Genomic DNA, 115343 nt, shown 5'->3' on the forward strand with positions numbered 1-115343 from the left:
ACTGGCGGAAGTTTCTTCACAGTCTTGCTTTGAAAATCGTTTTGCACTTCGAGTCGCTCATTTCGTCTTCGCGCACGCGTGTCTTCATCGTCGACGATTCCGTCTTAAGCCGTAACCGCAGCAAGAAAGCCGAGCTCTTAGCCCGCGTGTTCGATCATACAACCGGCCGCTTTACCAGGGGCTTCAATATGCTGACTCTTGGCTGGTCGGATGGTTTCAGCTTTGCGCCGATCGACTTTGTCATGCTTTCTTCCGCTAAGCTTGTGAACCGCATCTGCGAGATGAACGAGCATTTGTCCAAGCGTAGTCAGGGCTATAAGCGCCGGATAGAAGCTTTTTCCCGTAAGCCAGATGCTGTCGCCGACATGGTCGAACGAGCACTGTTTGTCGGCTTTGCCGCCGACTATGTGCTGATGGACAGTTGGTTCACCCAAGCGCCGCTGCTCCGAACGTTAACCGCCAAAGGACTACATGCTTCCATTCCAGCCCCAGCAGCTTGCCCCTACGCATTCCTGTTATCAATGCTAGTGTTATCATCATGCGCCAAACCTCGGTTTTCCGTGAATTACATTCAGATAACGAGCCATCACAGAACGATTGGGGAAAGCTGTAACATATCCATTATATCAATCTCTCGAAAGGCATACATTACACTATAATCGGCAATTGGCTCACCATCTCTTTTGAGGTGGAATAAAGTGATTGCAGAATTAATAAACTTATTACATAAAGTACATTTGAATCTTACCATGATGCCCCATTATTACCATGACGTTCGGAATAAAGCTTAGTTTCCGAGTCCAAATGTGATTGTGGCGTTTCGCAAGTGTCTAATAAAATCATAAAATGAATAAGGAGCGGTGAAATGAAAAACAGGAAAATAGCAATGAGTATGTTAAACAGGTTTATTATTGCATCCATGGTATTATTTCCAATGCAGTATGTACAGGCATCAGCTCATGCAGTTGGTACATATTCAAGGGTTCCAGACGGTACAGGAGAATTTATTGATCAGGAACCAACCAAAGGTAAGTTAAATATTGTAGAAAAAGAAGAGTTACCTCAACATAGAGTAATAATTAATGAGATTAATTCTTCACCGGATGATTGGGTAGAGTTTATTAATCTAGGAACAGGAGAAATAGATCTTTCTGGTTATGAAATTCGTGACAATTCTGATGACCATCGTTGGAAATTTGCGGAAGGAACAAAACTGCCAGCAGGTGAATTATTTGTAGTTGATGCAAATACGGATGGTCAAGTATATGATGATCAGACAGATGCTTATGTTGCAGGTAAATTCGCAGCAGCAATTGGTATTGGTTCAGGAGATTCTATTCGTTTATATGACAAGGCAGGGAAGTTACTGGATGAATATTCATGGACTGAGCATGCTAGTTATAAAGGCGATGAAGCATTGGCATCTTTCGGAAGATATCCAGATGGAACAGGCGAATTTATGGAATTTCCCACTTCGACTAAGGGAAAAGCAAATATTATAACAAATCCAGTTATATTAAATGAAATACAGTCAAATGACTTAAAGGGTGGATATGATTGGATAGAACTTGCTAATCCAACAGGAAAAGTTTTAGATATTTCGGGAATAGTAATTAAAGACAGTGATGATACACATCAATATGTTATCCCCAAAGGCACAACTATTCCAAAAAATGGGTTCTTGGTGTTGACAGAGAAAATGTTAGGTTTTGGACTTGGAAAGAATGATTCTGTACGTCTGTTTGAAAAGGAGAGATTAATAGCCAGCACAACATGGAAAGATCATACAAATCCTACTTGGGGATTGTATCCTGATTTAACTGGAACTGAGTATAGAAATACAAAAGAAGCAACCCCTAACGAACGTAATAAATTTAAAGATGTCCCTGTTGTTGAATGGCCAGGTAACGGTAAAGTTGTAATTTTTGATCATAAACCAACATTTTTAAAAGATTCTTCAGGGTTGGATTTCTTTAAAGGCCAATTATATGCGGTTGACAATGGTACAGGTAAGTTTTGGGTTTTAGACGTTTCAAAAAATGGAGAGTTAAGTTTTGCAAAAGGCTTTGAAAAAGGTAAGCGTGTTCGATTCCAAAAAGATGCACACGATGTAAAAGCAGCAGGTCCGGATGCAGAAGGAATTACAGTAGATGGAGATGGGTTTGTTTATATCGCTTCTGAACGTGATAATAATGTTAAGGACGTTAACTTTAATATGATTTTGAAAGTTGATCCACATAAAGAAGGCAACGATTTAGTTGCATTACAGCAGTGGGATTTAACAGCTTCATTACCACAGGTTTCTGCCAATATGGGGATTGAAGCTGTAGAATGGGTATCAAACGCAAATGTTGTTGGTAAGCTTTATGACCAAAATACGGATAAAGTTTTTGATGCAACTAAATATCCAAATGCAATTTCAAATGGTGTGTTCTTTGTGGCATTGGAAGATAATGGTCATGTATATGCCTATGTTCTAAATAAAGATGGAAGTTCTGTACAAATTGCTGATATTGACGGAAAAATTGGTGGAGCAATGGCTCTTGACTATGATACCTATGAAAAAGTATTGTGGGCTGTTGCAGATGATGGATATAATAACCGTGCAGCAAAAATATCAATCAATGGAAAGAAAAATCCGGATATTGTTCATGTATTGCCTCCAAGTGGTGTCGATATTAGTTCCAATAATGAAGGATTTGCAATTGCAGAGGCAAGTTTTACTAAAGATGGTCAAAGACCGGTGTATCGATTTAAGGATGGCGAAAAATCGGGCTCTTTATCTATAGGTTCTATTGCATCAGATTATAAAGAAGGTGTAGTTGATAACCCCGGAAATGGAGGCAGCAACAATGGAACAGTAAATCCAACACCAATAACTCCAACACCAGGCACACCGAAAGTAGATCAGAACAGAATCAACGTTACTTCCGTGTTAACACAAACTTCTAAAGGTAGCATAGCTACAGCAGCTTTAACTGAACAAGCATTAGCAGAAGCAATTGCTTTCGTGGAAGAGAATCCAACAGAAACCACTGTTAAAATTAAAGTAGAAGCTGCTGCAAATGCCAAGACAGTTGAAATGATGATTCCAAACAAATCGATTAGAGCATTAGCCGAAGCTCGGGTAGAAACATTAGTAATTGAATCACCAATTGCAACCATCACGTTTGATGCTATAACTCTAAAAACAATTGCCGAAGCGGCTAAGGCCGATGTAAAGATATCTGCTAGCGTTGTTGATTCGGGCACGCTTTCAGTGTCCGGAGTTACCAAAGAGCGGATTGCGGACAGACCGATATTCGATTTTACAGTAACAAGCGGTGATGCAGAGAGATCAGTGATTTCAAAGGCGGGTTAGCGAGCGTATTGCCTGGGCAGCTGATAATAAGATTGTGTCAGGTGTAGGAGATGGAAAATTTGATCCAAGTGCACCTATCACTCGCGAGCAATTGGCTGTGATGATCAATAGCTTTATTGAATACAAGAGCACTAAATTAGTAGGCACAAACAAGCCAGCCTTTGCAGATGCAAATGCAGTGAGCAATTGGGCGAAGGATGCAGTGACAAGCGGAATTACCGGAAACACATTCGCACCAAAGGCAAATGCCGACAGAGCAGCAGTGGCCACCATATTCAAAAAATTTGTAACAGAGTTTGTTAAGTAAATGAAATGGAAAATCTCCCTTTGGAATTAACAAAAGGGAGATTTTTTGTGGTGCGCCAGCATGGGGGCAGTCTATAGGGTGAGAGTCCCGAACTGTGAAGGCAGAAGTGGCAAACGCTTAGCGCGGGCGGTGTCTGCGGTGACGCAGAATCTGGTGTATGATGTGTTTTGTGTTTACTGAATTATATGATTCCGAGAATGAGCAATTTAGATTATTACCTAATGATTTGTATTTATATTGTTTCTTGTATCGTAACCGGAGTCATGATTATATAACTAAAATAAATGTTGAAAGTATTCACCAATCGATACCGGTAAAATTCAAGCCCTGTTTGGTTTCCATCTAAATACTTGCGTCCATATGCTTCATGAATTACATCATTCCAAGCAATGATTAAATTACCATTTGAACCGAGTCCTTATCTTACTTATATCGGATATATACGACTCCTATTTAATGTAAATTTCAACACACTTTTGGAGATTTGGGAAGGGATTGTCCGAGAAGCGTTCTGCGACCCGTTGCTCTGTTTTGGCTTGCAAGCTCATTTCCATATTTGAATTTTAGCAGTATACTATACAGTATGGGACAATGAGTATCGGCATTTGGGATATATCCCTTTCACCGCCTCAACACATGTGGAGTCGGTGGCTTTGTTGGTGAGGACTGGTACAGAGCTTGTAGATCGGCTATAACAGAGGCGTTCGTAGCGAGTTGCCGTAAATTTGCCGTAAAACTGTAAGCGAACGGAAGGTAATAGAGCACATAAGACAAAAAACAGATGATGGCGTGGTATTAATCTTCTTGCTTTTTTGTTCTTATAAGTACATTCAGGTAATCTTCGGAAAAGTTATATCTTGTTGGTCGGAGTAGATTAGTTCTTAGTACAGCGATTATTTCCTTCGTTAATGATAGGGAATTCTTCTTTACGCTTCTTGTGTTAAGTTGTTTCACAACGTAGGGCTTATAGAATAATTTTCGCAGTATATCGGGATTATATTATTAACAAGTATGATTTGATTTTGATCTAAACTTAAGAGTTTCTTTTTGAATTCCGTTAAAATGGATAGATCATTTTTTTAGCGCACTAAATAATGCAACTGTTTGGTTTTTCTCAGAGAAACGATTTGCATTATCTTGCTTTTCATGCTCAGTTTGCCATTAAATTACCTTCAAGATCAGACTGAACAGTGTAGCAGCACTGCCACATGAGAACGCTTGTTAACCATTAATGAGCATTACTTCCAACTCTTTATTAAGGAATATGAAATTTATGGGAGATCATCTTAAAAAATACAGTGACGCATCCCACCTATATGGTGGGTTTTCTTTTCTAGATATATTAGAAACATCTCACCCCGATGGAGGAATTTGGATGAGTGGGTCGAATCTTGTTACTAATAAATCTGTGGAGGAAAAAGTATGGACGAATTTTTAATGAAAGTAAGCATAACGGCTGCATCGACTATCGTAGTTGAACCTGTAAAACACATAATAAATACTTGGTTAAAACCGAAGCTTGAAAGTATTAAGATGCAGAATGAGATTAATGAAAAATTAGAAACGTTCATATTTGAAGTTTTTGCAGATTACATTACTAAAACATTTGAAGAGCAGAGCTCTGTAAATATTATTGCGTTGGGACTACAACAAATCAAAATCAACCAAATTTACGTACCACTAACGCTTCATTCAGAAGAGAGAAGAGAATCTGTAATACTAAACAATTTCCCCAATGAGTTTGCTAATAAATATAAAAAAATAGTAATTGAAGATACGGCAGGTATGGGTAAATCAACTTTGATGAGGCAAATGTTTATATCAGCAATTGAGAACAATTTAGGAATCCCAATATTTATTGAGCTTAGAAATTTATCCGGTGATAAGGATATTATTGATTATATTGTTGAAAATCTAAATAAAATTAGAACTGAGCACAGTAAAGAATTTATCTTAGAAGTAATTAACAGAGGGGATTTTATCTTTTTCCTCGACGGTTATGATGAAATTCCATTCCAACAAAAACAAGCAGTTACAAAAAATTTAAAACAGTTTGTTTCAAATGCAAATGATAACATTTTCTTCCTTACCTCAAGGCCGGATGATTCATTAATGAGCTTTGGTCAGTTCCAAAAGTTTGAAATATTAGATTTGAAAAAAGAAGAAGCCTTTGAGTTGATTACAAAATGTGACGAAATAACGGGTTTAAATTTATCTGAAAAAATAATAAATCAAATAATTGAATCTACAGAAGACGGGGATTTTTCGACTTTAGAAACTTTTTTGGCTAATCCTATGTTAGTTTCATTTTTGTATATAACCTTTAAGCATAAAAAAGATATCCCATCTTTAAAAATTGATTTATATCGAAAAGTCTTTGATGCTTTATATGAACTTCATGATTTATCAAAAGATAGTTATAAAAGAGAAAAATATAGTGGCTTATCAAGTGGGAATTTACAAAAAATTCTTATGAAACTAGGCTTTTTATGTTTGAGAGAAAACGAAAATGACTATGATAAGGGCAAAATAATTAAATTAATAAGTCAAGCAAAAAACAGTCCATATTTTCATGAAATACAAGAAGAAAACATTCTAAAAGACCTACTTGAAACGGTACCGCTGTTTTCAAAAATAGGTTTAGGATATAAATGGGCTCATAAATCTTTTATGGACTATTTTGCAGCCAATTTTATAGATTATCAAGAGACACGTGAGAAAATCCTTATTGATATCTACAATAGTAGAAACTTTACACTTTATCTAAATATGATTGATTTTTATTATGAAATTGATAGACAACTATTTGATAAAGTATTCGTGTACCCAATTATTAATCAATTTATTAATTTTGTTGATGCTTCTGGTATTAACCCTTCTGAACAAAGGGTACAGTTAGAATATTTGGAGATGATCTTTAATAGAATTTTTATATTTAATACAGATATTTTGAAATTTGGTAGAAAAGTTAGTTTTAAAGAAAAACTTGATTCCATAGTTGGATTATATAAAAATTCTATGCCTTATGTAAAAAACTACAAGTTACTTAGAGCATCTGAAGGCTCTATGGGCAGCTATCTTCTTGTAAAAGAAACGAGAATTGAGAATATTTTTAGATTATTGATGAGCAAGAAGAGTGTATTGTTGAAACATGTAAATGGTGATGGTGTTTCAATAATAGAGGAGAGCACAGCCTTTTCGTGGGAGCAAACAAAAATAGACCAGATATCAGATTATGAACTTCAGCTAAGAATGTCATTAGTAAAAAAGACTTTCGGTGAAAGGAGAACTGCTGGAAGATATAAAAGCAGAGCCTTATTCACCCTGGACTATTTTGAAGCACTGAAATATAAAGAGTTAGTAGAAGAAGAAATAAAAAATAGAGAGGAAACACTTTTTCTTAACCTATAGGTGAATATTAGAGCTTCACCTTTATGGGGGTTCCAAAATATGAGGATATAGGAATTAATTTGGTTTTTATGTTGGTTTTCTTCACTGGGCCGAATACCTAACGAAGGAAGAAGAGGAAGTATATTATAAATACGAAGCTTGGGTCCGTGATGTTGAAAAGACTGTCATGACAAAGAGCTATAAAATGATTGTTCTCCTTTATATGCTCGAACGTGGGCTGGAACATTGGGCGGAGTCTGTTACCCTAAAGAGGTAGCGCCATTTTTTCACGGTTTCCTTATGGAAAAGGAGTACCGGAGACGAATCGATTTCTCAGATAAGGACTCGAACCGGCTTTGGGAGTATAATGAGACCGGGGTTAGCCGGCTTATTGAACGTATGCCAATGACGAAGTGGAATTCGGCTAAAGGTAGTATGACCCGCTTCGAAGATGGGGTGTTTAGTCTAAGAATTGAGCCCGCCCCCGAGCACCGTTCTATCCTGTACCGCTGGACTAAAGAAATTTGCCTTTATAGACTTCACCATCACTTTGAACGTAAAGAGCAAAAGCAAGGACCCCTTCAGTAATGACGGGGTCTTCATGTATAAAATCGTTTATTTAGGTAGACTCCAAGGCAGATGAGGTGCTTTATGAAGCAGGGACTGTACGAGCAAATTATCAATAATCTTACAAGGCGACAGTTGTCTGACTTGGATCCTTCGCTATACGAAATTGGTATAGAACAACTTGATCCAGAGGAAGCAAGGAAACAACTATCAAATTATTTAGCTGCAGTGACCCGAAGAGCTTTGAAAATGATTCGTGAACAAAATAGTGATGATGAAGATGCGCTACTTTTACAGGTGCGGACTTGCAATGAACTTATTGCAACCCTTCGCAATACTCTTGGGAACGAGGAGTTAAGAGAATGGCAGCTTGATGAGCGGGGTGAGGTTTTAACCTACGTATATTCCAAGCTGAACCACATTCGTAGCATCAAGGATTACAAGGTTAATAGGCCTACAACTCCATTGTCCCAAAGCTCATTATTTACGGGGGCTCATTCGGAACCCAATATGATGAGTGAACTAAAAACGGAGATCATAACCTCAGATCAGGTTGATTTATTGGTTTCCTTTATCAAGTGGAGCGGGCTGCGTTGCCTTATGGAGCAGTTAGAGGAGTTCACATCAAATGGGGGCCGTTTACGGGTCATCACAACGACCTATATGGAAGCAACGGATTATAAGGCCGTCATAGAATTAAGCAAGCTGCCTAACACAGAAATTAAAATCTCTTATGACACGGATCGAACAAGGCTACATGCAAAGGCTTATCTATTCAAAAGAGACACAGGCTTTACTACAGCTTATGTGGGTTCATCAAACCTATCAAATCCTGCTCTCACGAGTGGCTTGGAGTGGAATGTAAAGGTTACGGAGAAGGATTCCTACGACGTCCTTAAGAAGATAGAGGCGACATTCGAGAGCTACTGGAACGACCGTGAATTTAAGAACTTTTCTAGCTTAGACCAGGAGCATCAATTGCTTCTCAAGCAAGCACTCGGCAAAAAGAAGGAACAGGAAGGCAATCTACTAACCTTCCAATTTAATATTACCCCTTATGATTACCAAAAAGAGATTCTTGAAAAGCTTGAGGCTCAGCGAGTCATTTACGGAAGAATGAGGAATCTGTTGGTCGCTGCTACTGGCGTGGGGAAAACGGTTATTTCTGCTTTTGACTATAAGCGATTTGCCAGTCGTAATCAGAGAGCAAGACTACTTTTCGTTGCTCATCGCGAGGAGATCCTAAAGCAAAGTCTGGATACATTTCGGTTTATCTTGAAAGATCTGAATTTCGGAGAGCTCCATGTTGGAAATAATCAAGCCGATTCCATTGATCATCTGTTTATCAGTATTCAAAGCTTTAATACATTAAAGCTTGCTGAAAAAACAACGCCAGATTTTTATGATTATATCATCGTTGATGAATTTCACCATGCCGCGGCGCCCTCTTATCAAAAGCTTTTGTCATTTTATCAGCCTCAAATTTTATTAGGATTGACAGCTACCCCTGAGCGAATGGATGGAAAAGATGTGTTGCATTACTTTCATGACACCATTGCGGCTGAAATTCGGCTAACGGATGCGATTGATCGTAAATTGCTTTGTCCTTTTCATTATTTCGGTGTGACGGATAGCGTGGATTTAACTCAGGTCAAGTGGTCTAGACGCGGATACGATCTGAATGAGCTTGAGAACTTATACACCCATAATAAAATTAGAGCGAATCAAATTCTAAATAGCTTAAAGAAATATGTAACTGATTTAAATGATGCCAAAGCACTTGGGTTTTGCGTGAGTGTAGAGCATGCGCTCTATATGGCTAAGGTTTTCAATGAGTCGGGGATTGCCGCTATTGCGTTGCACGGAAAGTCTAGTGATGAGGAGCGTAATTCTGCTAAAGGGAGATTAGTTTCGGGTGACGTCAAGGTGATCTTCGTTGTTGATCTGTACAATGAAGGGGTAGACATACCGGGGATCAACACGATCTTATTCTTGCGTCCTACAGAGAGCTTGACCGTTTTCTTACAGCAGCTTGGCCGTGGGCTTCGCTTGGCAGATGGCAAAGAATGCTTAACGGTTCTTGATTTTATTGGACAGGCTCATAAAGAATATAGCTTCCAAGAGAAGTTTAGAGCTATATTAGGCAAAACAAAGCATTCCGTTCAGCACTACGTCGAGCATGGGTTTTCGAGCCTACCACGCGGAAGCTTCATTCAGCTTGAGAAACAGGCTAAAGAATACATCCTTAGAAATCTGAAGCAAACCACAATTAATCGGAAGAGCCTGGTTAATAAGCTGAAATATTTTGCAGAAGATACCGGATTGAGCCTAACGCTAGAAAATTTCACCCGATATCACGGTATGAGCCTTTATGATTTCTACGGTGGGCGTAATGGAAATCGAACATTCCGAGGCTTGATGGCTGAAGCGGGTTTAATCGAGCCATTTGAGTTTGAGAATAGGGAGTACCTGACAAAACGTATTCCGGCTTTATTAAGCATGAACTCCCGGAGACTTTTAAGCTTTTTAATCGAGTATCTTGAGCAAGGAAAGCCAGTACAAACAGAAGAAGAACGTTTGATGCTGAATATGTTTTACTATACCTTCTATCGATCTGAGCCCCGAAAACAGGGGTACCTGGACATTCATCACGCTGTTCAGTCCATTGTTTCCTGTAACACGTTTAAGGAAGAAATTATTGAAATACTTAAATATAATTACACACATATTAACTTTGTCGATAAAAGGAATGAGTTCCCATACATATGTCCCTTAGATTTACACTGTACATATTCAACGGATCAAGTGCTGGCGGCCTTCGGCTTTTGGAATGAAGAGAAGGCCCCGGCTTTTCGTGAAGGCGTGAAGTATTTTGAGGATAAGGGAACGGATATTTTCTTTATTACACTAAATAAATCCGACAAAGACTTTTCCCCGTCAACTTTGTATGAAGATTACGCCATTAATGAGCGTCTCTTTCATTGGCAAACACAGAGTCGTACTTCAGAAGAAACCAACACGGCCAAACGCTATATTCAACATAAACAGACGGGAAATAAAATTGCATTATTTGTCCGTGAATATAAAGAGGAGAATAACTTCACTTCGCCTTTTGTCTTCTTAGGAGAAGCCGAGTATGTAAGGCACGAAGGGAATAAACCCATGAGTTTCGTTTGGAGATTGAAGGAAGAGATGCCTCCGGAATTAGTGCCAGTGGCAAATAAAGCAATTGGATAGGGGATATGAAGGCGATGATTGAGGTGGCTGCGGCTATAATTGAAAACGAACATGGCCAGATTCTAATAGCTAGACGTAAGAAGGGTAAAGCTCAAGCAGGATTGTGGGAGTTTCCAGGTGGCAAGATAGAGAAGAATGAAACGGTTGAAGAATGCCTCAAGCGGGAACTGCTGGAGGAAATGAATATTGAAATTCAACCGTATGAGCCGTTTGGTGTGAATGACCATTATTATGGTGAGACGCATATTCGGCTGCATGCACATAGGGCGAAATTTGTGAGTGGTAAATTAATTTTGGTCGATCATGATCAGTGTGAATGGGTGTATTCAAAAGAGCTTGGGAGGTTTGAATTTGCTCCTGCTGATGTTAAGTTCGTTGAGATAATTACATGGTGTTATAAATAAGTCATTGATTAATTTCGTGATATTCTTTATAGGTGATAGAAGGAGATTAAATGACTAATTAATACTTAAAATTGGAGGATGTATTTTGGTAGATAGTATTATTTATTATTATAGGAATAAAGTCACTTCTTACAGTTTGGTATTTAAATATATGAAAACTACTTACTTCTTAGTTCGATTGTTAATGTTCAATTTTTTACTATCAAGTATATTATTACTACCTAATTGTATTTCGCTATTTATTGATGTAGTAAGATTCACCCCTTTTATATGGTATTTTATAATTTCTGGTTTATTTCTCGTAATATCTCTGATAGTTTTTAATCGAACAGCAAAGCAATTATTAAAAAATAAATATAGTATTCAATCAAAGAAGAAGATTTGGAGAACAAAAGAATTTGAAGATATGAGAATTAAAATGATGAGTGACTACCTATTAAAAAATAACCTATATTCTGAAAAAAAGATTGTCTTACTAAGAGAAATGTTAAATAAAAAACTGAACAATATTAAATTACCAACATTACTTGCACCAGGATTATTATTGGCATTTATAGGGCCGGTTTGGGTAGAATTTGTGAAATTCACATTTCAGAAGAATGTAACCTCCATTGAACAAGCTGCTATAGCATTTATGGCAATTAGTATTACCGTAGTAGCGATAATAGCCAGTTTTAATGGAGGGAAGGTATTGTATAAAGAAATAAGGGAACTTTTTTTGATGAATGATGCAATAGTAATCAAATTTTTGATAGATTTTCTAGATGACATAGAATTGGTAATGCCAGAGGAAACAACAAAAAGATAACACTTTGTCATTAATTTTGTAAATTAGTTTGGGAAGAAATCATATACATTCCGGAGGGTTTGTATCAATGTAATAAAGATGCCCATTAGCAGTCCCACCTGATGATTCTGTTGGGGGCTTGACCTACATTTTTCAAAATAAAGAATGGATCTTTTACTTGGATAGTCTGCAAATCCCGCAATATCGGACCCACCGATACCTTTACGCCGCTACTCTGCCATTGATCATGTATAAGTCCTTCTGTTTCTACCAACACATTTGGTTGAGGAGTTACTATCATTGTTTTTGTCCACCTTTTACATTGCGCTTCTCATCTCTATAGGAAACAATTAAACGTATACTAATTGTAGAAGCCTGCAATATAATAGGAAGATGAGTCGAATATATCGCGAAAATAAATTGCAGTAATTTATTATAAAGGAATAGCTAACGGAGGCACCACCATGAGAAAAATTTTAGTCATTTCATCTTGTACCGGTGAAAAAAAAGTAACAACAGATTTACAATTATTAGAGGATGATTTTAAGTCAAAGGAAAGCCTAGAAAATAAAGAAGAAGCCCTCGAAGCATTATCTTTACCTGCTAAAGATATGTACACAGGTTTGCAACATCTAAGACTTATGGAAGGGATCAATAATCTTCGGAATAAGTATGGTCATGATATATTAGATTTATATATTGTCTCGGCAGGATATGGTCTCATTCATGAAGATAAAGTAATCGCTCCTTACGAAGTTACGTTTAATACTATGAACGGGCAAAAAATTATCGAATGGTCTAAATTTCTAAACGTACATAGGGATTTAGAAAACATTATTGAAAATTACGATGTAGTGTTCTTCTTATTAGGGGACGGTTATCTTCGCGCATTGGAACTTCCGATGAAAATTAATGATTTGCAAAGAAAGTTGATTTTCTTAGCAAGTAAAACGAGTAAAAGATATATACCTAATAATCTGCCGTATTATTTCGTTGAGGTTGGACAACAACACGCAAAATCATTTAGCTATGGTCTTGTTGGACTTAAAGGATATTTGTTCAAGTTACTGGCCCAAGAATGGGTCAACGAGGGACCAGATTATATAAATGAAATTATCGAGGATCCATCAATATTTATTCCGAAACTATCCAAATTTCAAAAGGAAGATGCACAAATATCACTATTTCCTGAAATAGAACAGACAAATAAAAAGCCGAAAAACACAAAGATACAGAAAAAGGAAGTTCAATTCGTTGTCTCGAAAGAGAACTATGCTAAAAACTACGGCCTACCAATGGTTTACTTTATTCCTGAATGGGATGATAGAGTAGACCCCAACTATGACTTTATTTCTGACACATCTGTGGAAAAAAGGGATCCCTACCTTCATGATAGCTATGCTCACGAAATATATGGATTTTCAAACTACGATGGAATACTGATCTCCAAAGTAAAAGTCGAAGAAAATAAGAGCAAAAAAACTAAAATTGGTGAGATGGGTGTGCATTCTTTTTTAAGGTATCCGACTGATCGTCCTATAATGGGGGATTGTGGGGCGTTTGGCTATATCAATGAAATAGATCCTCCTTATAGCACAGATGAGATATTAAATTATTATGAATCATTAGGATTTAACTTAGGTGTATCAATCGATCACCTTATAGTTGGAGACTATGCTAAGGATCCCATAGAGAGACAGCGGAGGTATAAAATAACAGAAACAAATGCAGCTGACTTTATTAAGAAACACAAAGAAGGGAATTATACATTTCTTCCTTCCGGTGTCGCTCAGGGCTGGGATCCTCAGTCATATAAGAATTCAGTATCAAATTTAATAGACATGGGATATCGCCATATATCTATAGGAGGCCTGGCAAGGTCCCAGACTACTCAAATTATCGATATGTTAAGAGAGCTAGCGCCAATTATTCCAGATTATTTACAACTCCATCTTTTTGGCGTGGCTCGTTTAGATGCAGTGGAAACTTTTCGAAAGCTAGGTGCAACAGCTTTTGATTCGGCGAGCCACTTAAGAAGAGCTTGGCTTGGTTCAGGAAGTAACTACTTCTCGCTTGAAGGGACTAACTATGCAGCAATTAGGGTTCCTCCGGTTGATGGTCATGGTGTAAGAGTGAAAAGAATGATAGAAGAGGGAAGAGGGACAGCAGACCAATTTAGAAAATTGGAAGCTAATGCCTTAAGTATGCTTAGAAGATACGATAAGGGAGAAGAAACTCTAGAAACCACATTAGAAGCTGTATTAGCTTATGATGAGTTAATTGGGGATGGAAGAGAAATCCATACAAATATGTACCGTAAGGTTTTAGAGGATCAACCTTGGAAAAAATGTGATTGTAAGATCTGTAAAGAAGTTGGTATTGAGGTAATTATTTTTCGGGGAAATAACCGCAATCGTCGAAGGGGCTTTCATAACACCTATGTCTTCTATAAAAAATTTAAAGAAGTTACCTTGTGAGAGAGTAGATTCCTACTCTCTTTTTCTGTAAAAATATAGGTTGAAAGAACTATACATGTTATAATTTAACTAGCAAACAAGGTAGCAGGGATACGGAGGAAGATCTGTGAGATATGATTTGCACTTAAGACAAGAAATGAAAACAAAATTAGAGAGCGTTGTAAGGGAACTAAAAGACTGGAACTATGAGACCAATGTTTATGAAGAGGATATTAAGAAATTATTATCAAATTATATGACCTACTTCGAACATTGTAAGTACCCGGATCACTCATTCTCAATGGGCGGATCCGATAGTTCAGGTGACTTTCCTGTAGTTACATATGGCGATTCATTTGTTTATCTTGTAACAGCAACAACAAGGGTATATGAAGCTTTGTCAGAAGGGCGTATGAAGGAAAAGGAATTACCTATAAATGCACTTTTGGAATTTTTATGGTTACCTGAGGATAATGATTTAAAGAATGAAAAATTCATTAAATTTTTTAAAGATATATCTGGTGACGATTTGGCAGAAGTAATTTCCAAAAGTGGATATTTAGACTTAAAAAGAAAAGCAACAAATAAAACTTATACAGCTAATGAATTAGTTAATAAGTTAATATTTCCTGCAGCTCATGATGCCGCAAATGTTAGAGTACAAATTATGGTTGCATTCGAATTATGCTCGGTAATTTCTTTATTAAAATCCGGGGTTTGTCCTACTTATATATTAACAGATAATACTTTAACACTACCTTTTATAAAAAGTGATGAAGGCTTATTTTTTGAAGTATTAAAAAGATATTGTTGTAAAATGGCTACTGAGAAGGGGATTGGTTTTTTTGCGGTTTCGAAATCGCACAATTTACCTCATATGGAAAAAATCGAGGCGGAAATATTGAATAATGGTTCGAATGAACATTGGTTTTTTAGGATTCCAAATCATGAAGAAGATGAATGGGAACCCGAATTTCTTGGAAAAAGATCTATACCTCCAATTGGTGCCATAACTTATATATTTCGTTTACACAAAACAACTCCCCCACTCCGTTTAGATATGGATAAAGCCTACTGGAACGAATATATAAAACACGATAACAAACAAACGATGAAAAATAACGAGATACAATTATTTAGAGATCTTGATTTTGCTAGTCACGATCAACGTTGTTTTGGTTATCCATACCCTATTAAAGCAAGCCATGACATCGTTAGTTTAACAAAAGCAGAACGAGAGGCATTTCGTAAGCAAGTAATTGACGCGGCGGAAAGAATAGGACTTAGTAGGCGTAATTTTATTGATGCAAGTTTACAAACTGGGCATAGGTAGGGATATTTTAATGGAACAGCTTATTGAAAAATTGGGATCAAAGTTCGGGGTATTATCAGAAAGTGATACAACACAACTTAAAATTATGGCCCGTAATGAGGATATTGCTGTGGGGGATTTATTTGTTATACCCTCCAGAAGAGGATACGAAAGATTTTATATTTTTAGAGCAGCACAATATGCCAATATAATGAATAGAACGATCGATATGGGCGATGTTGCTAGAAACAAACTAACAATGCCTGATTCTTATTTATCAGATGATCTAAATGAAGAAAAACTTATTGAACTAAAGGGTATGTTATTAGGATATTCACAAAAGGATGAAAGTGGAAAATGGCAATTTCATCGCCCAAGAAGACTGCCAGAACATTTAACAGATGTATACTTAGTTACAGAACATAATTCTGAAGTCATAAAAGAACTACTAGGTTCTCAGCTTGGCCAAGATGGGGTTTTTGTAGGACATCTATTAGCAGGCGAAAAAGCTCTATCCAATGTACCAGTATATATGCCACCTCATTCTTTATCACATCATCTTGGTATATTTGGAAGAACAGGTTGCGGTAAGAGTAATTTAATGATGGTTTTAATCGAGTCTATGTATAAATACAATGAACAAGTAAATTTGAAAAAGCAAGGGCAAAAAGTGAGTTTATTTGCAATAGATCCACATGACGAATTCTGCAGGTGGCCTTCAGGAATAAGGGGTGGGATTGAGGAAATTGTATCGTCTTATAATTCAGATGAGTGGAATCAGTTAGTAGAACCCTTTTATTACCTTACTTTAAAAAATGTTAATGAGGAAAAGGGGAAATCCAAAATAAGGCTTTCAAGGGCGGATATTACCCCTCAAGATATAATAAGTATATTGGAATTTACGGAACAGCAATCTTTATTTACGAATATGTTTTTTGGTCTTCATGGAGAGATGTGGATTGGTCTCTTACTCTTAGGTAATATTGATGAAGATAACCCTCACTACGGCGGTAATTTTCAACAAGGGACCATACATGCAGTTGAAAGAAGATTAAGCTTCTTAAGGCAAGAGCAGACCCAATTGTTTACTCCCTACGACCAAGATATGGGATTTGATTATGACTCTATGTTGTCTGATATAATCTGTTCTTTGGAGTGCGGGCGTATTTTAACTGTCGATACGACTTTAATGAGTGAGCTTGAGCAATTTCTTTTAACTACCGTTGTTGCGAGGACTTTGTTCACACTTAGAAGGGCATTAAAGTCAGCAAGAAATATTGAATCATTAGAGGAGGAAATTTGCTCAGCGCTAGGCCATTCGGATAGTTCCACAGGATTAAGATCTTTTGCGCAACAAATAGTGAATTCCCTAAAAAATGGTCAACTGCCCTATATAAAAAATGGACAGCTAACAAAGGTCGAAGAATTGCCTTTTATAAATATAGTAATAGAAGAAGCAGCAAGTATTCTTAATCCCCAAAGAATGAAGTTTGGGAGTGTGTTCAGAGATATTTCAAGGCAGGGCAGGAAATTTGGAATTGGGTTATCTGTGATTAGCCAACAAGTAACAGCTATTGATGAGGGTATACTAACACAATTAAATACTGAGCTAACTTTAGCTCTTGGTAATGAAACCGAACGAAGAGAAGCAATTAAAAATGCTTCGGCAGACTTGTATGGATTTGAAAAAGAATTACAAGTAATGAGTAAAGGCCAGGCAATATTGAGTGCAAGTTATAGAGATGTTCCTTTACCGATACAAGTCCCTTCGTTTGATACACAAAAACACTAGAAGGACTAATTATAATGAAAGTAAGTTTGGAATAGGGAGATTAATATGGCAGATGAGGTTCTAGGTAATATTTATGAGGTCGTAACATTAGTTGCAATTAAATATTATACAGATGTTATTAAAGAAAATGAAACTCTATTTTGGAATGAGAGTCCCAATGGGGTAAGTGTTATTCCAGATATTACGATAGGTTATGATAAGGATAAACCAAGAGTTTTGTTTCTTGTTTCTCACACAAATGCTGAGAGTGCTTCTCAAAAAAAGTTTTGGAGAAATATTGGTGAATTTGTTGAAGCTAGAAATGCTTTGGGGAAAAATATTTTTATAGGGAATATCATGTTTGATTCAGGGCAAAAAAGACAATTGTCTTATGTATCTAAAAAGTTATTTGATGGGTTTATAGAATTAGAAGATAAAAAGTATGGGGGAAGTTTGATTTCGATATGCCAGGAAATTACAAAAATAATAATAAAAAATAAGATTGATATAGCTGATCGAATTGAATATATACATCGTTTAATAATTAGCAATAATGAAATGATTGAAGTAATTAAAGAGTATGCAGGAGATTTGGAAAAATTAACGACCCATTCATTGGTTTCAAAAAGGTGGTTTGACGTATACAATAATATATTGCAAAAGAAGGATGAATCGCGGACACCAAGTGTAATGGTAACCTCTGTGAGAAGAGGTCTTGGAAGATTGCTACCTATTGAAAGCGAAAGTCAATTAAGGGACATTATTAATGCAGCAAAAATGGAAAAACCCATTGAAGTACCTGAGTACTTTAAAATGTGCAAGTTAGTAGATCATAGAACGCACGGATTTATTATTAGTGATAGAGAAATTCTGGATCTGATAAATTTACTTTCAGTCGAGGAGATATTAGAATATTGGAAGTTATCTAGAAATTCATCAATAGCTTTAAAAAATACATGCCATCTAATCAACAGTACAAAAAACTTTACTCTTTTTCATAAATTCGTTTTGGAGCATTTTGATAGGCTAAGTACAAATGAAGGCTTAGTTATGGCATTAGAAGAATGTTTCTACCACCCAAATCGATTTTTGGGCGATCATATTAGCTTAGAAAACGCGTGGTTATTTGACTATATTATGACTATCATCAAAGCTCATTCGGGAAAGCAACAAGGATATGGATATACTCCTTTAGCTAAAGAGTCAGGGTTACTAGTCCCAGGAAAACGTTCAATTCTAGATTTTGTGCTTCCCAAATACATATCTAGGGAGAGTCTTCCTGCCAAATATATTCTAAGTGGGATTTCAAACGCATTAATAAATAAATTAAAAAAAATAGGTGCAACTTGGCTAGCTAATAATAGCTCGAACGTGTCCGAATTTTATTTAAGAGGATTGTTTGAGGATAAAATATATAAGATGGCATCTTTTGATCCACTTAAGTTAATAATTGAAACAAATTTAACAAGTACATTTGAATACTTTTCCCGCTTTCCAACTCTACTTACGGAATTTACAAATGGTGGGGTAGCTACAACTGGAATTATCCTTTCAAAGTCGACTGCTATTATTTGGCAGTCCGCATCAAAAGGACATTGTAACGATAAGATGAAAGAATTAATGGGCCGAATCGCTATGTTAAAAGTGAAGCTCGATTCAACTGGCGATGAATATATTGCACAGCCTAAATTTAAAAAAATTTTGTTAGTGATTGACGGAGATTGGAAAGAACGTCACATAAATAATTTTATTAAAGTTGGTGCGGATGGAGTATTTTACCCTAACGAAATGCATTTACTTAATCAACAAGTCGTATAAAAAAATCTCAATCAAGGCAGGAACAATGAGGAAGGTCCACACTCAATTTATGTTCCTAAAAGAACGTTTTTTTTACATTATAATTAGAACTTACGTTTTTCTAGGGGCCCAAATTATCCGATTTAGTTTCAGTTATATGAGATGAGGAATCTTCCTGCCGGTTTTGAAAATACCGGAATCTTGTCTCTTCAGTTAATAACCATAAATTCGATAGTGCATTAGTAATAGGCGTCATTGGGCCTGAATGTGTTTTACTAATAAATAATCTAAAAGGTAATGGATTTTCTTTATTGACTTCGTTACGAACGAATGAGCTTGAGTCGGAACTATCCAGACCTAATCTCCAAAGGTTTAATACAGTTTCAGGATTTCCTATTCCAAATGCATGTATTGCCAAATCCGGGGCACTTTCTCGAACTGCATAGATAATTTTATAGAGGTAGTCCTTATCTCGTATTCTTGGTACTAACCCACCTATTGCAATACCATCAAATCCTGAAGATGCATATTCTTTGGCTGCTATTCGTGCAGACTTTTCATCCCAACATTGCAGAGATGCATAGAGAAATAGCGACTTAGATCTTTTCCGAGTTAATGCGTATAATGCATTCTCGATAGTTAGTTTTTGTCTTTTTCTTGCTTCAACCAAATCTAGCCCTGGTGGAATAATAAAATCAAGTGTTGCTGCAAGATCCGCGTTTTTCTCTTGGAATTCTAGTAGATCAAGGGGGGTGATCTCGTCCCCCTCTTTTGTTTTAATTGTTGAGTATCCTTTGTGTTGAAGGATCTCTGAACCTTCAAATAAGCTAGCAAATCCACCGGAGTCAATAAAAACTGGTATATTTGGTCGTGTGGGCATTTGTTTAGCATAATAATAACTTACCATTATACAATCGGATAATCTTCTTAGGTAAGGTTGAACTAATTTATCTAATGGGTATTTATCTCCATATGTAGTTACAGGAAAAAAATTGGGCGTTTTTATTGTTCCACGGGATGTTTGTATCATCCCGATGCGTTTTCCATTTTCAATACTATAGGTATATTTGTTTTGCATAAATAAAGTTATCACTCCATTAGTCGTTTCGACAATTATTGAACCAAATGTTTGGCAAAATTGAACGGATAGAGTCATCAGTATTTGTTTTCATTATTTTACTTGCTTTTATCACGGACTTATCCAGCAAAATTCGTTTTACTGCAAGAATATGTTTGCAATCATTTTGATGCCTTTCATAGTCAATACAATCACAAATAAGATCCCCAGCTTTTCTTTTTACCCGGTGTTCTTCTCTTCCTCCAGTAATCCTAAAAATGTTATTATCCAAACCGCTTACTTTTAACTCTAATGATCTTCTTAAACGATAGGGACAGAGATCAAGCTGTTGGTAATCTTTATCCACAATTTTTTTATCCAGAGGTTTTTCGGTAAAATAAAAAACATCCTTTGAATTAATTATTTCTTTCGCACTTTCTACAATTCTTTTAGCTAATTTTATCCCGATCCCTTTAATTTTTCCCATAAAAGCAGGACTTTGTTGGGCTGCTTCATTAATAGAATTTACTCCATGAGCACTCAAGACCTTAGCCGTTTTACCACCAACGCCGTTTATTTCTGTGAGTGTTACTGTAGTTGAATCTAGCTCGTAATGAATCATTGTAGAGAGCAAAGAAGTTTTTCTACAAATTACTGGTATATCTTTTTCTTCTGTGTTATTTTCCTTTTTAGAGACTGACTGGAACACTGCAGACATTCCATCTAAAATTCTAACAGTACTTTCTTTAAGCAGCTCAATATCGTACTCGTAAAGATCGTAAACATCCACTAATTTTGCTTTAGAAATATTATTAACCAATTGATGAAGTATACTTGACATTTTTACCGCGGCAAGAATACGGGGCATTGTTCTATCACCAAATATTCTCCTTATATCTTCTAAATTATAATTCATTAATATACTAGGAGTTTGGCTGAGAAAATCCATTAGATAATCTAATTCTTCATAATTTGCTTGTAAAATAGGTGAACATTCATCGGTCATGGTTGCTACAAGCAATAAATCAAAGAAATTAGGGTCCTTAATTTCTTGGAAAAATCTATTAATAACGATAATGGTTTCAGGAGAGAACATTAATTTTACGGCTAATCTTCCTAGATTAGTCGCTTTTAATATTGGTGAATCATTATGTTTTTCCTCATGATTAATTGATATCATGTCTGATAAAAATAATGAGTTTATGGTTTTATTAATATTATTCTCTGGATGTTGTAAATGGTAAAGAGTTAAGGGAATAAATCCCTTAACGACATGCTCTAATGTTTTAGAATAACCAGCAGATACTTCAATGAGTATTTGCTCTGCTATGGCTTTGGAATTATTCATACTTGACTTAATCGGTTCACATTCGTCATTTAGATACTTATTAACATCCTTAACCCATTTTGGGACCATTAATACTACTTCGCCTTCAGTATCTAAGCCGGGCCTTCCAGCTCTTCCTGATCGTTGCATAAAGCTCCATACAGGTAATTCAGAAAATCCTCGTTCAGTAAATACAATTGAATCAAAGATAATTACTTTACGTGCAGGAAGATTTAACCCCATCTCTAATGTAGAGGTTGCAACTAAGACATTGGTTGCCCCGTTTCTAAAGTTAAATTCAATTTTTTTTCTTTCCTCTGAAGCTAGTCCTGCATGATGATGTGCAGCGTCGATTCCCGAATTTTTTAATTCTTCAGAAAGAAATTGTGTTCTCGATCTGCTATTAGCGAAAATTAATACTTTTCCTTTGTTTGTTACAGTTTCTTTTACCTCGTTCAACAATAAATTTAGTTTTTCTACTGGGTTTGAATAACGAATCACGGATTTTGTAACAGGAATTTTTCTCCATGATGTTGAGTAATGGACACCATCAAGCCAATTTGAAAGTTCTTCAACATTAGGCATTGTCGCAGATAACCCGATTATTTTGGTAAAAGGGTTAAGCCTAATAAATCTGGTAATGGTTCCTTCTAACCTAGGACCTCTATTACTATCGTTAAGTAAATGAATCTCATCAATAATAAGAAGGTCGATTTCAGGGATCCATGACCAATGTGAACGCCAATTTCTTAAACAAGCATCCAAACGCTCGGGGGTCATGATAAGTACGTCAGAATCTTTGTATGTACCTTTACTTACTTTAATAGTATCCCCTGAAAAAACTCCAACCTTTTTATTTTGGAATTTGCTTCTCCATTCCTGATACTTTTCATCAGCTAATGCTCTTAATGGGGTTACATATATAGCTTTAAATCCACGTTCGATACATTTTTGAATTGCTATTTCTGCAAGTCGGGTTTTTCCAGTCCCTGTTGGCATGTTTAGCAAGAAATGAAAACTAGTATCGAGAAACCCATACTCAATCACTTCTCTTTGAGGTGGAAAAAATGTATTCAGTTCCAATTAGATCACCCAGACTATTTGCATTTTTTGTTATCGATAAACATTGCATATGTATTCCAAAATGCAATGTTTTGTATTATTATATATTTTAGAGGATAATATGTCTAGATTCCATGCCTAGTAGAGGTCCAAAGATGGAGAATGTGATAATCCACAACATTAAGTATTTGATATGGAAAGAAAATAATGAAATAAGATCTAGGAAGATTTCTACAAAAGATGTATTAGCTAAGATAGTAGATATTCCTCAGTCAGAAGCTATGGCTGTTTTGCAAGGGCGAAAACAACTCTCTACAGCGCAGCAGGACCTCTTACTTAAATATTTTCATGTGGATGAGGAAACTTTTATACTTGGATCTTTATTAGAATTAGATAATGTTTGCATAGTAAAAGAAAATATCTCCTTCTTAATTAACCAATTAGAACACGGAAAAAAATCTGAATTGGGGGATTTTGTTGGGGCTAATCACTCTACTGTTTGGAGATGGTGTTCAGGGGAGAGTGTTCCTACTGGTAAAAAACTAGAGGCATTAGTACTGTTTTTAAATAATTACTTTTTTCTAGATAAAGATATAAGGACCTACCCTTTTTTCTTAGATGATAACATCTCAGGGATATACTCTAAAAAGCAGCAGCTTTCCCAAATGATTTTTGAATTACCGGATGAGGAATTTAAGTCTTTATACTCGTCGTTAAAAAAATTACTTTCATGAGGATATAATTATGAAAAAGATCCATTGTGGTATTTCAGGAACCAGTCTTGCTAAACCAACCTCAAAATTGTCGGATATACAAGTATCCTCGCATTTAAAGGATGCATTAATAGACTTCTTTGGAGGGGATAGCTCTTTACGTCCCGCACAAGAAGAAGCTATTTTTGCAAATGAATTATTAGAGCTACGGACAAACATTCTACTTTGTACTCCAACAAACAGTGGAAAATCTCTACTCGCCTATCTTGTTGCCCTTCGAGAAGCCCAAAAAGGATTTAAAGCAATAATAGTGGAGCCACTTCGTGCTTTAGCCCAGGAGAAGGTAGATGAACTCAAGTACATATGTAATTCAATATCCCGGTGCGGAGGCCCTGAAATAAAAGTAAATATTGCCACGGGTGATTACAGACAAAACGATGAATTTTATAGCGATAGACCAAAGACAGATACTCGAAAATTTAGTGGTGAAGTTATAGTTGCTACACCTGAAAGACTAGATGCTATTTCTCGTGTCAAGGAAAATGCAATTTGGTTTAAAGATGTTTCAATTATTTGTATAGATGAAGCTCATCTGTTGGGAGATCGGAATAGAGGGGCAACATTTGAAATGCTGATAACCTTTTTTAAAAGCTTGCAAAATTCACCCCAAATCATGCTAATATCTGCAACTATTGGCAATCCAGAAGAAATTGCTGATTGGTTAAAACCTTGCAAAGTTATTTCTCTAAGTCAAAGATATCCTCAATTGGACAAAAATATTGTTTATTTAGATGAGGGAGATAGCTCTGATTCGATATTAATTGAAATGATTCAAGAGATATTAAAGGACCAAGGAAATTCTGTATTAGTTTTTGTGTATAGGACAGATACGACAGAAAAATTAGCAAGACAAATCTCAAAGTTACAAGGTAAAAATAAAGGTAGTGACTTGGCAGCTGTTATTAGTAATGGAGTTGCGTGGTACCATTCGAATATGTCCTTTGCTAGTAGGAATGCAGTAAGGGAGGCTGTTCTATCCAGAAAAGTAAGGGTTGTTGTTTCTACCACATCATTAGCCATGGGGGTTAATTTACCGTCATCTCATGTAATCATTAGAGACATCGTTTTTCCAGGTGTTAAGAAGTTAGATACTTCCGAAATCATGCAAATGTTGGGCAGGGCAGGAAGAGGTGATAATAACGGAGTTGGAGTCGTGTTTTGTAAACACTCCGATGGTAATTTAGAAGAATTGGAAAGCTCATTACGCAATGAAGTTTATCCTGAAGTTAAATCGCAATTTTATAATGAAGAGAATGGAAGTAATTGGCGTATAAACAATGAGAATGATTATAGAAAAACTCACCAAATCATTGGTCTTTTACATCGATTAGGACCGACTTCTTTGAAGAATATTGAAGGCTTCTTAGAAAATTCGTGGGGTGGAAATTATCTAAAAGTTATGCTTATTGAGCAGTTAAAGCTATTAGTTAAATGGAAACTGGCATATTACAATGATGATACTGGAGAATACAGCTTAACTAAATTGGGGCAAGTGTCTTCAAAAGCATACTTACCCCCTATAGCCGCGGCGAATATTGGTCAGCTGATTCGGGATCTTATACAAAACCAATCAGATGGAAATCATTTAGCACAATTCACTGCAATTGATAGCATCATTCTACTTTGTTTAACATGTGACGAATTAAAACCGGTTGTAAGGTATAGCAAAGATATAGAATCAAAGATTACTAGCTACATGGAACGATTACCAATTAGTGAAAAATCGTATTTATTTAGACAGTGGATCTCGACGGATCCTGTTGCATTATGGGGATCTGTCTGTATTGATAATCGAAAGTTAAAGGAAAAGGATGCTATAAAAGAGGTTCATCAGGCCACGTACCTAGCTATGCTCATTTATGATTTATCCAAGGGAGTTTCTGTACAGGATATAAACTCAAGGTATCTTATTGAAGTCCAAGAAATTGAGGAAAAATTAAGAGATGTAACACTTTGGTTACTTGCATCTCTTGAAAAAATCTTTGAGGTTAAAAATTTTTATTATCATTTAAAGTCTGTATGTAACGCTTCTTTCGAGGATACAAGAAAGGTAGAAAAGGCCTTCAGGCGAAACAAAAGTTTGGTCTATGCTTTACTCCCTAATTTGAAATATAAATCTTCGCTGGGACAATTGGTAAGAGGGATTAAAAAGCTTTATCCAAATGCGAAATCACATCCAGGTGAAGCGACTATTAAGAAGTTAGAGGAAATGGGCATTAATTCTTTAAGAGATTTGTTAGATGTATCACCTCGTGCCTTAGTCTCTAATGGTATAAATCAAAATTATGCTGACATGATCTGTGGATACATCAAAAGAAGACGGGTTTAAGAAAAGGAGCTTGCAGAATGATATATCTTATTTTTTATCTAGTTGCGATTGTTGCTGCTAACGTTATGACTGCATCAATTCCACCAGTAAATCTTGGACTTTTTATTGTACCTACAGGTACTTTCTTAATCGGATTAACCTTTATTCTGCGGGACTTGGTACAGGAATACTGGGGTCGGAAAAAAACCTATTTGTTTATTTTAATAGCGCTTGTACTCTCTGGGGTATTTTCTGTATTAAATGGAGATTCGTTAGCAGTAACATATGCTTCAGCTCTGGCCTTTGCAATATCCGAAACATCTGATACTGAAATCTACAGTAGATTAAAATTACCTTTTGCATTGAGAGTAATGTGGAGTGGGCTTGTGGGAGGTATTTTTGATAGTGCTGTATTCGTTATCTTGGGGCTTTCTCCTATAGGTGCGGGCTTTTTACCTTGGGAAGCTGTACCATTAGCAATATTAGGTCAGGTAGTGGTTAAATCTGTATTGCAATTGCTTGGAGCAGCAGTTCTTTCAATTCCCCCTGTAAGAAAAATCTTGCAGCAATAAGTGGACGGTGTTTACATTGAAAAATTTGTCCCCTATAGATTTTGAGGATTTTTTTATAAGAACTTATTTTGGTGAGTTTGAAGATTATATTGACGCAAGCATCCGAAGAGCATATTTAGACTTTAATCGTACGTTGCATGGAATGGCAGGTCTGGAACGCAGAGAGGAATTATTTGAGGAAAGTAGAAAATTTCTTAGATCAAAAATCGATTCGTTAAAAGATAAGGATATAGATCTAACGGAATTTGATCAATGGCATTATCAAGCTTGCATGGGATTGAAACAAATATATACCACATATTCTTATACATTTAATATAGGTCAAGCACAAAAGTGGATTAACATGACGTTGAAATACATGTTTGCACTTAGGGAAGAACGGGTTGGAGGCTATACAGAGGTTTACCAGTTTTGTCATATCCCAATAGATAATATAATATTGGATAAGTTCAGGAAATATAACATGCCAAAATTTTTTAATTGCAAGTGGTCAAGAATTAATGATTATCAGATGGAATACCTATCTTTTCAAAAATGGATAAGATCTACATTTCCGCAATTTATTCCTTTAGAGTTGGAATTCTTGTTATGGCTGAATAAGGATAACCAAAAGGTGGGGATTTTATGACCTATGATGACGGTTCTATGAGTCCAATTTTTAAAACTATACCCAATAAATATCCAGAAAGAGATCACTTTGTTACTGTGAAAATCGCTATAAAAGAATGTGATTCAAATTTTAGCAAAATTGTGGTTTCGTATATTCCGGATAAATTAATGCTGGAAGCTCATTCGTTGGAATCTATTATTGCTCACGAATTCACAAGTGCAAAAGGAAGGCTGCTTGAGGATTTGTTGAAGCATATCTCTGACAGTATCAGTCCTCGATATATTGAAGTTGAGGGGACAACAAAAGATGCAAAAACGAATATTATTAATTGGGGGAGACCAAACTCGAAATATTATACAATTGCAACCAAGCGACTCTTGAATAACGAATGGTTTTCAAGAGAAGGGTATCATACGCTTTAAATTAATTATGTTTGTTTTTGTAAGGGAGAAGTGAAATGTTAATCAAAAAGGACAAAGCAATTGTTGTTTTTAGTGGTGGACAAGATAGCACAACTTGTTTATTTTGGGCTATTGACAGATACAATGAAGTAGAAGCAGTTACTTTTAACTACGGTCAAAGACATATCCTAGAGCTCGAATGTGCCGCTGCTATTTGTAAAGACTTGAATATAAAGCACCATATTCTTGATATGGCACTTCTAAATCAGTTAGCGCCAAATGCATTAACTCGAAATGATATTAAGATAGAGAATGAAGACGGAAAACTACCAACAACATTTGTTGATGGACGTAATCTTCTGTTCTTGTCTTTTGCTGCTGTGCTCGGTAAGCAAATAAACGCTAAGGATATTGTAACTGGGGTTTGTGAGACAGATTTTAGTGGTTATCCTGATTGTCGGGATATATTTATTAAATCTTTGAATGTAACACTAAGTTTAGCTATGGATTATCCATTTGTTATTGAGACTCCACTAATGTGGTTAAATAAAACTCAAACATGGGAGTTAGCAGATCAATTAGGTGCATTTGATTATGTTAGACAAAAAACACTTACTTGCTACAACGGAATTATTGCTGATGGTTGTGGGGAATGTCCAGCTTGTCAGTTGCGTCAAAAGGGATTGAATGAATATTTGCTTTCAAAGGGAGAAACTCATCTTTAAAGGGATGTAACTATCTGGGGATTTTTATTGGAGATAATCTGGCGGAAAAGTCTTCGAGTGAAAGGTAACCAAATTGGGATAATAGAGATGAATTTGTGATTCAATAATAGGAAGGCCTATTAAAGGGAAGATAGTATGTTGACGACTTGTTGACGAACATCGTCAACAACCAATAAAACTCAAACAAAACGAACAATACGAGTTGGTTAAAACCCTTATAAATCAAGGGTTTTAATCAACTAACACAGAATCCAAACAACTCTCACATGCTCCCGCATACGGTGCATGTGGAAAAGGTCGCGTTAATCGTACGAAGAGTGTAACCAAAAAAATAAACCTGTGAGATAACAAATAAACTCCTGCTATCCCTGTAGAAAGCCGTAGCATGAGCAGACTCATCGTCCCAACATAGCCTCAATCTTACCTCAAGCCGAGCGTAACTCAGGCATATAGTCCTGATCTCGCTCGGTTTTCTCACCACTTCAAAAGATGGAAAACGATTCGCCGCGGCACTAGAAACGCTTGATATTGCTATGTGTTTCTTAGGCTAATTCCCATCCAAAAGCCTTTCTAATCGATCCCCAATCATTTTCCCAATCAATTTTCTCATGGCTTTTCTCAATTGTTTAGCCTGTTTAGCCTTGCCTTTTTCCCGATCCTGCTCCCTGGATATATTACAAAACTGAATATTGTTTTGCTATGAAAAGTTGAGTAAGAAAACGAGGAAAATAAGGGATGCGTAGCAAGACTTTAATTATCCGTGAAATGGTACATAGAGTGGCTAAAGGGAGGATTCATTTTGAACAAAGTAATACAGATGCCTAAAATCCATTGATTTCTAAGGGTTATAGACTGATACAGTGTTTGCGGAATTGATGCAAATACGTGCAGAAGCAAAAAAGCACAGCTTAAATGAAAGGAAAAGACGCTAGGAGGAACATTATCCTAACGTTTTTTGTCTGCTTGCCCGCCATCCTTGGAACTTATCGGCAGCGGCTTGATCGGCGGTACAGTAGGCATGTCAATATGTGCTAAACGTCAAATAGCCCCTACTTATAGTTGAAGTGCACCTCTTAGAATGGGCATTGAAAAAAAGGTTAATCCGATGGGGACTGACCCTTGGCGCGAGACAAAATAACACCTACAAGAGAATGCGACCATGTCATAAGATATGGCCAACCTTGGAGGTGTTTTTGTCCACCAGAGTCAGTTACCCGATAGACATTGAGATGAGATTGGCAGGAATTCTATTAAAGTGATAGAGCAGCTGAATATACGTCAACTTAAGACTTGGATAAGATGGTATCGTAGTGGGAAAAGCCATCGATTGGAGCAGCATTTTGGTAAACAGTATAGCAACGGCAAAGGCCCTGAGTATGCGTCGGAAATCGAAAAGTTGAAAGCCGAGAACCGGTTTCTGAAACAGCAACTCGACGTGCTAAAGTACAAGGAACTGGAAAGCGTGATCCCATGGAAGGAGTCCATTGGAGGGGAGGGCAGTGTATCCCAAGCTTGTATATGGTTAAGGATTTCTCGTGCAACTTACTATGGATGGAAACCAGCATATTGAGTGGAGGATACGGAACCTACGGTAGAACGCATTCGAAATCTCTGTGAACAGCATAAATTTCGCTATTATATTTTCCTTATTTGTGGTTAGTCGAAAAATCCGGTTAACCAAATATTTTTCTGGTTGTGGGTTAAAGATAGGGTGGTAGTCTGAGAAAAGGCTACTTTTTTCGTCTATTTTTGAATTTAGATTCTAGCTGCGGGAAAACGGAGAGAATTTCTTTTCTCCACACGTAGTAGGTTTTTGAGGATATTCCTAGGTGCTGGATAATTTCGGTAGAACTCTTGTTCGTCGTGTGGATTTCAACAATGAGGTCAAGAATCGTGTTGTGATGTCTCCTTCGATAATAAAGCGGCTGCCGATTTACGACGTAAGCTTTGCTGCAATCGAGGCAATAAATTCGCACCAATGGAGCAGTTCCATGCCTCCGCACATGGCTAGATTGGCACTTGGGGCAGCGTTTATGCGGATCGCGGGCTTTTGGATCCTGTTGTTCCAGTGAATGATCGACTTGCTTGAGTGTGTCTTGGAGAAGCTTGCGTATTTCCCTCAATTCGAGAAGACTTTTTTGATGCGCACATTTTTCTAGCCACGGTTTTATATGAAGTAGTTCCTCCATAACTGATTTTCACCATCCATATTTAGATATTTAAAGTTTAATTTCTTTTCAAAAGAAAAACAACAGTTAATTTCCAAAAATAAGCTTTAAAACTTTATATGGTAGACTATGGATTGTTTTTAGGTTATGATTAGCTAAAATCTGACATGCAGGCGTGGCACGGATTAGGAGGAGCATGTGGTAGATGAAAATTTTCATTGGAAGCTCGAACTCGCAGCAATCGCTAACAGATCTGAGACAAGTAGCGATGATTATTGAGGAAGAAAGTCATGAGCCCCTGCCGTGGAACAAGCGGGGATTATTTCCATTGGGAAATTATGCACTGGATAGCTTGCGCGACATTAGCTTGAACGTTGATGCGGCAATATTGATTTTCAATGAAGATGATAAGGTATGGTATAGGAATGATTATGCACTGCAGCCGAGAGACAATGTTGTTCTGGAGTTCGGTATCTTTTTTTCACAGTTGGGCAGAGGTAGAACAATTATTTGTCGACGGGGCCAGGCCAAAATCCCGTCTGACCTTAATGGGATCGTGTATTGTAATTTAAACAAAGAGTTTAAAGCACAGGCTGTTTTGATCGAGTGGTTGCAGTCTTTGCATGCTGGCAATCCCCAATAACCCCAGTCTACGTTACCTCATATTTCTTACTTTTTCAGGAGGTTCGCTTGAGTAAAATTCCTAGCTTAATTTCATTACGCGGTGTCACGGAGTTGAAATATGTGAATGCCGACAATGTGACTCGTTATCGCGCGATCATGCGTTTTTTGTATGAACAATATCAAAAGCTCAACTATTGGCTAAAGCCAGAGCAAATTTTCGAAGGTGTAATGTCATGGCAGTTGCATAAAAATTACACGTTAGAGCAGTGCCAGCTAGACCTGGAGCAATTAGTGGAGTGGGGCAATTTAAGCTCTCGCCATGATGGCGGCAGGTCGGTTACGGTTGAGGAGTATTTACGAAAAAAATACCAATATCTGTTGACCCCTTATTCGATTGAGATTGAGCGTTTGCTGGAGAGTTTGGAGAAGGTTCACGGATATGGAGGTTCGCTAGAGCCAACACTTTTCGACTGGATTGCCGATACGTTATTCGGAATACGAAAACATGCGGGTGTATACGAGCAGGGGCAGGCGCTGGAGTTATGGAACAGTTTATACAATTCGTTTCAGAGGCTCCATGAGACATCTGTGGATTATATAGCGAGCCTTCAAACAAATAAGGCAGAGGAGCTGATGGCCACGGATGCTTTTTTGTTATATAAGGACTCCATTACGCAGTATTTAAGGGATTTCGTACAAGCGCTACAGCGACGTTCGTTCAAGATAGAAGGTAATCTGGAACAAATTAAAGCAGGGGTAAGGGACTTATTTCTTCATGCTGTTGTTGAAGATGAATGGCGTATTCCTAAGGTGGAAGAAATGGTGACGAAAGAGCAATATTTTGAGGAGTTATTGGAGAAGTGGAATGGTTTAAAAAGGTGGTTTATCGGGGAGACGGGCTCGACTAGCGAGCTTGCGCTATTAGAAGCAGCTTCTAAGGAAGCGGTTGTCAAGATGGTGCGCAGCGCGATCCGCATTCAGGAGCGTAAACGATCAACGATCAGTCGACGAAAGGAATTAGATTATTTGGGTCAATGTTTTTATCGAAGCGATGATATTAATTCCGCTCACAAGCTGGCCGCGTATGCATTTGGGCTTTTTCCGACACGGCATTTGCAGGGACAAGATAATCGGGAATCGGATAGCTCAGAGATGTCGATGTGGCATGAACCGCCAAACGAAATTACTTTACGATCGCGGAGCCGCAAGAAGAATGAACGTTTGGACACAGATTCGGTCATAGATAAATCGGCAAAGAAAGCGGTGCTGAGAAAAGAATATATCCAACGCCATAAACAGGAGCTGCGTTTTGTAATTCAAATGGTAGAAAAAAGAGTAATTCGGATGTCAGAGTTCGATACCGTGTCTGTATCGGAACGTTTGCAAATTTTGCAATGGATCGGCTTATGTACAGCTGCCTCTACATCGTTTTTTTATACGCCAGAAGGAGTTAGAATCCAGCTAAAGCAGCCGCCCAATAAAGAGCGAACGATCTTACGATGCGAAGATGGAGAACTGGAGCTGCTGAACTATGAGTTTCAGTTTGAAGTTGCCAATAGTGATGCTTGGAACGAGATGATTCATTGGATAGAAGTTTAGAATTTTCCTGAATAACAGGAGGGGGAATAAAATGGATAATATAAAAATAGGCAAGCCAAATCGTGAGAAAAGACGGCGAACGAATCTTGTCGATAAAGCTGAGCATGAGAATCGAAAAATCGCATGTATGAATGCGCTGCTGAATCGTCCTTGGATTACAAAGGAGCATGATCCGCAACTATACTACTGGATAAAAGAGAAACAACCTGAGTTGAAGCAATGGTTTATGGATTTTGCAGGTTATTCTTTGTTTGTAAATGCCAAACTAGCCAAGCTGGATAAAGCTCCTGTAGTAGCGTATCCATGGATGGGATTTCGCGAATTTCGCGAGCCGCTTGATTATGCTTTATTTACTTATGCGCTGTGGTTTCTGGAAAGTAAACTGGAGCAAGAACAGTTTCTATTAACCGCCCTCGTGAAAGAAATTCGCGAGTATATGTCAGAACAAGGAATGGAAGTGGATTGGAAAAATTACTTTCATCGTTTGTCGATGGCGAGAGCGTTAAAAAAACTGAAAAACATGGGCGTTGTGCAAGCTGTTGATGGCCAAGAATCTCATTGGGCGCAAAGTGACGCCAATACTAGCGATGTGCTGTATGAGTGTACCTCCTATTCCCGGTATGTATTGCGCAACTTTCCCAAGGCACTTACCGAATATACGACGATGGATGAACTGCGCGAAACTTTAGATTATGGTACGGAGCAAGAAGAACAAAATCGGCGTCGAAAGCATCATCTCTATCGCCGCTATTTACTAGAGCCGGTCGTCCATGATCGATTTTGGCGTGACGACTTGTTATATTTCCACGGACAACGAAAAAATATATTAACGCAAATTAAATCGATGTTTGGCTGGGAAGGTAGCAGGTATCGTGAAGGTATTGTTTTTTTTGAGTCGGAACCTATTGCGGAGGCGGAGCTGTTTCCTACGCTGTCATCTATTTCAGATATAGCCCTGTTAGTATGTGGTGTCATCCGTAATGAAGCGACTACTGCTTATTCTAGTATAAACGTAGAGCAAGATGGAACGATCCATCTTACTAAAGGAGAGATTGAAAGGATATTAATTCAGTTGCAAAGTGATTACAAAAAATATTGGATAAGCGATTACAGTAAAATGAAGTCCCCTGAATTAGCAGCGGAGGTATGCGATCATTTGATGGAGTGGGGATTTGGCGAGTGGGGAGAAGATGGCTTGTTTGTGCTTTATGCGATTGCTGGACGTTGGACAGCTAAGTATGGGCCGATTGAATTAGAGATATGAGGGGGAAGTTTTATGCGGCTAGATACCGTAGCGGATGTGGAGGTTGCCATAGTCGACCATACTTCACGGTGGCAGATGAACCGGGCAGGTATTTTAAATTTTTGGCATTATGATGAGGAAGAATTTTGTCTTGAAGCAGGGCGAATTATTTTAAGAGGGACAAATGGTTCTGGCAAGTCGGTTACGATGCAAAGCTTTCTTCCGCTTGTGTTAGATGGAGATAAGAGACCGCAACGTTTAGATCCATTTGGTTCCCGTGATCGTCGTTTGGAGTATTATTTGCTGGGCGATGCGGAAGAAGGACATACAGACAGAACAGGATATTTGTGGCTAGAGTTTTATCATACGGAAAAAAAGCTATACAAAACGATCGGTATTGGTGTGCGAGCGCGTCGTGGGGTAACGCAAATTGGCTTTTGGGGTTTTTTGCTGGATGACGGCCGGAGAATTAATTATGACTGCTGGTTGTATGATCGCGAGCTTTGGCTGGAACAAGAAACAAAAACGCCTTTGAATCGAAAAAGGCTGGAGGAAGTGATCGGCGAGGGCGGTCAGGTCGTGCAGGAGCAAAGCGCCTATCGGGACATGGTCAATAAAGCTTTGTTTGGTTTTCAAGACGTAGAGTCCTATCAGGATTTATTGAAACTGCTATTGGAATTGCGCAGCCCCAAGTTATCAAAAGATTTTAAACCTTCCTCTATGTATGAGATTTTGACGCGAGCTTTACCGCCATTGCATGATGCCGACTTGAATCCGCTCACCGATGTTTTGGAGGATATGGACCAAATTACAGATCGTTTGGAAGAATTGCAGTTACATCGCATAGAAATCGAAAAGCTGCATGACCAGTATGATCGTTATTGTAATTTTTTGCTCCAGACATATTCTAAACGTTTATTGGAATTATTGAAAGTGAAGGATGATCTATCGCAGGAGCTTCATATTTTGGATGTTCAAAAAAAGGAAACCGAGAAAGCAGAAGCTGCTATCGTAGATGTCTTAGAGCAAAATCGGCAGCAATTAGAAAAAGCCGAAATGGAGCTTGAGGTTCTTAATAGAAGTGAAGTAATGGAGAAACAAAGAGAACTGGAGGTGTCGGAAGGCCAGTTAAATGATACGCGAAAACAGCTAAAGGGCATCGGCGAGCGGATAAACAGTAATACTAAAACATCTGAAAAAATACGGAATGAAATCTCATTTTTAAATGGGAAATTATCTGAATTATCAGCTGTACAGCTTCAAATTATCGAAGAACTTGAAGAGCATGCCCGGATGATGGAATTTCGTGAGCATGACATTTATCATGGCTTATGGCAGCGTGGCATGCAAGGAGATGAACGTTGGACAGTTAACTGGAAAAAAGACCTCGACAACCATAAAAAAGCGTTAACTGCAGCCTTAGAGGCGGCAAGAAAGGTGAATGAAGCTGCTAAAGCCGTTGCAGAAGCTGAAATTCAATTGGGAGAAGTTCATAAAGAGCGGAATTTGTTAGAGGGACAATATTCAATTGAAGAAGATGAATTAGAAGGGTTTAAACAGACCTTAAAAGAGGAACTGTTGCGTTGGCATGAGCAGTTGAATCAATTAACATTGGAAAGCGAACTGATACGGGAATGTTTGCGGGCTGTATCTATGTTAACACCGCTGAAGCGTCAATACGATCTTGTTCGACAGCCGGTCATCCAAGCTTTTGAACATCAGAATCACGATTTAATCGGACAACAGGTAAAGCTGCAACAGCAACAGGAGTCGCTGAACACAGAATGTAATCGAATCGAGCAGGAAATACAACAATGGCAGGCTTCAAGAGAACCAGAGCCAGCTAGAACGACCGGACGGCTTCTCTCCCGGCAACAAAGAGGGGCTGAAATGGGAGCGCCGCTTTATGCGGCATGTGAATTTCATTCTTCTCTTTCTGAAAGTGACCGAGCGCAGTTGGAAGAAACGTTAGTGCAAGCCGGGCTTTTAGATGCTTGGATTGTTCCAGGCGGGAAGCTCGCGCTATGGCATCAAGACAATGCTGAGGAGATTTGGCTTGAGCCTAACCCCGTGCAAGGAAGTACACTTGCTGATGTGTTGTATGGAACTCCTCCGCTAAATAGCGGGTTATCTCTTGAGGATATTCAACTGGTACTGAGCAGTATTGAATGGTCGCGGGGAGAAATAAGCAATATGTCTTTTAACAGCAATATGCATGTCAACCGTAATGGCAGCTTCCGCCTAGGCTCGTTGATGGGCAGAAATTTGTCGAAAAGCCGGGCAGAGTACATTGGTACAGAGACACGATTGCGTACGAAGCAGCTTGAAATCGAGCGTTTGCAGACCGAAAAACAACATCTTCTGGATCAGATTAATAATGTTGAAAATGACCTGCACGCAAATAGAGAACAACAGCAGCAATTGCGTAATGAACTAGATGCTTTTCCGAAAGATGGAGAGCTACAGCTTCAGATGGACACGTTGTTACAGACTTCCTATCGGCTTGCTGAGGTGATGAAGCAAGAGCAGAAAGTGGAAGCTTGGTACAAAGAAAAGGTGGCAGCTAAGAAAGAAATTCAATTGCAACTGATCGAACTAACAGAGGCGTGGTCAGGTTTAAAGCAGGAGAAGTCGATTAGCGAAGCCATTGAACTATGCGGAGCGTATGGGAACCTAGTCTCAGAGTTGTCCTCCACTTTAATACGTGTGCAAGAAATGACACGAAATCATGCCAGCTATGAAGAACAGCTAGCGGATATTTTAATTTTGCTAGAGGACGATTATGATGAACGGCGAGAGTTTGAGGAACGTGAACGCAAATATGCGGCGCAGACCGAACAACTACGGAAGCTTATTCAGGAAATGGATATTGAAGCTGTTTATTTGCAAATTCAGCACCTCAAACAATTAAAGATTAATGTACGAAAAGCAATGGATGATTTAAGAGGGAAAAAAGAGCAACTTGGGAGCGCTTTAGCGGAAACGAGAGTAAAACTGGAATTTCAATCCAAGGAATTGCAGCAATGTGAAGCCCAGATGGAAAGGGGCTTGGAGCTTTGGTATACGGAGCTTGAGTTTTCTCTTACTCCGCGATGGAGGGAGTTTGCCAATCATCACGAGGATGAGAAGGCAGTTCGCAGGCAGTGTAAGCAAATCGTAAAAGAATATGAATCATCGTTTGAGTACGTAACAAAGGATCGTGTTTCTAATGATCTTCAGGAGACTTTTTCTATAACTCGTGGCTCTTTAATAGACTATGTCTTGGAGCGTGAGTATCTTGCATCCGGGAGAGTGATAATCACGTCTAAGCAAGATCGTCTGCATCCCTTATCGCTAACGCAACTGTTGGAAGAAGTGCGAGCTTCGGAGCAAGAGCAGCAGGTGCTTCTGACGGAGAAAGACCGGGAGCTATATGAGGAAATTATTTTACGCAGTGTCGGTCGGGCGATTCGGCTTCGGATTCATCGGGCCAAAGATTGGGTTGCACAGATGAATGATCTTATGAAACAGCGAGATACATCAAGTGGTCTGCAGTTGTCTTTGCAATGGACAGCAAAGACGGGAGAATTTGAGTCCGATTGGGATACGGGAACGTTAGTGGAATTATTGCTGCGAGATTCACATCGTTTGGATGATGCAGAAGTCGAGCAGGTTATTGCCCATTTCCGTAATCGAATTTTGCTAGCTAAACAAAGCGCCGATGAAGAGCAAGGGACTTTTCGAGATTATATTTATAAATTACTTGATTACCGCACTTGGTTTAAGTTTACATTGTTGTATCGCAAAGGGGATAAGCTTGCCTATAAGGAATTAAAAGACGATAAGTTTAATGTACTGAGCGGCGGAGAAAAAGCAATGTCGATGTACATTCCGCTGCTGGCTGCTACGTATTCCCGATATAGCGATGCTAGCGGAGATGCGCCGAAAATTATCTCGTTGGATGAAGCTTTTGCTGGTGTCGATGATGCCAATATTCGTGACATGTTTTTGTTGCTGACCGATATGGGCTTTGATTATATGATGACCTCACAAGTGCTCTGGGGATGTTATGATTCGGTTCCGCGCCTAGCGATTTATGAGATTCATCGGCCCAAAGATTCGAATACAATTACGTTATTCCATTATCGTTGGGATGGAAAAAAGCGGACACTTGTCGAAAAGTGATTCCGGTAGTAAGCATAAGTGAGGCGTTTTAATAATGGAGGAAAGAGCCAGGAAATCAGCGAAACAGTACTATAGTGATCCGCTGTTGTCCAATTTGTTGGAAGCCGTATTTAAGAAATACAGGGGGCAAAACGGGGTAAGAGGAAAGGTTAACGTCAAGGTGGCATCGAATGATGAAGCCACAAGACTGCAAGAGTTTTTTGGCAGCCGGTTAGAGCGGTTTATTCGGCCAGGTTCCACGATTGAAGTTCATTTGAAAGTGTTTGCTGAGGAGATCGCACAGGGATATAAACTGGATATCCCCGAATTGCATGAAGTGTTATACGGTATGCCTTTGGTGACTAATGTAGAGCGGCGGCAGCTGCAGGAGCAGGCATGGCACACATTGTTTGAGCGGGCCAGCAGTCTTTTTATGAGCCGCATGGGATTTAGTGCCGCTAATCAAACATTAGAAGGCAAAACGTTTAATTGGCTTCAAAGGCTGCAGGATGGAAAAGCATCCGGTTACAGAATTGTCCAGCATACGATGCGAACAAATACCGATTCCGTCGAAATGATATTTTATTGCTTAAAAGCATTGTGGTATCTATTTGTTGAAAATGACAAAATGTTGGAAAAAATAGGGGGGAGTGTCCCTTGGGTATACCTTCCAATATTCGCGCAATTTATAACAGAAAGTGACTCGCATGCTTTTGATATGCAATTTCCGGCAGGGAGATTATTATGGCATGCTTTAGACGACATCCACACCCGACAACTAAAGAGCGGTCAAATAACAGGGAATGATCATTTGCTGGTTCCTGATTTTATGAAGCGCAGATATATTTATCGGGTTTCAGGTATTATGGCAGACGATATAAGCTCGTATGTGCATGCGTATATACCGAATGAGCATTATGGAACAGCAGCTAGAACACTGAACTTAAGTGAACTGCATGCTAGTCAAAGTTGGTTTAAACCTGCTGACCTGTATGTTTTTGAGAATCCATCTGTGTTTTCGTTTTTAGTAGATGAAACCGTTCATTTTTTGGAGACAAGCGGGATGTCGCTTGAACAAGTTCCCGATCATTTTCCGATTCTTGTATGTATATCAGGGCAGGCACGCGCTGCGGCTAAACATTTTATTGTGAAATGTATTGAATTTAATCCAAATTGTACGATTCATTACTCCGGTGACTTTGACCTCCCAGGCGTGCAAATGCAAATGAATTTAGAAACATTAGGGGATGTACAGGTCATGCGTATGGATGCTGCTACCTACAAGGAACATGTGCATTCTCAGAGCCGTCCGCTTACTAAGCAAGATGCGAAGACACTTGGGAGGATGCAGGGGGATTTACCAAAGGCGATGTCGGAAACAAGAAAAAAGGTTTACCAAGAAGCGATTACCAAGGAACTGCGAGAAGACTGGATACAAGTAATAAAGAAGGTGTTGGGGTACTAGTAGGGAGTAATTAAGCGTTAAAGTGGGATAGTAAATTATGGGGCTGTAAATGCGAACCCCAGGAGAGTCTGTCAAGAATTTTCGTAAGCTCTCAAAATCGATCTAGCAAATTACGGTGCTGCGGCTTGACATGGAGCTTCTGTGGGTATGATGATCGGCGAAGCGACTGCTGACTCGACAGGGAATCTATGCAGTTTGTTGCCACGGTTATGATGAATATCAGAGATCAAGTCACCTTCCCAATGTTATTGAACTGGTACTTTTCTATTTCAATTATTGATGCCGTTTCCATCCATCAAATATAGCTATATACTTATGTCATGGGCGTGGAAATAGCCCTAAAGCGAGGAAGGGAATGGTAATATGAAACGAGCAAGCGAGTTAGCCTCCTAAAATAAGCAATTTACTATTTTAGGAGGTTATCCAATTGAACTTTACGGTAATCGATATGAACCAATGGGAAAGACGGGCGTATTTCGGGCATTTTATGAATGTGACCAGATGTACATTCAGCATAACGGCCAACTTGAACATTACTAAATTGCTCCCAACCCTTCGGGCAAAAGGTCTTAAGCTTTATCCTGCGTTTCTTTATATGGTTACAAAAACGGTGAATACGCATCGCGAATTTCGGGTTTGTTTCAATAAAGAAGGGGAGTTGGGGTATTGGGAAAAGATGCTGCCCAGCTTTACCTTTTTTCATAAAGATGACAAAACGTTTTCTACCATGTGGACCGATTTTTCGAACGACTTCGATATGTTTTATCAAAACTATCTGGATGATATGAGTAAGTATGGCGAAGTGAAGGGCTTATCCGCAAAAGGAAATGAGCCGCCGAATACGATCAATGTTTCATGTATTCCCTGGGTTAGCTTCACCGGGTTCAATCTGAATATTTATACGGATGGACGGTATTTGCTGCCGATTACGACGTGCGGCAAATATTTTGAACAAGCCGACGAAATTTTGCTACCCGTTTCTTTGCAGGTCCATCATGCGGTTTGCGACGGATACCATGCCGGTATTTTTATAAATGAATTGCAGGAGATGGCTAATAATTGCGAGCAATGGTTGCTCTAACAATTCCAGCTACATTAAGAGGGGCGAGCCCCCTCTTTTTTGCTGCTTTGGCGAGGAGCGAATTATGAGGGGCGCCGCTATAAACCCTCATACCTGACCTAGTTTTTCATCCTTGTCGTTAAAGAAAGCAAGACTAGTTCCAATCTCGGCTTTTCTAGAAATTTTAAACGTTTGACACTTCCATTGAATTATAATTAAGATATGAGTTAATCAGGGCTTTGCATTTTGGACTACGAAGGGAAGATAGGACCTTGATTCATATACTCGTTGATCCGACCGACAAAACAGCATGGTATCCTAACTATTTATCCGGATTAAGAAAAGGACTTCAGGAAGCGAAAGTTGATTTTAGGTTCAGTCCGGATTTGCCCGAAAATCCTGATGATGTGGTCTTGATTACAAGGTATACATTATTCGACTTGGTTCGTCAGGCTAAGCCTGCGCCAAAGCATCTCATTATTATGGAGCATGACGTATGGAATCCTTTTACCAATGTCGTTGATCCGGAGACATTATGGATTTTTCAACACCCATCTTGTAAGGCCATTCTGTATACCAATCCGTCGATGTTGGAATGGGGAGAAAGGTCGACGGGTCCTAACAGTTCCGTTAAAGTTATTGCAGCCGGCTTCCCATATGATCATGAGAAGATTAATGCAATTATTGATGAAACCAAACCGACGAAAGACCGAGAGAAATTAGTTGTATTTCCCGGGCGATTAAATGAGTTTTATCAACCATACCTATCGGTTAGAATGGCAATGGAACTCAAAGATAAGGGGTACCGAACCGTGATTACCTCTCCTGTTGAACCGCAGATCCATTACCCTGTGAGCTTGTGGAGGGATTTGGGCATTGAAGTTGGGAAGTTACCCCAGCAAGAGTATTACCGACTTCTGTCCAAGGCAAAGGCTGCCATTTCAGTAACGATCGGAGGAAGCTTAACCTTAGCATTATACGAGGCACATTTGCTAGGGGCAAAACCTATCATTCCTATGGATGTAAATGGACGACCACCCTTCACCGAAATTTATGAGCCAAGATATGATATCTTAAATCCGCGTGAAGCGTTACGAATGATTGATGATGATACAGAAATCCATATCGATAAGAAATGGTTCGACTATAGGCGCTATGTTGAGATATTGCTAGACACCATTGATTCCTACTGTAAATAATGAACAAAGGAGACAAAGTGGTGAACAATGAGATTGAACGATATCGAAGTGACATCCAAGGATCGGTTCAAGAACGAGTTAGAGCCGCACTTTGTAACCCGGACTTAAGCATTGAACAAAAAAAGAAGATGCTAAAATTCATCAGGCCTGAACAACTGGAATTCTTCCTTAAAACAATCCCCGAAGAAATCCGAGAACAGATTACTTAATTCGCTCCTTAGCAAGCTGGCGTCAAAACTAAACTGGCGTCAGCTTGTTTACCCTATGATATCTCCTTCTAAAACCCCATTCTGCCCCCGTACATGTTACCGTAATGCGTCTTCACAATGATTGAATTCTTAGTGGTCTATCCCGTTATTGGAACAAGAAATGATGCACCCAACCCCACTGTCGTAATACTTTCACCCTGTTCGGGTGCTCCAAACTATGGAATAATCATCCTCAGGAAGTCAACGCCGCAAGGCGCGAAACTTCCGGGAAAATCTCTTCAGGCTATCGCCATCCTTCCTTCTACTAACCATTGGACATTAGGGTAGCGGCTTTCCTGAAGCGATTGACCATCATCAGGCTATCGCATCTCTTCCTTCTACCTAACCCTGATATTAGAGATGCGAATTTCCTGATGACGATCCATCCGTTATGGAGAGGAGGCATCCGGGCTGCCGAATTCTTTGCTTCCCGGAGTCTTATAATGAAAAACGTCATTTACCTGAGAAGAAACCGAAAAGTCATCGTCCAACCCGGCCGTCATGCGCTTCCCGATAAATATATGGCAACTGCCTTGAAAAATATCGAGTACCTGGGCTTTACGTTCTCCAGATCGTTAATGGAAGTCCTTCGCACCCTGTCCATCGAAGAGTTCACGGCGTTCTACCACCAGCTTGTGGCGGACTTGAAATCGCTTCTGGGAGCGAATGTGAACTTCAAACCGATGTACCCCAATTTTCCCGAGCAAGTGATGCTGCTCAGCCAAGCCGAGCTGTATCTGCACGCCATCTATCACTACCTCACCCTTGAGCTGCCCGAGCACGAAGCCCTAGAGAGAATCCCGCTGCTGGATCAAGTGGATCTGAAAATCATCGATCTGGGAAGCGCGGAACATTTCGATCAAACGATCCGCAATCTCATCGCGGCGAACGGCTCGATTTCCGAACAAGACAAGGAAGATATCGAGTGGGTCATCGCAGCCTACGACGATCTGAGCGCCGTGCTGCTGAATGAGATTCCTTTGAAAGAAAATGTGGGCTTTGTGGTCGGTGCGCTGCTGAAGTACAACAAGGCCAGCCTTGACCTCGTCGGAAAATACGTGAAGACTGCAACGGACGTGCTGCGCTTGGCTGCTGCGCTTTCGGATGGGGATGTCAGTCTGGCGGCGAACACGAAGTTCCGCAAATTCAAACGCGCCGAACGGCGCTTGCTTCTGGGGCTGCTGGACCGGTGCGGCAATATCGTCGAAGATATGCTGCGCTATAAGCATCGCTGGATACGTCTTGGAGAAATTTTGCATCCCACCGAATACAAAAACCGGTATGCCCGCTGCCAAGAGGCCTTCGATATTCTCCGCAACGATAAACCGTACGAAACGTTTGGCGGAAAAGTGGAGCTTGCGCTTCGCCGGAAGGATACGCTGCTCGCGGCAGCTTTGCTGAAAACGCGCGCGGGCGAATTCGCCCGACGCTTGGATCATCTGTTGCGGCTGTCCGAGGATAGCGCGCAAATGATTGACCAATTCGCCGAGGTCGCTGATCAGGCGTCCACACCGGTGCTGCTGCAGGTCATGGCTCATTTTAGCCATCGACAGGAAATGCGCGAGCTGCGCACCTTTTTCCCAAAAGGAAATGTGGCGAAGGCCATGGCCATTCCAAATATACTGCCGGGTATTCATCCGGATGCTTGCGAAGCGGTGGTCGACACATGCAGACGTGCCTTAATCCGCCGCTTCTCGGAGCTCCCGCCACTAGGAGACGTCTATATCGACGAAAGCTTGAAGCAGTATTTGATGCCGTTCTCGCAGCGGTCGGCCAGCAAAGCGCTGCGTACAATCGTTCGAGGCAGCCGGGTTAAGATGCCGGAGGGGGATACGATCCGCTTTTTCCTCTGGTGGAAGGAAGGGATGGTCAGCGGCAAGCATACAGGGCGTGTCGATATCGACTTGTCGGCGGTGATGTATGATAAGAATTGGCAGTACGTGGAGCATATTTCGTATACGAATCTGCGGTCCGATAAATACAAAGCCGCGCATAGCGGCGATATTACATCGGCTCCTCAAGGCGCTTGCGAGTTTATCGATCTGCATATTCCTTCGATCGTCCGGTATGGCGGTCGATTCATCGTCGCCTCGCTGAATTCGTTCACAGAGCAGCCCTATTGCAACTTGCCGGAATGCTATGCCGGTTGGATGATGCGGCAGTCCCCGAAGACCGGGGAGGCGTTCGAGCCTTCGACCGTGGTCGATAAAATCGATCTCACCGCTGATACTCAGATTGCTATTCCGGTCATTCTGGACCTGGTGGAACGAACCGTGATCTGGACGGATTTGGCTTTGAAGAAGCATCCGTACTACTATAACAATGTCGAGGGCAATCAAAAAGGGATGGTCCTGATGGGCAAAGCTATGACCACGCTGACGAAGCCGACCCTGTATGATTTGTTCACGCTGCACGCAACGGCCAGAGGTCGCATGGTAGAGCGTGCGGACGAGGCCAAGACGGTGTTTGCGGTGGACCGGGGCGTAACGCCTTATGATATTAGCACGATTATGTCGGAGTTCGTTGTCTGACCGGACGTACATTGGAACGCCTTAAGGGGCGTTTCTTTTTTACAGAACGAGGGATAACAGCATCGCATACTAGAAGCCGATGAAGCGTCAGGCGCAGATAGCCTGAATGCCGCATCGGCTTTTCCCGTGCGCCTGCCTTGGCCGGACGCGGTCCCGCCGCTCAGCCAGACACATCGGCTGCTCTTGCTTCCCCGGCTGCGTCTGACTCCAGCGCTTTGATTTTCTTCACCCGCCCGATCATCAGACCAAGGAGAGCAACGAACAACCCGGAAAGAACGAACAGTAAGCCGATGCCTCTGCCTTGCCCGGTCCCGATGAACTGCCCGACCGTTTGACTCAGTGCCCCGTCCGGAAGAAGCAGCGGGTTAAACACGTAATCCGATAAGAAACCCGCCGACCCGAAGGCTAGGATGAAGCCCACTTGCGAGATGGCGTAAACCATGGACCATACTCTGCCCTGGTTTTCGTTATCTACATTTGTTCGGATAAGCACCTCCAGGCTTGTATTCACAAACGGAAGCGTGACGAAAAAGAGGAACCCGAACACGATAATCATCGCAACGGCCGGGAACAGACCCATCAGGGCATAGAACAGACCGGCCAGCGCGAGAAACAGGGAGAGGAGGAACACCTTGCTTCGTTTTAAGCCGAATACGCCGATCAACAGGCTGCTTACCAGCATTCCGGTTGCGGATAAGGAAAGGGCGATCCCCAAGGTCCTCGAATCGGCCAAGGCCAGCACCATCGGCCCGAACAGCGATTGAAGCAACCCGATATAAAAGCAAACCATGGAGGTTAGCACAACCAGCCATAGAATCCCTTTTCGGGAGAGGAGATAGCGGAAGGAGTCGGCCAGATCCCTGAAAAAATCCCCGTTGTCCTGCTTTCGCGGGGCAGCCTCGCGCTTCGTAATCACCAGCACGGCGGCAACGGCGATCACGAAAGTCAAGATATCTAGGATGAGAACCAGCTTAATATCAAAAACACTGACCAGGAACCCGGCAATCATCGGAGAGATGAGATATTGTGCCGATCCCGCCAACTGAATAAGCCCGCTGGCTTGGGAATACAGCTCTTCGGACACCAGATCGGAGACGGCGGCTTTATACGCGGGGGTCTGGATCGCTGTGGATACCGAGCTTAAGGCGACTCCCAAATAAATGTGCCACAATTCCACGTTTCCGGACATCATGACGAACAAAATGAACAAGATACCTATGATCGACCCGGCATCCCCCAGGATCATCATCTTCTTGCGGTCGAACCGGTCGGCAAGCACGCCGGTGAACGGAAGCATAAGAAACGACGGCAAAAAATTGAAAAGAATGATCAACGAATAGTCCATGGCCGACTGGGTCTTCTGAAACACAAAGACCCCCAGCGCAAAAGCCGTCAGTCCGCTCCCGATCGCCGAGAAGAGCTGCCCCGCCCAAACGATAAGAAATTTTCGAAACGCTGCGTCCCGGACGTTCATTCCCGCACCCCCGCTTAAATAAACGAAAAGGAGCCCCGCTTCGCGCCTAAGGACCTCTCGATCATCGCCTGCATCGACTTAAGTCGTCTCGTCTGTTCCTCTTGATTCCAGTGGAAGAGGCCGGACTCCAGCAAAAATTGCGACCCCGCCAGAAGAAACTGAATGGTTTCCAAAGGATGCTCCACATCAAACAGAGATTCTTGTTTGCCTTGTTCGATGACTTGGGCTAATACCGGCGATATTTTCGCAATAATCTCGACGTTAATCCGCTCGTGAAGCTCCCGGTTCTCGGGCTGGTGCAGCCCTTCCATCAACTTGCTTTCGTTAACCGCCAGCTGATGTTGTCCCCGCAGCATGTGGCGCAGCTTATCCATCACGCCCATCGCAGGGTCGTCCGCGATTTGTTGGTAGGTTTCGCAAAGCCGGTCGACCAGTTCGTGAACAAGCGCGTCCAGAATTTGTTCCTTCGATTTAAAGTAGTAGTAAAAAGTCCCTTTTGCCACGCCGGCCTTCTGAATAATCGCTTCTACGGTCGTCCCTGCATATCCGTGATGTCTAAGCAGCTCTCCGGCAACCGTGAGAATCTCTTGTCGCCGCGTCTTCGGATCTTTAACAATTCGTTTCATACCGATACCTCCTATAGACTGACCGTCAGTCTATAGGTTATACTACCATATGACTGACCGTCGGTCTATAGGGACTTCAGGAACTGTTTTCCAATTGGCGTAGCTTTTTTGCGAAAAAGGATCGGTTGTCCCGCTGTCGAATCTATATTCATCATCTTAGAGAGAAGGAATATCACATGAGCAATTACCCTATCGATGTCAACAATTTTCATGAGACTTTACTGCGTTTAAAAGGAATGGTCAGCGTAGAAAGCCACGTGGAGAATTTGGAGCCGATCGACCGCGAAATGCTGTCTCTATCCGATTATGCCCACCTGCCCCACGCCACTTTAAGGCGCACCAACGGCGGACTGGAAAATGAGGTGTTCCTCCAGTTTGAATTTGAGATCGAACGGTCCGAAGAGGGCTTGGTCGCTCTAGAGTTTATTTCATGGTTTGTCAGGGACCAGGCAAGGGGCGGGAATACGATCCAACTGCGTCCTTTTGCGTTTCCGCCGGAAACGCCGTACGGAAGGCAGCTCGGAACGACCTTGAAATTCCATATCGATCTGTTTATCGATGAGGTCGTCGATACGCTCGAACCGGCTTTTGCGAAAATCAGAGAGCTCGACGCTTCCTTAAATCTGGCTATACGGTTGTATCAAATTCCAGTTAAACCCAGTGATATATGACGATTGTCATACCCTCGATCTGACGTTTATGACTACAGGCTGCCGGACGCTTTCTCTATAATAGAGGATAGAAAACCTGCGTCCGACGTTCTATAACGTTCCCCGCGCGTCCTATCGAGGAGGAAATAAACGAATGCAACAAGCGAATATAGCTCATCTTAAAAAGAATGTCGGTCCCTTTGAGAAAACCGATACGAAGTCAAGCTTATGGCAGCTTGTGAACACGCTGGTGCCGCTGGTGCTGCTCTGGTATGCGGCTTATGCAAGCTTGTCCGTTTCGTACTGGCTGACGCTTCCTCTCACCATCGTGGCCGGCGGCTTTGTGGTCCGGACTTTTATTATTTTCCATGACTGTTGTCACCAATCGTTCTTCAAAAGCCGGCTCGCTAATGATATACTCGGAAATATCACGGGTGTGATGACGCTATGTCCGTATGAGCAGTGGAAAAACAGCCATTCGATTCATCATGCCACAAGCAGCAACCTCGATAAGCGCGGCGTCGGGGACATCTGGATTCTCACCGTGGACGAATACGTTGCCGCTCCGCTATGGAGACGGATCGCTTACCGGATTTACCGGAATCCGCTGTCGATGTTCGTCGTCGGGCCGGTCTACGTCTTTCTGCTTCAATACCGCTTTAACCGCAAGGGAGCGAGACGCAAAGAGCGGATCAATACTTACGTGACGAATCTGGCTATCGTTGCTCTGTATGCGCTGCTGATCTGGGTGATCGGCTGGCAGGCTTTTGTGCTGGTCCAAGGCCCGGTCTTTTTCGTCTCCGGCTTGCTAGGGATATGGATGTTTTATGTGCAGCATCAATTCGAGGAATCCTACTTCGAGAATGAGGACCAGTGGAGCTACGTGAAAGCGGCCGTAGAAGGGAGCTCATATTACAAGCTTCCGAAGCTGCTGCAGTGGATCACCGGAAATATCGGGTTTCATCACGTGCATCATTTGAGTCCGAAGGTACCGAACTATAACCTGGAGAAGGCGCATGAGGCCACTCCCGAGCTGCAGAAGGTTACGACGCTTACGATCAGCACCAGCTTGCAGTCGCTTCGTTTCCACTTGTGGGACGAGAATCGCAAAAACTTTGTAGGCTTTAAAGACATCAAGCCTTTGCTCCGCAAGCCGGCGGCGGCCAGCCAGGTGAAAAGCCCCAGTCCGAGCTTGCAAGGAAAATAAAAGCCTGTTTCAAAAGACAAGGGTGACGCCATGCGCAAGTGGATTCAAATTATTCACAAAAATACGGGACTCAGCCCCTATGTATGGGTCGTCTTTTATATTCTTCCGTTTTATTTCATTTTCAGCTCTTCATCGACTTATAAAGTGGTCGTCGGCATTACGATGATTATCGGCTTTTTTATATGCTATGTGCTTACTTTTGTATCCAAAGGATGGCTGGTGTACTTCTGGACCAGCGTGCAGATCGGCATTTCCATTACGATGAGTCTGCTGTTCGGCTATGTGTATTTCTCGCTCTTTCTGGCGTTTTTTATCGGCAATATCCACCATCGGGTCGGATTTTTCACGCTGTATTCCATTCATCTGGTCAGCACTTTGGTCTCGATCAATTACGGCTTCGTGACGCAAAATCCGGTCATTATTACGCAGCTGCCGTTTGTGTTGGTCAGCTTGATCGGCGTCATTCTGCTGCCGGTGAACACATACAACCGCAATAAGCGGGAGAAGCTGCAAGACGAGCTGGAGGTGGCGAACAAGAAGATCTCCGAGCTTGTCAAGCTGGAGGAACGCCAAAGAATCGCCCGTGACCTGCACGACACGCTCGGCCAGAAGCTCTCGCTCATCGGCTTAAAAAGCGATCTGGCCGGGAAATTGATCGGCAAAAATCCGAGCCGCGCCCAAGCCGAGCTGAACGACATTCACCAGACCGCCAGAAGCGCGCTGAAGGAAGTGCGGGAGATGGTCACCAAGATGCGCGGCACGCGGCTGGAGGATGAAATGTTTCGGGTCAAGCAGATGCTGAAAGCGGCGCAGATCGGTTTTGTTGTGGAAGGCAGCCCGAAGCTGACCAACACCTCGCTGCTGAACGAAAATGTGGTCAGCATGTGCATTAAGGAAGCCGTTACCAATATTGTCAAGCACAGCGGCGCATCCACATGCTGGATTGCCATCAAGCCGTCGCGGACGGAGCTCGTGGTTCAGGTACGGGACGACGGATGCGGTCTGGCGGAGCATCCGGACTGCTTGCGGGGCAACGGGCTGGGAGGTATGAAGGAGCGCCTCGAATTCGTGAACGGGAGCCTGGAGATCGGTCCGGGTCCGGGAACGATGATTGTGATCAGAGTGCCGAATGTCTTCAAACAACCGGAAAAGGAGGCGAGGGGATGATTCGCATTGTCATTGCCGAGGATCAGCGGCTGCTGCTGGGCGCGCTGGCTTCCTTGCTCGATCTGGAAGAGGACATGACGGTGGTCGGACGGGCCAACCACGGCGAGGATGCGGTCAAGCTGGTCCGCCTTCATAAACCGGATATTTGCATCATGGACATCGAGATGCCCGGGAAGAGCGGGCTGGAAGCGGCCGAGGAGCTGAAGGGCTGCGGCTGCAAGGTGATCATCCTGACGACGTTTGCCCGCTACGGCTATTTCGAACGCGCGCTGAAGGCCGGGGTGCACGGGTATTTGCTGAAAGACAGCCCCAGCGAAGAGCTGGCCGATTCGATCCGCAGCGTCATGGCCGGCCGGCGCATCTACGCATCGGAGCTGGTCGATGAGGCGGACGGGGAGGAGAACCCGCTGACCGAGCGGGAGCAGGAAGTGCTGCACCTGATCGCTGACGGGAAGAACACGAAGGAAATTGCCAGTCAGTTGTATATTACCACCGGAACCGTCCGCAACTACATTTCCGTCATTCTGGATAAGCTCGGCGTCAGCAACCGGATCGAGGCGATCATGCGGTTTAAGGAAAAAGGATGGTTCAAATAACCGCTGCACAAGTCACAAGGAGGCTGTTACCGTGAAAAGCTTGCTTGTAACGGGCTATAAGGCGTCGGAGCTTGGGATATTTTCGCTGAAGCATCCCGGCATCGGGATTATTAAGAAGGCGCTGAAAAGCCGGTTCGCCGCGTTGCTGGACGAAGGGCTCGAATGGGTGATCGTCAGCGGCCAATGGGGCGTGGAGCTGTGGGCGGCCGAGGCGGCGCTCGAGATGAAGTCGCAGGGCTTTGAGCTGAAGCTCGCCGTCATTACCCCGTTCCTCGAGCAGGAGGAGAACTGGAGCGAAGAGAAGAAGGCCGTTTACCAGCAGGTGCTGGCGGGCGCGGACTATGTGAACAGCGTCACGAAAAGCAAATATAGCGGGCCGTGGCAGTTTCGCGCGCGGGATCAATTTTTGCTGCGCAATTCCGACGGTCTGCTGCTAGTCTATGACGACGAGAACGAAGGCTCGCCGAAATTCCTTCGGGAGGAAGCGATGCGTCTGGCGGATCAGGAGTATTATCCGATCCAGAGCATCAACGCGTACGATCTGCAAAGCGCGGCCGAGGAAGAGGCCATGCTTCATCAATATGACGAATAAGACGCCAAGTCGATCTTTTTGCGGCTTGGCGTTTTTTGTGCTGCCATAGGCAATGAGAAACGGACCGCTGGCTTCCAAGCTATGGTAAGATGAGGGCAAGGAGGACGAATGTTCTCCTTTTCACTTTCGGCTCGGGGAGGAGCTTCCCTATGCGGACTTGGATTGAAGCGCTCTCGCTGCGCGGCAAGCTGATGGCGGGCATCGTCGTATGCTTATTGCTGCCGGCCGTCGTTTCATTTTTTGTTTCCAACTGGTTTACGCAGGACGTGATGAAGGAGCAAGTCACCCGCAATTCGCAAGAATCGTTAAAAATTGTGGACCAGTACGTGGTGAATCAACTCGATCGGATGCTGTATATTTTAAACCTGCTGCAATTCGATCCGGACCTGCATTTATTCGTTACTGAACTCGGCCGGATGGACCCGGTCCGCCAGCCGTACGAAATCGTTCAAACCAAGCTGAAGCTGAACAAAAGGCTGGACGCCATTCTCGCTTCCTTCGATCCGCTGTATTTGACGATTCTATTGCCGAATGGGGACTTTTGGGCCAATTACAGCAGCTTTGACTTCGACCCGAAGCAGTTGTTCGGCAAGCCGTGGTACCAAGAAACGAGCGAATTGGCGCATTATCAGACCCGCTGGGTCGGCGGAGAACAGAACTATGTGCCGAATCCGGACGGCGTCCGCCACCCTTATGTCCTTACGCTCGCCAAGCCTATTCGCTCTGGCGACCAGCTCAGAGCGGTGGCTGTCGTCAGTCTGGATGCCGCCGCTTTGCAAAAGCTGTTTTCAAGCTCGAAGAAGGAAGAGACGCTTCTCATTACGGATCGCGAAGGCCGGATCGTATTCGGCAAGGAGATGGAGCGCATCGGCACGCTGTTTCCGTTTCGCGATCAATTGCCCTCCGAAGGACAGGCCAGCTTGATCGAGGTCGACGGCGAAGCCAATCTTCTCATCGCGGAAGCACTCAATCCGCATTGGCAGCTCGTGAGCATGAGCCCATACAAGCAAGCGTCCAAGCCGATCCAGGCGATTCGCCGGATCGATTTTCTCATTCAAACGCTGTGTTTAATCGTGTTCGCCGGAGTTCTGCTCTATTTGACAGGCGCTTTGACCACCCCCATTCGAAGGCTGGCGCAGACGGTTGTCCGCATCGAATCCGGGCATCTGGGCGAACGGTCCGGTATCCGGGGCTGGGACGAGGTAGGCCGGCTGGGTGTTGTCTTCGACCGGATGCTGGACCGGATCGAGACGATGGTCCACAGCATCATCCGCGAGCAAGAGCATAAACGAAAGGCGGAGCTGGCCATGCTTCAGGCTCAAATCAATCCGCACTTTTTATTTAATATTTTGAATTCGATCCGCATGAGAATTTTGCTCCGCGGCGATGCGGAAAATGCGGACCTCATCAGTTCTTTGTCTTCGTTGCTCAGAATGACGATTAACCGCAACAATGAGTTCGTCAGCTTGCATGAAGAGATCGAGATGATTGGGCAGTATGTCCGGCTGATTAACGTCCGGCTCGGGGACCTACTTCATTTGAAGGTATCGGTCGCTTCGGACGCCGTGCTGGCGGAAGTGCCCCGGTTTGTGCTGCAGCCAATCATTGAGAACGCTTATTTGCATGGATTCGCCAGCAAAGGAGGAACGATCACGATTCATACGCACCTGCTGGCAGACGGACGTCTGAACATCGTGATCGCGGATTCAGGCGTCGGGATCTCGAAGGAGCGGCTGGAAAAGCTTCGCGCCGATCTGCAGGGGGAGGGCGAAGCGAAGGAACGGGCGTCCGCGGGATTGTCGGGCATCGGACTGCGGAACGTATACGAGCGTCTGCGGCTCATCTATAAGGAGAGTTGTTCTTTTACTATGGATTCCGAGCTAGGGCAAGGCACGACCATTACCTTGATCATTCCGCAGCAGCGAGAGGAGGAGTAGGGGATGTACACCGTCTTTGTTGTCGACGACGATCTGCCGGTTTTGCACTATTTGAAGGAAGCACTGCCATGGGAAGCGGTTCAATGCCGGCTGGGCGGCTGCTTTCAAGATCCCGAGGAAGCGCTCTCCGCTGCCGGGGCATCGCAAGTGGATATTCTGGTAACGGATATCGGGATGCCGGGAATGGACGGGATGGCGCTGATCCGGGCGATGCGAGCGCTGCATCCGGGGCTCAAGGTCGTTATCCTCTCGTGTCACGACGAATTCGATTATGCCCAGCAAGCGCTCAAGCTTCATGTGACCGATTATGTGTTGAAGGAAACGATGACGGCCGGGCTGATCGGAGACTTGCTGATGCAGATGAGTGAGGCGCTTGATGCGGAGAGAAGCTCCGAAGCCGCGAAACGGGACATGGAAGCGAAGGTGAAGCAGAACGACAGCCTACTTCGGCAGGCCTTCATGCTCCATACCATTCAAAGCCCCCTGCTCAACGTCCAGGAATGGGAGTGGCGGGCGCAGGAGTACGGGATCGACTTTTCCCATGGGGAGTGGGTGCCGGTGCTGGCCTTTCCCGATCGTCCCCGGGAAGCGGTCGCGCGGTTTCGTTCGCCCGAGCTGCTGCGGGATACGGCCGAGAATATATTGACGGAAGCGCTCGGTTCCGGAGCATGCAAGGTATTCCCTTACCAGCAGGGAGAGCTGTTGTTGTTGTTTCCTTTTTCCTCCGAACATCGTATCGGGAGTTGGAAGCGGGTGGAGGAGATGCTTCGTGCCCAGCAGAAGTGCCTGCTTCAATATGCGAAAGTGTCTTATTCGTTCATGATCGGGCTGCCTTGCAAGGAGCCGCTCCGTCTTAAGGAGAACCTCGCGGCGCTCATCGGACTGGGAAAGGAACGGTTTTACATGCCGCATGGATCGGTCGGGCGAATGGAGCAGGCGCTGCCCGTCGCAGGCTTGGGGGACGAGCTGTTAGCTCAGTATGTGCCGGCTTTGGAGGATTTCCGGCAGCTTGTGCTGCAAGAGAAAACAGACTCGATCGCCGCGACCGTCGGTCAATGGATGAGGATTATGCGTGAAAACCGGTTTCACCCTGTGGAAGTGAAGGAATGGACGCTCAAAATCGTGCTGGAGATCCGCTTGCGGCTGAAATCTCTTCAGATGACGCAAACCAGCTTTGCCTCAGGGCTTCTGCATCACGATGTCATGGAACTAGCGAGCCTGCAGGAGCTGGGCGAGTGGCTTCAGCATTTTCTGAACCAAGCCGTGGAGTGCGCCGGAAGGATCAGAAAGGAATCGAAGCGCCGCGAGGTGCTGGAATGCCAGCGGTTTGTCGCCAGCAAGTGGCAGGAGCGGGTCGGCCTTGAGGAGGCAGCTGCGCATTTGCACCTCCATCCCAACTATTTGAGCCGGCTGTTTAAACGCGAAACGGGAGAAAATTTTGTCGAGTTCGTCACCCGAACCAAGATGGAGAAAGCACAGGAGCTTCTGGAACGGACCGACAAAACCGTCGAAGAGATCGCCGCCATGCTCTCGTACGAGAACAAAAATTATTTTACGAAGCTGTTTAAGGCCCATACCGGGGCTTTGCCGAGCTTGTACCGTTCGTCCAGGAAAGGATGAGACTGCTGTCATACGTCCGGCCCTGGGCAAACGGATTAAAAAATGAGTAAAAGTGGTGTAAATCGTGCCTGTTCGGGGAGGGCCATGCCCAATACTATGGGGTTAGCGGACGGAAACGGAGGGATGAAAATGAGTGCGCTTTCTTGAGCATAGCGTTCGCTGACCGCAGGAAATTATTTTAGATGAAAGGCGGGTATTTCGTAATGAACCTTCCCCGTATAAGATCTAGCTTTGCTGTCTTCCTTATCATAGCCATGCTGCTGCACATAGCAGGAGTATTGTACGTCGCTCCCGAGCCTGCACATGCGGCCGGAACAACTTACTATGTCGATTCGGCGGGCGGAAGTGACACGAACACCGGAACAAGCTCTTCCGCGCCGTGGGCAACTTTAGCCAAAGTCAACGGCACGACGTTTCAGCCGGGCGATAAAATTTTGTTCAAGTCGGGCGGCGTCTGGACCGGCCAGTTGTGGCCGAAGGGATCGGGAACGAGCGGGAATCCGATTGTGATCGACAGCTACGGAACCGGCGCCAAGCCGATTATTAACGGAGCGGGCACGAGCTATCCCGCGAACACATCGGGCGCCGTCATGCTGTACAACCAAGAATATTGGGAAATTAACAACCTTGAGGTGACCAATTTTAGCTCTTCCATTGTATCCTCAAGAGCCGGTATTCTGGTGTACAACAATCAATCCGGATTGAAAAACCATATTTATGTGAGAAATTGCTACGTTCACGATGTGAATTCGGATGTGAACGGCAACAAAAACAGCGGCGGAATCATCTTCTTCGGTACGCATATCGACAAAGACGGGAAAGCTACGGTAGGCTTGCAGGCCGGATTTAACGATGTGCTGGTGGAGAACAACCATGTCGCCAATGTAACCAAGGAAGGGATCCGCACGAAATCGGATGCGGGCAACGGCTATCCGAAGATTAGCACGAATGTCGTATTCCGGGGCAACTTCGTCGAAGAAGTATGGGGAGACGGCATGGTACTGGCGGAAGTGCTGTCCGGCGCTTTGGCCGAATACAACACGGTGAAAAACCATAGCAAAACGTCTTCCGGCAATTACGCGGGCCTATGGACGCACTATACGACGGGAGCTGTCGTCCAGTTCAACGAAGTGTACGGCGGAAGCGGCGGCAACAACGACGGGGAAGCCTTCGATTCGGACAACAACTGTATCGGAGACGTCTTCCAGTATAACTACAGCCACAATAACTCCGGCGGACTCGTGTTGGTCATGCCCAGCGCAAGCAATTTGAAGTTCAGGTACAACATCAGTGAAAACGACGGCTACCGTTCAGGCCAGGAAATTTTCTTTTATCACAGCACCAGCCCAGGAAACGAAATTTACAACAATACCATTTATGTGGGGCCCAACGTGAAGACTCAAGTTTTTGATAACGATTCCAATATGGTCAAGTTTTATAACAATATCATTAAAGCGGATGGAACGATTACGAAGTTTGCGGAAAAGGCATGGAGCACGTCGGCCGTATTCCAAAACAACAGCTTCTACCCGGCAACCATCGACGACATCAACGGTCCCGCGTCGCATCTCGGTTTAATAACGGCCGACCCGCAGCTCGTCAACCCTGGGGCTGGAGAAACGAACATCAATATGAACGATCCGAACCGGTTGAGCGGCTACAAGCTTCAGCCGACGTCGCCGCTCATTAACAGCGGGGTCTTTGTGGCGAATAACGGCGGCAGAGATTTCTGGGGCACGGCTCTATACAACGGCAATCCGGATATCGGCGCTTTCGAGTATGCGTCGGGCGGTCCGATCCAGCCTTCGGTGAGCTATGAGCCAACTGCCGATTCCTATGTCAGGGACGGAGCTTACGCGGGTACGAATTACGGCACAGAGGCGACGATGATGGTCAAAGCCGATGCGTCCGGGTTTGCCAGAAAAGCTTATGTCAAGTTCAATTACGGAACCTTTGGCGGTTCGAGCGCAGCTTCTGCCAAAGTGAAGCTGTATGTCCCGGCCGTTAATACGGACGCTTCAAGAACGGTGAAATTATACGGCACCGCGGATGAAAGCTGGAGCGAAACGGGCATCACCTGGAACAACGCCCCGGCGGGCACAACGCTCCTCGGCAGCGCCGTCATGAGCAATACCGTCGGGACATGGTATGAATTCGATGTGACAAGCTATGTGAACAGCCAGATGTCGGACAAGCTCGTGTCATTCTTGCTGGTGAACGAAGGTGCGGCCAGCTCGAAGGGAGACGTTTCTTTCAATACCAAAGAGGCCGCGAGCAACAAGCCGCAGCTCGTATTGACGCAATAACCTCCCTTGCTTAGAGGAATTGTCAGGATCATCGGGAAATAGCAGATGCTTGGATGACGGAATGACGCAGTCTCTGCTATTTCCTTGATGATTTTTTAGGAGGCTTTTCACATGAAGAAACGGATGACGCTTGTCATTGTGCTGCTTGCAGCTTTGCTTGTTTTTTTGTTCTTCTTGTTCGGACAGCGGTCCGGCCGCGATGCTTATGCGGAGGTTTTGACGATCAATGGGGAACCTGTTGTTTTGGGCGAATATGAGATGGTTCTGAAAGATCGCGTAGCGGAAGTGTATGGATATTTTCATGAAAAATACGGCGCGCAAGATAGTGCGGAATTTTGGACGAAAAGCTTCAACGGTGAAATTCCGTTGGAGATGGCGAAGAAAAAAACGCTGGAAAAGCTTAAAATCATAAAGACGGAGCAGCTTCTGGCCAAGCAATACGGACTGACGGACGATGTCAGCTACAGAGGCTTTAAAGAGAGGTTAACCGAGGAAAACAAAAGGAGAGCTGAAGCCGTGAAGAAGGGCCAGCCTATATTCGGGCCCCGCGAGTATAGCGAGATCGCCTATTTCAACCACGTTCACGATACGATCAAACGGCAGCTTCTTGATTATGCTGTGAACCATGAGGCTCCGGCCGCGAATGAGGCGCTGCATGCCGCTTACGAAAACCTGCGAAAAAAAGGGGAGCTGAAGAAGCCCGACCGTATTCGTACGCAAGTTGTTGAATTGGCTTTTGGAAACGGTGATGGCTCCAGTTCCCTAACAAGAAGCGTCGCGATGGAGACGATGAACGGCATCCGATCCGGGCTGGCAGGCGGCAAGGAGGCCGATGCGGTTGTCCGGCAGCTTGGGGTAAATGCGTCGGTGAAGGAAAGAACCTTCGACGAATCGACCTATGCTGTAGATAGCAGCGAGGAAGAGGAGAAGGTGTTCGCTGCTGTCCGCAAGCTGAAGCCGGGCGAAGTCAGCGAATTATTCGAAACGGCCGGATCGGTATTCGTCCTTCAATGTACGGAGCGCACACCGGGCGGGGATCTTCGATTTGAAGATGTCCAGGAACGGCTGAAATGGAAGTACGCCGAAGAGCAGTTGGGTAAACGGGTAACCGAGACGGCGGAAAATGCGAATCTCGTCATCCATCACAAGGTGTATGACGAGATCGCCGTACGTTAGCTTGCCTCCGCGTGCCAACAAGTCAAAATAATGTACACATCCGGTAAAAATCGTTCAAATCTTTCGCAGGCGCTCCGTGCTACGATGGTTCGTAGGAATGCGACCAGAGATGATTTTGAAGACGGAGGGAGCAACTACGTATGCTGTATCCACAATCAAATAGTTCCAGAGCGATGATTTCGCTAGACGGATTTTGGAAGTTTGCACCGGACGTTAACGATGACGGGGAACAACGGGGATGGCCGCTTCAACTGCCGGCCGACAGGGAAATCGGGGTACCGGCCAGCTGGAACGAGCAATTTCAGGATTTGATGTACTTTTTCGGCACGGGCTGGTATGAACGGGAGATAGAGCTTTCCAGACAGCTTCGCTCGGAACGGATCTGGCTGCGCGTCGGTTCGGCCAATTACTTGTCGACCGTGTGGGTGAACGGGACCGAAGTCGGCCGGCATGAAGGCGCTCACCTTCCGTTCGTGTTCGAGATTACCGACCATGTCCGCTGGGACGGCCCGAACCGGATCACGATCCGGGTAGACGCCGCTATCGCGGCCGACCGTCTTCCGCCGGGAGACGTGGAGGACGAACAGATCGTCGGATTCAAAGGACAGTATCCGAACAACTACTACGACTTTTTCCCTTATGGCGGCATTCATCGTTCGGTGACGCTGTTTACGACTCCGATGTCCTTTGTCAGCGACATTCGGATTACGACGGAGATCGACGGCACGGACGGCAAAGTCAAAGCTCATGTCGGTCTAAGCGAAGGCTTCGGAGGAGCTTGCACCGTTAGCATACGTGGCACGCAATGCCGTTCGTCCGTGGAGATTGGAACGGACGGGCCTTCGGTTGATGTTGACTTTACCGTTCCGGCGGCAAGACTGTGGTGTCCGGAGGACCCCTTCCTGTACGAATTGGAGGTCCGCTTGACGGACGGGGATGGCCAAGCGATCGATCAGTACGTGCAAACGTTCGGCATCCGGACCGTGTCGATTCGGGGCACCGAGCTTTTGCTGAACGGCAAACCGGTATTTCTCACCGGCTTCGGCATGCACGAGGATTTCCCGGTACTGGGCAAAGGCATCTCTCCCGCGGTCATCGCCAAAGATTTCAACCTGCTGAACTGGATCGGAGCGAACTCGGTTCGCACGTCTCATTATCCGTACAGCGACGAATTTCTGAGCTACGCTGATAAGCACGGCTTGCTGGTTATCGGCGAAACGCCTTTCGTCGGGTTCGTTCGCAGCCATTACAAGGGAACCGCTATCCTGAATAAAGCGAAACGGGTGATCACGGAAATGATCGAACGCGATGTCAATCACCCGTGCGTTATCGCCTGGAGCTTGGCGAACGAAGGAGATACGTTGGCCCCAGAGGCTGATGCGTTCTATGAAGCGCTGTACAGCCATGCAAAATCGCTGGACGATACGCGGCCGGTTACGATTGTCAATTGCGTCGATGTGGAGAAGGACGTCGCGCTGAAGCATTACGACTTTGTCAGCCTCAACCGGTATCACGGCTGGTACGAGCAGGCCGGCCGGTTAGACGAAGGCTGCCGCATCCTGAGCGAGAAGCTGGACCGCTGCTACGAGGTTCTCGGCAAGCCGGTGATCGTGACGGAGTTCGGAGCGGACGCCGTCGCCGGTGTGCACGTGGACCCGCCGGAGGTGTTTTCCGAGGAATATCAGGCGGAGATGGTTACCCGGCAGTATGAAATCATCCGGCAAAAACCATACACGATCGGAGCTCACGTATGGTCGTTCGCCGATTTCAAGACAAGCCAGACCCCTTCGCGGGTCGTCGTCAACCGCAAGGGCGTGTTCACGCGCGACCGCCAGCCGAAGCTTTCGGCGCATAAGCTGAAGGCGCTTTGGGGCGGAGGATCGTCGAAAAAGCCAAGCCGAACTTAGTTCGGGCTTGGCTTTTTTTTGCCAGCGATATCAAGGGTCACAGCAAAATTTTATACAAGGCCCGCGGTCTGCCCTTCTGGTACGGCTGCTCCTCGCCCGATATTTCGGCATAGCCGCTATCGACCAGCTTCTTCAACAGGCGTTCGGCGCTCCGTTTGCTTAATTGCAGATAGTCAGCCAGATCGGACGCCGAAAAAATCCGGTTGTGACGCAGATGGATAAAATCGATGATTTTGGTAATGCTGGAAACGCTGATCCCGGTTTGCTTGGCAACCGTAAGGATGTGCTCATCATCGCTTTGAAGCTGAAAGGTTTTAGTCGTTTTATGATGTAACGGCCCGATGACCTTTTTATTCTCGGTAACGATGTACGCGCCGTGGCCCGCATGCTTCTTGGCATGATATAAGCCGATTTGGGCGTGCTCTTCCGATTCGAGCGCCGTGACGCCGAAACCGAAGCCGAAGCGGATGCTGGCCTGCGTGAGCGGTTTCAACTGATCCAGAATAGGAAATACGTGGTAATTCCCGGTGATTTGCCGGATGCCGCCTCTCGTTCCGTAAATCATAAACGTGCGGTCATCGATGCGTTTCACCGAAGCATTCATCTTTTTCCCCAAGTCCAGCAGCAGCTCATGCAGCTTGGCATGCAGTTCCGTATCCGCGGCCTGCGCATCATCAGGATAGTCGATTTGAACGATGCCCGCAGCAATCTGGGACGCTTGGCTTAACAGCAGTTCTCCCTTGGCGACGGCGTGCTGAAGCGTGTCTAGAATATTTTTTTTCGGAATGATCATGCGAAAGCTGGGGATGCCTAATTGTTCCAGCTTTTTATGCACGGATTGGACGGAGGTCAACACAAAATCGACGTTTCCGGCCTTCCATTGCTCGTGATGAAACTTTACAATCTCGTCGGTACGATAATGCTCGTGCTCTTTGATATAAATCCGGGCGGCGTCGATATTCAGCTCGTCCAACACATGCAGGACGACCTCTTGGTATGGGATATCGATCGATAACCGGTCCGGATGAATGCAGAGCGTGTCCCTGATGTAATAGAGCGAGACGGTAAACACCAGCTCGTCCAGCGGGATATAAACGGCGGGAATCCCCTGTTTCTCAATCTCGTCCTTAGCGAAAAAATACGGAAAAGGGCCCGTGAAAAACAGGACGTCGTCATTTTGCGCCATCTTGACCAGCTTGGCGCTCTCTTCCGGCTTGTCATAAATGAGCGAGCGGATTTGCACGTTGGCATGGCTGTTTAAGCGGAGTACTTTATCCGCCATTTTTTCAGACCCGATAACGGCAATTTTGATCACCATGCCCCATCCTCCAAATCGTATCGCCATATAGTCAAAACACCCCTGAGAATTCCAGGGGCTTAAGAATGAACTATTCGTTTAAATAATCAAAAACGGCCTTCCCAATTGTTGATATTACCTGCTGCGCGGGAAGATTGTCAACCAGATCGGTGGTGAGGACGGCGATGTAGGCGGTTTTCCCGTTCACCTGAAGGATGCCCGCATCATGCTCCGTTCCGGGCAGCTCGCCCGTTTTGTGGGCAAGCACCGGCTTGTCCAACGAAAAGCCGCCGATTATCCGGGCGGGCAATTTCGCATTAAACTGCTGATTCCGCAGCAACTGCAGCGCGGCGTCTTTAGCCTCTTGCTTCAAGGTGCTTCCGTCGACGATTTCTTTGAGGAAAATAATCATATCGCGGGCTGAGGTGAAGTTGTCTTTCCCGTTCCGCTTGGCTTGGAAATCGAGCATTTTCCGGCCCAGAACGGTTGCGCCGCATCCCAGAACGGCTGATAGCTTGTTCACGGTCTCCATGCCGATCAGCTCGATAATCATATTCGTCGCGGTATTGTCCGAAACGATAATCATTAAGGCCATGAGATCCTGCAAAGACAGGCGCAGCGTGCCGGATAATTGATGAATTACGCCCGTTCCGCCCACGCGCTCTCCGGAAGGTATGGCATAAGGCTGATGCAAATCCAGCCTGCCTTCTTGCGCTTGCCGATAGGCTTCCAGCAGAATGGGAATTTTAATCAAACTGGCGGAAGGGAACGGCTCGTCCGCATGGATGCGAATTTGCCCCTCGGCCGTGTCGACGGCAATTCCCACTTTGCCTTCTACCGAAGATGCGGCTTGGCGTATGGTGGCTTCAAGCTGGTTAAAGTTCATAGCGATCATCACTTTCCATTTGTTATAAGAAGAGCGCGCGCACGACGATGAATAAAAAGACGGCGGCGGTCACGACGACACCGAAAACGATTACATTTTTCAGGTCTTTGGAACGGGCCAATCCCATAGAGCCGAGCGCATCCCCGGTCGGGTACAAGAAGAACGGCATTTGCGAGCCGACCAAGAGAGCGAGCACCCAGACCGGCATCGGAATAGCCAGATCCGTGACGGTAGGGAGGAACATCTTATGCATGAGAATAGAATGCGCTACCGCGGCTCCCGGAATACCGGTGATGTTCACGAGTGTGCTCAAAATGATCATCGTCGTTTGTCCGCCGTGCTCTACGTAAGGAAGCAGCAAATTTTTGAGGGCTTCGAAGCCGCCCATTTTTTCAGTGAAGTAGATGAAGGGTGTAAACAAGATAAACTGGATAAAGATCCACAGAAGCGGTTTGGCACCTTCGACAAAGGTATCGGCAATTTGATTGGGAGTAAGCCTTCCGACGAGTCCGGTAATCAGCGCCGTTAATAAGATGACGACGATGGTAAACGTAGACCCTCCTTTGATCGCAATTCCGTAGGCAATGGAACCGAGCAAGGTGATGAGAAAGGCGACGGTAGCCTGGGTCGTAATTTTTCGCGTCCTGGCATCGGGCTGTTCTTCTTGCTGGAACGCGCTGATGTCGTTATCGGAATACGGATGCAAAAGCAGAGTCTTCTTCAGGATTCGCTTGCTGTAGACAAAGGTGACGACCCATATAATGACGGCGACAGGAAGTCCTGCATGGAGAAGCACCTGGGGATAGGTTAAGCCTGTCAGCTCCATTAAGGTTACCATAGGCGGAGTGAAAGGTCCAAGCAATAACCCGGCTGCGGCCGCGCCGTGGAACAGGATGGCCACGACGCTGGAGGACAGGCCGGCTGCAGCTACCACCGGGATCAGGACGGGAGCGACGATTGCGTTGGCCCCGGCCAGCGTACCTAACAGAGCGGCCAGCAGGGAGGAAGCGATCATGGTGCTGATCATCGCTTTGTTCGGCGTGTTGATCCCGACGTTGTTCATGATAAAGCGTACGATGTTGCGGGCGACGCCTGTCTTTTCGGCGATTTTTCCCAAGCCGCCGCCGGCCAGGACGACAAGGCCGATATAGGCGATAAAATCGGCCATCCCATTTTTGCCGATGACGGTAGCGACGTCCATTAAGCTTGCGCCGCTCATGAGGGCACCCACGATGATGGAGGTGCCAATGGCCGCAATAGGGTTCCATCGGATGAAAATTAAACCGATAAATAAGAGCAGGGGAACCAGTCCGAGAAGAGAAGGGCTTTGGATCATAGATAAAAACCTCCCTTGTTGTATGCTTTAACCCAGGTGTCGATCGGCCTTCAAGACGGCGTCCAGCATGACGTTTCCGGCAATTTCAATATCTTCCCATGTGCTGTATTCTTCCGGGCAATGGCTTTTTCCATTCGGGCTTTTGACAAAGATCATGGCGGCCTTGCAAATATCGGCCATATGGCTGGCGTCGTGTCCGGCCATGCTCGCGAGCCGCAGGAAGGGCGCGTTTCTGTCGCTTGCCGCTTGTTCGATCAGAGCGACCACCTCTTCGTCCAATCGGACGGGGGCTTGATCGAGGATGTTTTGCTCTTTGATTTGGATATGACGTTTGCTCTCCACGTGTTTCCATGCTTGTTTAATGGCTGCAACGACACGCCTGATGTCTTCGCGGGTCTCTCCCCGCACCTCAAGGATAAATTCCACCTTACCGGGGATAATATTGGCCGCATTCGGGATCACATCCAGCTTTCCGACCGTGCACACCGTGTCCCCTTCATCGTTTCTGGCGGCGTTCTCGGCCATTAGGATCAATTCCGCGGCCGCCGTCAGCGCATCGCAGCGATGCTCCATCATGGTGGTGCCGGAATGATTGGCTTCGCCGATGACTGTGATCTTGTCGCGGTAAATTCCGACAATTTTGTCTACGGACGCCACCGGCATGTTGTTTGCGGCCAAGCGCTTGCCTTGCTCGATGTGCAGCTCAATATAGGCTTTTTTATATTTTTGAAGCGTTTTCATTTCCGGGAATTTATCAAGTCCTCCGCCGGCTTGAAGAAAAGCCTCTGCCAACCGATAGCCTTGCGAATCTGTAACCTCTTTCAAATGATCAGGCAAAAGCTTCCCCGTAAAACAGCGGCTTCCCATCGTGGAAAGGTTAAAATCGTTCGGCTCTTCGGCGGTAAACGAAACGATCTCCAGATCGTGGTCGAGGCTGACCTTATGGTCCATGATCGTCCGGATAATTTCCTTGGCCAGCAATACGCCTAAAGCGCCGTCGTATTTTCCGCCGTTCGGAACGGTGTCCAGATGAGAGCCGATCACAAGGGCTCCTTGTTTTTGCCCGTTTCCTTTCAGCGTGCCCCAAATGTTGGCTGCCCCGTCGATCGTCACCGTCAGCCCCATCGCTTCGAGCTGCCGCACGAATAATGCCCGAACTTCGAAATCGGCCGGGCAAAAGCTCGGCCTGGTCATACCTCCGTTCGCATCGCGTCCGAATTCCGCATACTTGTTCAGGTCCTGCTGCAAACGCTCCATCGAAATGTTCAACGCCATCACCTCTTCGTTTTCATTGTTGTTTTAGCAAGTCTGTTCGGACGTCAATTCCCAATCCGGGTTTGGCTGTGACGCGCATGTGCCCCTCGGCCACAAATTGTTGAATCGGCGTTTTCAAGAGATCGTGCTCGTGCAAATACGCTCCGCAGATGAAATCGCTCGGATACGTGACGACGGGCGTACCGGTTACAAAGTGAGCGCTTGCGGCAATGCCGATGCCTAATTCCAGATTGCTGCCGACCGTGCACGTCATTCCGGCGGCTTCCGCCATCGCGGCGATTTTTTTCGATTGATAGATGCCCCCGACTTTACAAACCTTCAGATTGATCACATCGGCGATCCCGAGCTTAATGGCGGTCATGGCGTCTTCCGGCCCGAATACGGCTTCGTCGATCATGATCGGCGTCTTCACTTTATCGCGAATTTCTTTGACCCCAAGCATGTTCCATTTTCGGACCGGCTGCTCCACGCATTCTACTTCGCCAGTTTCCTCGATTTCACGAATTACCCGGATGGCGGTCGGGACGTCGTACCCTTGATTGGCGTCGAGGCGCAGCTTGGCCGGTTTGCCGGAATCTGTAATGGCTTTGCGGATCAGGTTGACGAGCTCGATATCTCTCTTCGGATCTCTGCCGACTTTGATTTTGACGACGCCGAAGCCTTCGTGGATTCGCTTCATCGCTTCCTCGTAAGCATCCCGGTTGCTTTTGATGCCTACGACGTACGTTAACGGGACGGATTCGCGCGCGGTTCCGCCAATTAATTTATACAGCGGCTGATTCAAGGCTTGGCCCCACGCATCGTGGAGGGCGATGTCGATCGCCGATTTCGCGGCGGAATTGCCGTAAATAGCTTGATTCATTTTCGCATGCGCGCACGCAATCTCGTCAACCGGCAATCCGATCAGAGGCGGAGCCAGATACCGATCGTTCACCAATTTGACCGTTTCCGCGGTTTCTCCCATAAATGCCGGAGAAGGGGAGGATTCGCCGTACCCGCGAATACCGCTCTCCAGAATCACCTCGACAATAGCGTGCTGTCTTGTTGTTGCCGAATACAGGGAAATTTCCCAGGTATGGGTTAGCGGAACCTCGACAATGTGCGTAATAATTTGTTTGATGGCATTAGACATGCAGATTAAGCCTCCTATCCGGTTTGTGCAAAGAGTCTTTTGCATAAATTGTCGTTATATATTCGTTAATTTGCAATAAATTGTCTATATATACCATCAATCTCTCCTTTACAATTTGTCGCTATATTGACGTTAATTCGTAATTCGAATATACTCCAGCCGTCCGATTGTTGTCAATGATTGATTTTTGGAGCCGTTAAACTTTTCTTGACACGCCTAATCATTGGGCTTAGTATAAAGGTGTGGGCAATTGGGTGATCCAATTATCCGAAAGTAACGTTATTCGTGGAAAGGTAACGGACAATGACCATTAAGAAAATAAAATACCACCGGGTCTATGAAGATGTCATTGAGCAGATTGAAAATATCATTCTCGAAGGCAACCTTGCTCCGGGGGACGTCCTGCCAACGGAACGGGAGCTGGCCCAGGCGTTCGGCATCAGCCGCGGCACGCTGCGCGAAGCTTTCCGCATATTGGAGCGGGAGGGACTGATCGAAACCCGTCCGGGAGGCGGCCGTTTCCTCAGCAAAAACCTCTCGAAGGCGGAGGATACGAAGCGCATCCTTGAAAATATCGAGCGGGCGACGATTATCGAGCTGCTGGAGGCAAGGGAAATTTTCGAGACGGGAATTGTGGAGCTGGCGGCGATACGGGCCACCGAGCAGGATATTGCGGAAATTGAAAGCGCTCTTGAGCGCTGGGGGACGATCGACAGCAACTCCGACGATCCCGTCAATCCCGATCAGGCGTTCCATCTCTCGATCGCCAAAGCGACACACAATGTTGTGCTGGTGAATCTGATCGATCTGCACATGGATCTTTTGCAAAAAACACTGACCAAGACGGTCGATATCCCCGGTCGCAAAAGCGAAGTGTACAAGGAGCATTACGCCATTCTTCAAGCGATCAAGGAAAAAGATCCGGCGAAAGCCAAAGCGGCGCTCCTGCACCATCTCCAGCAGGTGAAGCAAAATGTTTCTTCGAACAAAACGGAGTCAAATGGATGATCAGCATCCTTTTGACGTTTTAATTGGACCACCCAATTACCCAATATCCAAAATTTGTGTGAGATGGTGGAAAATACAGATAACCGTTAGCGGATAGGGCGGAGGAGTCATATGGCAAAGGACGAGTTCAAAATTTTGGCCCCTTGCGGGATGCTGGGCTACGGGTTTCCGAAGTCCTCCTTTATGAACGGGATGGCTTGCAGCCCGGATGCGATTGTGGTAGATGCCGGGTCCACCGACGCGGGACCTCATAAATTAGGCGCAGGCACGGCGATTGTCAGCAAGCAGGCCTGCAAGAAGGATCTCGAAATCATCATTACCGAAGGCGTCAAAGCAGGCATTCCGATCATCATCGGGTCAGCCGGAGGAAGCGGCGCAAAGGTTCATGTGGAATGGACCCGGTCGATCGTCTTGGAGATTCTGGAAGAGCACGGGATTCGCGGTATCAAGGTAGCGACCATCTGGGCGGATATTCCCCACGAGGTGGTGGAGGCGAAGCTGAAAGCTGGCAAGTGCGAGCCGCTGGGCCTGACCGTTGCGCCGCTGACGCCGGAACGGCTTGCGGCAACCGACCGCATCGTGGCGCAGATGGGGCACGAACCGATCGTTGCGGCGCTGGAGGAAGCGGCAGACATTATTATTTGCGGCCGCGCGTACGACCCGTCGCCTTTTGCGGCTGTCGCTATGCACCATGGCTACGATACGGCGCTTGCTTACCATCTCGGCAAAATTCTGGAGTGCGCCGCGCTTTCCGCCGAGCCGGGAACGACGAAGGATTGCATGCTTGGTACCTTGAAAGCGGATTCGTTTATCGTGCAGCCGCTGAATGAGAACCGTAAATGTACGGCGGTGTCGGTGGCGGCGCACACGTTTTATGAGAAGGATCACCCGTACATTTTGCACGGGCCTGGCCTGGTGCTCAATCTGGAGCATTGTGTCTTTACCGAGCTTGGAGACGGCAGTGTCGAAGTGCGAGGCAGTCAAATCGCTGAGACGCCGGTCTACAAGATCAAGCTGGAAGGCGCGATGAAGGTGGCTTATCGGACGTTTGTCGTCGCCGGGGTCCGCGATCCGCTGCTGATTGCGAAGATAGAAGAAGTCGAAGAGCTGGTCAAGCAGCAGGTGCGCGAGTATTACAGCGAGGTGTCGCCGGACGATTATAAGATTCATTTTATCAACTACGGACTCGACGGCGTGTTGGGCGAGCTGGAACCGCAGCGCAAACCGGCGCATGAGCTGGGGATCGTGTTCGAGGTCGTCGCCAAGACGCAGGAGCTGGCCAATGCGGTATGCAGTTCGGTGAGATCGACCTTTTTGCATTACGGCTACGAAGGAAGAAAAGCGACGGCGGGGAATTTGGCGTTTCCGTTTGCGCCCAGTGATGTGCCGTTCGGCGCGGTATACGAGTTTTCCGTTTACCACCTGATGGAAGTCTCGGACGGATTCGAAATGTTCCGGACCGATTATGAAGAGGTGTAAAATATGAAGTTATTCGATGCGGCGGCCGTCCTGCGCAGCAAAAACAGCGGCCCCTTTGAAATTACGGTTGACGTGCTGTTCGACGATCCGTCCGTTTATTACAAAATCAAAGAGCAAGGCCTGATCAATAAAGAGCTCGTATCGCGGCTCTACAATATTGAGCAACATAACATTACGCAGATCGTCTTCTTCGATCAGGCGCTCGGATTCAAAATTACGTTTGCAAGAAAAGTTTCGTCAGGCACCTTCCTGGACCGGGACGTGTACGGAGCGCAGCAGCACGCGCCGCTGATGGAACTGGAGATCAACTTGTGATCCGTCAGGAGGTGTAACGGATGAAAGCGTATTCGAAGCTGAATCGAATATGGGCCGATAAAGTGCTTTATCTCATGCTTCTCCCGTGTCTCGCGTATTTCGTCATCTTCCATGTATGGCCGATTATCGGCATGAAGCTGGCCTTTTACGAATACCGCATTCTTGGAGACAACGTGTACGTCGGGCTCAAATATTTCCGCGAGCTGTTCAGCACGCCCATATTTTCCAACGTACTGGCCAATACTTTAATCATTAGCGCGATGAAAATGTTTCTAATTTTTCCGATTCCGATCCTGTTCGCGCTGATGCTCAACGAGTTCGCGAACGGCAAATTCCGCAAGGCGGTGCAGGTCGTTTCGTACTTGCCCCACTTTCTGTCGTGGGTCGTCATCGCGGGCATTTGGTTCGAATTTCTGTCCCCGTCCACGGGGGCGGTGAACGATCTGATCAAGGCGCTCGGCTTTCCGCCGCAAGATTTCCTGACGGACAAAGGAAGCATCCGGTGGGTGCTGATTGCCAGCGAAGGCTGGCGCAGTATCGGCTGGGACTCGATTATTTTTCTGGCTGCGATCATGGGCGTCAGCCCCAGCTTGTACGAAGCGGCTTATGTCGATGGAGCGTCGCGCTGGCACATTGTCACCCGAGTCGTGCTGCCTCATCTGTACGTTCCGATGGTCACGATTTTCATCCTGAATGTCGGCTTCATTATGAATGCGGGACTTGATCAGGTACTGAACTTCACCAACGATTCCGTCAACAGTCAGATCGATATTATCGATACGTACGTCTACCGTGTCGGCTTGATCAACGGGCAATATTCGTTCGCTACAGCGGCCAACCTGTTCAAGAGCCTGATTGGCGTCGTGCTCGTGCTGTCCACTCATTTCATATCGAAGAAATTGACCTCGAAAGGCGCATGGTAAGGGGGAGCCAAGATGGTTGGCAAAAAAATAACCGTTTTCAAACTGCTGATCGGGCTGATACTGACGCTGCTGACGCTAACGATGTTCGTGCCGATCATGAACATATTTGCCAGAGCGTTATCGCATCCGGACCAGGTTAATCAGCTGAAAGGCTACGATCTGCTGCCCAAAGGGTTCTCGCTGATCAATTTTCAAGTCGTTCTCGGCAATCCGATTGTCGGCAAAGCGCTGATGAATTCGCTGTTTATTACTATCGTGGGCACCTGCTTATGTATCTTTTTTACGACGATTGCGGCCTATGTCTTAACGCGAAAAAACTTGGTCGGCAAAACCCCGATTATGATTTTTCTGATCATCATCATGATCTTCGAGCCGGGGATCGTTCAGGAATATATGGTCATGAAGGATTTGCATTTGCTCGACAGCCTGTGGTCGATGGTGCTGTACCGGATGATCAACGTGTACTACTTGATTATTATGATGCGTTTTCTGGAGGAAATTCCGGAGTCCCTGCTGGAAGCGGCTAGAATCGACGGGGCCGGGCACATGACCCTGTTTATCCGGATCGTTATGCCGCTGGCGCGCATACCTCTGCTGACGATCGGGATGTTCTACGCGATTGCGAAGTGGAACGAATTTTTTAAATCCAGCATTTTCTTGTCCAGCCGCGAGAACACGGTGCTGCAGGTGCTGCTTAGACAATTCGTCGTGGAGCGGGACACTTCGACGCTGGTCGGCGCAGCGAATCTGCTCAAGAACAACAATATCGCGCAGCTTGATTTCTCTTCGCTGAAAGCGGCTACAATCGTTATTGCCATGATTCCGATTCTTATGCTCTATCCTATTATTCTCAAGTATTATACCAGCGGAGTAATGGATGGCGGCGTCAAAGAATAAACAACACAAGACATTGGGGAGGAAATAGAAATGAGAAAAGCGTTCACCCTGCTTGCCGCAAGCTTGCTGGTCATCACCACCGCGTGCAGCTCCGGCAATTCGACAGCTCCGGGCGGTTCGGCCGCGGCGCCGTCCGGCGACCAGCCGGTCACGATTACGATCGTAGACAAGGACCTGCAGCCCGACGATCCATTGCTCAAAGGCATCGAAGAAGGCATGAAAGCCGAAGGCAAAAACGTGAAGCTGCAGCTCGTGCCCGTGCAGAGCGGCACCTACTCCGAGAAGCTGGGCTTGCTGCTGCAGAGCGGCAATATTCCCGACCTGATTTATTTCCAAGGCGGCGACTACCAGTTCGCGGTCACCCAAAAAATTCTGGAAGATTTGACGCCGTTCATTGAGAAATCGACGCACGTGAAAGCATCTATGAACCCGTACAACCAGGAAAGAACGAAAAACTATCCGTATCTGGTATGGCTGTCGCCGACGAGCAGCTCGGTTCCGGTCGTGCGCCAGGATTGGTTTGACAAGACGGCCTCGGGCAAGGAGCTGCTCGTTAACCCGACCGTGGACAACTACTATAGCTTCTTCAAAGAGCTGAAAGATAAGAACGGCGCGAAATTCGCGTATACGACAGCCGGTACGCTCGACGAGCTTGACGCCACATTCGGGCAAGCGTTTGGACTGACCTCCACTTGGCTGAAGGGCGAAGACGGCAAATACGCATTCGGCAAAACGACCTCCTTCGAAAAAGACAAGCTGGAGTTTTATGCGAAGCTGTACAAGGACGGTCTGCTCGATCCCGAGTTCCTGACCAAAAAATGGGATACGAAGGAAAAAGCGTTCTACGACGGCCAAGTTGGGGTTATCGCTGGGACGCAAGGAAAAGTTATCGACCTGTACAACACCAAATCGACGTCTCAGAACGGAGCTGCTGCGAAGGTAATGCCTTTGCCGCCGGCAAAAGGGAAAGGCCAGGGGTACACCCCGGTTGACGTGAGCAAGGAGAGCCGCGGCTTCGCAATTGCCAAAACGGCGAAAAATAAAGAGATGGTCTTCGCCGTCTTGGAGTACCTGGCCAGCCCGAAAGGCCAACTGCTGGATAAGCTCGGCATCGAAGGCAATCAATACACCGTCGTCGACAATAAAATCAAGCTGACGGCCAAATCGGCCGAGTGGTATCCGCGGTTCGTCGAGTCGACCGTGAACTTCAAGCCGGAGTTCGATCCGTCGACGCCTTACTTGTCCGAGCCGGCGGCGAAATCGCTGGATATGATGTCCAAGCTGTCCAAAAAAGACAACAGCTTCATTATTCCTGCGGAGCTTGCAGCCAAGTGGGACGCCTGCAACGCGCTGTACAAAGAATTTGCTGCCAACGTGGTGACGGGCAAGAAAACGATCGCGGATTTCGACCAGTTCGTGCAAGCTTGGAACGCCGCAGGCGGCAAGGAAATGACGGATTACGCCAACCAAACGATAAAATAAACGGCCGGTAAAGTGCGGGGCGGAGGCCTCGCACTTCCTGCGGAGGGGAGAGGAACCGATGCTGTCTTTTGCGGATCGGGTGAAAGGCGTCGTCTTCGGAACGGCGTACGGCGATGCGATGGGCGCGGTTGTCGAGAAAATGACCTACGGTCAAATTAAAGAGAAATACGGCCGTGTCGAAACGACGAAGACGAAATGGTGGAAAGCGGATTGGCCGGAAACGACGCGGTTGGGCAGAATGCGCGGCCAGGGCATCGTGACGGACGACACGCTCATGACGCTGGCGCTGATGAACGTGTACTGCACGGAGCGGCGGCATCTGGACGCCTATGATATGGCGAACGAATTTGTGAAGGAAATTGCTTTCCGGCCGAGGTACATTCCGGAGTTCGGCCGAGAGGCGCTTATTTTGGACCGGTTGTTTTATCCGGAGAAGCATATTTTCAACCGGCATGTGCTTGCGAACTGCGAGCCCCGCGAGGGCGGTTACGGCAATATGGTCAACTGCGGAGCGGCCATGTATATCGCTCCCGTCGGCATCGTGAACGCCTGCAACCCGAAAGGGGCGTACGACGAAGCGATCTTGTTCGCCTCCGGCCACCAAATCAGCTACGGGCTGGAAGCGGCGGGCGTGATGGCCTCCTGCGTCGCCAAGGCGTTCGAGCCGGGTGTCACGGTCCATGATGTGGCGGAAACCGCGGTGTATTACGCCAAGGACGGTACGAAGCGGGCCATTTACGCGCTTTGCGAGAAGGCCTTGCTTCTGCAAGCGGATAAAGCGGACCGCGATAAGGTTGTCCATGCTTTACACGAAGTGATGGCGGTCTATTCTCCGATGCGCGACGACGTCAACCGGAGCATCGATAAAGTCGGCATCCCCTCGAATCATTACACGCCAAGCCGGTTGTTCTCCATCGAGGAGCTGCCGCTGGCGCTGGCGTACATGGTCCTGCACGACGGCGATATCCTGGAGGCAGTCAAGGACGGCGTAAGCTCCGGCCGCGATACGGATTCGATCGGCGTCATGATCGGCGCGATTCTGGGAGCGATGCAGGGCGTTCGGGCCATCCCGGCCGATGAGATCGCGGTGTTGGAAGAAGTGAATAAGCAGGATATGGCGGGGAGCTGCGACCGGTTTACCGAAGCGGCAGCGGCGATTATTCAAGAGGATCTGGAATTGAACAATTTTAGACAGAAGGCTCTGGAAGTCCGGTAGATGGGCAGCGGAGTGAGCGGAATCGTTCTGGAGAAGCGTCAGCGGTCGCCTTTGTCTTCGGATTCTGACAGCTAAATGGGTTATCAAATCAAAGAATCCGGGGACAACAGCGATCGGAAGAACGATCCGCTCGCGCAGCGACTTGCCATTGACATGGCTTATCAGGCTCAATATTTTTAAAGGCGGTGCACGGAATCATGATTCCTTCGAATTATTTAGAGAAAGTTTACGCAGGTTATTTGGGCATGAATATCGGCATAAGGCTGGGCGCGCCGGTGGAGCCGACGATCTGGACTTATGAGCGGATCAAAAATACGTATGGCGAGATTACGGACTACGTGAAGGAATTCAAAAACTTCGCGGCCGATGACGACGCGAACGGTCCGTATTATTTTCTGCGGGCCTTGTATGACGACGCAGTCGACCGCGATATTACCCCGAACGACGTGGCTCGCGCTTGGCTGAACTACGCCCGCGAAGGGATCGGGATGTTCTGGTGGGGCGGCTATGGTGTCAGCACGGAGCATACGGCTTACATCAACCTGAAAAAAGGAATTCCGGCCCCGCAATCCGGCTCGATCGAGCAGAACGGGCTGATTATCGCCGAGCAGATCGGCGGGCAAATTTTCATCGATACGTGGGGCTTGGTCAACCCTTGCAATCCGAAAAAAGCCGCCGATTTCGGCGAAGCTGCGGCTCGCGTATCGCACGACGGCGAAGGCGTGCTGGGCGCAAGATTTTTCTGCGCGGCGATCTCCAGAGCGTTCGAAACATCGGATATCCGCGAGATTATCGAAGCGGGGCTCGCTCAAATTCCGGCGGATTCCATCTACGCGCGAGTGTCGAGAGCGGTGCTGGAATTCCACGCGCAGCAGCCGGACGACTTCCGGGCTTGCCGCGATATGCTGGAAAGAGACTGGGGCTACGACAAATATACCGGCGTGTGCCATATTATTCCAAATGGCGGCGTCTGCGTGCTGTCGATGATTTACGGTCAGGGCGACTTCAACCGGACGGTGGAAATCGCCACGATGTGCGGCTGGGATACCGATTGCAATGCGGGCAACGTCGGCACCGTGCTCGGCGTCGCATGCGGCCTGGAAGGCATCGCGGACAAGTACCGCAAGCCGATCAACGACTCTATCGTGATGTCGGGTATCTCCGGCTACCTGAACATTTTGGATATTCCTACGTATGCCAAGGAATTGACGATTCTGGGCTACCGTCTGGCGAAGGAGCCGTGCCCGCAGGAAATCGTCGACAGCTTTACGGACCGCGACATTTATTTTGACTTCGAACTGCCGGGCTCGACGCACAATATCCGGGTTTCCGATCCGTTCTTTTGCCAGGCGCGGCATTCGGCGGAGAAAGCTTTCCGCGGAACCGGCTCACTCGAAGTTATCTTTGACCGCATGACCCGCGGCGAGAAGTCGAAAGTCTTTTACAAGCCTTACTACACCCGCGCCGATTTCAGCGACGAGCGGTATTCGCCGACGTTTGCGCCTAGAGCGTACTCGGGCCAGAAAGTATCGATGAATATTTATCTGGATCAATGGGGCGGCAACGAAACGATGGGCATTGCTCCTTACGTCCGGTTGCACAAAAGCAAGAAAGAGCTCGTCCAAGGCTATGTCAAGCTCGTGAATCAAGAGTGGATCGAGGTGGAGTTCGTCATTCCCGATTCGGAAGGCGAGCTGATCGACGAGGTCGGCATCGTGCTCGAATCGTATTCGACGCGCAAGCCGAAAAGCCTGGGCCGCATTTTTATCGACGAATTCCGGATTTCCGGCAAAGCGGACTATACGATCGATTTCCATAAACAGTCGGGCGATTTTGGCTGCGTGACGCCTTTTGCCCATAATCACGGTGCTTGGAGTCTGGTGGACGGCTCGATGTATCTGATGACCGCCGAGCCTAGCGAAGCGTATACGGGCAACTATTTTGCCATGGATTATTCCGTAACCTTGGACCTGAATCCGCAAATCGGCGATTCGCATTTGGTGGCGGTTCGCGCTCAAGGAGCGATGCGCGGGTATCACGCGGGCTTTGACGGCAAAGATCAAGTCTCCCTCTACCTGAACGATTTCGGTTATACTAAACTGACCGGAGCCAGCTACCCTTGGCAGTTTGGCCAGAACTATGAACTCAAGGTGACGGTGCAAGGGCAGGTCATCACGCTGTTCATCAACGGGGAGCAAGTCCTGCAGCATACGGACGGTACGTTCGGCTATGGCATGTACGGAGTCAGCACCCTTGGCGCAGCGAGAACCTACTACAGCAATATCCGGGTCACGGAGCTCTAAAAGTCCGGTCCGGTGAATTTGTAACGAAGAGGGCGGAATCCAATGGAAATTATGGTTGTCGGCAGTGCAAATATGGATATGGTCATGCGGACGAGCCGTCTTCCCGAAATCGGGGAGACGATGCGGGGCGACGGATTTTTCCTCGCTCCCGGCGGCAAAGGGGCCAATCAAGCGGTCGCTTGCGCCAAGATGGGCGCCGAAACGTGGTTTATGGGGAAGGTGGGCGACGATATTTTCGGCCAGTCCCTTATCGATCGGCTTAGCGGCTTCGGTGTGCGCACGGACTTCCTCAAGCGCGAGCCGAACGTGACGACGGGCGTGGCAGCCATCACCGTATGCAACGGAAATAACAGCATCATTCTCGACGGCGGAGCCAACAGCGAAGTCTCTCCCGGCTATATTCGAGGATACCAGAAGGAGCTGCTTTCGGCTGCGGCCATCATGCTGCAGCTGGAAATTCCGATGGAGACGGTTTACGAAGTTATTCGTTTGGTGAAAGGCCAAGTGCCGATTTTCCTGAATCCGGCGCCTGCGGTTCCGATCGAGGATGCAGTTTTGCAGGGCGTGGATTATTTTACGCCGAACGAAATCGAATGCCGCATCTACACGGGGATTGAGATCCGGAGCACCGACGATGCTTTTGAGGCTTTGAACAAGCTGCGGGACAAAGGGATTCGTTATCCGCTCATTACGCTCGGAGAAAAGGGCATCGTGTACTATAACGGAACGGAGAACGTATACAAGGAAGCTCGCAAGGTTGAAGCCATCGACACGACGGCGGCCGGTGACACGTTCTCCGGCACGCTGGCCGCGATGATCATCGCCGGCAAAAGCATGGACGAAGCGGTGGATATCGCCCAGCGCGCCTCGTCCATTGCGGTGACCCGTTTGGGAGCGCAGGATGCGATCCCCATGTTGGCGGAAGTATTATAGGTTGGCCTGAGCACTTGCTTACATAAGCAGGTGCTTTTTTGCGAACAGTCCTACAGCCGGAAGCGGCGAATGCTCTCGCGAAGTTCTCCCGCAAGCAGTGTAAGCGACTCTGCGCTACCGGAGATGCGTTCCATCGAAGCGAACTGCTCGTTCGAAGCGGCGGCGACGCTTTCCGTGCTGTCGCTGGAGGTCTGGGCGATCATCGCCGTGGATGTGACCGAGGCGGTAATCTGCTCCGTGGTCGCTGCCATTTCTTCTGCCGTGGCGGACACTTCCTGAATATGTCCGTTCAGCTGCTCGAGCGAAGCGGCGATGTCCCGAAAGCTGCGGCCCGAGTCGCTCACCAGATGGATGCCTGCCGTGACCTGCTCCGTAACGTCGCGGATCGCTCCGGCCGTTTCTTTCGTTTCCTCTTGAATCAAGCGGATGCGCTGGGTAATATCCTTGGCGGCTGCTTCGGATTGGGTCGCCAGCTTCTTCACCTCGGCGGCGACAACCGCGAAGCCTTTGCCGCTTTCTCCGGCTCTTGCCGCTTCAATCGAAGCATTCAAGGCCAGCAAGTTCGTCTGGTAAGCGATTTCGGAGATCAATTTCACAATGCCCCCGATTTCGTCGGACCGTTTGCTCAGCCGTTCCATGCGTTCCGAGGTCTGCGTGGTTGTGGTGGAAATGGCGTTCATTTGCTCTTCCGCTTCGTCCATCGACTCCGTGCCTTTCACCGCATTGGCTGCTGTCGTTTGGAACTGCTCCGCCATGTCCGAGGTTGCCTCCGAAATCCGGCTGATTCCTGCGGCCATTTCTTCCATGACGACGGCGGTTTCTTTCGAGGTCGTCAGCTGTGCCTGCGCTCCTCCGGCGACCTGACGGGAGGCGTCGGCAATCTGCTGCGCGGCGATCGTCGTCTGACTGGCATCGGCCGCTAGGGAATCGGCCAGCTGCGTGACCTGGTGCGAAGCTTCCGAAGAGCGGCTGATCGCCGAATGAAGCTCGCGAACCATGCGGTTTAGAGCGTCGGCCAGTTGGCCGATTTCATCGCGGCTTTTCACGGACAGCGGCGAGACGGTCAGATCGCCGTCCGCGACCCGTACGATACTGCCGGTGACCAGACGCAGCGGGCGGGCAATCAGGAGGAGGAACAACACGCTGATTCCGAAGGCGACAGCTACGCTGATCCCGAGAATGACATACACCCATATCAAGCTATCGTTATATGCTTTTTTCGCTTCCAGTGCGGAGGTTTCAGCCTGCTTGTGGTTCCATTCGACCAGACTGGTCAAATGCTTCTGCATTTCGTCGAAAATACGGTGGCCGGCATCGATCAGGATCATGGCTTGCTGGGGGTTGCTGCGGCTGGTGACTAACGTTCTTTGCGTGTTCTTTTTGAATTCGTCCCAACTTCCCTTAAAGGAAGTAAAGTTGCTCCGTTCTTCGTCGGCTGTGATCTGGGACTCATACTGCTGCACGGTCGATTCGACCAAGGCGTAGCTTGCGCCGATTTCATCCTCGAGGGTCTTGCGCGCTGCCGCATCGGTACTGTCTTTGTGGCGGAACACCAGATTAAGCACATGCTCTGTCTCAAAATAAATCCGGTTGATTTCTTTCACCTTTGGCATCGAGTTTTCGGTAACCTGCTCAACGCGGTTTTGGATAAACATCATTCGGTTTAAAGCAAGAACGGCGGTGATGGTAGTTAGAAGCAACATGGTAATGAATCCCAAACCAAGCTTTCTACTGACAGTCCAGCGCATCGTACGAGCCCCCTCGGCTATGCTATTTTTATATTGGATATGGTTTTCAGAATAAAATCAATTCGACAATCCAATGGTAAATTCCTTCTTATTCCAGCCCGTTTCGCGGCCGTTACGTCGGTTTTTGTATAAAATTTCTATTAATTTCTGTGCCATCTGGATAAAAAGCAGCCTTCCACCCTAAAGGTGAAGGTTGAAATCGATGGCCAAAAACAAGCTCATCTAAAGATTGTTCGTTGAAATTCGTCGAATAAAAATCTCTATTGCAGAATTTGGGAGAAAATGATACTATACAACCAATGATCGAAAGCGGAAGCACCGCCTTATTCATGTGTATTTAACCATGGATAGGGCGGTTTTTTTGTGCTCTGGAGTGGAAGGTTTTGTAAAATTTTGTCTGCTCATCTCGTCGAAAGAAGGAGAGTGACCCATGCAGCTATCCTTGCTAAAGGAAAATGAAATCCATACATGCTTACTGCCTGACAAGAAGTCCGGGCAGTATTGGGTCACTCAAACGAACCTTCTGGGGTATGAGGAACGGGTGATCGGGGTCGAAGGCGTGGCAGGCCAATGGATTCTGAAGTCGAATCAGCATGCGGTCGTCCTGGATGCGGGCAGCCGCAAAGTAAAGGAGCTTGCCGTCGAGCCCCGAACCATCTATAGCATTCTTCTGAAGAAAACGGATGAAATTGCGATTTTGTTCGCCGAACTGGTGTCTGCCGACCGTAAAGTATTCCAAAGGTACAGCTTGCCCGGTAGAGGGAAAATAAAGATCGGTCGTGCGGACGGTTGCGAGATCAGGTACGCGAACAGGTATACGTCCTCCGTTCATGCGGAGCTGTTCGTTTCCGAAACGTCCGTAACCATCCGGGATACGGGCAGCTCGAACGGAACGTTTGTGAACGGGAAGCGGACGACGGAACGAATCCTTAAACCGGGAGATATGATCTACATCATCGGCTTGAAGATCATTGTCGGCAGCGGATTTATGGCCTTGAATAATCCGGACGGCCAAGTGAGCTGTAATCCCAATGTTCTTAGACCATGCGTTAAACCGTATCCCGCGGTTCCAAATACGGAGGATGGGATCGACGAAGAGCTGCCGGAAGGCGATTTGTTTTATCGTTCTCCAAGGTTTATCAAGGAAATCGACCGTGTCGAGATCAAGATCGATGCACCGCCGCCCCAAGTGAATCTGGAACAAACTCCGCTTATGCTCATGCTCGGTCCGTCCATTACGATGGGCATGGCCTCCTTGTTCACCGGGCTGTATTCTCTGCATAACGCATTGCAATCCAACGGCAAAATCATGAATGCGATGCCTACTCTTGTCATGTCCTTCAGCGTCCTGCTGGGTACGATTCTGTGGCCCGTTTTAACGAGACGGCACGAAGCTAAGAAGAGACTCAAGCAGGAGTGTATCAGGCAGAAGAAGTACAAGCTTTATATTCAAGAGGTTCGGCAGAAAATACGGGATGCCGGAGAAAGCCAGCGCCAAGTTCTGCATGAAAATCTGGTTACTCTAGAGGAGTGCGTTTCGCGAATCAAGCTGCGCAAGCGTACTCTATGGGAGCGAACCCGTAGACAGAACGATTTTTTGAAGGTTCGCCTTGGATTGGGCAATGTGCCGCTTCAGGTTGTGCTGAAATTTTCGGAAAGAAGATTCTCTCTCGAAGACGACGGGCTTCAAGAGGAGCTGTATCGGCTCATGGAGGAGCCGAAAATGCTGGAACAGGTTCCTATACCGTTTTCGCTAACGGAGGATTGGATTAGCGGGATGATCGGCACGAGAGTTGAAGTTATCGATGCGGTCAAAGGGTTAATCGTCCAGCTTGCGGCGCTCCATAGCTATGATGAATTAAAGTTTGTGTTTATCTATGACAAGAAGGAAGGGAAAACGTGGGAGTTCGCGAAATGGCTGCCTCACGTTTGGAGCGACGATAAGTCTATTCGCTTTATTGCGACGGAGCCGGGCGAGGTAAAGGAGCTCTCGGTCTTTTTCGAAAAAGAAATTGCCAGAAGAGAGGGCATCACTTCGGAGGAAGAGCTTAAGGAGGTCGTGCCGCACTACGTCATCTTCGCAATCGATAAGAGCCTGGCTGGCAAGGCGGAGATGATGAATGGTATCAGGAAGCGCAAAAACAATCTGGGCATTAGCGTGATCCATCTGTACGACGAGTTGAAAAACTTGCCCAAAGAGTGCTCGCTGGTCGTGGAGTTTGAAGGAGATCGTTCGAAAATATATGACAAGGACGATACTTCCGGGAAGCATATTGCGTTTCAGCCTCATCCGTATACCATTCAGGACGAGCTCCAGCTTGCCGTGCAACTGGCCAATATTCAACTGGATACTTCAGGAGCGGGCTATACGCTGCCTGCCATGCTGACGTTTCTGGATTTGTTCGAGGTAGGCAAGGTCGAGCATCTGAATGCGCTGACAAGGTGGCGGGATCATGATCCTGCCTTATCCCTCCAAACTCCGATCGGGGTGGATACGACCGGCGAACGGTTTTACTTGGACTTGCATGAGAAATATCACGGCCCGCATGGCTTGGTAGCGGGGATGACCGGTTCCGGGAAAAGCGAATTTATTATGACGTTCATTCTTTCGCTCGCCGTAAACTATCATCCGCATGAGGTTGCTTTTATTCTGATCGACTACAAAGGCGGCGGTATGGCCGGCGCATTTGCGAATTTGCCTCATCTGGCGGGAACGATTACGAACTTGGACGGTGCGGCGGTTAAGCGGTCGTTGATTTCCATCCAAAGTGAGCTAAAGCGAAGACAAGCGATTTTTAGCGAAACGAGCAAGCGGTTAAACATGAGCAACATGGATATCTACAAATATCAGAGGCTGTTCCGGGACGGGAAAGTCATGGAGCCGTTGCAGCACTTGTTTATCATATCGGACGAGTTCGCGGAATTGAAGATGCAGCAGCCTGAGTTCATGGAGCAGTTGGTTAGCGCGGCGCGTATCGGCAGAAGCTTGGGCATTCACTTGATCTTGGCAACCCAAAAGCCATCCGGAGTGGTGGATGATCAGATTTGGAGCAACAGCAAGTTTCGCATTTGTCTCAAAGTACAGGAGAAAGCCGATAGTATGGACGTAATCAAAAGGCCGGATGCGGCCGAGCTGTCCATCACTGGGCGGTTCTACGTCCAGGTTGGCTTCAACGAGCTGTTCGAGCTTGGTCAATCCGCTTGGGGAGGGGCGCCTTATTATCCGACGGATCGGATTGAGAAAGCCAGGGATGAGAGCGTGACCGTCATCGATAACCTGGGACGTATCGTGAAACAAGTCAAAATCGATAAGCGCAAGACACAGTTTCATAACCCGACCAAGCAATTGGACGAGGTGAACCGCTACTTAGCGGCCATCGCCACGGAAGAACGCATCAGCGTCCGTCCCCTCTGGCTGGACCCGCTTCCGGAATTCATTTTTCTTGACGAGCTCAGAGAGAGTCATCAGGCTTCGCAGCAAGGCCGTGGTGTGTTGAATCCCGTGATTGGCAAAATGGATGACCCTGCCAACCAGCGGCAGTTTACGATGACATTTCCACTGTCCAAGGAAGGAAATGCTGTGATTTACGGTGCGGCGGGAAGCGGGAAAACGACCTTCTTGACCACGCTACTATATTCGCTGATGGAGGAGCACCCGCCGTCCGAGCTCCATATATACATTCTGGATTTCGCTTCCGAGACCTTGCGCGTATTCGCCAAAGCGCCGCATGTGGGCGATGTCGTGCTCTCGCATGAAGCGGAGAAAGTCAATAATTTGTTCAAGATGCTGTATCAAGAGACCGCGGATCGGAAAAAGCGGTTCGCAGATTGTGGCGGCGATTACCAATCCTATATGAGATCGGCACAAACTGCCGTTCCTTCCATTGTCGTTGTCGTTCATAACTATTCGGCGTTCGCGGAGCTGTTCGAGGACAAGGAAGAAGCGATGGCCTATTTAACGAGGGAGGGCTTGAAGTACGGAATTTACTTTATCTTGTCCGCATTGAATACAGGCGCGGTCCGGTACCGGGTTTTGCAAAATTTTAAGCAATTGTATGTGCTGCAGCTCAACGATGCCGCCGACTATTCCAGTGTGCTCGGTCATGTGGAAGGTGCCTACCCCTCCAAGTTTAAGGGGAGAGGCATTATGAAATCCGATCGGGTATATGAATTTCAGATCGCACACACGCATCGCGATGTAGAAAATCGCTTCGAGCATATTCGCAAGTACGGTGAAGAGTACACCGCCGGGTGGACGGAGTCGGTCGCAAGAAGAATTCCGATTCTACCTGAGCTCATTGATGCGAATTTCTTGATGGATGAAATAAGGTATGGCAGGGCCGGGAAAACTCCGGTGGGCGTGGAGAAGAACAGTCTGCAGACGGCCTGCTTTCACTTTGACCGGCATTACATCCAGCTTGTGCTGTCTCAAAATAACGACAATGCGGGCTTTGTCCAAGGTCTGGCCGAGGTCGTATCGGCTAAAGCGGAAGCCGAAGTTGCCGTCATCGATCCGGACAACAAGCTGGTGGATGACGAGTTCAAAACCTATACCTATTACGGAAATCCAACGGATTGGGACCAAGTTGTTGCACAATTATTTAATAGCCTCGTCCACCGCAACAATACGTACAAGGATGCGATGACCGCCGGCGAACCGGTTCCGGCCTTTGCCAAACAGACTTGGATCGTTCACTCCCTGACAAGCTTGAACTCACGAATCTCCGAGGATTCCAAAGATAAGCTCCGGGTTCTACTGGAGAAAGGCGAAGCGGCGTATCAGGTGAATTTCATTATCTGTGAACGCGTCTCGTCGATTTCGTCCATATCCTACGAACCTTGGTTTAAGGCGAAAGTGATCCCCAATGAGGGGATTTGGCTGGGGAACGGCATAGCGGATCAATACCAGCTCAAGATCGGAAAGCTCACAAGCGAGCTGTACCAGGATATTGGAGACGACTTCGGCTATATCGTGACGAACGGAAAGCCAGTCCTCATGAAGCTGGTGACTTCGCCCTTGCATCTCAAGGAGGACGATTCCGATGGATAAAATACTGGTTGAAGTATTTGTACCGGCTCTAGCCAGAACCTATGACGTATACATCCCTCTCACGACCAAGCTTTGGGAGGTCGAGACGTTATTAACGGGGGCGATCGCCGAGTTATCTAACGGTTATTTTGCTCCGACCCGCGATACGGTTTTATGTGAGAGAACAAGTGGGTCCGTTTTGGATATTGGCATGTCAGCTCAAGAATCGGGGCTTCATCACGGTTCTCGGCTGATGTTAATATAAAACCTTTATTACCGAGAGGAGAAAATTTGTATGGCAAGAAAAATTGTCGTAGATCCCACTAAGCTGGAAGCTGCAGCTAAAAACATGGATGGGCATGCCGCCGAGTATCAGCGTTTGTACGATCAACTGTTTAACGAAGTTAAGGCCATGGGCAATGCGTGGAAGGGGCAGGATAACGTCGCTTATACAACGCAAATCGAAGGATTCCGCGACGATTTTGAAAATATGAAAAAGCTGATGGAGCAATATTCCGAGTTCTTAAAGCATAGCGCCCAAACGTATCGGACGACGCAAACCGAAATTGCGAACTCCGCCAAAAAATTAGCGAACTAATTATCCCTTTAAGGAGGCCGACTACGATGTCTATCGAAGGAATCAGCATATCTACCGCAGAGGTAACGCAAACCGCGGCAACGATCCGGGCACTGAACGGCAGCTTGACCGCCAAGCTCGAAGAAATTAAGAAAGAAATGAACGGCTTGACGAGCTCATGGGATAGCGATGCCTCCCGAACCATCCAGGACAAATTCAATACGAATGCCCAAAAGTTCAGTGATTATCGGGCGGTTGTGGACTCTTATGCGGCTTTTTTGGATAATACGGTTTCGAACTACGATGCAACCGAAACGACCATTAACAGCAACGCCAGCCAATTCAAGTAGGATCTGATTCGTATGGAGGGTGACAGGGAGTTCCTGTCGCTCTCCGTCGTCTACAATCTAGGGATACAAAGAGGGATGCGCATGAACGCGGCAGCAGATCGGGAAGCAACCGCCATTATTGAAGAACTCAACCGAATCAGACGGGAATTGGAAAGCGTAGCGCTGGAATTAAAAGGTTTGAAAGGAATTAGCGTAGACTATTGCTCCAGAAGATTGACACAGATTTCAAATGAATACAGAGAGGTCATTCAAATGCTGTATCGGTTGAGATAACGGGAAAACAATCCGTTTTCAATTTTTGCTTTCATGGAGGTACGGAGCGGGAAATGAACTTTAATGGAAGGCTGGTGCTTCGAATCGTGATAGTGCTATCGCTTGTAACGCTTATGGGCTGCGGTCAGAAGTACAAGGATGCGGAAGACAAAATGTCGCGGTATTTAAATGAAAAGTATGGCGAAGAGTTCGTGGTTGAAAACGTCGGAGGCGGATATGGGTTAGGGATATTTTCAACCGATACGATCAAAGCGGAGGCGTATCCCCCAAATTCCCCACGGCATCGGTTTAGAGCCGAAATCACGAAGGATTTTAGCAAAGTATGGGACAACTATATGAACATGATTATGGCCGATAAATTCGATGAAAAGATGATCAAGGTATCTCAAGAAGTTTTTGAGCAGAAGGACATCTGGGTCAAGACGCATCTGGATTCGGGAGGCCTATCTTTTCCGGCCCGCGATTTGAATAACAAAAACATCAGTATCGAAGAGTATTTTAAGGCCGAAAAGATTAATGGACTAGCCGTCGATCTGTTTATTAAAAGCGGGCCTGATATTGACAAAGAACGCCAAGCGGAAAAAGTAGACCAATTGGTAGATAGAATACTGGCCTTAGAAGAATTTAAGCATGGGTTTATTTCGGTATTTTATTTAAAACCGTCCGCTTTTGAGCATGTTAGCACGGAGTTTTATACGGTGGGCGAAGCACTTCATTATTACACTCGGAAAGAAATGAGTTATACGTATACGTTTGCCAAAATTTTCGATGCAAAAAAGGTGTATTCTGTGCAAGAGATTTTGAGTCATTTTGACTGGGAGTATACCAAATCATAAGGAAGGGGGATACCATTGACCGTGAACATTACCGAGGCAGATAAAGCGATACTTTCAGAACTGGTGTACTTGAATATAAAAAATCATACGGATTTAAACAAAAGCTTGCTTTCCGGGGCGCTTACCGTAGGTGAACTCGTAAACACCTACAAGCAAGAGCTGGAGTCATCATTTCATGATGTTGAAGGCCATTTTAAAACAAAAGAACAGTTTGAAGCATTTAAGCATGCAATCGAAAGTTTATCTCAGGATTCTTCGAAATATTATCATTGGAAAATCAGCCATGTCGATGACGATAATGCGGCAACAGGGTTCGTGGCGTACACGTTCGAGCCGGAGCCCGGGCAAGCGGTGTTTGCCTTTCGGGGAAGCGAAGATATTGCCAAAAAAGAGTTTCGGAACGATTGGAAAAATAATGCGTCAACTTCGTATGAAGAGGAAAGCGTCCAGCAGCATAAAGCCAGATTGTACATGGAATCACAGGCGAAGCTGTATAACAATATCACAGTAACGGGTCATTCTCTCGGGGGGAACCTTGCACTGTATGCAACCTTAACGGCGACTGGTGAAATCCAACAAAAAATAGTCAACTGTGCTACGTTTAACGCCCCTGGCTTTAACAAGGATTTTACCATGACCTATCAACATTCAATCCAGCATATGAGGGGCAAAATTCAGGAATTTCAGAACCGATACGATTCCGTGTCTTCCCTTTTCTATAATCCGACCAAGCCGATCATGATTGAAACCTCAGCCAAAAAAGGAACGCTGCCTGATTTATTCAATATGGACCATCATGCCCTTAAGTATCTTGTGAACGACAAGGGTACTTTAACAAGGGACAATGTCCAAAGCAAAGCTTTTGAATATCGAATGCTGTCCAATCTTACGCAAGGGATTCAAAAGCTGCCTAACCCGATGCTGTACGAAACGGTGGAGCTCATTTTTGCCGTGTGGAATGGCGATATCGATACGGTTCAATTATTGAAAACGGCAGGTGCTTTAGCGGTCACTAACGTTCCCCAAACGATGATTTCCGTAGGAGCGATGCTCAAAGCTGTAGAAATTACGTTTGTAGCTACTGCGTTTGTAACAGCTGCCCAGATTGCTGCGGAAGTTGTGGATGAGAAGATCGTTCAGTTCAAAACGTGGGCGACGCGCAAGTTCGACGATTTGTTTGAACAGGCCGGACTTGGAGCCGTCATGAAAGAGAGGTTTCACGATTTTAAGCAGCGGGTGTATGCCGAAGTGCATGATATTGTCAGCAGGGTTTCGAGGTTTGTCAAGGATTCTTGGCATACGTGGAAATCATCCGGCGTACAGCATGAGGATATTCGCGTGAACATGATGGAGCTCAGAAATTTGGCTTCCCGCTTACAAGCGGTTCAGAGCCAGATCGTCCATGTAGACCGCAGACTTGATACGCTTGCAAGTCTTGTAGACTGGCAGCAGCGCATATCGGTAACTTGGATCGACTATAAGGTGGGCTATAACCAGGATTTGAGAAGATGCATCGATTATTTACACCGTGCGGCAGACGAGCTTGAACAATGCGAGCGCACGATCACGCAAAAAGCGTATGCGTTTTAAATCGTATGCAGCAAAGCGCCGACACTTCCCGAGCCGACGCTTTCGCTTACTTCCTTCTATAAGATTTGAACCAATCTAGAATGACTTCTTTTCGGGACATTTGTTTGTCCCGGGGCCACGGAGAAGTTTCCCATTCATGGATGGCCTGCTGCCGTGTTTTGAAAAATCTGTAGTCGCAAATGATCCAAGAGCAAAATAGTTTTCGGTACCATTTTCCATTCTGCATGTCATCGTCATAACGGCGCACCGCTTTACTGGCTTGCTGCTTGGCCCAACGTGTACCGGGTGTGTAGTGATCGTTCCATACAGGGGATTTTTTTACACTTCGGCTCAATAACCTCTAACCTCCTTCTGGGAAGTTAGAGGCCGTCCAATGTTTTCATCCATTCACCCCATTTTATGGTATCTCACCTAAATAAACGATCATCATTGAAAAAAGTTGCTATGGCTCCAATGCCATTTTGAATTCATTCAACGTCCGCTTGTCTGCCGAGTTATCCAGGATGGCGAAGACGATGTGGTCAAACCAGGCGGCACGACCTTCGTCAATGAGCGCTTGCTTGAAAAGGCGGGCGATATCCTTCGGGTTATTCCGAAAGACGCCGCATCCGTAGGCGCCGAGAATCATGGCGCGCTGTCCGTGGGCAGCCGCAACCGCTAAAATGAAACGAATCCGCTCCAGCATGACTGTATCGATCTTTGCCGTATTTTCCGGTTCGCGCTCCCGTACAACCCCGGCATTTACCGCAGGAGCAGTGATCATGGAAACCAAGTAAGGCTCCGGCAGGAGGCTGCCGCGATCCTCCCGGAATACCGGCACTTTCGGAGAGTAGATCATATAGTCGGAATAAAAGCAGGTTTTGAGGCTCCGGTTATGGTCGTACATTTCGGACATCTGGGAAATGCACGGATACAAGGCGGAAGAGCGGGCCAGACTCTCTTCCTGCGCCTGACTTCCCCCGAGGAAGCCTCCTCCGGGATTTTTGGCGGAAGCGAAATTTAGACAAACGGTCTCCGCGACCCCTTCTTGCGCTACGAGCCGTTGCGCCGCTGCCAAGGTCGATTCGTTCATCACCTCAATGTGAGGCGTGATCCCTATGCGATCGTTGACGGTACTTGCTTCCTTCAAGATATTCGGCAGCCGATCGGGCGCATAGAGGACGGATTTCGTAATGGCCGTCTTCACTTCGTCCCGGATTGTTATTTGTGTCCCGGAGGGGCTGGTGTAGAAGCCTTGCTCCAAAATATCTAAGGTTTCTTTGGCGATCTTGGATCTAATTTCTCTGTTATGGGTAGATGCGTTCATATTTATTCACTCCGTTCCTTCTGTTCAGGTTACTTCTTGATTTTCCTTCAGCAGGTTCTCGCGTAGCTGCGTCAAAATGTGCCCCAGCGCATTTTTGCCCTGCCAGGTTTTTCGGTTTCGAATTCTCGGGTCGTCTTCGGATAGCCCTACTCCCCAGATCCGGTCCGTAGGACTTGCTTCAACCAAGGTTGTTCCTTTCGTCTGAAGCAGTCGCTCCAGCAGGTGCGGATTCTGCGTAAATTTCGCATAGTTGCCGTCGTAAACAAATTTCTTTCCGTAGTTGTCCCATTGATCTTTGTCAAAGTTCCGGACCAAGCGGCCCAGCTTCTTTTGCTCGCTAGGCGTCGTGGCCTTCAATATTTTAGCTGCCGTCTCTTGATCCCCGAACAGCATCGCCTTTTGATACATCATGTACTGCTCTGCGCAGTTAAACTCCACTCCATTCACGATAAATCGTGAAGGATGCCATTGAGAAAAGGGGGACTCAGTACGGTAAAAAAACGTAAATTTCTCTATCATTATCAGCTCTCGCTTTCACTTTAAGATTTGACTGTTGCCGGCGCTTCGATATTAGCTAATTGATAATATCATAATGACATTATATAACGGCGGCGGCATCCTTTGTCAATATCAAGTCGAAAAAATGTTAAAACCTAGAGATTTTCTTGACAAAATATGGACCGCCGCGTATGATTTCACTAACTATTGTCGAAGGAGGTCGGATGAGGGTGCTTAAGAATCAAAAGTTTTATTTCAGTTCCAATAACACGACCAGTGCAACACATTTCATCAACAGCATATGCAGCAGTGTACCCTCATCGGCCTTACCGGTCTGTCTTTAAGTGAAGCTTTATGCCGACTTCAAGCAAGTTGACATCAGGCTCGTTTATCCAATCCGGCCATGGACCTCTGAGTCCGTGGTCTTTTTTGTGTTTAACTACGACCGGACACAATTTCATTCCAAGGGGAAGATGCAGATGGCGATCATTCAAGTGAGATCCACGAACCCGAAGCTTTCGTTTATTATCAAAAAAAATCCGGAGTCCGGCATGATTCTCCGTTCGATCCGCAAGGGGACGGCTTACGGCTGGTACACGGACGACTTTACCTACAACGTGTACTTTAAGGATGCGGACAATGAGATTTCCTATAAGCAGCACGAGCATGAGGATTTTGAATATTTGAACGTATCCCGCTATAATACGCCGTTATTTCCGCTGAATGCGCTGAACGAATTTTTTTCCGCGCCGCTGAAAGCGCAGGACGAGCAGGACGTCGAAGGCTACGAGCATTCGTTCCATATCAACATGATCCATATCGAGCTGGTGCGGTACATCGAGTTTTTTGAAAAGCATTTGACCGATTTTACGTTTGAGATCAAGCATCACGCTCACAAAAGCTACTCGCTCACGATTACGACGCGCAAAAGCCTTCATCATTTGCTGCATGTCGTAAGCGTGCTGTGCTTGTTCCTGTCCATGTTCGGCAACGAAAACATCGATATTTCCGATAGCATTCTGGACAAATACATTAAGAGCATTCAAGCGATTGACGCGCCGTTCTACATCCGCAGCTTGTTTGTCCGGAATTTCTTGTCCTCCAGGGACCGGTTCAAGAAATATAAAGGCGAGCTTGAGAAAACAAGCCGGTACGCCATTCGATTCGATTACGGAGGTACCGCTCTTCAACGGAGAAACTATATCGCCGGCGCTTTGCCTTTTAATAAATCGATCCTGGACGTTGGCTGCGGGGAAGGCTTCTATGCGCTTCCTTTTGCCGCGAAGATCGAGGGCAGCTACTATGCCGTCGATATCGACGAGCAGCTGCTGGAATCGGTCAGCCGCAAGGCGCAAGCGCGAGAGCTCGACAACCTGGTCACGTTTCGTTCGATCGATCATTTCTTGGAGGAGTACAACGGCGAGCAGGTCGATGTCATCCTGACGGAGGTTATCGAGCATATGAGTCAGGACGAGGCCAAGTCGCTGATTCAACGGATTTGCAAGCAGGTGGATTTCGAGCATTTTATTATCACGACGCCGAATTCGGACTTCAATCCGTTCTACGAATTGAGCGGGTTCCGTCACGACGACCACAAGTGGGAGATGGGGCAGCAGGAATTCCAAGCGTGGTTTCTGGAGATCATCCGGGAAACGGGCCTGCACCATGAATTCGTCTCCGTCGGAGACGGGGTCAACAGCATCCAGACGACGCAAGGCGTCATTCTCAAGAAAAAGGGGGCCTAGCCAATGGAGATCCAAACGAAGGTTCACACCGTTTTTATGATGATCGGATCGACGGAATGCGGGAAAACGACGTTCGCCAACGAAGTGCTGATTCCCGGGCTGCGGTTCGAGGACGAGTCCAAACATTTTAAAAGCAACATCCAATACCTTTCTTCCGACAGTATTCGCCAAGAGGTTCTTGGTTTTGCCTACGATAAATACGACCAATTGATGCTGGAGGCGAGCGGGCAGGCGTTTCATCTGTTGTTCGAGAAGCTGAATATGGTGACCTCGTATCCCGTCAATGCGGAATTCGTGATCGTGGATACGACCGGATTGTCGGAGGACTTTCGGGCGAAGGTTCGCGAGATTGCCCATGAGAATAACTATAATCTGGAGGTCATTCTGTTCGATTACCGCAAGCGGGAAGATTATAACGCCTCCGAGCGGTCGAAGAAGCTGATCACCAGCCACATTAACCGGCTGCGAAAAGACGTTCTCGGTTCGCTGGCTAAGGAAAAGTACGCCAAAATTCATAAGGTGCGCGCCAAAGATTTTTACTCGGTAACGGAGCGACGGGCTAATCCCGATTACAGAGTCGTCATTGAAGATCAAGAGGAGTATTTGTCGACCATTCTTCCGCAGGATCAAAAGGTCATTATTGTCGGCGACGTTCACGAGTGTGTGGATGCACTGCAAGGTCTGCTGCTGAGCTACGGCTACCAGCTGGAAGCGGGGAAGCTGGCCGTAACGGACAAAGTGCGGAATACGAAGGTGCTACTAGCCGGCGACTGGATCGACAAAGGGAAGCGTACTAAAGAGATCGTGGAGTTTTTGTACGATAATCAGGAGCATTTCTTATTCGTCCTCGGGAATCACGAGAATTTCGTCTATAAATATTTGCGGGGCGAAATTCAGGGGGCTGATTCAGAGCTACTGCGGACGTATTTCGACTCGACGGAAGTGCTGCGCAGCGATGCGGAGCTGCTGGAGAAGTTCAATCATCTTGTTTCTATCTCGAAGCCGTTTTACCGGTCGATTGGCACCAAGGGAGCGTCCTTCTACGTGACCCATGCCCCGTGCCGGAACAAATATATCGGGAAGCTGGATGCGAATTCGACGCGTCATCAGCGCAGCTTCCGCATCAACCGGGAGGCGCCGCTGGAGGAGCAGCTGGCTTTTCTTAACGAAGAAGCGGTGAAAAATCATCCGTACCACGTGTTCGGGCACGTTGCGGCGAAGCAGGCGTTCCGGATCAAAAGCAAGCTTCACCTCGATACGGGATGCGTGCATGGGAACGCGCTGACTTCGGTCAGCATTTCGTTCAAGCCATTCTTTAAAGCCTACAATTCCGGGCAGGCTGTTATGACGGATGAGCTTCCGACTTTGTTCCGGGAAGAGAGAAAGGTTTCCGTGCAGGAGCTTGGCGAAGAGGAAATTCGCAGACTGCGTTATGTATCGCGCAACAAGATCAACTTTATCTCGGGAACAATGTCCCCGGCGGATAAGGACGTGGCTGCGGGCGAACTGGAGTCGTTGCAGCGCGGATTGGATTATTTTGCCGAGCGCGGAGTTCATCAGGTGGTGCTGCAGCCGAAATATATGGGCTCCCGGTGCAACATTTATTTGTATAAAGACCGGGAGCAGTGCTTTGCCGTCAGCCGTAACGGGTACAAGATCAATCAGGTGGATCTGACTGGCATTTACGATAGGCTACTGCAAAAATTCGGCGGATACATGGAGCAGAACGGCGTCTCTATGCTGCTGTTGGACGGGGAGCTGATGCCGTGGAAGGCACTCGGGGACGGACTCATCGAGCGGCAGTTCAAGCCGATCGAGAAGGCATTGGAGAGCGAGTTGGATTTTCTGAAGCGCAACGGTTTTGAACAAGCTTTCGGCAAGCTGACGGAGGAATACCGCGCCAGCGGGTTTGAAAAAGACCAATTCCATCTCTCGAAAGCCGCCCTAAGCGACAAATACGGGGCAAGTGTGTATCAAAACTATAAATATGTTCACGACATTTTGGAGACGTACGTGCCGCTGGAGGAGCATGCGGCCGCCTATGAAACGTATAAGAAGCAGTTGGAGCTGTATGCGGAGGACGGGGAGCTGGAGTACAAGCCTTTTGCGTTGTTGAAAGTGGTATACGATAGCGGCGAGGAGTGGCTGCCGGATTGGAGCACTTCGGAGATGTACCGCTTTCTGTCGGATGACGAGTTTGTTATGCTGGATCTGTCCGAGCCGGAAAGCCGCAAGAAGGCGGAGCAGTACTTTGCGACGTTAACTATCGGGAACCATATGGAAGGCGTCGTGATCAAGCCGGAGGTCGTGGAAGGCCGGTCGGTCCCATATATGAAGGTCCGCAATCCGGAGTATTTATCGATCATCTACGGATACGATTACCGCTTCCCGCACAAGTACGGCAAGCTGATGAGGCAGAAAAACATTCACTCGAAGCTTCGCACTTCGATGAACGAATATAAACTCGGCAGCAAGATGCTCTCCGTGCGGTTCGATGAAATCGCGCCGGATCATGAGACGTATAACGAAATCGTCGCTAATTTGCTGTTTGAAGTGGCCCGGGAGAAAGAAATCGATCCTAGACTTTAAGGGACGGAGCCGGTTCTGGCAAGCTTGTGTGATGGCGGGCTATGAGGTATTCCTTGCGGTCCGTAGGCTGCTTATCTGTCTATATTGTGCCTCTTTTGTGGTATAATGGGAGTAGAAAATTGCGGCGTAGAGCAAGCCATTGGAGCTGAGAACGAATGACCGAACTATTGGAACCGTCCGTTGATTTCGTGTTCAAACAAATCTTCGGCAGTGAAGAAAATAAAGACGAAGTGCTGTTGAATTTTCTGAACGAAGCGCTGCGGGAAACCGAGCCGAAGCCGTTCGTCAGCCTGACCTTGCTCAATCCGCAGCTGGATAAAAATGCACTGACCGACAAGCAGGCCATTCTGGATGTCCGCGCCCAGAACGAGGACGGCAAACAGGTGAATCTGGAAATTCAGGTCAGCAATAAATATGACATGCCGAAGCGCAGCTTATATTACGCGGCGAAGATGTACGAAGAGCAGTTGGGGGAAGGTCAGTTTTACAAAAGCTTGAAGAAGGTCATCTCGATCAATATCTTGACGTTCAATCAAATTCCGAACGATCGGTTTCACAACATCTATCACCTGCGTGAAGATCATACGAGCGAGCTGCTGCTTGACGATATCGAAATTCATTTTATGGAGCTGCCGAAGCTTAGTTTGAAGCCGCATAAGATGGACGATCGGCTGGTGAATTGGCTGATGTTCATAGACGGCGCACCCCGAGAGCGATGGGAGGAACTAGCCATGGATACACCAGGGCTGAAAAAAGCGATGACGACGCTGGAATTTTTAAGCCAGAATAAAGAAGCTCGAGCGTTGTATGAGATGCGGAAAAAGGCGCTGCTTGACGAGCAATCTGCGCTAGACTATGCGGAATCTCGGGGAAGGGCGGAAGGGAAAGCGGAAATTGTGGTAAATATGCTGCAAAAAGGCTTGCCCGTCTCTTTGATTGCCGAAGTAACGGGCTTATCGGAGGCGGAGATCGAAGCGTTGAATAAAAAACTGCATTAAAATCCCGTATTCGTTTCCCTTGATGATAAGATCGGAGCTGCTGCCCCGGTCTTTTTTCTTTTTCATGCAAAACTTTCCACCCGTCGTAATACTTTCGCCATGTTCGTTTCGCCGCAAATCAGCGAAGATAAGATACACAAAGGCGCTGCCATCCTAAAGATTAAAAAGGTGATAACGATGAAATTAGCTGAAGCTCTAATGAATAGAGCCGATTGCCAAAAGCGCATCGAACAATTGAAAGTCCGCCTGAACCGCAGTGCGAAGGTGCAGGAAGGAGAGCACCCGCCGGAGAATCCGACGAATTTGTTCCAAGAAATGAACGACACGCTGCAAGAGCTGGAGTCGTTGATGACCGCGATCAACCGGACGAACGCCCAGACGGTGCTGCACGACGGAGTTACCCTTGCCGATGCTTTGGCGAAGCGAGATATTCTGGGGATTCGCCGAACGATGATGCAAGAGGTCATTAATGCCGCGGCGATTAAGCAGGACCGGTACAGCAGGTCGGAAGTGAAATTTATTCCGACGGTTCAGATTGCCGAGCTGCAAAAGCAGGTCGACCAGTACTCGAAAGCTTACCGGGAGCTGGATACCGGCATTCAGGAAATGAACTGGAAAACCGAGCTGTTGTAAGTAACGATCATCCGTGTTAGTTTGGTAGCCTTTTGTCTGAAGGCGAGCATCACCCGCCAACTGGGCAAGTTGGACTCCCTGGTGGATGTGAGGGGCCATGTCCGGCAGGTTCGATTCCTGCATTATATGATTCAAGCCCAGAACATCTTACAAGCGTACCGGTTCTTGTAATAGTAACGACCGGGTGCTGGTTCAGACAAAGCGGCGAGGGCGGGAACGGGGAACTAACGATGGTACGCGTCTGAGACGCTCTATCATACATTTAGGTTGATGTACGGAAGGCGTAACGAGGCTGGGATTTCCTATAATCCCGCAGTGCCCGCGCATCCTATGCGCCGGTATCCTGTACGGCCGATCCGGCATGAATCTGCCATTATTTTGGGTTCGAATCCCAAATCGTGTGGGACGATTAAGCTCCGTGGGGAGCACTCGACTTCAATCGAGCGAAAATGACATGCTGTGACCTTCAAAGGAACCCTCAGTGGCTTCCACAGCACACTGCGTCCGGGCTTTGCAATCCGCGGATACCGGACGGAGCAACCGGAAAGGCAACCGCCAAGGAGACGGTGTACGGGAGAAAGGCTGCAATGGAGCCGATCCGAAGTTCGTCAACCCCAAGGCCGGAAGCCCCGGCTCCTCCGTTCTTAAGCGGGATTCCGCCAGGGGCGCAGGAGGGTTCCTTTCGCAGGTCACCAACTAAGGAAAGGCAGCTTAGGTATGAGCTGTTGAAGGAGGATTTACCATGTTTAAAAAAGTAACCATTCAAACCGACGAGCGTGGCTTGCTGTTCCGCAAAGGAAGCTACGAAAAATATTTACAGCCCGGCACGTACCGCCTCTCAGCTTTTACCGAAGAGACGGTTGTTGTTCTCAATATAACGAAGCCTTTTGCAGTGGAGGGGAAAGACTTGCAGTTGTTCCTCCACGATGATCAGCTCTTGCGGGAGCTGGATGTCATCGAAGTGCAAGACCACGAATACGTGCTGCATTACGAGGACGGCAAATTCGCCGGACTGCTGACGGCCGGAAGATATGTGTTCTGGAACATATTGAAGAAGCACGCTTATGTCCGGGTGGACATCCGTCAGCCCGAATTGCCTGCGGAGGTCGATCTGGCGGTCCGGCCCAGACTGATGGCGTATTGTCAGACGTACGAGGTGGCGAGCTACGAATCGGGCGTGCTGTTTTATAACCATGTGATGCAAAAAGAACTCAAGCCCGGCAAATATTATTTCTGGAAAGGGCCTACCGCTGTCACGGTGAAGACCGTTGACCTGCGCCAGCAGCAAATGGACATGACCGGCCAGGAAATGATGACCGAGGACAAGGTGACCTTGCGGCTCAATTTTGTCTGCCAGTACAAAATCGTGAACCCTCTGCGCGCGCTCGAGATCAAATCGTTCGAGGATCAGATGTATATCCAGCTGCAGCTCATTTTGCGGGAATATATCGGCACCTTGAAGCTGGACGATCTTCTGAAAATGAAGCAGGAAATCGCGGCGTTCGTGCTGTCCCGGTTGAACGAGAAGAGCGAGGATTACGGCGTCGCTTTCGTATCGGCCGGTGTGAAGGATATTATCCTGCCCGGCGATATCAAGGACATCTTGAACACGGTGCTCCTGGCCGAGAAAAAGGCTCAGGCCAATCTGATCACCCGCCGCGAGGAAACGGCATCAACGCGCAGCCTGCTCAATACCGCCAAGCTGATGGACGAGAACCAGACGCTGTACCGGTTGAAGGAGCTGGAGTTCCTGGAAAAAATCTGCGAGAAGATCGGCACGATTTCGCTCACCGGCGGCGGCAACCTGCTGGAGCAGTTGAACTCGCTGCTGGGAGACAAGAGCGCAGGGAAAGCATAATCGATAGGTTTATCAGCGGGTCGCTTCGGCGGCCCTCTTTTTTTACCCCTTCCCAACGGTTTCCACAGCATCGGGCCGTCGAAATCGGGTATGATTTATATACATGACGTATAAAAAGCGGGAAGCTTTTTTCGTTCTATCGGCGAATAGATTGTAAGCGGTTTCTATATTATTATTTAACCAGGTAAACTTTTGAGGACAAGCTGCAAGACAAAAAGAATGCGCTTTCTTCGCAACATAGACTATCCCGCAAGGAGGTTAATCCATGATTCAAGTTAACACCTTGGTCAAGTCATTCGGCTCCGTTAACGTCCTGAAAGGCATCAATTTAAACGTACAGGAAAAAGAAGTCGTCGTCTTGCTCGGTGCGAGCGGCTCGGGCAAAAGCACGCTGCTGCGATGTCTGAACTTCCTCGAAATTTATGACGACGGGGAAATTTATATTTTCGGGGAAAAGCGCGATCCTCACAAGTCGAACTTGAATCAGATCCGGCAAGAGGTCGGCATGGTGTTCCAGCATTTTAATTTGTTTCCCCATAAAACGGTACTGGAGAACGTGATCGAAGCTCCGATCCATGTGAAGAAGCTCAAAAAGAAAACAGCCATCGACACCGCCTACGACTTGCTGGACAAGGTGGGGCTGAAGGATAAGGCGCACGATTATCCCGGCATGCTGTCCGGCGGGCAGAAGCAGCGCGTCGCCATCGCCCGGGCACTCGCCATGGCGCCAAGAGTGATGCTGTTCGACGAGCCGACTTCGGCTCTGGACCCCGAGCTAGTCGGCGAGGTGCTCCAAGTGATGAAGCAGCTCGCCAAGGAAGGCATGACGATGATCGTCGTCACCCATGAGATGGGCTTCGCCCGCGAGGTAGCCGACCGGGTCGTCTTCATGAGCGACGGAAAAATATTGGAGGAAGCCCATCCCGAACAATTTTTTGTCCAGCCGCAGACAGAGCGGGCCCAGCAGTTTTTGCGCAGCATCCTTTAATAAAAAGCAACGCAGCCTAAGACCAACTTACAGGAGGAATGTGTGATGAAAAAAGGGTTGATCGTTTCCTTGTTGTCGATGCTGGTAGGGGCTATGCTGCTCGCCGGCTGTGCTTCGACAGGCAATACCCCGTCTGCCGACGGTAAAGATTCCGGACAATTGAAAGCGTTTCATTTTGCAATGAGCGGGCTGTACAAGCCTTTCAATTACAAGGAAAACGGCAATCTGGTCGGCTTTGACGTCGAATTCGGGAGCGAGCTGGCCAAGAAAATGGGCGTGAAGGCCGAGCCGGTCACGAACCCGTGGGAAACGATCATTCCCGGTCTTCTCTCGAAGAAATACGATGCGATTCTGGGCAGTATGGCGATTACGCCGGAACGCCAGAAGACGGTCAACTTCACGACGCCTTACTACCGGTCAGGCGCGCAAATTTTCGTCGCCAAGACGAACGAGACGATTAAATCCGCGAACGATCTAAAAGGCAAGAAGATCGGCGTGCTCAAGGCCAGCTTGTTCAAAGGCTTGGCTGCCGAACGGACGGATGCAGGCAACATTACGGAATACGATAGCGATCTGACGGCGCTGCTGGATCTGCCGACAGGGCGGGTGGATGCGGTCATTACGGACGATTTGGTCGGCTTCCGCATGATCAAGGAAAGCGCCACGGCGATCAAGGCCGTAGGGGAGCCGCTGACGATGCAGGAAATGGGAATCGCGGTCCGCAAGGAGGACCAAGCTCTGCTGGATCAATTGAACAAGGCCATCGACGAAATGGTGAAGGACGGGACGTACGACAAGCTGAGCGAGAAGTGGTTCGGCAAAAATATTTTGCAAAAGTAACGAAACGATATTCAGATGAGGTGACCCGATGATCGAAATCTTGCTGTCCAGTTACGACGTGTTTCTGAAAGCGACTTGGCTGACCGTTCGCATAACGTTTGTTTCTCTTCTGCTCGGAAGCGTCATCGGTCTTGTATTTGCCTTTTTCCGGCTGTCGAAGAGCCGCGTCTTGAACGCCGTAGCGAAATTCTACATTACGTTAATCCGTGGCACGCCGCTCATTATCCAGATCGCCGTGCTGTACTTCGGCATATCGAACATTATTTTGCTGTCGCAGTTTTGGGCGGGGGTGTTCGCGCTGGCAATTCACGGCGGCGCTTACATCGCGGAAATTTTCCGCGGCGCGATTCAATCGATCGACCGGGGTCAGATGGAGGCGGCCCGCTCGCTCGGGATGACGTATCCGCAGGCGATGCGCAGAATTATTTTGCCGCAGGCGTTCAAAATTGCCATTCCTCCGCTTGGCAACCAGTTCATTCTAGGCTTGAAGGAATCGTCGCTCGTGGCTTACGTCGGCATGTCGGATTTGTGGGGAGCGGCGTTAAGCGAAGCGGCCTCGAATTTCAAGCAGCTCGAAACGTATGTGGTGGCAGGGTTGTATTATTTGGCTCTGGTTATGCTCTTTACGTTTGTGGTAGGCAAGCTGGAAGCGAGACTCGATGTCAACGCGAAAGCGAAAAGCAGGGAAGCGAGCGCCAAGCCGCGCGCCCGCTACAGCTCTTCGGAAGAGACGGTCAGCTTGTAGGCCATGATCGCAATTTCCAGCTTCAAACGGTCCTCTGACGATTGAAGATTGCGCCGGGTTTTCTTCTCGATCTGGTTCAGCCGGTATTTTAGCGTATGGCGGTGAATGAACAGCTCGGCCGCCGTCACATGAAGGCTCTGGTTATGGTACAAGTACGTTTCCAGCGTTTGAAGCAGGTCGGCCCCTTGGCGCTTGCTCTGCATCAAGGCTCCGAGCTGCTCCTCGGCAAACTGCCGCAAGTCCATGCCGAGTTCCTGCATCTGGATCAGGAAGTGGTACAGTCCTAGATCGTCATAGTGGACGACGGACTTCGGCTTGTGCAGCAGCTTGGCGAAGACGAGAGCCCGGTGCGCTTCTTGCGCGCTTTTGGCCAAGTCGGCCAGATCGGCGTAGCTTTTGCCGATGCCGATCCGCAGCGGGTAATCGGGGTAGAACGCGCTCCATTTGTCGGCGATGTCCCGTACGGCCAGGAGCGACGCTTCCTCTGCGGCTTCGGGAGCCGTGCCTTTGCTCCCTGTTCCCATGAGGACGACGCAGCCGTCCAGCCGATTGCGCAGCAGAAGCTGGCGGTTATGCTTGCTCATCGTCTGGTTCACAACCTGATACAGCCGGTCCAGCATATCGTCCAGCGCACGGCGTTCGAGGTCGGACGGAAGGTTCTCCACCTTGATTTGCAGCACGGCTTGGCTGCCGCTCGGATCGAAGCCCAGCTTTTTCCCGCGCTCGATCACTTCGGCTTTATTGGTAAAATTTTTGCTTAACACTTGATCGAGAAATTCGCCTTGAAAACGGATTTCCGTATCTAAAATCGCTTTATGCCGCAGGAATTCAATCGCATACACGGTGGCCGCATGCTCAACCGCGATCTGGTCGATGTCTTTCCATCGTTCTTTATCCTTGATAGCCGCAATCCAGCCGTAGTTCGTCTGATTCGCCATGACCGGATAGAGCGAAATTGTGTATTCGCTTTCATGACCGTTTAAGTGAAGAAGCTGCTGTTCAAAAGGCGGCTGCAACGGCTCGGAAAAGAGCAGGAGCCGATCCTGGCCGATTCGGCGGACCGCGTCATGAACGATCCGATCCGAGACGATGGAGGCATCCGCATCGAACAGCACGATGCTGCCATCCGTCAGCCGCGACAGTGTCTCGGTGATCGCCTGAATGCCTTGGTTGTCCAAAACCAGACGGGTAAATTCCTTGTGGATGTTGATCGAATGCTCGAACATCCGGAACTGGTTGTTGACGATCTGCTCCAGAATCGCCTTCGTAATGACCGAAAAGTTGATATCCGTCGGGATTTCCAGCAGCGGAAGGGCGGAGCGGTTCGCAATGTCGATGAACGATTGGGGAATTTCGCGCAAGTAAAAGCCGGTGTACATCGCAACGCCGGACAGCTTCTTGTTGGACAGCAGCTTGTGGAACTGGCTGCGTTTCTCTTCGCTTTCCATCAGGCCGAAGCCGGTCGTAATCAGGAACTCGCCTTCCTGCAGCCGGTCGATGTCTTCGATGACTTCGACGATCGTGACCCATTTGATGATATTGTTCATGCCGTCGAATCCGGCGACCAATTTCGTTTTCGACATCACGGGCAGCTGGATCGCTTCTTGAATGCTAATTCCCATAGGAATGATCCTCTTTTCTGTGCGGATTGGCTTGAGTCAGTTATATCACGGCCCGTCATTTCGGGCAAGCTGGAATTTATACCTGATGTATAAAAAAGCGCGCTCATTTTGGATTCGTCGGTCGAATAGATCGAGCGCTTTAGCTGGTTTAAACTACAAGTAATCGAAGCCATAACGCAGAGGCCGGAGGTGGAACGATGGCAGTCGATACGGTTCGGCAAACGGAACAACCAAACGTCTTGGAGCGAACGCAGCAGCTCATCAAGAAGGCGCTGGAGCATATGGGCTGCGCGGAATCGTTCTATGGGCTGTTGAAGCGGCCCCTTCGCTTGATGACGGTTTGCATTCCCCTACGTATGGACGACGGCTCCGTCCGGGTATTCACGGGCTACCGGGCTCAGCATAACGATGCGGTGGGACCGACCAAAGGCGGCATTCGGCTGCATCCTGCGGTAACGCCTGAGGAAATAACCGCTTTGTCGATGGAGATGAGCATCCAATGCGGTCTGACCGACCTCCCGTACGGCGGGGGCATGGGAGGCATTGAGTGCGATCCGCGCACGATGTCCGCCGCCGAGCTGGAGCGGCTGAGCCGCGGGTATGTTCGGGCGATCAGCCAGATCGTCGGCCCGACGAAGGATATCCTGGCCCCGGATATGTACACGAATGCGCAAATGATGGCTTGGATGATGGACGAGTACAGCCGTCTCCGCGAATTCGACTCGCCCGGTTTTATTACCGGCAAGCCGCTCGTGCTGGGCGGTTCGGCGGGCAGGGAGTCCTCGACGGCCAAAGGCGTGACGATCGTGCTGCGTGAAGCGGCGAAGGCGGCCGGCGTGGAGCTTAGAGGCGCCAAGGTGATCGTTCAAGGGTTCGGCCATGCCGGAGGCTATCTAGCCAAATTTCTGCACGACGCCGGAGCGAAGATCGTAGGGATTGCGGATGCCGGCGGCGCTCTGTACCACCCGGACGGTCTGGACGTCGATTATTTGCTGGAAAAACGGGATGCGTCCGGCGCGGTCACCCATTTGTTCGCAAGCGCGATCTCCACCCGGGAGCTGCTTGTCCAAGCTTGCGACATTCTCATCCCGGCCGCCGCTGAAAACCAACTTACGGAAGAGAACGCGGCCGACATTCAAGCGAAAATCGTCATCGAGGCGGTAAGTGGGCCGACCACTGCGAAGGCTACGGAAATTCTCACCTCCCGAGGCGTGCTGCTCGTCCCCGACGTGCTGGCAAGTGCAGGCGGCGTTATCGCTTCATACTTCGAGCGGGTTCAAAACAACCAGGGCTGCTATTGGTCCGAAGCGGAAGTTTATCGGAAGCTGGATCACGTTTTGGTCAACGCTTTTCGCGGGGTCCATCGGATCGCGCTGGAAAGCAAGGTGGACATGAGGCTGGCCGCCTATATGGCAGGCCTCCGCAAAATGGCGGAAGCCATGCGCTGGAGAGGCTGGGTTTAACACAAGCGTAAAGAGGGGAACCGACATGACGGATACACATTTGATCAAGCCGATTCTGGACTACGACTACCCTACAGTGGCCAGCGGACAAGGAATTTATCTCTATGATACGGACGGCAAAACGTATATCGACGGCTGCTCCGGCGCGGTGACGGCGAGCATCGGCCACGGGGTGCCGGAAATCGTCGAGGCGATGAAGGCGCAGGCGGAAAAAGTGTCGTTCGCGTACCGCGCCCAGTTTACGAGCGAGCCGGCCGAAGAGCTTGCGCGCCGGTTAAGTGAATGGTCGGAGGGGCGCTGGAACTGGTCCTTTTTCGTCAACAGCGGCTCGGAAGCGACGGAGACGGCGATGAAGATTGCGATCCAGCATTGGCAGGAGAAAGGCCGCGACCGCAAAAACCGCTTCATCTCCCGCTGGATGAGCTATCACGGCATTACGATGGGCGCTTTGTCCATGTCCGGCAATATTTTGCGGCGCAAGCGGTTCATTCCGCTGCTCGAGGATTATCCGTCCGTTTCCGCGCCGTACTGCTACCGCTGTCCGCTGAAGGAAGCGCATCCCGGCTGCGGCATGAAATGCGCGCAGGAGCTGGAAACGTCGATTCTGCGTATCGGGCCGGAGCATATTGCCGGATTTATCGCCGAGCCGATCATCGGCGCTTCGGGAGGAGCGGTAACACCGCCGGAGGGCTACTATCAAGAGATCAAGCGCATCTGCGACAAATACGACATTCTCTTCATCGCGGACGAGGTGATGACGGGGCTCGGAAGAACCGGCAAGAAGTTCGGCATCGAGCATTGGGAGGTCACCCCGGACATCGTCGCTTTGGGCAAAGGGATGAGCGCAGGCTACACGCCGATGGCGGCGACGCTGGTCAGCGATAAGGTGATGGAGCCGATTCTGAAAGGGTCCAAGTCGATCATGGCGGGCCATACGTACAGCGCCAATCCGCAATCCGCCGCCGTTTGCCTGGCCGTGCTGGACTATATGGAAAAGCACGATCTGGTTCGTGCGGCCGATGTGAACGGCGAGTATCTTCTCGGCAAGCTGCAGGAGATGGCCAAGCGGCTGGACATTGTAGGCGACGTTCGGGGCAAAGGGATGCTGCTTGGACTGGAGTTCGTGCCGGATGTGCGGACGAAGGGGATTTTCCCGCTATCGCTCGGCGTGACGGCGCGGGTCATCAAGCGCGCTTTTGACAAAGGGCTGCTCGTGTACCCGGCATCGGGCGGCATCGACGGAGCGGCCGGAGACGCGATTATCGTCTCTCCGCCATTAATTATTACCCCAGAACAAATAGATAGCCTAGTAAGCATATTGGAAAAAAGTATTTTTGAGGTTCAAGAGGAACTTCGGGCGGAAGGCCATTTGAATAAAGCGGCGGTATAGGAGGAGAACGCATGGAGCTTGTAAAAAAGCGAAGCAAGGTCGCCGGGCTGGAGGATGCGCTTCAGCATATCCGCGACGGGATGACCCTGATGTACGGGGGCTTCGGAGGCGTGGGCAATCCTCCGTCCTTGTGCCAAGGCATATTGGATAAAGGCGTGCGCGATCTTGTTCTGATTGGCAACGACTGCGCGTTCCCGGATATCGGCATCGGACGGCTGATCACGGCGGGCCGGGCCAAAAAAGTCATCGTCTCGCATATCGGCTCCAATCCGAACGCCGGCCGGTTCATGAACGAGGGCGTGCTTGAGGTCGAGTTCAGCCCGCAAGGGACGCTGGCCGAGCGCATCCGCGCCGGAGGCGTCGGCTTGGGCGGCATCTTCGTCGATGTCGGCATCGGCACGATTGCCGAAGAGGGCAAGCAGCAGATCGTGCTGGACGGTAAGCCGTATTTGATCGAAACGGCGCTGACCGCCGAGGTCAGCATCGTGCACGCGCAGAAGGCCGATCCGTACGGCAACTTGATCTATGACAAAAGCGCCCGCAATTTCAATCCGCTTGTCGCGATGGCTGGAGATTACACCATTGCCGAGGTCGACGAAATCGTGCCGCTCGGCGAGCTGGAACCGGAATGCATCGTCACCCCGGGGATTTATGTCGATATGGTCATACCGAGTCAAGGAGTGAACTGGACATGGGCGTGGGAGTAGAAGACAGCCGTTACCGGATCGCCCGGCGGGCGGCGCAGGAAATTCAAGACGGGATGCTCGTGAACCTCGGCATCGGGATTCCGACCTTGGTGGCCAATTATGTGCCGCCGGAGATCCAAGTGTTTTTTCACGCGGAAAACGGCATCCTGGGCACAGGACCGAGCCCGGCCAAGGGGAGTGAAGATCCCGCGCTGTGCAATGCCGGAGGCTTTCCGGTGACCATCGTGCCGGGCGCATCGTATTTCGACAGCGCGACGGCGTTCGGGATTATCCGCCGCGGCTATGTCGACATCACGATTCTGGGCGCGCTCGAAGTGAGCCAGCACGGGGATTTGGCGAACTGGATCGTTCCCGGCAAACGGGTGCCCGGGATGGGCGGAGCGATGGAGCTGGCGCAAAAATCGCGCAAGGTCATCGTGCTGATGAACCATACGAACAAGCAGGGCGAGTCGAAAATATTGAAGCAGTGCTCGCTGCCTTTAACCGCGCCGCGCTGCGTGGATATGATCATTACCGAAATGGCCGTGATGGAAGTGACGGACGAAGGACTTGTTTTGCGGGAAGTGATGGCCCCCTTCACAGCAGAAGATGTCATCCGGCAGACGGAAGCGGAGTTGATCGTTCCGTCCGTCGTGTCCACGATTCAATAAGGGAGGCAATCCGTGATGAATGAAGTCGTTATCGCGGCGGGAGTCCGCACGGCGGTCGGAGCCTTCGGCAAGTCGCTGCGGGATGTGCCCGCCACCGAGCTGGGGCGTCAAGTGCTGACGGGCTTGATGGCGAAAACGGCGCTGCCGAAGGAAGACGTTGGCGAAGTCATTTTCGGCCACGGCTATGTGCACGGCGGAGGGCTCAATTCGGCCCGAATCAGCTCGCAGCGGGCAGGTTTTCCGCTAACGGTGCCGGGGCACATCGTCATCAAAGCATGCGGCTCGGGCCTCAAGGCGATCACCAACGCAGCGCTGGCGATTGCGGCGGGGCAAGAGGAAGCCGTCATTGCGGGCGGCGTGGAGAGCATGAGCCAAGCGCCTTATTTGGTCCGAAACCGCTGGGGCACGAAATTCGGAAATGTCACTATGGAGGACGCACTGCTCGCCGACGGGCTGACCTGCTCGTTGGGGAATGAGCATATGGGCATGACTGCGGAGCGATTAGCCGAGCAGTACGGCATTACACGGGAAGAGCAGGACCAGTTTGCGTTCGAAAGCCATCGGAAGGCGGCCGACGCGGTCCGTAGCGGACGGTTCAAGGACGAAATCGTGCCGCTGGAGCTTCAGGAACGGCAAGGCGTCCGGCTCTTCGACCGGGACGAGTCGCTGCGGGAAGATATCGAGCTGGCGAAGCTCGCCAAGCTGCCTGCCGTCTTCAAGCAAGACGGCACGATCACCGCGGGCAACGCCTGCCCGATGAACGACGGCGCAGCCGCCGTGCTGCTGCTGTCCCGCAGCAAAGCGGAGCGGGCGGGCATCCAGCCGCTGCTCAAGGTCAAGGCGTTCGCCAGCGCCGGAGTCGATCCGGGCGTGATGGGCATCGGGCCGGTGCCTGCCGTCCATAAGGCGCTGCACAAGGCGGGGCTAACGCTCGACGACATCGGGCTGATCGAGCTGAACGAGGCGTTCGCCGCGCAAGCGCTGGCCGTCATCCGTGAGTTGAAGCTAAACCCGGAGCGGGTGAACGTCAACGGCGGCGCGATTGCGCTGGGGCATCCGGTAGGCGCTACCGGAGCGAAGCTGACCGTGACGCTGATGCACGAAATGCTGCGGTCCGGCGTGAAGTACGGCATGGTGACGCTGTGCATGGCCGGCGGCATGGGCATTGCTGTGATCTACGAGAACGTGAGCGAGGCGTAGGTTTAGATTTTTTTGGGGGTTCGGTGAAAAAAGGAGCGGAGCGAGCGGAATCATTCTGGAGAAGCGTAGCGGTCGCCTTTGTCTCCGGATTCTAACCTCTAAAGGGGTTATTGGATGAAAGAATCCGGGGACAAGAGCGAATCGGAAGAATGATCCGCACGCGCAGCAATCACCTTTTCACCTTACTTCCGCACAAGGAGGAGAAACATGTCAGAGCTCCAAGCACGGATTAAGCAGTGGATGCGCACGAACAGCGAGGAAGGTATGGCCTTCCTGCAGCGGCTGGTGCAGGTGCCAAGCACGCAGGGCCATGAGGCGGCGGCGCAGGCATTGGTCGCCGAGAAGCTGCAGCAGATGGGTTTAGAGGTCGACGTATGGGAGTTGGACGTGGAAGCTTTGAAGAAGCATCCGTACTTTTGCTCCTCGCGGCCGGATTTCGATAACTGCCCGAATGTGGTCGGCATTCTGCGCGGGTCCGGCGGCGGGAAGTCGATCATCCTGAACGGCCATATTGATGTCGTCCCGGAGGGGGAGCGCGAGCAGTGGTCGGACGATCCGTACAGCGGCGCGATCCGAGACGGCAAAATGTACGGCCGCGGCGTCACGGATATGAAAGGCGGCAACGTCTCTCTGCTGCTGGCGATCCAAGCGATCCAAGGGCTGGGCCTTCGGCTGAAAGGCGACGTCATCTTTCAGAGCGTCGTCGAGGAAGAAAGCGGCGGAGCCGGTACGCTCGCGACCGTGATGCGGGGCTACCACGCCGACGCGGCGATCATCCCGGAGCCGACGAATATGCGTATTTTTCCGAAGCAGCAGGGCTCGATGTGGTTCCGGATTCAAGTGAAGGGCCGGGCGGCGCACGGCGGCACCCGGTATGAAGGAGTCAGCGCCATCGAGAAAAGCATGCTCGTCATTCGCCATATTCAAGCGCTGGAGGAACGGCGCAACGCCCGGATCACCGATCCGCTGTATCAAAATACGCCGATTCCGATCCCGATCAACATCGGGGTCATCCAAGGCGGCAACTGGCCGTCCTCGGTTCCCGATCTCGTCCGTTTGGAAGGCCGGATGGGCGTCTCGCCCGAGGAAACGATTGAGGAAGCGAAGCTGGAGATGGAGCAGTGGCTGGAGCAGCTTGCCGAGCAGGACCCGTGGTTTAAGGAGCACGCCCCGGTGTTGGAATGGTTCGGTGCCCGCTGGATTCCCGGTTCCATGGAGATGGAGCATGAGCTCATGCACACCTTGGCGGAGCAGTACCGCAAGGTCGCCGGAGCGGAGCCGGTCATCGAAGCGTCCCCGTGGGGAACGGACGGCGGTCTGCTGACCCAAGCGGGCAAGACGCCTGCCATCGTGTTCGGGCCCGGGGTTACGGAAGTCGCTCATTACCCGAACGAATATATCGAGCTGGACAAAGTGACGGAAGCGGCGGAAATCATTGCTTTGACGCTTATCGATTGGTGCGGACTGGACGAAACGAACGGTTAATTTTTCAAGCCGAAAGGGGAACAAACCAATGACAGCCCAACGAAAATTCGTATCGGTGGCAGCCGAATTGCCGGGAGCGAAGACAAAAGCGCTTCTGGAACGCAGACAGCAAACGGTATCCAAGGGAGTCGGCAACAACCATCCTTTGTTTGTCGAGAGCGCGCAGGGGGCGCTGCTGTACGATGTGGACGGCAACGTGTTCCTGGACTTCGTCGGCGCGATCGGCACCATCAACGCGGGCCACAGCCCGGCCGAGGTCGTAGACGCCATCAAGGCGCAGGCGGAAAAATACATTCATACGTGCTTCCATGTGGGGATGTATGAGCCTTATGTGGCGTTGTCGGAAAAGCTCGCGGAGATCACCCCGGGCGATTTTGCGAAAAAAGCCGTGCTCTTGAACAGCGGCGCGGAGGCGGTTGAGAACGCGGTGAAGATCGCCCGGAAATATACGGGCAAAACGGGCATCGTCTCGTTCACACGCGGCTTCCACGGCCGGACCCTACTTGGCATGTCCCTGACGAGCAAAGTAAAGCCGTACAAATACCAGATGGGGCCGTATGCCCCGGCGATCTATAAAGCGCCTTTCCCTTATCCGTACCAACGTCCCGCGTCGATGACCGAAGAGGAGTATGGGGATTTTTGCCTGAAGCAGTTCGAGGACTTCCTGCTGACCGAGGTCGCCCCGGAAGAGCTGGCGGCGGTCATTATGGAGCCGGTGCAGGGCGAGGGAGGCTTCATCGTCCCGCCGAAATCGTTCGTGCAGGGCGTCTTTCAGATTTGCAAGAAGCATGGTATCTTGTTTATTGCCGATGAAATTCAGACCGGCTTCGGCCGGACCGGAGAAATGTTCGCTTCGACGCTGTTCGATATCGAGCCGGATCTCATCACGCTTTCCAAGTCGATCGCCGCAGGTCTTCCGATCAGCGCCGTCGTCGGCAAAGCGGAGATCATGGACGCCCCGAACCCGGGCGAAATCGGCGGAACCTATGGCGGTAGCCCGCTCGGCTGCGCAGCGGCTTTGGCCGTGATCGAGATGATGCAGCGCGAAGACCTTCCGGGAAAATCGCGGGTTATCGGCGACACGATCCGCAGTCATTTCCAAAAGCTGCAGGATGAGTTTAAAATCATCGGAGACGTTCGCGGACTGGGTGCGATGTGCGCCGTGGAGTTCGTCGATCCGGACACCGGCAAGCCGGCGAAAGAGTTCGTTGCAGCTTTGCTGCAAGCTTGTTACCGAAAAGGAGTGGTCCTGCTCGGCGCAGGAGTCCACAGCAATATTGTCCGTTTCTTGACCCCGCTGGTCATCACGGAGGAGCAGCTGCAAGAAGGGCTCGACATTATTAGCGAGGCTATGGCGGAGCTGAGTGCCGTATCGGCTGGCGCAGGCAAGGCGGACTGATCGTATCGCATAAGGAGGCGGATTTACTTCATGAAAAAGCATGCATTCATCGACGGAACCTGGGTTGAGACGAAAAATTACACCCCGCTGTACTCGCCGTACTCCAAGGAAAAGCTGGCCGACATCGCTTCGGCCGATCTCGCGGAGACCGAGCTGGCGATCGAAGCGGCGGTCCGCTGCAAGCCGGTCATGCGAAGCATGCCGGCCCACCAACGGGCCAGCATTCTTGAAACCGTGTCCCGCCTGCTGGAACAGCGCCGCGAAGAAGCAGCCCGCCTCATCGCGCTGGAAGCCGCCAAGCCGATCAAAGCCGCTCTGATCGAGGTGGACCGCACGATCCAGACGTATAAGCTGGCCGGCGAGGAAGCGAAGCGGATTCACGGCGAAACGTTGGCGATGGACGCCGTTCCCGGAGGGGAAGGTCGCTTCGCTTATACCGTAAGAGAGCCGCTGGGCGTAGTCGGGGCGGTTACCCCGTTCAATTTCCCGATGAATCTGGTCGCCCACAAGCTGGGCCCGGCCATCGCCGCGGGCAATACCGTCGTCCTGAAGCCTGCGGGCCAGACGCCGTTATCCGCGTTCTTCATCGCGGAGCTGTTCATGGAAGCCGGACTTCCGGCCGGCGCGCTGAACGTCGTCACCGGCGCCGGCAGAGTCATCGGCGATAAAATCGTCGAAGACCCCCGCGTCGATGTCATTACATTCACGGGAAGCCCGTCCGTCGGCAAAAGCATCCGCGCGAAAGCCGGATTGAAGCGCGTCACGCTGGAGTTGGGCTCCAACTCCGCCGTTATCGTGGACAGCGACGCCCGGATCGATTCCATTATTGCTCGTTGTGTCACAGGCGCTTTCTCGTTCCAAGGCCAAGTCTGCATCTCCTTGCAGCGGGTGTACGTCCTGGAGGACAGGTATGACGAGTTTGTCGAAAAATTCGTCGCAGCGGCCAAGCAGCTCAAGCTTGGAGACCCGCTGGATGCCGATACGGACGTGTCCGCGATGATCTCCGAACGGGAAACGGAGCGGGCTGTGGAATGGATTCAGGAAGCCGCGCAGCAGGGAGCAACCGTGGCGCTGGGCGGAACGGCCGAAGGCGGGATTCTTGCGCCGACGGTGCTACTGAACGTCCCTCCTGACGCGCAAGTGTCCTGCAAGGAAGTGTTTGCCCCGATTGTGCTGATCAACAAGGTCAGCTCGGTGGAGGAAGCGGTAGACTGGGTCAACCACTCCATCTATGGGCTCCAAGCAGGGATTTATACCGACAACCTGCACACGGCTATGAACGCGATCGATAAGCTGCATGTGGGCGGCGTCATGATCAACGACATACCAACCTTCCGGCTCGATCACATGCCCTACGGCGGCGTGAAAGAAAGCGGCGTTGGACGCGAAGGTATCAAGTATGCGGTGGAGGAATTGACGGAGTTGAAGCTCGTGGTGTTTAACCGGAGTCGGTAGGTGTAGGGGAAGGTCTAAAAAGCAAAAGTATTCATCAAGCGTCGGATATTTAACCGATTGAAATCACCGCTCTGAAAGCAGTTCAACATCATCATTGGTTCAGAGTAGACGGCGAAAAGTTTTAGCAGAGGCTTGAATTAAACAGAGGCAGATCCCAATATTGTGATCTACCTCTGTTTTTACGTTTTTCCAAATTAGTAAACTGTAACCTCGTAAATAACTTGATTGTCTTCATCGATAACTAGAACGGGATATTCATCCGCTTTTACGCCTGTAACTTTCGTGTAAGTGCTGTAAATTTTTACATCGACCTGTCCAAAATCAAATTCCAGCCTTACGTGGGTTGAAGGAATCTTGAAGCTTGTTCCAACACGTAATTTTTTGTACTCTCTGGTATAACTTGATGTACTAACAGATTTAGAATCAGTATATGATGCAGTACCTTGTGAAGCATGAGCGTCATATGTGGGTAGCGTGGCAATCAAAGAAGCTAATAAACCAACCGACAACATTGCTTTACCAAATTTCATGATTAATCACTCCCATTTAATGTTTTCTCCTGCTTGCTGCACAGCTTTTCCGTGTGTCGAGACTAATGCACTTTTAGTAAGCGGGTGTTAATTTATTTCGTAGTCGTGATCACCTCCCCTTCTTGGATTTGATCATACACTATTTTCCGCAAAACTAGGCAAATCATGATAATCTGGTTAAAATACGGCATTATCCTGCACAAAAAATGTCGGAAACAGATATAAAAGGGAAATGTCATTTACTTGAAGCAGTATGTAACGTTATCTATGATCAACTTATTACTTCACTGCTTGGGTTTCCAAAAACCAAAATAAACTATCTGGCACAAGGCTTATGGCGTTTGGTGGGGGCTTCACATGAAGTTTACGCTGCTTCATTAGATAAAAAAATTACAGCTGCTACTAAAATACGGAGCTATTTTTAAACTCTATCCTTGAACTTGCCAGTCATTACGATAGCTTCATCACAAGTCCACCAAATGAGGAATGTGTACAAAAGCTTTTGCTCCTGCTCCGAATAAATAAAGTTTTGCACTTTCTATCAATAAAGATAGAGGACGATCCTAAATGGTCATATCATCGTATTCTGACTTAGAATTCGAGAAGCAGCGGAACACGGCTTCTTGTGAAGACCACGTTAACCTTCCCTATCCTCCAAAATCTGATCAATGATTAATAAGTGTTGTGTAATCCGCTTCTTCCGATAATGCTTGCACCAATTCTGTACGATAGATAGCAAAAACAAAGAAGTTACAATCACAGCGATTGGAGTAAAAGATCCAAAAATCGATGAAAATAACTCGTTAATGCTGCTTTCATCAGATAACGAGGCAGATCCATTTTTGCTTTGAATCGAAAGAAAATTATTTGTAGTGGAAACGAAAACTCCTAAAATAAAAGTACCCACAGGTAGTATAAATTTTACGAAAAGATCGACAGCAATTTGAAAATACGTTGTTTCAGTATCATACGATTTAAGTAAGATACGGATTTCTTTTAATTCTTGGGTTTCGATCTGATTATAGGCGTTGTAAGTTTGATGAAACCTGTAGTTCTTAATTTTCTTTTTATTTCTTCCCCGAGCTTGATTCCAACTCTTCGTGTACTGCGCAATCGGACCTTCTAGGCGTGATTTGAACATCTCTAATAGAATGGCTTCAATCGTTATGAACAAACAATCGATAATGATGACAATCAGTGTAGTTTGACTCATGGCTGGCCTCCAAAGCTGGAAGAAGATACATACACTATAGGACATAAAGGACTATGGTTCTAATAATTTTACACGGATACAGGAAAATGTAAATATCTGTCGAATGTATCTCGAAAACGAAAAGTCCGCTTTTAAGAAGCGTAGACGTGGTTAGGTTCACGTGAAAGCTGGATAAGGAGCATGTAGACTAGGCTCAATCGATTTTGGGGATGGAGCCTAGGTGAGAGGGGATACGGTATGAGATGGTCGGAAGTTTGTAGCCGCTACCCTAGTTGTTTTGTTTTGGTGGAAGCTCTCAAGGCTGTGTCGAACAATCACATGCGTACAATTGAAGAAATGACGGTTGTGGAAGAATACGATAACCCTATGCAGGCTTGGGCGGGGATACATTAAAGCTATTTACAGAGCATGATAATACTTAGAATGGAACATGAACTATTCAGGGGCTGACGCGGGCGATTGCGGGGAATGGCCTGTCCAGAAAGCACCGATATCATCAGGCTCACATAATCCCTCGGGTTTGGTTACAGGGTTGATTGTACCGAATTCCACGAACGCATGAAAGGGAAGGCCTAGCTTCCGCTAAGTCCTTCCCTCCCTGAGGTCGTTCACCCACAGATTCATATCCTCGAATTTGTCGTAAATCTCGACGCTTTTCGTCAGTCGGCCGTAGTAACGGTATCCCGTCTGCCCGAGGGCGGCATTCATGCCGAACGAAAGGGCTCTCGCCAGCGAATAGGCGCAATAGATCTTCCTGCTGCGCAGTTCCTCTTCCAGAGCATAAATGAGCACTCTCATCAGCCCAAGCTTGCGGTAAGCCGGAAGTGTGGCACAATCCGTAATTTCCGCATTGCGGTACGCTTCGTTGATTTCCGCCGAGGCGGCACTGATTAGCAGGCCCGCTTGTTCCACAAGATAAAAGACGGTGCCCTCCCGGATGACCTTCTCAACGTACCCAGACTGGCTCATGGGGGTCGGGTACGTCTGAAACACTTGGCCGTACAAAGCGGCAAGCGCCTCGGCATCTTCCGGCTGGGCAATACGCAGCGTACAGTCTGCGGGGATCTGCGGGCGTTCCGGCTTCAAGGGGAGCTGAAGCACTTGCCCCAGAATCTGATCTTCCTCGATCCAGTAATCGCTGGTCCGGCGCTCCAGATCGAAGTAGACGGCCATACAGTAGGCATCGCTGCCAAGAAAATAGCCCTTATAAATCCCTTCGAGCATACACCCTTTGGATAAAAAGGCAGACCAATCTTCTTCGCGCGACTTGACGAAGGCTTTGGTTAACGCGTGCTGGCCGGCAAGCTCGCACATACGCCCGTAAATAGCATCGATATTTCCCCGGTAATCGTCCACCCGTATCCTTTTGTTAAAGAAATCGAGGCAAACATGCATCTCGTAATCGCATCCCTGCTCGATTTGATTCGTATAGTAAGCTTGTTCTTCCAGCATGTTTTTCCTCCTCAGAGCTTTCCTCAGGAAAGCTACTTCGTAAGCATGAGCTTAGTTTTCCAAAGGAAAACTATCTTCGTAAGCATAGGCTTAGCTTTCCGCAGGAAAGCTGTCTTCGCAAATCCGTTTCACCCGAGCGGTTCCTCCCTAAAGTTTAAAGCAAAAACAGGGTCAATGCGAGAGAGGATCAAGTCCGCTCCCTTGGTGGACAAAAAGTTTTGCTGCAAAATGATGGCGAAGTGCAAAAGATTTTGCGCCTTTGTACAGCTTCCACCCGGTCTATAAGGTTATTTCGTCCCCAATCCTAAGTTGGCATCAACTTTGCTTATATACCATATGGTAAAAATAATGACAACCTGGAGAGGGGAGAGAACAAACAATGAAATGTATGTGGTGCGATGCGGAGTCGATCCGCGAGAGTGTAAAAGATTGCTATTGGGTGGCGCCGGACGGGAAGACGGCGGTGCAGATTCTGGAAGCTCCGGCGTTGGACTGTCCTAATTGCGGACAATATGTGACCGAAAGCATGTCGCAGCGAATCGAAGAGGCGCTTTATTTGAACGATTTCTCCACGCTAGGAAGCAAGTTCCGTTACGAAGAGCTGATGAACGCGCCGCGGATCAACAAATTTTCGAGCAAGGGTTGACCTGAGATAAGGGACGTGCCTGCTGCCCGCGCAGCCCGAATAAAGCCCTCGACGCTCCCTAAGTGGATGCACGAGGGCTGATTCGCTTGCCCGGACGTTTTTCGCGAGAGGACGATCACCCGCCGTACTACAACAAAACGCGTTCCGGGAGGGCGGTGCGTGGAGGAACTCCGGAGGCCTTGATGAAAAACAACGACTGGTGCAACATGCTCACCACACAGCCCTTCCGCGCGCCAAAATCCTTGCACAGCCCCCGCCTACATAGCGCCTCAAGGGGGGAGCCACCAAAACTCCCCCTATCGCCAACGCCTCACGCCTCTGCGCTCGAAGCATCCTCCTTCTGCTTCACCGCTTTGATCAGCTTTTCCTTCATTTCATCCCGCTTTTGCCTGCGGTCTTTCAGCGAGGTGTGCTCGGAAGCTTCCTCGTACGATTTTCTGCGGCCGATGCGGTGCAAGTTTTCCGGCACAAGGTTGAATTTTTCGTCCTTCATGAGGGCGATAATTCCCGTGCTTGCCGGTGCTTGCTGGATGCCGTAAATTTCGTTGAAGTATTCGTCGGCGCGGCCCGGGACATAATTTTTCGGCTCCGGGTACCCGACGATAACGCCTTCATAGTTGCGCAGGATGACTTTGTCTTGGCTTTGCGAGATCAGATAGTTCGGCTGCAGCGCGATTTTTCCACCGCCTCCGGGGGCGTCGACGACGAAGGTCGGGACGGCATAGCCCGAGGTATGGCCGCGCAGCGCCTCGATAATTTCCAGCCCTTTGGACACGGGCGCACGGAAATGGCCGATGCCTTCGGACAAATCGCATTGGTAAATATAGTAGGGGCGGACGCGGATTTTGACCAGCTCGTGCATGAGCTTTTTCATAATATGCGTGCTGTCGTTAATGCCCGCCAGAATGACCGCCTGATTCCCCAGCGGAACGCCCGCGTTGGCCAGCATTTCGCAAGCCTGCTTCGCCTCGGCTGTAATTTCCAAGGGATGATTGAAATGCGTGTTCAGCCATACCGGATGGTACTTTTTCAGGATGTTGCACAGGTTCTCCGTAATGCGCTGCGGGAAGACGACCGGAGCCCGCGTGCCGATCCGGATAATCTCGACGTGGGGGATCGCCCGCAAATTTTTCAATATATACTCCACAATGTTGTCGTTGATGAGCAAGCCGTCGCCCCCGGACAGGAGCACGTCGCGGACTTCCGGCGTACGGCGGATGTAGTCGATGGCATCGTCCAACTGCTTCTTCGGTACCCCCATGCCCACTTGGCCCGAGAAACGGC

General features: G+C 47.6%; 86 protein-coding genes and 1 pseudogene (1 of these 87 running past the window's edge). 70 read left to right on the top strand and 17 right to left on the bottom strand.

The features are described 5' to 3' along the window. The 11 genes and pseudogenes from QMG93_RS13635 to QMG93_RS13685 form a co-directional block, all read left to right on the top strand. A pseudogene (locus tag QMG93_RS13635) lies at positions 1-473 on the top strand (transposase); the annotation flags it as partial. A 392-nt stretch (positions 474-865) separates the two neighbouring features. Beyond that, on the top strand, positions 866-3361 hold the full coding sequence (locus QMG93_RS13640) for a lamin tail domain-containing protein (protein WP_281937274.1): 2496 nt from the start codon (positions 866-868) through the stop codon (positions 3359-3361). A 7-nt stretch (positions 3362-3368) separates the two neighbouring features. After that, on the top strand, positions 3369-3668 hold the full coding sequence (locus QMG93_RS13645) for an S-layer homology domain-containing protein (protein ID WP_281937652.1): 300 nt from the start codon (positions 3369-3371) through the stop codon (positions 3666-3668). 1422 nt (positions 3669-5090) lie between these two features. Beyond that, positions 5091-7079, top strand: a complete 1989-nt coding sequence (locus QMG93_RS13650) for an NACHT domain-containing protein (RefSeq protein WP_281937276.1) — start codon at positions 5091-5093, stop codon at positions 7077-7079. A gap of 630 nt (positions 7080-7709) precedes the next feature. After that, positions 7710-10862: a DUF3427 domain-containing protein gene (locus QMG93_RS13655; protein WP_281937278.1), complete on the top strand. Its 3153-nt coding sequence runs from the start codon at positions 7710-7712 to the stop codon at positions 10860-10862. 14 nt (positions 10863-10876) lie between these two features. Continuing rightward, complete coding sequence (locus tag QMG93_RS13660; RefSeq protein WP_281937280.1) at positions 10877-11266, top strand: (deoxy)nucleoside triphosphate pyrophosphohydrolase; 390 nt, start codon at positions 10877-10879, stop codon at positions 11264-11266. 85 nt (positions 11267-11351) lie between these two features. Beyond that, positions 11352-12074 carry a hypothetical protein gene (locus QMG93_RS13665; protein ID WP_281937282.1) on the top strand — a complete coding sequence of 241 codons (723 nt, stop codon included), beginning with the start codon at positions 11352-11354 and terminating at the stop codon, positions 12072-12074. Positions 12075-12517: 443 nt separating this feature from the next. After that, on the top strand, positions 12518-14530 hold the full coding sequence (gene dpdA, locus QMG93_RS13670; protein ID WP_281937284.1) for a tRNA-guanine transglycosylase DpdA: 2013 nt from the start codon (positions 12518-12520) through the stop codon (positions 14528-14530). Between the two features lie 106 nt (positions 14531-14636). Then, a complete protein-coding gene (locus QMG93_RS13675) occupies positions 14637-15842 on the top strand; it encodes a hypothetical protein (RefSeq protein WP_281937286.1) in 1206 nt (401 codons plus the stop codon). After that, positions 15814-17613: an ATP-binding protein gene (locus tag QMG93_RS13680; protein WP_281937288.1), complete on the top strand. Its 1800-nt coding sequence runs from the start codon at positions 15814-15816 to the stop codon at positions 17611-17613. The genes QMG93_RS13675 and QMG93_RS13680 overlap by 29 nt, the downstream gene beginning before the upstream one ends. Before the next feature lie 45 nt (positions 17614-17658). Then, positions 17659-19410 carry a hypothetical protein gene (locus tag QMG93_RS13685; protein WP_281937290.1) on the top strand — a complete coding sequence of 584 codons (1752 nt, stop codon included), beginning with the start codon at positions 17659-17661 and terminating at the stop codon, positions 19408-19410. A 100-nt stretch (positions 19411-19510) separates the two neighbouring features. Here QMG93_RS13685 and QMG93_RS13690 read toward each other — a convergent pair whose 3' ends face one another. Together QMG93_RS13690 and QMG93_RS13695 are read right to left on the bottom strand one after the other, a co-directional pair. After that, positions 19511-20467, bottom strand: coding sequence for a tRNA-guanine transglycosylase (locus QMG93_RS13690; RefSeq protein ID WP_281937292.1), 957 nt, complete (start codon positions 20465-20467; stop codon positions 19511-19513). Between the two features lie 19 nt (positions 20468-20486). After that, positions 20487-22856 carry a DEAD/DEAH box helicase gene (locus QMG93_RS13695; protein ID WP_281937294.1) on the bottom strand — a complete coding sequence of 790 codons (2370 nt, stop codon included), beginning with the start codon at positions 22854-22856 and terminating at the stop codon, positions 20487-20489. A gap of 134 nt (positions 22857-22990) precedes the next feature. On the opposite strand from QMG93_RS13695, the gene QMG93_RS13700 reads away from it, so the two are divergent. From QMG93_RS13700 to QMG93_RS13770, 15 genes are all read left to right on the top strand, one after another. Beyond that, positions 22991-23569, top strand: a complete 579-nt coding sequence (locus QMG93_RS13700) for a hypothetical protein (protein ID WP_281937296.1) — start codon at positions 22991-22993, stop codon at positions 23567-23569. Positions 23570-23579: 10 nt separating this feature from the next. Continuing rightward, positions 23580-25937 (top strand): DEAD/DEAH box helicase, encoded by a 2358-nt coding sequence (locus tag QMG93_RS13705; RefSeq protein WP_281937298.1) that lies wholly within the window; start codon positions 23580-23582, stop codon positions 25935-25937. 20 nt (positions 25938-25957) lie between these two features. After that, complete coding sequence (locus QMG93_RS13710) at positions 25958-26488, top strand: VUT family protein (RefSeq protein WP_281937654.1); 531 nt, start codon at positions 25958-25960, stop codon at positions 26486-26488. Positions 26489-26504: 16 nt separating this feature from the next. Next, the gene (locus QMG93_RS13715; protein ID WP_281937300.1) at positions 26505-27116 is read left to right on the top strand and encodes a hypothetical protein; all 612 of its coding nucleotides are present in this window, start codon (positions 26505-26507) and stop codon (positions 27114-27116) included. Then, positions 27113-27520 (top strand): hypothetical protein, encoded by a 408-nt coding sequence (locus QMG93_RS13720; RefSeq protein WP_281937302.1) that lies wholly within the window; start codon positions 27113-27115, stop codon positions 27518-27520. The genes QMG93_RS13715 and QMG93_RS13720 overlap by 4 nt, the downstream gene beginning before the upstream one ends. A gap of 41 nt (positions 27521-27561) precedes the next feature. After that, a complete protein-coding gene (gene queC, locus QMG93_RS13725) occupies positions 27562-28224 on the top strand; it encodes a 7-cyano-7-deazaguanine synthase QueC (protein ID WP_281937656.1) in 663 nt (220 codons plus the stop codon). A 2373-nt stretch (positions 28225-30597) separates the two neighbouring features. Beyond that, positions 30598-31035, top strand: coding sequence for a nucleotide-binding protein (locus tag QMG93_RS13730; protein WP_281937303.1), 438 nt, complete (start codon positions 30598-30600; stop codon positions 31033-31035). 47 nt (positions 31036-31082) lie between these two features. Next, on the top strand, positions 31083-32615 hold the full coding sequence (locus QMG93_RS13735; RefSeq protein ID WP_281937305.1) for a TIGR02677 family protein: 1533 nt from the start codon (positions 31083-31085) through the stop codon (positions 32613-32615). A gap of 31 nt (positions 32616-32646) precedes the next feature. Continuing rightward, positions 32647-33879, top strand: a complete 1233-nt coding sequence (locus QMG93_RS13740) for a TIGR02678 family protein (protein WP_281937307.1) — start codon at positions 32647-32649, stop codon at positions 33877-33879. 12 nt (positions 33880-33891) lie between these two features. Then, the gene (locus tag QMG93_RS13745; protein WP_281937308.1) at positions 33892-38022 is read left to right on the top strand and encodes a TIGR02680 family protein; all 4131 of its coding nucleotides are present in this window, start codon (positions 33892-33894) and stop codon (positions 38020-38022) included. 34 nt (positions 38023-38056) lie between these two features. Continuing rightward, positions 38057-39466: a TIGR02679 domain-containing protein gene (locus QMG93_RS13750; RefSeq protein WP_281937309.1), complete on the top strand. Its 1410-nt coding sequence runs from the start codon at positions 38057-38059 to the stop codon at positions 39464-39466. Positions 39467-39893: 427 nt separating this feature from the next. After that, positions 39894-40547: a type A chloramphenicol O-acetyltransferase gene (gene catA / locus QMG93_RS13755; protein WP_281937310.1), complete on the top strand. Its 654-nt coding sequence runs from the start codon at positions 39894-39896 to the stop codon at positions 40545-40547. 251 nt (positions 40548-40798) lie between these two features. After that, positions 40799-41725: a hypothetical protein gene (locus tag QMG93_RS13760; protein WP_281937311.1), complete on the top strand. Its 927-nt coding sequence runs from the start codon at positions 40799-40801 to the stop codon at positions 41723-41725. A gap of 20 nt (positions 41726-41745) precedes the next feature. Then, positions 41746-41934, top strand: coding sequence for a hypothetical protein (locus tag QMG93_RS13765; protein WP_281937312.1), 189 nt, complete (start codon positions 41746-41748; stop codon positions 41932-41934). 482 nt (positions 41935-42416) lie between these two features. After that, positions 42417-44504, top strand: a complete 2088-nt coding sequence (locus tag QMG93_RS13770; RefSeq protein WP_281937313.1) for a TerD family protein — start codon at positions 42417-42419, stop codon at positions 44502-44504. Positions 44505-44664: 160 nt separating this feature from the next. On the opposite strand, the gene QMG93_RS13775 is transcribed toward QMG93_RS13770, so the two are convergent. Further along, positions 44665-45978 carry an MFS transporter gene (locus tag QMG93_RS13775; RefSeq protein ID WP_281937315.1) on the bottom strand — a complete coding sequence of 438 codons (1314 nt, stop codon included), beginning with the start codon at positions 45976-45978 and terminating at the stop codon, positions 44665-44667. 14 nt (positions 45979-45992) lie between these two features. Then, entirely contained in the window at positions 45993-46604 is a 612-nt protein-coding gene (locus tag QMG93_RS13780; RefSeq protein WP_281937317.1) for a TetR/AcrR family transcriptional regulator, read from the bottom strand. A 176-nt stretch (positions 46605-46780) separates the two neighbouring features. Here QMG93_RS13780 and QMG93_RS13785 point away from each other — a divergent pair, with 176 nt between their 5' ends. The 10 genes from QMG93_RS13785 (at position 46781) to uidA (ending at position 59762) form a co-directional block, all read left to right on the top strand. Beyond that, positions 46781-47275, top strand: a complete 495-nt coding sequence (locus tag QMG93_RS13785; RefSeq protein ID WP_281937319.1) for a hypothetical protein — start codon at positions 46781-46783, stop codon at positions 47273-47275. Positions 47276-47408: 133 nt separating this feature from the next. Next, entirely contained in the window at positions 47409-48461 is a 1053-nt protein-coding gene (locus tag QMG93_RS13790) for a fatty acid desaturase (protein WP_281937321.1), read from the top strand. Positions 48462-48491: 30 nt separating this feature from the next. Continuing rightward, positions 48492-49628: a sensor histidine kinase gene (locus tag QMG93_RS13795; RefSeq protein ID WP_281937323.1), complete on the top strand. Its 1137-nt coding sequence runs from the start codon at positions 48492-48494 to the stop codon at positions 49626-49628. After that, the gene (locus QMG93_RS13800; RefSeq protein ID WP_281937325.1) at positions 49625-50224 is read left to right on the top strand and encodes a response regulator transcription factor; all 600 of its coding nucleotides are present in this window, start codon (positions 49625-49627) and stop codon (positions 50222-50224) included. Before QMG93_RS13795 ends, QMG93_RS13800 begins: the two co-directional genes overlap by 4 nt. 31 nt (positions 50225-50255) lie before the next feature. Beyond that, complete coding sequence (locus QMG93_RS13805; protein ID WP_281937327.1) at positions 50256-50816, top strand: DUF1273 domain-containing protein; 561 nt, start codon at positions 50256-50258, stop codon at positions 50814-50816. Between the two features lie 149 nt (positions 50817-50965). Continuing rightward, the gene (locus QMG93_RS13810; RefSeq protein ID WP_281937328.1) at positions 50966-52753 is read left to right on the top strand and encodes a sensor histidine kinase; all 1788 of its coding nucleotides are present in this window, start codon (positions 50966-50968) and stop codon (positions 52751-52753) included. A 3-nt stretch (positions 52754-52756) separates the two neighbouring features. Beyond that, positions 52757-54373 (top strand): response regulator transcription factor, encoded by a 1617-nt coding sequence (locus tag QMG93_RS13815; RefSeq protein ID WP_281937330.1) that lies wholly within the window; start codon positions 52757-52759, stop codon positions 54371-54373. 203 nt (positions 54374-54576) lie between these two features. Continuing rightward, positions 54577-56679 (top strand): DNRLRE domain-containing protein, encoded by a 2103-nt coding sequence (locus QMG93_RS13820; RefSeq protein ID WP_281937333.1) that lies wholly within the window; start codon positions 54577-54579, stop codon positions 56677-56679. Between the two features lie 111 nt (positions 56680-56790). After that, on the top strand, positions 56791-57855 hold the full coding sequence (locus QMG93_RS13825) for a peptidylprolyl isomerase (RefSeq protein WP_281937335.1): 1065 nt from the start codon (positions 56791-56793) through the stop codon (positions 57853-57855). Positions 57856-57995: 140 nt separating this feature from the next. Beyond that, positions 57996-59762 (top strand): beta-glucuronidase, encoded by a 1767-nt coding sequence (gene uidA, locus QMG93_RS13830; RefSeq protein WP_281937337.1) that lies wholly within the window; start codon positions 57996-57998, stop codon positions 59760-59762. A gap of 37 nt (positions 59763-59799) precedes the next feature. On the opposite strand, the gene QMG93_RS13835 is transcribed toward uidA, so the two are convergent. The 5 genes from QMG93_RS13835 to QMG93_RS13855 form a co-directional block, all read right to left on the bottom strand. Then, positions 59800-61080: a transcriptional regulator gene (locus QMG93_RS13835; RefSeq protein ID WP_281937338.1), complete on the bottom strand. Its 1281-nt coding sequence runs from the start codon at positions 61078-61080 to the stop codon at positions 59800-59802. A gap of 70 nt (positions 61081-61150) precedes the next feature. Continuing rightward, the gene (locus tag QMG93_RS13840) at positions 61151-61945 is read right to left on the bottom strand and encodes a serine hydrolase (protein ID WP_281937340.1); all 795 of its coding nucleotides are present in this window, start codon (positions 61943-61945) and stop codon (positions 61151-61153) included. A gap of 22 nt (positions 61946-61967) precedes the next feature. Beyond that, a complete protein-coding gene (locus QMG93_RS13845) occupies positions 61968-63281 on the bottom strand; it encodes an SLC13 family permease (protein ID WP_281937342.1) in 1314 nt (437 codons plus the stop codon). Between the two features lie 27 nt (positions 63282-63308). After that, on the bottom strand, positions 63309-64556 hold the full coding sequence (locus tag QMG93_RS13850) for a Zn-dependent hydrolase (protein WP_281937344.1): 1248 nt from the start codon (positions 64554-64556) through the stop codon (positions 63309-63311). 13 nt (positions 64557-64569) lie between these two features. Further along, positions 64570-65688, bottom strand: a complete 1119-nt coding sequence (locus QMG93_RS13855) for a mandelate racemase/muconate lactonizing enzyme family protein (RefSeq protein WP_281937346.1) — start codon at positions 65686-65688, stop codon at positions 64570-64572. Positions 65689-65991: 303 nt separating this feature from the next. Between QMG93_RS13855 and QMG93_RS13860 the strand changes: the two genes are divergently transcribed. The 9 genes from QMG93_RS13860 (at position 65992) to rbsK (ending at position 76244) form a co-directional block, all read left to right on the top strand. After that, positions 65992-66696, top strand: a complete 705-nt coding sequence (locus tag QMG93_RS13860) for a FadR/GntR family transcriptional regulator (protein WP_281937348.1) — start codon at positions 65992-65994, stop codon at positions 66694-66696. 111 nt (positions 66697-66807) lie between these two features. Beyond that, on the top strand, positions 66808-68175 hold the full coding sequence (locus QMG93_RS13865) for an acyclic terpene utilization AtuA family protein (RefSeq protein ID WP_281937350.1): 1368 nt from the start codon (positions 66808-66810) through the stop codon (positions 68173-68175). 3 nt (positions 68176-68178) lie between these two features. Then, the gene (locus tag QMG93_RS13870; RefSeq protein WP_054972102.1) at positions 68179-68490 is read left to right on the top strand and encodes a DUF4387 domain-containing protein; all 312 of its coding nucleotides are present in this window, start codon (positions 68179-68181) and stop codon (positions 68488-68490) included. Positions 68491-68510: 20 nt separating this feature from the next. Next, positions 68511-69413, top strand: coding sequence for an ABC transporter permease (locus QMG93_RS13875; RefSeq protein ID WP_127459445.1), 903 nt, complete (start codon positions 68511-68513; stop codon positions 69411-69413). A 12-nt stretch (positions 69414-69425) separates the two neighbouring features. Further along, entirely contained in the window at positions 69426-70310 is an 885-nt protein-coding gene (locus QMG93_RS13880) for a carbohydrate ABC transporter permease (RefSeq protein WP_281937354.1), read from the top strand. A gap of 30 nt (positions 70311-70340) precedes the next feature. Next, positions 70341-71792, top strand: a complete 1452-nt coding sequence (locus QMG93_RS13885; RefSeq protein WP_281937356.1) for an extracellular solute-binding protein — start codon at positions 70341-70343, stop codon at positions 71790-71792. A gap of 58 nt (positions 71793-71850) precedes the next feature. Beyond that, positions 71851-73008: an ADP-ribosylglycohydrolase family protein gene (locus QMG93_RS13890; protein ID WP_281937357.1), complete on the top strand. Its 1158-nt coding sequence runs from the start codon at positions 71851-71853 to the stop codon at positions 73006-73008. Between the two features lie 197 nt (positions 73009-73205). Continuing rightward, entirely contained in the window at positions 73206-75311 is a 2106-nt protein-coding gene (locus tag QMG93_RS13895) for an ADP-ribosylglycohydrolase family protein (RefSeq protein ID WP_281937359.1), read from the top strand. Between the two features lie 42 nt (positions 75312-75353). Then, the gene (gene rbsK / locus QMG93_RS13900; RefSeq protein ID WP_281937361.1) at positions 75354-76244 is read left to right on the top strand and encodes a ribokinase; all 891 of its coding nucleotides are present in this window, start codon (positions 75354-75356) and stop codon (positions 76242-76244) included. A 50-nt stretch (positions 76245-76294) separates the two neighbouring features. Here rbsK and QMG93_RS13905 read toward each other — a convergent pair whose 3' ends face one another. Continuing rightward, on the bottom strand, positions 76295-77992 hold the full coding sequence (locus tag QMG93_RS13905) for a methyl-accepting chemotaxis protein (RefSeq protein ID WP_281937363.1): 1698 nt from the start codon (positions 77990-77992) through the stop codon (positions 76295-76297). A gap of 430 nt (positions 77993-78422) precedes the next feature. On the opposite strand from QMG93_RS13905, the gene essC reads away from it, so the two are divergent. From essC to QMG93_RS13940, 7 genes are all read left to right on the top strand, one after another. Further along, entirely contained in the window at positions 78423-83042 is a 4620-nt protein-coding gene (gene essC, locus QMG93_RS13910) for a type VII secretion protein EssC (RefSeq protein WP_281937364.1), read from the top strand. Next, positions 83035-83286 (top strand): hypothetical protein, encoded by a 252-nt coding sequence (locus tag QMG93_RS13915; protein ID WP_010496612.1) that lies wholly within the window; start codon positions 83035-83037, stop codon positions 83284-83286. Before essC ends, QMG93_RS13915 begins: the two co-directional genes overlap by 8 nt. Before the next feature lie 30 nt (positions 83287-83316). Further along, entirely contained in the window at positions 83317-83619 is a 303-nt protein-coding gene (locus QMG93_RS13920; RefSeq protein ID WP_254366011.1) for a WXG100 family type VII secretion target, read from the top strand. Positions 83620-83645: 26 nt separating this feature from the next. After that, on the top strand, positions 83646-83948 hold the full coding sequence (locus tag QMG93_RS13925) for a pore-forming ESAT-6 family protein (protein WP_281937370.1): 303 nt from the start codon (positions 83646-83648) through the stop codon (positions 83946-83948). A gap of 81 nt (positions 83949-84029) precedes the next feature. Further along, positions 84030-84221, top strand: a complete 192-nt coding sequence (locus QMG93_RS13930; protein WP_281937372.1) for a hypothetical protein — start codon at positions 84030-84032, stop codon at positions 84219-84221. A gap of 53 nt (positions 84222-84274) precedes the next feature. After that, a complete protein-coding gene (locus tag QMG93_RS13935; protein ID WP_281937374.1) occupies positions 84275-85057 on the top strand; it encodes a hypothetical protein in 783 nt (260 codons plus the stop codon). A 21-nt stretch (positions 85058-85078) separates the two neighbouring features. After that, positions 85079-86647: an Mbeg1-like protein gene (locus tag QMG93_RS13940; RefSeq protein ID WP_281937375.1), complete on the top strand. Its 1569-nt coding sequence runs from the start codon at positions 85079-85081 to the stop codon at positions 86645-86647. Positions 86648-87089: 442 nt separating this feature from the next. On the opposite strand, the gene QMG93_RS13945 is transcribed toward QMG93_RS13940, so the two are convergent. Both QMG93_RS13945 and QMG93_RS13950 read right to left on the bottom strand, forming a co-directional pair. After that, positions 87090-87953, bottom strand: coding sequence for a TIGR02452 family protein (locus tag QMG93_RS13945; RefSeq protein ID WP_281937377.1), 864 nt, complete (start codon positions 87951-87953; stop codon positions 87090-87092). A gap of 24 nt (positions 87954-87977) precedes the next feature. After that, positions 87978-88469, bottom strand: a complete 492-nt coding sequence (locus QMG93_RS13950; protein WP_281937658.1) for an NADAR family protein — start codon at positions 88467-88469, stop codon at positions 87978-87980. Positions 88470-88930: 461 nt separating this feature from the next. Between QMG93_RS13950 and QMG93_RS13955 the strand changes: the two genes are divergently transcribed. The 9 genes from QMG93_RS13955 to QMG93_RS13995 all read left to right on the top strand — a co-directional run bounded on the left by QMG93_RS13955 (position 88931) and on the right by QMG93_RS13995 (position 98847). Continuing rightward, positions 88931-90196: a class I SAM-dependent methyltransferase gene (locus QMG93_RS13955; RefSeq protein ID WP_281937379.1), complete on the top strand. Its 1266-nt coding sequence runs from the start codon at positions 88931-88933 to the stop codon at positions 90194-90196. A gap of 3 nt (positions 90197-90199) precedes the next feature. Further along, a complete protein-coding gene (locus QMG93_RS13960; protein ID WP_281937381.1) occupies positions 90200-92785 on the top strand; it encodes a metallophosphoesterase in 2586 nt (861 codons plus the stop codon). 155 nt (positions 92786-92940) lie between these two features. After that, the gene (locus QMG93_RS13965) at positions 92941-93783 is read left to right on the top strand and encodes an Rpn family recombination-promoting nuclease/putative transposase (RefSeq protein WP_281937382.1); all 843 of its coding nucleotides are present in this window, start codon (positions 92941-92943) and stop codon (positions 93781-93783) included. Positions 93784-93960: 177 nt separating this feature from the next. After that, positions 93961-94416: a DIP1984 family protein gene (locus QMG93_RS13970; RefSeq protein ID WP_281937383.1), complete on the top strand. Its 456-nt coding sequence runs from the start codon at positions 93961-93963 to the stop codon at positions 94414-94416. 481 nt (positions 94417-94897) lie between these two features. Further along, entirely contained in the window at positions 94898-95116 is a 219-nt protein-coding gene (locus QMG93_RS13975) for a hypothetical protein (RefSeq protein ID WP_281937384.1), read from the top strand. Positions 95117-95158: 42 nt separating this feature from the next. After that, a complete protein-coding gene (locus tag QMG93_RS13980) occupies positions 95159-96274 on the top strand; it encodes a slipin family protein (protein WP_281937385.1) in 1116 nt (371 codons plus the stop codon). 265 nt (positions 96275-96539) lie between these two features. Then, entirely contained in the window at positions 96540-97262 is a 723-nt protein-coding gene (locus QMG93_RS13985) for an amino acid ABC transporter ATP-binding protein (protein WP_216791192.1), read from the top strand. A 45-nt stretch (positions 97263-97307) separates the two neighbouring features. Beyond that, a complete protein-coding gene (locus QMG93_RS13990) occupies positions 97308-98102 on the top strand; it encodes an ABC transporter substrate-binding protein (protein ID WP_216791190.1) in 795 nt (264 codons plus the stop codon). A gap of 28 nt (positions 98103-98130) precedes the next feature. Next, complete coding sequence (locus QMG93_RS13995; RefSeq protein WP_063188100.1) at positions 98131-98847, top strand: amino acid ABC transporter permease; 717 nt, start codon at positions 98131-98133, stop codon at positions 98845-98847. Here the strand turns inward: QMG93_RS13995 and QMG93_RS14000 are convergent. Then, positions 98814-100469, bottom strand: coding sequence for a PucR family transcriptional regulator (locus QMG93_RS14000; RefSeq protein WP_281937386.1), 1656 nt, complete (start codon positions 100467-100469; stop codon positions 98814-98816). The two genes, QMG93_RS13995 and QMG93_RS14000, sit on opposite strands and share 34 nt — an antisense overlap. Positions 100470-100666: 197 nt before the next feature. Between QMG93_RS14000 and QMG93_RS14005 the strand changes: the two genes are divergently transcribed. From QMG93_RS14005 to QMG93_RS14040, 8 genes are all read left to right on the top strand, one after another. Continuing rightward, positions 100667-101932, top strand: coding sequence for a Glu/Leu/Phe/Val family dehydrogenase (locus QMG93_RS14005; RefSeq protein ID WP_281937387.1), 1266 nt, complete (start codon positions 100667-100669; stop codon positions 101930-101932). Between the two features lie 25 nt (positions 101933-101957). Beyond that, a complete protein-coding gene (locus QMG93_RS14010; protein ID WP_281937388.1) occupies positions 101958-103322 on the top strand; it encodes an aspartate aminotransferase family protein in 1365 nt (454 codons plus the stop codon). A gap of 11 nt (positions 103323-103333) precedes the next feature. After that, a complete protein-coding gene (locus QMG93_RS14015) occupies positions 103334-104029 on the top strand; it encodes a CoA transferase subunit A (RefSeq protein WP_281937390.1) in 696 nt (231 codons plus the stop codon). Beyond that, entirely contained in the window at positions 104014-104679 is a 666-nt protein-coding gene (locus QMG93_RS14020) for a CoA transferase subunit B (protein WP_010496592.1), read from the top strand. Before QMG93_RS14015 ends, QMG93_RS14020 begins: the two co-directional genes overlap by 16 nt. A 15-nt stretch (positions 104680-104694) precedes the next feature. After that, positions 104695-105879, top strand: a complete 1185-nt coding sequence (locus QMG93_RS14025) for a thiolase family protein (protein ID WP_281937393.1) — start codon at positions 104695-104697, stop codon at positions 105877-105879. Positions 105880-106086: 207 nt separating this feature from the next. After that, positions 106087-107364, top strand: a complete 1278-nt coding sequence (locus QMG93_RS14030; RefSeq protein ID WP_281937394.1) for a peptidase — start codon at positions 106087-106089, stop codon at positions 107362-107364. Between the two features lie 28 nt (positions 107365-107392). Continuing rightward, positions 107393-108763, top strand: a complete 1371-nt coding sequence (gabT, locus tag QMG93_RS14035; RefSeq protein WP_281937396.1) for a 4-aminobutyrate--2-oxoglutarate transaminase — start codon at positions 107393-107395, stop codon at positions 108761-108763. Positions 108764-108793: 30 nt separating this feature from the next. After that, a complete protein-coding gene (locus QMG93_RS14040) occupies positions 108794-110218 on the top strand; it encodes an aldehyde dehydrogenase family protein (protein WP_281937398.1) in 1425 nt (474 codons plus the stop codon). A 194-nt stretch (positions 110219-110412) separates the two neighbouring features. Here the strand turns inward: QMG93_RS14040 and QMG93_RS14045 are convergent, their stop codons facing one another. The 3 genes from QMG93_RS14045 to ablB form a co-directional block, all read right to left on the bottom strand. After that, positions 110413-110748, bottom strand: a complete 336-nt coding sequence (locus QMG93_RS14045) for a hypothetical protein (RefSeq protein WP_281937400.1) — start codon at positions 110746-110748, stop codon at positions 110413-110415. 637 nt (positions 110749-111385) lie between these two features. Next, positions 111386-111961, bottom strand: coding sequence for a hypothetical protein (locus tag QMG93_RS14050; RefSeq protein WP_281937402.1), 576 nt, complete (start codon positions 111959-111961; stop codon positions 111386-111388). Positions 111962-112543: 582 nt separating this feature from the next. Further along, positions 112544-113413, bottom strand: coding sequence for a putative beta-lysine N-acetyltransferase (gene ablB / locus QMG93_RS14055; protein WP_281937404.1), 870 nt, complete (start codon positions 113411-113413; stop codon positions 112544-112546). A 379-nt stretch (positions 113414-113792) separates the two neighbouring features. Between ablB and QMG93_RS14060 the strand changes: the two genes are divergently transcribed. Continuing rightward, positions 113793-114059, top strand: a complete 267-nt coding sequence (locus QMG93_RS14060; protein WP_281937406.1) for a YokU family protein — start codon at positions 113793-113795, stop codon at positions 114057-114059. A 310-nt stretch (positions 114060-114369) separates the two neighbouring features. On the opposite strand, the gene ablA is transcribed toward QMG93_RS14060, so the two are convergent. Next, on the bottom strand, positions 114370-115343 hold the 3' portion of the coding sequence (gene ablA, locus QMG93_RS14065; protein ID WP_127459581.1) for a lysine 2,3-aminomutase. The gene runs 448 nt beyond the window's last position; 974 of the gene's 1422 nt are visible here — the last part of the coding sequence; the start codon falls outside the window, past its right edge — the gene reads right to left on this strand; its stop codon occupies positions 114370-114372.

This window comes from Paenibacillus tyrphae (assembly GCF_027925525.1).
Lineage (GTDB): Bacteria > Bacillota > Bacilli > Paenibacillales > NBRC-103111 > Paenibacillus_G > Paenibacillus_G tyrfis_B.

Coding starts and splice junctions, on each gene's coding strand:
- QMG93_RS13640 (WP_281937274.1), top strand. CDS start 866: ATGAAAAACAGGAAAATAGCAATGAGTATGTTAAACAGGTTTATTATT.
- QMG93_RS13650 (WP_281937276.1), top strand. CDS start 5,091: ATGGACGAATTTTTAATGAAAGTAAGCATAACGGCTGCATCGACTATC.
- QMG93_RS13655 (WP_281937278.1), top strand. CDS start 7,710: ATGAAGCAGGGACTGTACGAGCAAATTATCAATAATCTTACAAGGCGA.
- QMG93_RS13660 (WP_281937280.1), top strand. CDS start 10,877: ATGATTGAGGTGGCTGCGGCTATAATTGAAAACGAACATGGCCAGATT.
- dpdA (WP_281937284.1), top strand. CDS start 12,518: ATGAGAAAAATTTTAGTCATTTCATCTTGTACCGGTGAAAAAAAAGTA.
- QMG93_RS13680 (WP_281937288.1), top strand. CDS start 15,814: ATGCAAGTTTACAAACTGGGCATAGGTAGGGATATTTTAATGGAACAG.
- QMG93_RS13685 (WP_281937290.1), top strand. CDS start 17,659: ATGGCAGATGAGGTTCTAGGTAATATTTATGAGGTCGTAACATTAGTT.
- QMG93_RS13690 (WP_281937292.1), bottom strand. CDS start 20,467: ATGCAAAACAAATATACCTATAGTATTGAAAATGGAAAACGCATCGGG.
- QMG93_RS13700 (WP_281937296.1), top strand. CDS start 22,991: ATGGAGAATGTGATAATCCACAACATTAAGTATTTGATATGGAAAGAA.
- QMG93_RS13705 (WP_281937298.1), top strand. CDS start 23,580: ATGAAAAAGATCCATTGTGGTATTTCAGGAACCAGTCTTGCTAAACCA.
- QMG93_RS13720 (WP_281937302.1), top strand. CDS start 27,113: ATGACCTATGATGACGGTTCTATGAGTCCAATTTTTAAAACTATACCC.
- QMG93_RS13730 (WP_281937303.1), top strand. CDS start 30,598: ATGAAAATTTTCATTGGAAGCTCGAACTCGCAGCAATCGCTAACAGAT.
- QMG93_RS13740 (WP_281937307.1), top strand. CDS start 32,647: ATGGATAATATAAAAATAGGCAAGCCAAATCGTGAGAAAAGACGGCGA.
- QMG93_RS13745 (WP_281937308.1), top strand. CDS start 33,892: ATGCGGCTAGATACCGTAGCGGATGTGGAGGTTGCCATAGTCGACCAT.
- QMG93_RS13750 (WP_281937309.1), top strand. CDS start 38,057: ATGGAGGAAAGAGCCAGGAAATCAGCGAAACAGTACTATAGTGATCCG.
- QMG93_RS13770 (WP_281937313.1), top strand. CDS start 42,417: ATGAAAAACGTCATTTACCTGAGAAGAAACCGAAAAGTCATCGTCCAA.
- QMG93_RS13775 (WP_281937315.1), bottom strand. CDS start 45,978: ATGAACGTCCGGGACGCAGCGTTTCGAAAATTTCTTATCGTTTGGGCG.
- QMG93_RS13780 (WP_281937317.1), bottom strand. CDS start 46,604: ATGAAACGAATTGTTAAAGATCCGAAGACGCGGCGACAAGAGATTCTC.
- QMG93_RS13785 (WP_281937319.1), top strand. CDS start 46,781: ATGAGCAATTACCCTATCGATGTCAACAATTTTCATGAGACTTTACTG.
- QMG93_RS13790 (WP_281937321.1), top strand. CDS start 47,409: ATGCAACAAGCGAATATAGCTCATCTTAAAAAGAATGTCGGTCCCTTT.
- QMG93_RS13795 (WP_281937323.1), top strand. CDS start 48,492: ATGCGCAAGTGGATTCAAATTATTCACAAAAATACGGGACTCAGCCCC.
- QMG93_RS13800 (WP_281937325.1), top strand. CDS start 49,625: ATGATTCGCATTGTCATTGCCGAGGATCAGCGGCTGCTGCTGGGCGCG.
- QMG93_RS13810 (WP_281937328.1), top strand. CDS start 50,966: ATGCGGACTTGGATTGAAGCGCTCTCGCTGCGCGGCAAGCTGATGGCG.
- QMG93_RS13815 (WP_281937330.1), top strand. CDS start 52,757: ATGTACACCGTCTTTGTTGTCGACGACGATCTGCCGGTTTTGCACTAT.
- QMG93_RS13820 (WP_281937333.1), top strand. CDS start 54,577: ATGAACCTTCCCCGTATAAGATCTAGCTTTGCTGTCTTCCTTATCATA.
- QMG93_RS13825 (WP_281937335.1), top strand. CDS start 56,791: ATGAAGAAACGGATGACGCTTGTCATTGTGCTGCTTGCAGCTTTGCTT.
- uidA (WP_281937337.1), top strand. CDS start 57,996: ATGCTGTATCCACAATCAAATAGTTCCAGAGCGATGATTTCGCTAGAC.
- QMG93_RS13835 (WP_281937338.1), bottom strand. CDS start 61,080: ATGGTGATCAAAATTGCCGTTATCGGGTCTGAAAAAATGGCGGATAAA.
- QMG93_RS13840 (WP_281937340.1), bottom strand. CDS start 61,945: ATGAACTTTAACCAGCTTGAAGCCACCATACGCCAAGCCGCATCTTCG.
- QMG93_RS13845 (WP_281937342.1), bottom strand. CDS start 63,281: ATGATCCAAAGCCCTTCTCTTCTCGGACTGGTTCCCCTGCTCTTATTT.
- QMG93_RS13850 (WP_281937344.1), bottom strand. CDS start 64,556: ATGGCGTTGAACATTTCGATGGAGCGTTTGCAGCAGGACCTGAACAAG.
- QMG93_RS13855 (WP_281937346.1), bottom strand. CDS start 65,688: ATGTCTAATGCCATCAAACAAATTATTACGCACATTGTCGAGGTTCCG.
- QMG93_RS13860 (WP_281937348.1), top strand. CDS start 65,992: ATGACCATTAAGAAAATAAAATACCACCGGGTCTATGAAGATGTCATT.
- QMG93_RS13865 (WP_281937350.1), top strand. CDS start 66,808: ATGGCAAAGGACGAGTTCAAAATTTTGGCCCCTTGCGGGATGCTGGGC.
- QMG93_RS13870 (WP_054972102.1), top strand. CDS start 68,179: ATGAAGTTATTCGATGCGGCGGCCGTCCTGCGCAGCAAAAACAGCGGC.
- QMG93_RS13875 (WP_127459445.1), top strand. CDS start 68,511: ATGAAAGCGTATTCGAAGCTGAATCGAATATGGGCCGATAAAGTGCTT.
- QMG93_RS13880 (WP_281937354.1), top strand. CDS start 69,426: ATGGTTGGCAAAAAAATAACCGTTTTCAAACTGCTGATCGGGCTGATA.
- QMG93_RS13885 (WP_281937356.1), top strand. CDS start 70,341: ATGAGAAAAGCGTTCACCCTGCTTGCCGCAAGCTTGCTGGTCATCACC.
- QMG93_RS13890 (WP_281937357.1), top strand. CDS start 71,851: ATGCTGTCTTTTGCGGATCGGGTGAAAGGCGTCGTCTTCGGAACGGCG.
- QMG93_RS13895 (WP_281937359.1), top strand. CDS start 73,206: ATGATTCCTTCGAATTATTTAGAGAAAGTTTACGCAGGTTATTTGGGC.
- rbsK (WP_281937361.1), top strand. CDS start 75,354: ATGGAAATTATGGTTGTCGGCAGTGCAAATATGGATATGGTCATGCGG.
- QMG93_RS13905 (WP_281937363.1), bottom strand. CDS start 77,992: ATGCGCTGGACTGTCAGTAGAAAGCTTGGTTTGGGATTCATTACCATG.
- essC (WP_281937364.1), top strand. CDS start 78,423: ATGCAGCTATCCTTGCTAAAGGAAAATGAAATCCATACATGCTTACTG.
- QMG93_RS13915 (WP_010496612.1), top strand. CDS start 83,035: ATGGATAAAATACTGGTTGAAGTATTTGTACCGGCTCTAGCCAGAACC.
- QMG93_RS13920 (WP_254366011.1), top strand. CDS start 83,317: ATGGCAAGAAAAATTGTCGTAGATCCCACTAAGCTGGAAGCTGCAGCT.
- QMG93_RS13925 (WP_281937370.1), top strand. CDS start 83,646: ATGTCTATCGAAGGAATCAGCATATCTACCGCAGAGGTAACGCAAACC.
- QMG93_RS13930 (WP_281937372.1), top strand. CDS start 84,030: ATGAACGCGGCAGCAGATCGGGAAGCAACCGCCATTATTGAAGAACTC.
- QMG93_RS13935 (WP_281937374.1), top strand. CDS start 84,275: ATGAACTTTAATGGAAGGCTGGTGCTTCGAATCGTGATAGTGCTATCG.
- QMG93_RS13945 (WP_281937377.1), bottom strand. CDS start 87,953: ATGAACGCATCTACCCATAACAGAGAAATTAGATCCAAGATCGCCAAA.
- QMG93_RS13955 (WP_281937379.1), top strand. CDS start 88,931: ATGGCGATCATTCAAGTGAGATCCACGAACCCGAAGCTTTCGTTTATT.
- QMG93_RS13960 (WP_281937381.1), top strand. CDS start 90,200: ATGGAGATCCAAACGAAGGTTCACACCGTTTTTATGATGATCGGATCG.
- QMG93_RS13965 (WP_281937382.1), top strand. CDS start 92,941: ATGACCGAACTATTGGAACCGTCCGTTGATTTCGTGTTCAAACAAATC.
- QMG93_RS13970 (WP_281937383.1), top strand. CDS start 93,961: ATGAAATTAGCTGAAGCTCTAATGAATAGAGCCGATTGCCAAAAGCGC.
- QMG93_RS13980 (WP_281937385.1), top strand. CDS start 95,159: ATGTTTAAAAAAGTAACCATTCAAACCGACGAGCGTGGCTTGCTGTTC.
- QMG93_RS13985 (WP_216791192.1), top strand. CDS start 96,540: ATGATTCAAGTTAACACCTTGGTCAAGTCATTCGGCTCCGTTAACGTC.
- QMG93_RS13990 (WP_216791190.1), top strand. CDS start 97,308: ATGAAAAAAGGGTTGATCGTTTCCTTGTTGTCGATGCTGGTAGGGGCT.
- QMG93_RS13995 (WP_063188100.1), top strand. CDS start 98,131: ATGATCGAAATCTTGCTGTCCAGTTACGACGTGTTTCTGAAAGCGACT.
- QMG93_RS14000 (WP_281937386.1), bottom strand. CDS start 100,469: ATGGGAATTAGCATTCAAGAAGCGATCCAGCTGCCCGTGATGTCGAAA.
- QMG93_RS14005 (WP_281937387.1), top strand. CDS start 100,667: ATGGCAGTCGATACGGTTCGGCAAACGGAACAACCAAACGTCTTGGAG.
- QMG93_RS14010 (WP_281937388.1), top strand. CDS start 101,958: ATGACGGATACACATTTGATCAAGCCGATTCTGGACTACGACTACCCT.
- QMG93_RS14015 (WP_281937390.1), top strand. CDS start 103,334: ATGGAGCTTGTAAAAAAGCGAAGCAAGGTCGCCGGGCTGGAGGATGCG.
- QMG93_RS14020 (WP_010496592.1), top strand. CDS start 104,014: ATGGGCGTGGGAGTAGAAGACAGCCGTTACCGGATCGCCCGGCGGGCG.
- QMG93_RS14025 (WP_281937393.1), top strand. CDS start 104,695: ATGAATGAAGTCGTTATCGCGGCGGGAGTCCGCACGGCGGTCGGAGCC.
- QMG93_RS14030 (WP_281937394.1), top strand. CDS start 106,087: ATGTCAGAGCTCCAAGCACGGATTAAGCAGTGGATGCGCACGAACAGC.
- gabT (WP_281937396.1), top strand. CDS start 107,393: ATGACAGCCCAACGAAAATTCGTATCGGTGGCAGCCGAATTGCCGGGA.
- QMG93_RS14040 (WP_281937398.1), top strand. CDS start 108,794: ATGAAAAAGCATGCATTCATCGACGGAACCTGGGTTGAGACGAAAAAT.
- QMG93_RS14045 (WP_281937400.1), bottom strand. CDS start 110,748: ATGAAATTTGGTAAAGCAATGTTGTCGGTTGGTTTATTAGCTTCTTTG.
- QMG93_RS14050 (WP_281937402.1), bottom strand. CDS start 111,961: ATGAGTCAAACTACACTGATTGTCATCATTATCGATTGTTTGTTCATA.
- ablB (WP_281937404.1), bottom strand. CDS start 113,413: ATGCTGGAAGAACAAGCTTACTATACGAATCAAATCGAGCAGGGATGC.
- QMG93_RS14060 (WP_281937406.1), top strand. CDS start 113,793: ATGAAATGTATGTGGTGCGATGCGGAGTCGATCCGCGAGAGTGTAAAA.